Origin of the sequence: Kitasatospora sp. NPDC001540 (assembly GCF_042894345.1) — a bacterium.
Classification (GTDB): domain Bacteria; phylum Actinomycetota; class Actinomycetes; order Streptomycetales; family Streptomycetaceae; genus Kitasatospora; species Kitasatospora phosalacinea_C.
On sequence record NZ_JBIAVO010000005.1, the window covers coordinates 1 to 112,545 of the forward strand.

General features: G+C 74.4%; 97 protein-coding genes (1 of these 97 only partly in view). 47 read left to right on the forward strand and 50 right to left on the reverse strand.

Annotated elements, in window-relative coordinates; translation table 11 throughout:
* Window positions 1-331 precede the first annotated feature (331 nt).
* Window positions 332-1,597 (reverse strand): tyrosine--tRNA ligase, encoded by a 1,266-nt coding sequence (gene tyrS, locus ACFY00_RS08475; RefSeq protein WP_388028641.1) that lies wholly within the window; start codon window positions 1,595-1,597, stop codon window positions 332-334.
* 220 nt (window positions 1,598-1,817) lie between these two features.
* Here tyrS and ACFY00_RS08480 point away from each other — a divergent pair, with 220 nt between their 5' ends.
* The gene (locus tag ACFY00_RS08480) at window positions 1,818-2,345 is read left to right on the forward strand and encodes an HNH endonuclease (RefSeq protein WP_388028644.1); all 528 of its coding nucleotides are present in this window, start codon (window positions 1,818-1,820) and stop codon (window positions 2,343-2,345) included.
* A gap of 78 nt (window positions 2,346-2,423) precedes the next feature.
* On the opposite strand, the gene ACFY00_RS08485 is transcribed toward ACFY00_RS08480, so the two are convergent.
* The 6 genes from ACFY00_RS08485 to ACFY00_RS08510 form a co-directional block, all read right to left on the reverse strand.
* Window positions 2,424-4,394: a PQQ-binding-like beta-propeller repeat protein gene (locus ACFY00_RS08485; protein WP_388028647.1), complete on the reverse strand. Its 1,971-nt coding sequence runs from the start codon at window positions 4,392-4,394 to the stop codon at window positions 2,424-2,426.
* 123 nt (window positions 4,395-4,517) lie between these two features.
* The gene (locus ACFY00_RS08490) at window positions 4,518-4,814 is read right to left on the reverse strand and encodes a 4a-hydroxytetrahydrobiopterin dehydratase (RefSeq protein ID WP_285735137.1); all 297 of its coding nucleotides are present in this window, start codon (window positions 4,812-4,814) and stop codon (window positions 4,518-4,520) included.
* 75 nt (window positions 4,815-4,889) lie between these two features.
* Window positions 4,890-5,657 carry a sulfite exporter TauE/SafE family protein gene (locus ACFY00_RS08495; RefSeq protein WP_388028651.1) on the reverse strand — a complete coding sequence of 256 codons (768 nt, stop codon included), beginning with the start codon at window positions 5,655-5,657 and terminating at the stop codon, window positions 4,890-4,892.
* A 147-nt stretch (window positions 5,658-5,804) separates the two neighbouring features.
* A complete protein-coding gene (locus tag ACFY00_RS08500) occupies window positions 5,805-6,833 on the reverse strand; it encodes an SPFH domain-containing protein (RefSeq protein ID WP_388028654.1) in 1,029 nt (342 codons plus the stop codon).
* Between the two features lie 10 nt (window positions 6,834-6,843).
* Window positions 6,844-7,278 (reverse strand): NfeD family protein, encoded by a 435-nt coding sequence (locus tag ACFY00_RS08505; RefSeq protein ID WP_388028656.1) that lies wholly within the window; start codon window positions 7,276-7,278, stop codon window positions 6,844-6,846.
* A 103-nt stretch (window positions 7,279-7,381) separates the two neighbouring features.
* Window positions 7,382-8,173, reverse strand: coding sequence for an ABC transporter ATP-binding protein (locus ACFY00_RS08510; RefSeq protein ID WP_388028659.1), 792 nt, complete (start codon window positions 8,171-8,173; stop codon window positions 7,382-7,384).
* 132 nt (window positions 8,174-8,305) lie between these two features.
* On the opposite strand from ACFY00_RS08510, the gene ACFY00_RS08515 reads away from it, so the two are divergent.
* A complete protein-coding gene (locus ACFY00_RS08515; RefSeq protein ID WP_388028662.1) occupies window positions 8,306-9,109 on the forward strand; it encodes a hypothetical protein in 804 nt (267 codons plus the stop codon).
* 19 nt (window positions 9,110-9,128) lie between these two features.
* Here the strand turns inward: ACFY00_RS08515 and ACFY00_RS08520 are convergent, their stop codons facing one another.
* From ACFY00_RS08520 to ACFY00_RS08530, 3 genes are all read right to left on the reverse strand, one after another.
* Window positions 9,129-9,776 (reverse strand): response regulator, encoded by a 648-nt coding sequence (locus ACFY00_RS08520; protein WP_388028664.1) that lies wholly within the window; start codon window positions 9,774-9,776, stop codon window positions 9,129-9,131.
* Complete coding sequence (locus tag ACFY00_RS08525; RefSeq protein WP_388028667.1) at window positions 9,769-10,908, reverse strand: GAF domain-containing sensor histidine kinase; 1,140 nt, start codon at window positions 10,906-10,908, stop codon at window positions 9,769-9,771. Before ACFY00_RS08525 ends, ACFY00_RS08520 begins: the two co-directional genes overlap by 8 nt.
* Window positions 10,909-11,026: 118 nt before the next feature.
* Window positions 11,027-13,708, reverse strand: coding sequence for an FHA domain-containing protein (locus ACFY00_RS08530; RefSeq protein ID WP_388028668.1), 2,682 nt, complete (start codon window positions 13,706-13,708; stop codon window positions 11,027-11,029).
* Window positions 13,709-13,976: 268 nt separating this feature from the next.
* Here ACFY00_RS08530 and serB point away from each other — a divergent pair, with 268 nt between their 5' ends.
* Complete coding sequence (gene serB / locus ACFY00_RS08535; protein WP_388028669.1) at window positions 13,977-15,239, forward strand: phosphoserine phosphatase SerB; 1,263 nt, start codon at window positions 13,977-13,979, stop codon at window positions 15,237-15,239.
* 73 nt (window positions 15,240-15,312) lie between these two features.
* Here the strand turns inward: serB and ACFY00_RS08540 are convergent, their stop codons facing one another.
* The 3 genes from ACFY00_RS08540 to ACFY00_RS08550 all read right to left on the reverse strand — a co-directional run bounded on the left by ACFY00_RS08540 (window position 15,313) and on the right by ACFY00_RS08550 (window position 17,384).
* Complete coding sequence (locus tag ACFY00_RS08540; protein WP_388028670.1) at window positions 15,313-15,840, reverse strand: SixA phosphatase family protein; 528 nt, start codon at window positions 15,838-15,840, stop codon at window positions 15,313-15,315.
* A 100-nt stretch (window positions 15,841-15,940) separates the two neighbouring features.
* Entirely contained in the window at window positions 15,941-16,063 is a 123-nt protein-coding gene (locus ACFY00_RS08545) for an SGM_5486 family transporter-associated protein (RefSeq protein WP_388028671.1), read from the reverse strand.
* Between the two features lie 10 nt (window positions 16,064-16,073).
* The gene (locus ACFY00_RS08550; RefSeq protein ID WP_388028673.1) at window positions 16,074-17,384 is read right to left on the reverse strand and encodes an MFS transporter; all 1,311 of its coding nucleotides are present in this window, start codon (window positions 17,382-17,384) and stop codon (window positions 16,074-16,076) included.
* A gap of 80 nt (window positions 17,385-17,464) precedes the next feature.
* Between ACFY00_RS08550 and ACFY00_RS08555 the strand changes: the two genes are divergently transcribed.
* The gene (locus tag ACFY00_RS08555) at window positions 17,465-18,139 is read left to right on the forward strand and encodes a FadR/GntR family transcriptional regulator (RefSeq protein ID WP_388028675.1); all 675 of its coding nucleotides are present in this window, start codon (window positions 17,465-17,467) and stop codon (window positions 18,137-18,139) included.
* A 116-nt stretch (window positions 18,140-18,255) separates the two neighbouring features.
* Here the strand turns inward: ACFY00_RS08555 and fabI are convergent, their stop codons facing one another.
* Both fabI and fabG read right to left on the reverse strand, forming a co-directional pair.
* The gene (fabI, locus tag ACFY00_RS08560) at window positions 18,256-19,023 is read right to left on the reverse strand and encodes an enoyl-ACP reductase FabI (RefSeq protein WP_388028678.1); all 768 of its coding nucleotides are present in this window, start codon (window positions 19,021-19,023) and stop codon (window positions 18,256-18,258) included.
* A gap of 2 nt (window positions 19,024-19,025) precedes the next feature.
* Window positions 19,026-19,745, reverse strand: a complete 720-nt coding sequence (gene fabG, locus ACFY00_RS08565) for a 3-oxoacyl-[acyl-carrier-protein] reductase (RefSeq protein ID WP_388028680.1) — start codon at window positions 19,743-19,745, stop codon at window positions 19,026-19,028.
* 254 nt (window positions 19,746-19,999) lie between these two features.
* On the opposite strand from fabG, the gene ACFY00_RS08570 reads away from it, so the two are divergent.
* The 6 genes from ACFY00_RS08570 (at window position 20,000) to ACFY00_RS08595 (ending at window position 25,701) form a co-directional block, all read left to right on the forward strand.
* Window positions 20,000-21,139, forward strand: coding sequence for an MBL fold metallo-hydrolase (locus tag ACFY00_RS08570; RefSeq protein WP_388028682.1), 1,140 nt, complete (start codon window positions 20,000-20,002; stop codon window positions 21,137-21,139).
* 136 nt (window positions 21,140-21,275) lie between these two features.
* Window positions 21,276-22,802, forward strand: a complete 1,527-nt coding sequence (locus ACFY00_RS08575) for a TldD/PmbA family protein (RefSeq protein ID WP_388028685.1) — start codon at window positions 21,276-21,278, stop codon at window positions 22,800-22,802.
* Window positions 22,802-24,196 carry a metallopeptidase TldD-related protein gene (locus tag ACFY00_RS08580; protein ID WP_388028688.1) on the forward strand — a complete coding sequence of 465 codons (1,395 nt, stop codon included), beginning with the start codon at window positions 22,802-22,804 and terminating at the stop codon, window positions 24,194-24,196. The genes ACFY00_RS08575 and ACFY00_RS08580 overlap by 1 nt, the downstream gene beginning before the upstream one ends.
* 25 nt (window positions 24,197-24,221) lie before the next feature.
* Complete coding sequence (locus ACFY00_RS08585) at window positions 24,222-24,770, forward strand: RNA 2'-phosphotransferase (protein WP_388028689.1); 549 nt, start codon at window positions 24,222-24,224, stop codon at window positions 24,768-24,770.
* 109 nt (window positions 24,771-24,879) lie between these two features.
* On the forward strand, window positions 24,880-25,233 hold the full coding sequence (locus ACFY00_RS08590; protein ID WP_388028691.1) for a DUF3099 domain-containing protein: 354 nt from the start codon (window positions 24,880-24,882) through the stop codon (window positions 25,231-25,233).
* 225 nt (window positions 25,234-25,458) lie between these two features.
* Complete coding sequence (locus tag ACFY00_RS08595) at window positions 25,459-25,701, forward strand: hypothetical protein (RefSeq protein WP_388028692.1); 243 nt, start codon at window positions 25,459-25,461, stop codon at window positions 25,699-25,701.
* Between the two features lie 55 nt (window positions 25,702-25,756).
* Here ACFY00_RS08595 and ACFY00_RS08600 read toward each other — a convergent pair whose 3' ends face one another.
* On the reverse strand, window positions 25,757-26,224 hold the full coding sequence (locus ACFY00_RS08600) for an NUDIX hydrolase (RefSeq protein WP_388028694.1): 468 nt from the start codon (window positions 26,222-26,224) through the stop codon (window positions 25,757-25,759).
* A 638-nt stretch (window positions 26,225-26,862) separates the two neighbouring features.
* On the opposite strand from ACFY00_RS08600, the gene ACFY00_RS08605 reads away from it, so the two are divergent.
* From ACFY00_RS08605 to ACFY00_RS08645, 9 genes are all read left to right on the forward strand, one after another.
* Window positions 26,863-27,186 (forward strand): phosphopantetheine-binding protein, encoded by a 324-nt coding sequence (locus ACFY00_RS08605; RefSeq protein WP_388028697.1) that lies wholly within the window; start codon window positions 26,863-26,865, stop codon window positions 27,184-27,186.
* 7 nt (window positions 27,187-27,193) lie between these two features.
* Window positions 27,194-28,603 (forward strand): glycosyltransferase, encoded by a 1,410-nt coding sequence (locus ACFY00_RS08610; RefSeq protein WP_388028698.1) that lies wholly within the window; start codon window positions 27,194-27,196, stop codon window positions 28,601-28,603.
* Window positions 28,600-29,946, forward strand: a complete 1,347-nt coding sequence (locus tag ACFY00_RS08615; RefSeq protein WP_388028700.1) for a glycosyltransferase family 4 protein — start codon at window positions 28,600-28,602, stop codon at window positions 29,944-29,946. The genes ACFY00_RS08610 and ACFY00_RS08615 overlap by 4 nt, the downstream gene beginning before the upstream one ends.
* 5 nt (window positions 29,947-29,951) lie before the next feature.
* Complete coding sequence (locus tag ACFY00_RS08620; RefSeq protein ID WP_388028703.1) at window positions 29,952-32,078, forward strand: dehydrogenase E1 component subunit alpha/beta; 2,127 nt, start codon at window positions 29,952-29,954, stop codon at window positions 32,076-32,078.
* A 2-nt stretch (window positions 32,079-32,080) separates the two neighbouring features.
* Entirely contained in the window at window positions 32,081-33,367 is a 1,287-nt protein-coding gene (locus ACFY00_RS08625) for a 2-oxo acid dehydrogenase subunit E2 (protein ID WP_388028705.1), read from the forward strand.
* The gene (locus ACFY00_RS08630) at window positions 33,364-35,277 is read left to right on the forward strand and encodes a condensation domain-containing protein (protein WP_388028708.1); all 1,914 of its coding nucleotides are present in this window, start codon (window positions 33,364-33,366) and stop codon (window positions 35,275-35,277) included. Before ACFY00_RS08625 ends, ACFY00_RS08630 begins: the two co-directional genes overlap by 4 nt.
* Window positions 35,270-38,602: an amino acid adenylation domain-containing protein gene (locus tag ACFY00_RS08635; RefSeq protein WP_388028709.1), complete on the forward strand. Its 3,333-nt coding sequence runs from the start codon at window positions 35,270-35,272 to the stop codon at window positions 38,600-38,602. The genes ACFY00_RS08630 and ACFY00_RS08635 overlap by 8 nt, the downstream gene beginning before the upstream one ends.
* Window positions 38,603-38,684: 82 nt before the next feature.
* Window positions 38,685-44,183 (forward strand): amino acid adenylation domain-containing protein, encoded by a 5,499-nt coding sequence (locus ACFY00_RS08640; protein WP_388028711.1) that lies wholly within the window; start codon window positions 38,685-38,687, stop codon window positions 44,181-44,183.
* Between the two features lie 111 nt (window positions 44,184-44,294).
* A complete protein-coding gene (locus ACFY00_RS08645) occupies window positions 44,295-44,552 on the forward strand; it encodes an amphi-Trp domain-containing protein (protein WP_388028713.1) in 258 nt (85 codons plus the stop codon).
* Between the two features lie 58 nt (window positions 44,553-44,610).
* On the opposite strand, the gene moaA is transcribed toward ACFY00_RS08645, so the two are convergent.
* The 4 genes from moaA to ACFY00_RS08665 all read right to left on the reverse strand — a co-directional run bounded on the left by moaA (window position 44,611) and on the right by ACFY00_RS08665 (window position 48,975).
* Entirely contained in the window at window positions 44,611-45,600 is a 990-nt protein-coding gene (gene moaA / locus ACFY00_RS08650) for a GTP 3',8-cyclase MoaA (RefSeq protein ID WP_388028714.1), read from the reverse strand.
* A 137-nt stretch (window positions 45,601-45,737) separates the two neighbouring features.
* A complete protein-coding gene (locus tag ACFY00_RS08655) occupies window positions 45,738-47,345 on the reverse strand; it encodes a cation acetate symporter (protein WP_388028716.1) in 1,608 nt (535 codons plus the stop codon).
* Entirely contained in the window at window positions 47,342-47,719 is a 378-nt protein-coding gene (locus ACFY00_RS08660) for a DUF485 domain-containing protein (protein ID WP_388028718.1), read from the reverse strand. The genes ACFY00_RS08655 and ACFY00_RS08660 overlap by 4 nt, the downstream gene beginning before the upstream one ends.
* A gap of 212 nt (window positions 47,720-47,931) precedes the next feature.
* Window positions 47,932-48,975: a zinc-dependent alcohol dehydrogenase family protein gene (locus ACFY00_RS08665; protein WP_388028720.1), complete on the reverse strand. Its 1,044-nt coding sequence runs from the start codon at window positions 48,973-48,975 to the stop codon at window positions 47,932-47,934.
* Window positions 48,976-49,107: 132 nt separating this feature from the next.
* Here ACFY00_RS08665 and ACFY00_RS08670 point away from each other — a divergent pair, with 132 nt between their 5' ends.
* The gene (locus tag ACFY00_RS08670) at window positions 49,108-50,094 is read left to right on the forward strand and encodes a DEDDh family exonuclease (RefSeq protein WP_388028722.1); all 987 of its coding nucleotides are present in this window, start codon (window positions 49,108-49,110) and stop codon (window positions 50,092-50,094) included.
* 31 nt (window positions 50,095-50,125) lie between these two features.
* Window positions 50,126-50,920 carry an SURF1 family protein gene (locus ACFY00_RS08675; protein ID WP_388028723.1) on the forward strand — a complete coding sequence of 265 codons (795 nt, stop codon included), beginning with the start codon at window positions 50,126-50,128 and terminating at the stop codon, window positions 50,918-50,920.
* 13 nt (window positions 50,921-50,933) lie between these two features.
* Here the strand turns inward: ACFY00_RS08675 and ACFY00_RS08680 are convergent, their stop codons facing one another.
* Window positions 50,934-53,213: a SpoIIE family protein phosphatase gene (locus tag ACFY00_RS08680; protein ID WP_388028724.1), complete on the reverse strand. Its 2,280-nt coding sequence runs from the start codon at window positions 53,211-53,213 to the stop codon at window positions 50,934-50,936.
* A 181-nt stretch (window positions 53,214-53,394) separates the two neighbouring features.
* Between ACFY00_RS08680 and ACFY00_RS08685 the strand changes: the two genes are divergently transcribed.
* The 3 genes from ACFY00_RS08685 to ACFY00_RS08695 are packed head-to-tail and all read left to right on the forward strand — an operon-like array spanning window position 53,395 to window position 55,631.
* Window positions 53,395-53,772, forward strand: a complete 378-nt coding sequence (locus ACFY00_RS08685; RefSeq protein ID WP_388028726.1) for a hypothetical protein — start codon at window positions 53,395-53,397, stop codon at window positions 53,770-53,772.
* A gap of 41 nt (window positions 53,773-53,813) precedes the next feature.
* A complete protein-coding gene (locus ACFY00_RS08690) occupies window positions 53,814-54,833 on the forward strand; it encodes a right-handed parallel beta-helix repeat-containing protein (protein WP_388029197.1) in 1,020 nt (339 codons plus the stop codon).
* A gap of 42 nt (window positions 54,834-54,875) precedes the next feature.
* Window positions 54,876-55,631, forward strand: a complete 756-nt coding sequence (locus ACFY00_RS08695; RefSeq protein ID WP_388028729.1) for an SDR family oxidoreductase — start codon at window positions 54,876-54,878, stop codon at window positions 55,629-55,631.
* A 10-nt stretch (window positions 55,632-55,641) separates the two neighbouring features.
* Here the strand turns inward: ACFY00_RS08695 and ACFY00_RS08700 are convergent, their stop codons facing one another.
* From ACFY00_RS08700 to ACFY00_RS08745, 10 genes are all read right to left on the reverse strand, one after another.
* On the reverse strand, window positions 55,642-56,892 hold the full coding sequence (locus tag ACFY00_RS08700) for an MFS transporter (RefSeq protein ID WP_388028730.1): 1,251 nt from the start codon (window positions 56,890-56,892) through the stop codon (window positions 55,642-55,644).
* A gap of 116 nt (window positions 56,893-57,008) precedes the next feature.
* Window positions 57,009-57,644 carry an alkaline shock response membrane anchor protein AmaP gene (locus ACFY00_RS08705; protein ID WP_388028731.1) on the reverse strand — a complete coding sequence of 212 codons (636 nt, stop codon included), beginning with the start codon at window positions 57,642-57,644 and terminating at the stop codon, window positions 57,009-57,011.
* Window positions 57,641-58,309: a DUF6286 domain-containing protein gene (locus ACFY00_RS08710; protein ID WP_388028733.1), complete on the reverse strand. Its 669-nt coding sequence runs from the start codon at window positions 58,307-58,309 to the stop codon at window positions 57,641-57,643. The genes ACFY00_RS08705 and ACFY00_RS08710 overlap by 4 nt, the downstream gene beginning before the upstream one ends.
* The gene (locus tag ACFY00_RS08715) at window positions 58,306-58,638 is read right to left on the reverse strand and encodes a hypothetical protein (RefSeq protein ID WP_388028735.1); all 333 of its coding nucleotides are present in this window, start codon (window positions 58,636-58,638) and stop codon (window positions 58,306-58,308) included. Before ACFY00_RS08715 ends, ACFY00_RS08710 begins: the two co-directional genes overlap by 4 nt.
* On the reverse strand, window positions 58,638-58,829 hold the full coding sequence (locus ACFY00_RS08720; protein ID WP_285735225.1) for a hypothetical protein: 192 nt from the start codon (window positions 58,827-58,829) through the stop codon (window positions 58,638-58,640). The genes ACFY00_RS08715 and ACFY00_RS08720 overlap by 1 nt, the downstream gene beginning before the upstream one ends.
* A 49-nt stretch (window positions 58,830-58,878) precedes the next feature.
* Window positions 58,879-59,361 carry an Asp23/Gls24 family envelope stress response protein gene (locus tag ACFY00_RS08725; protein WP_388028736.1) on the reverse strand — a complete coding sequence of 161 codons (483 nt, stop codon included), beginning with the start codon at window positions 59,359-59,361 and terminating at the stop codon, window positions 58,879-58,881.
* A gap of 155 nt (window positions 59,362-59,516) precedes the next feature.
* Window positions 59,517-60,317, reverse strand: coding sequence for an enoyl-CoA hydratase/isomerase family protein (locus tag ACFY00_RS08730; RefSeq protein WP_388028739.1), 801 nt, complete (start codon window positions 60,315-60,317; stop codon window positions 59,517-59,519).
* A 253-nt stretch (window positions 60,318-60,570) separates the two neighbouring features.
* Window positions 60,571-60,804 carry a helix-turn-helix domain-containing protein gene (locus ACFY00_RS08735; RefSeq protein ID WP_014138756.1) on the reverse strand — a complete coding sequence of 78 codons (234 nt, stop codon included), beginning with the start codon at window positions 60,802-60,804 and terminating at the stop codon, window positions 60,571-60,573.
* Between the two features lie 375 nt (window positions 60,805-61,179).
* Window positions 61,180-62,778: an ABC-F family ATP-binding cassette domain-containing protein gene (locus ACFY00_RS08740; RefSeq protein ID WP_388028741.1), complete on the reverse strand. Its 1,599-nt coding sequence runs from the start codon at window positions 62,776-62,778 to the stop codon at window positions 61,180-61,182.
* Window positions 62,779-62,916: 138 nt separating this feature from the next.
* Entirely contained in the window at window positions 62,917-63,831 is a 915-nt protein-coding gene (locus ACFY00_RS08745; protein ID WP_388028744.1) for a hypothetical protein, read from the reverse strand.
* Window positions 63,832-64,029: 198 nt separating this feature from the next.
* Between ACFY00_RS08745 and ACFY00_RS08750 the strand changes: the two genes are divergently transcribed.
* Both ACFY00_RS08750 and ACFY00_RS08755 read left to right on the forward strand, forming a co-directional pair.
* Window positions 64,030-64,917, forward strand: a complete 888-nt coding sequence (locus ACFY00_RS08750; RefSeq protein ID WP_388028746.1) for a neutral zinc metallopeptidase — start codon at window positions 64,030-64,032, stop codon at window positions 64,915-64,917.
* A 105-nt stretch (window positions 64,918-65,022) separates the two neighbouring features.
* On the forward strand, window positions 65,023-66,105 hold the full coding sequence (locus ACFY00_RS08755) for a glycoside hydrolase family 26 protein (protein ID WP_388028749.1): 1,083 nt from the start codon (window positions 65,023-65,025) through the stop codon (window positions 66,103-66,105).
* Here the strand turns inward: ACFY00_RS08755 and ACFY00_RS08760 are convergent.
* The 9 genes from ACFY00_RS08760 to ACFY00_RS08800 all read right to left on the reverse strand — a co-directional run bounded on the left by ACFY00_RS08760 (window position 66,082) and on the right by ACFY00_RS08800 (window position 76,756).
* The gene (locus ACFY00_RS08760; RefSeq protein ID WP_388028751.1) at window positions 66,082-67,257 is read right to left on the reverse strand and encodes a GNAT family N-acetyltransferase; all 1,176 of its coding nucleotides are present in this window, start codon (window positions 67,255-67,257) and stop codon (window positions 66,082-66,084) included. The genes ACFY00_RS08755 and ACFY00_RS08760 overlap by 24 nt on opposite strands.
* The gene (locus ACFY00_RS08765; protein ID WP_388028753.1) at window positions 67,254-67,904 is read right to left on the reverse strand and encodes a lipopolysaccharide biosynthesis protein; all 651 of its coding nucleotides are present in this window, start codon (window positions 67,902-67,904) and stop codon (window positions 67,254-67,256) included. Before ACFY00_RS08765 ends, ACFY00_RS08760 begins: the two co-directional genes overlap by 4 nt.
* A gap of 106 nt (window positions 67,905-68,010) precedes the next feature.
* A complete protein-coding gene (locus ACFY00_RS08770) occupies window positions 68,011-69,306 on the reverse strand; it encodes a glycosyltransferase (RefSeq protein ID WP_388028756.1) in 1,296 nt (431 codons plus the stop codon).
* A complete protein-coding gene (locus tag ACFY00_RS08775) occupies window positions 69,303-70,103 on the reverse strand; it encodes a polysaccharide deacetylase family protein (RefSeq protein ID WP_388028757.1) in 801 nt (266 codons plus the stop codon). Before ACFY00_RS08775 ends, ACFY00_RS08770 begins: the two co-directional genes overlap by 4 nt.
* Entirely contained in the window at window positions 70,093-71,832 is a 1,740-nt protein-coding gene (locus tag ACFY00_RS08780) for a lipid II flippase MurJ (protein ID WP_388028760.1), read from the reverse strand. The genes ACFY00_RS08775 and ACFY00_RS08780 overlap by 11 nt, the downstream gene beginning before the upstream one ends.
* Window positions 71,829-73,151 (reverse strand): O-antigen ligase family protein, encoded by a 1,323-nt coding sequence (locus ACFY00_RS08785; RefSeq protein ID WP_388028762.1) that lies wholly within the window; start codon window positions 73,149-73,151, stop codon window positions 71,829-71,831. The genes ACFY00_RS08780 and ACFY00_RS08785 overlap by 4 nt, the downstream gene beginning before the upstream one ends.
* Window positions 73,152-73,155: 4 nt before the next feature.
* Window positions 73,156-74,727 carry a sugar transferase gene (locus ACFY00_RS08790; protein ID WP_388028765.1) on the reverse strand — a complete coding sequence of 524 codons (1,572 nt, stop codon included), beginning with the start codon at window positions 74,725-74,727 and terminating at the stop codon, window positions 73,156-73,158.
* Window positions 74,728-75,022: 295 nt separating this feature from the next.
* Window positions 75,023-76,186 (reverse strand): glycosyltransferase, encoded by a 1,164-nt coding sequence (locus ACFY00_RS08795; protein WP_388028767.1) that lies wholly within the window; start codon window positions 76,184-76,186, stop codon window positions 75,023-75,025.
* Between the two features lie 129 nt (window positions 76,187-76,315).
* Window positions 76,316-76,756 carry an SRPBCC family protein gene (locus ACFY00_RS08800; protein WP_388028770.1) on the reverse strand — a complete coding sequence of 147 codons (441 nt, stop codon included), beginning with the start codon at window positions 76,754-76,756 and terminating at the stop codon, window positions 76,316-76,318.
* Between the two features lie 103 nt (window positions 76,757-76,859).
* Between ACFY00_RS08800 and ACFY00_RS08805 the strand changes: the two genes are divergently transcribed.
* On the forward strand, window positions 76,860-77,759 hold the full coding sequence (locus tag ACFY00_RS08805; protein ID WP_388028773.1) for a HipA family kinase: 900 nt from the start codon (window positions 76,860-76,862) through the stop codon (window positions 77,757-77,759).
* Window positions 77,760-77,774: 15 nt separating this feature from the next.
* Here ACFY00_RS08805 and ACFY00_RS08810 read toward each other — a convergent pair whose 3' ends face one another.
* On the reverse strand, window positions 77,775-79,259 hold the full coding sequence (locus tag ACFY00_RS08810; RefSeq protein WP_388028775.1) for a S8 family serine peptidase: 1,485 nt from the start codon (window positions 79,257-79,259) through the stop codon (window positions 77,775-77,777).
* Between the two features lie 182 nt (window positions 79,260-79,441).
* Window positions 79,442-82,369 (reverse strand): glycoside hydrolase family 48 protein, encoded by a 2,928-nt coding sequence (locus ACFY00_RS08815; protein ID WP_388028778.1) that lies wholly within the window; start codon window positions 82,367-82,369, stop codon window positions 79,442-79,444.
* Between the two features lie 351 nt (window positions 82,370-82,720).
* On the opposite strand from ACFY00_RS08815, the gene ACFY00_RS08820 reads away from it, so the two are divergent.
* Both ACFY00_RS08820 and ACFY00_RS08825 read left to right on the forward strand, forming a co-directional pair.
* The gene (locus ACFY00_RS08820) at window positions 82,721-84,289 is read left to right on the forward strand and encodes a cellulase family glycosylhydrolase (RefSeq protein ID WP_388028779.1); all 1,569 of its coding nucleotides are present in this window, start codon (window positions 82,721-82,723) and stop codon (window positions 84,287-84,289) included.
* Window positions 84,290-84,424: 135 nt separating this feature from the next.
* On the forward strand, window positions 84,425-85,036 hold the full coding sequence (locus ACFY00_RS08825) for a hypothetical protein (protein ID WP_388028780.1): 612 nt from the start codon (window positions 84,425-84,427) through the stop codon (window positions 85,034-85,036).
* 93 nt (window positions 85,037-85,129) lie between these two features.
* On the opposite strand, the gene ACFY00_RS08830 is transcribed toward ACFY00_RS08825, so the two are convergent.
* Window positions 85,130-86,122, reverse strand: coding sequence for an aldo/keto reductase (locus ACFY00_RS08830; RefSeq protein ID WP_388028782.1), 993 nt, complete (start codon window positions 86,120-86,122; stop codon window positions 85,130-85,132).
* Window positions 86,123-86,239: 117 nt separating this feature from the next.
* Here ACFY00_RS08830 and ACFY00_RS08835 point away from each other — a divergent pair, with 117 nt between their 5' ends.
* Window positions 86,240-86,878, forward strand: a complete 639-nt coding sequence (locus tag ACFY00_RS08835) for a TetR/AcrR family transcriptional regulator (RefSeq protein WP_388028784.1) — start codon at window positions 86,240-86,242, stop codon at window positions 86,876-86,878.
* 120 nt (window positions 86,879-86,998) lie between these two features.
* On the opposite strand, the gene ACFY00_RS08840 is transcribed toward ACFY00_RS08835, so the two are convergent.
* Window positions 86,999-87,757, reverse strand: a complete 759-nt coding sequence (locus ACFY00_RS08840; RefSeq protein ID WP_388028787.1) for a DeoR/GlpR family DNA-binding transcription regulator — start codon at window positions 87,755-87,757, stop codon at window positions 86,999-87,001.
* Between the two features lie 49 nt (window positions 87,758-87,806).
* On the opposite strand from ACFY00_RS08840, the gene ACFY00_RS08845 reads away from it, so the two are divergent.
* Window positions 87,807-88,217, forward strand: a complete 411-nt coding sequence (locus ACFY00_RS08845; RefSeq protein WP_388028789.1) for a DUF4406 domain-containing protein — start codon at window positions 87,807-87,809, stop codon at window positions 88,215-88,217.
* Window positions 88,214-88,921, forward strand: a complete 708-nt coding sequence (locus ACFY00_RS08850) for an NUDIX domain-containing protein (protein ID WP_388028790.1) — start codon at window positions 88,214-88,216, stop codon at window positions 88,919-88,921. The genes ACFY00_RS08845 and ACFY00_RS08850 overlap by 4 nt, the downstream gene beginning before the upstream one ends.
* A gap of 66 nt (window positions 88,922-88,987) precedes the next feature.
* On the opposite strand, the gene ACFY00_RS08855 is transcribed toward ACFY00_RS08850, so the two are convergent.
* Window positions 88,988-89,548: a GNAT family N-acetyltransferase gene (locus ACFY00_RS08855; RefSeq protein WP_388028791.1), complete on the reverse strand. Its 561-nt coding sequence runs from the start codon at window positions 89,546-89,548 to the stop codon at window positions 88,988-88,990.
* Window positions 89,549-89,701: 153 nt separating this feature from the next.
* Here ACFY00_RS08855 and ACFY00_RS08860 point away from each other — a divergent pair, with 153 nt between their 5' ends.
* On the forward strand, window positions 89,702-90,238 hold the full coding sequence (locus tag ACFY00_RS08860; RefSeq protein WP_388028794.1) for a SigE family RNA polymerase sigma factor: 537 nt from the start codon (window positions 89,702-89,704) through the stop codon (window positions 90,236-90,238).
* Between the two features lie 70 nt (window positions 90,239-90,308).
* Window positions 90,309-91,574, forward strand: coding sequence for a hypothetical protein (locus ACFY00_RS08865; protein WP_388028796.1), 1,266 nt, complete (start codon window positions 90,309-90,311; stop codon window positions 91,572-91,574).
* 13 nt (window positions 91,575-91,587) lie between these two features.
* Here the strand turns inward: ACFY00_RS08865 and ACFY00_RS08870 are convergent, their stop codons facing one another.
* Window positions 91,588-92,916, reverse strand: coding sequence for a glutamine synthetase (locus ACFY00_RS08870; RefSeq protein WP_388028798.1), 1,329 nt, complete (start codon window positions 92,914-92,916; stop codon window positions 91,588-91,590).
* A 217-nt stretch (window positions 92,917-93,133) separates the two neighbouring features.
* Between ACFY00_RS08870 and ACFY00_RS08875 the strand changes: the two genes are divergently transcribed.
* Window positions 93,134-93,775 carry a TetR/AcrR family transcriptional regulator gene (locus ACFY00_RS08875; RefSeq protein WP_388028800.1) on the forward strand — a complete coding sequence of 214 codons (642 nt, stop codon included), beginning with the start codon at window positions 93,134-93,136 and terminating at the stop codon, window positions 93,773-93,775.
* Between the two features lie 123 nt (window positions 93,776-93,898).
* The gene (locus ACFY00_RS08880; RefSeq protein ID WP_388028802.1) at window positions 93,899-95,386 is read left to right on the forward strand and encodes an MFS transporter; all 1,488 of its coding nucleotides are present in this window, start codon (window positions 93,899-93,901) and stop codon (window positions 95,384-95,386) included.
* A 66-nt stretch (window positions 95,387-95,452) separates the two neighbouring features.
* Here ACFY00_RS08880 and ACFY00_RS08885 read toward each other — a convergent pair whose 3' ends face one another.
* A complete protein-coding gene (locus ACFY00_RS08885) occupies window positions 95,453-96,034 on the reverse strand; it encodes a Uma2 family endonuclease (protein ID WP_388028803.1) in 582 nt (193 codons plus the stop codon).
* Window positions 96,035-96,443: 409 nt separating this feature from the next.
* Between ACFY00_RS08885 and ACFY00_RS08890 the strand changes: the two genes are divergently transcribed.
* From ACFY00_RS08890 to ACFY00_RS08930, 9 genes are all read left to right on the forward strand, one after another.
* Window positions 96,444-98,219, forward strand: a complete 1,776-nt coding sequence (locus ACFY00_RS08890; protein WP_388028806.1) for a 3-hydroxyacyl-CoA dehydrogenase family protein — start codon at window positions 96,444-96,446, stop codon at window positions 98,217-98,219.
* Window positions 98,220-98,413: 194 nt separating this feature from the next.
* Complete coding sequence (locus ACFY00_RS08895; protein ID WP_388028808.1) at window positions 98,414-99,316, forward strand: TetR family transcriptional regulator; 903 nt, start codon at window positions 98,414-98,416, stop codon at window positions 99,314-99,316.
* A gap of 378 nt (window positions 99,317-99,694) precedes the next feature.
* Window positions 99,695-101,032 (forward strand): crotonyl-CoA carboxylase/reductase, encoded by a 1,338-nt coding sequence (gene ccrA, locus ACFY00_RS08900; protein WP_388028811.1) that lies wholly within the window; start codon window positions 99,695-99,697, stop codon window positions 101,030-101,032.
* On the forward strand, window positions 101,032-103,056 hold the full coding sequence (locus tag ACFY00_RS08905; RefSeq protein WP_388028813.1) for a protein meaA: 2,025 nt from the start codon (window positions 101,032-101,034) through the stop codon (window positions 103,054-103,056). The genes ccrA and ACFY00_RS08905 overlap by 1 nt, the downstream gene beginning before the upstream one ends.
* Window positions 103,057-103,076: 20 nt before the next feature.
* Window positions 103,077-104,054 carry an HpcH/HpaI aldolase/citrate lyase family protein gene (locus ACFY00_RS08910; protein ID WP_388028815.1) on the forward strand — a complete coding sequence of 326 codons (978 nt, stop codon included), beginning with the start codon at window positions 103,077-103,079 and terminating at the stop codon, window positions 104,052-104,054.
* A gap of 4 nt (window positions 104,055-104,058) precedes the next feature.
* On the forward strand, window positions 104,059-104,556 hold the full coding sequence (locus ACFY00_RS08915) for a MaoC family dehydratase (protein WP_033220377.1): 498 nt from the start codon (window positions 104,059-104,061) through the stop codon (window positions 104,554-104,556).
* 144 nt (window positions 104,557-104,700) lie between these two features.
* Entirely contained in the window at window positions 104,701-105,903 is a 1,203-nt protein-coding gene (locus tag ACFY00_RS08920) for an acyl-CoA dehydrogenase family protein (protein WP_388028818.1), read from the forward strand.
* 430 nt (window positions 105,904-106,333) lie between these two features.
* Window positions 106,334-107,011 (forward strand): phosphatidylserine decarboxylase, encoded by a 678-nt coding sequence (locus ACFY00_RS08925; RefSeq protein ID WP_388028820.1) that lies wholly within the window; start codon window positions 106,334-106,336, stop codon window positions 107,009-107,011.
* 13 nt (window positions 107,012-107,024) lie between these two features.
* Window positions 107,025-107,879: a phosphatidylcholine/phosphatidylserine synthase gene (locus tag ACFY00_RS08930; RefSeq protein WP_285735273.1), complete on the forward strand. Its 855-nt coding sequence runs from the start codon at window positions 107,025-107,027 to the stop codon at window positions 107,877-107,879.
* Window positions 107,880-107,958: 79 nt separating this feature from the next.
* Here the strand turns inward: ACFY00_RS08930 and ACFY00_RS08935 are convergent, their stop codons facing one another.
* Together ACFY00_RS08935 and ACFY00_RS08940 are read right to left on the reverse strand one after the other, a co-directional pair.
* The gene (locus ACFY00_RS08935) at window positions 107,959-109,296 is read right to left on the reverse strand and encodes a hypothetical protein (RefSeq protein ID WP_388028823.1); all 1,338 of its coding nucleotides are present in this window, start codon (window positions 109,294-109,296) and stop codon (window positions 107,959-107,961) included.
* 383 nt (window positions 109,297-109,679) lie between these two features.
* Window positions 109,680-110,801: an alpha/beta hydrolase family protein gene (locus ACFY00_RS08940; RefSeq protein WP_388028826.1), complete on the reverse strand. Its 1,122-nt coding sequence runs from the start codon at window positions 110,799-110,801 to the stop codon at window positions 109,680-109,682.
* A 168-nt stretch (window positions 110,802-110,969) separates the two neighbouring features.
* On the opposite strand from ACFY00_RS08940, the gene ACFY00_RS08945 reads away from it, so the two are divergent.
* Together ACFY00_RS08945 and ACFY00_RS08950 are read left to right on the forward strand one after the other, a co-directional pair.
* Entirely contained in the window at window positions 110,970-111,980 is a 1,011-nt protein-coding gene (locus tag ACFY00_RS08945; protein WP_388028829.1) for an SDR family oxidoreductase, read from the forward strand.
* A 58-nt stretch (window positions 111,981-112,038) separates the two neighbouring features.
* A complete protein-coding gene (locus ACFY00_RS08950) occupies window positions 112,039-112,410 on the forward strand; it encodes a low affinity iron permease family protein (RefSeq protein ID WP_388028831.1) in 372 nt (123 codons plus the stop codon).
* A 60-nt stretch (window positions 112,411-112,470) separates the two neighbouring features.
* Here ACFY00_RS08950 and ACFY00_RS08955 read toward each other — a convergent pair whose 3' ends face one another.
* A protein-coding gene (locus ACFY00_RS08955; protein WP_388028833.1) for an alpha-amylase family protein crosses the window boundary here: on the reverse strand, window positions 112,471-112,545 show its final stretch. Its footprint extends 1,575 nt past the window's final position; the window shows 75 of its 1,650 coding nt (coding positions 1,576-1,650); its start codon lies off the right edge, out of view — the gene reads right to left on this strand; its stop codon occupies window positions 112,471-112,473.

The window sequence follows — 112,545 nt, forward strand, 5'->3', positions numbered from 1 at the left end:
TCCCAGCTTATCAGACGTTTTCCGCTCCGTTTTCCGGAGTTTCATTCGATCCGATTCGCTTTCGCCTTTCGGCGCTCCCGAACTCTACCAGAGTTATCCGGTCCGCTTTTCCATCCGGAATTCGAATGGGCGCGCGACGAATCACTCATCAGGGTTTGGGGGGTTCCGCCTCCCGGTCCCAGCCGGTTCAGGCGACTCGACCTACGTTAGGACACCGGGACGGGCGAGTCAAACATGGCGGGGCCGGATCTGGCTGGATCCGGCCCCTGTTCACCAGGTCCGCAGGTCAACTGCGGTCTGTTTCAAGCCACTCGACGGGCGGCGCGCGGCGTCACGCCTCGGCGAGTTCAACGGCGGCGAGGTTGCGCTTGCCGCGGCGGAGGACGAGCCAGCGGCCGTGCAGGAGGTCGTCGGAGGTGGCGACGGCTTCCTCGTCGGTGACCTTGGCGTTGTTGAGGTAGGCGCCGCCCTCCTTGATGGTGCGGCGGGCGCCGGAGCGGCTGGGGGCCAGGCCGGATTCGACCAACAGGTCGACGAGCTGGCCGAGTTCGGTGACGGTGGCCTTCGGGACCTCGGCGAGGGCCGCGGCGAGGGTGGCGGGTTCGAGGTCGGCGAGGTCGCCCTGGCCGAAGAGGGCCTTGGAGGCGGCGACGGCGCGCTCGTACTGCTCGGCGCCGTGGACGAGGGTGGTGAGCTCCTCGGCGAGGGCGCGCTGGGCGAGGCGGGCGGCGGGGCGTTCGGCGGTGTCGCGTTCGAGCTGTTCGATCTCCTCGCGGCTGCGGAAGGAGAAGATGCGCAGGAACTTGGCGACGTCGCGGTCGTCGGCGTTCAGCCAGAACTGGTAGAAGGCGTAGGGGGTGGTGAGTTCGGGGTCGAGCCAGACGGTGCCGGACTCGGTCTTGCCGAACTTGGTGCCGTCGGCCTTGGTGATCAGCGGGGTGGCGATGGCGTGCACGGAGCGGCCCTCGGCCTTGCGGATCAGGTCGGTGCCAGCGGTGAGGTTGCCCCACTGGTCGCTGCCGCCGGTCTGCAGGGTGCAGCCGTAGCGGCGGTTCAGCTCCAGGAAGTCCATGCCCTGGAGGATCTGGTAGCTGAACTCGGTGTAGCTGATGCCCGCGTCGGAGTTGAGGCGGCGGGCGACCGCCTCCTTGGCGATCATGTTGTTGACGCGGAAGTACTTGCCGACGTCGCGCAGCAGGGTGATGGCCGACATGCCGGACGTCCAGTCCAGGTTGTTGACCATGCGGGCGGCGTACTCGCCCTCGAAGTCGAGGAAGCGCGCGACCTGGCCGCGCAGGCGCTCGACCCAGCCGGCCACCGTCTCGGGGTCGTTGAGGACGCGCTCGGCGGTGGGCTTGGGGTCGCCGATCAGTCCGGTCGCTCCGCCGACCAGGCCGAGCGGGAGGTTTCCCGCCTGCTGGATGCGGCGCATGGTGAGGATCTGGACCAGGTTGCCCAGGTGCAGGCTGGGGGCGGTCGGGTCGAAGCCGCAATAGAACGTGACCGGGCCGTCCGCGAACGCCTTGCGCAGTGCGTCCTCGTCAGTGGACAGGGCGATCAGCCCGCGCCACTGCAGCTCGTCGACGATGTCGGTCACGGTCCCGCGTCTCCTTCGGTCGGGGGTCCGGCGCGGTGGGCCCGGGGGCGGGCGGTGCGCCTGGACGGTTCCAGCGGGGTAGAGCCTACGCGCTCGGGGTGCGGGCGTTCCGGCGCAGGTCGGTGGGCGGTGGCGGAAATTCCGTTGTTCGGGGGGATGCGGGCGTTCACAGTGGGTGCCACCGCCGTGCGGCGGGGGCGAGCACTGGAGGTGGCCGGTCATGCGCAACACCCTTGTCCTGAACGCGAGCTACGAACCGCTGAGCACGGTGCCGCTGCGCCGTGCCGTGGTGCTTGTCCTGCAGGACAAGGCGGTGGTGGAGCAGGCGCATCCGCTGCGGGTGGTGCGCGGGTCGGGGGTGCAGCTCCCGGTGCCGCGGGTGATCAGGCTGACCAGGTACGTGCGGATGCCGTTCCGACAACGGGCTCCGTGGTCGCGGCGGGGGGTGCTGGCGCGGGACCAGTTCCTGTGCGCGTACTGCGGGCGGCGGGGGACCACGGTGGACCACCTGGCGCCCAAGTCGCGCGGCGGGGCGGACAGTTGGCTGAACACCGTGGCGGCCTGCTCGGAGTGCAACCAGCGCAAGGCGGACCGGACGCCGGAGCAGGCGGGGATGCGGCTGCTGCGGCGGCCGTTCGAGCCGACGCCGGAGGCGACGCTGATGCTCGCGCTCGGGCTGCGGGCGGGTGAACTGGGCGAGCTGGCGGCCTGGCTGCCGGAGCCCCGGAACGCCGCGGCGAGCGCGTGAGAGGCCGACGGGCCCGACCTGATCAGGGGACAGGTCGGGCCCGTCGTCGTGCGCGCGGGGCCCCGGCGGGGCGGCGGGTCAGCCCTTGCTGGTGAAGGCGGTGGCGATGCCGTAGTTGGAGGCGTGCTCGGGGACGGCCAGCAGGTGCCCGGCGGAGGTGTGCACCCGGCCGGCCGAGAGCAGCGAGCCGGTGCCCTGCGGGAAGGCGCCGCCCTGGGTCTCCTGGCCGCCGGAGAGCGCGAAGCGGCTGAGGTGGGCGGGCTGGCCGGTCCGCTCGTCCACGGCGACCACCAGGCCGTCGGCGTCCACCCCGACCGGGCGGGCCTTGCCCTTCTCGGCGATGGGGGTGCGCCACTGCTGCTTGCCGGTGGCGAGGTCGTACGCGGCGATCGAGGTGGGGTTGCCGCCGTTCTCGGGGACGACGGCGGCGAACATGGTGGTGCCGTGGAAGTACGTGCCGGGGACGGTGGCGAAGCTGCCGCTGTCGACGTCGAGCCGACCGCCGCCCTCGACCGCGAGCGGGATCTCCGCCGCCGGGTCGCCCTCCGCGCCCCAGGCGAACACCCGGGAGTCGGCGGGGTTCGCGGTGCTGGTGAGGACGACCGCGGGCTCCGCGGAGAGCACGGTGACCATGGTGGGCTGGTTGTTCAGGCCCCGCCAGTACTTGACCTTGCCGTCGGAGACGTTGAGCGCGACGGCCTGGTCGGCGGGCGTGGAGTCGGCGCAGTGGCTGTGCAGCAGCACCGCGGAGGTGCCCGCGTTGCCGGACAGGCGACAGTACTTGCCCTGCCCGGAGTACTGCCAGGCCTCGGCGCCGTCGGCCGCCGCCCAGGCGTACGCCTTGTCCTCGCCGACCGCGAGCACCTTGTCGTCGGTGACGGCGACGTGGGTGGTGTAGCTGTCCTTGGTGTCGGAGAGCGTCTTCGTCCAGACGGCCTGGCCGGACTTGGTGTCCACGGCGGCGACGGTGCTGCACGGGCTCTTCGGGTCGGCGCCGGGGCGGTAGACGACCGCGCCGAGGCCGGCGGCGTTGACGGCCGGGGAGAGGCCGCAGGGGACGGCGCCGTCGGCGGGGGCCTTCAGCGTCCAGGTGGGCTTGCCGTCGGCGAGGGCGTAGGCGTGCACGCCGGTGCCGTCGGCGCGGACCACGGCGTCGGCCAGCAGCCAGCTGCCGACCAGGGTGTCGTCGGCGCCCTGGGCCCCGGTGGTGCCCGGGTCCGCGGCGGCGGCCCACGCCTTGGTGTGGGCGACGGAGATGTTCTGCGAGCCGCCGGTGGCGGCCTTCCCGGCGGGGGTGCCCTCGTCCTCGTCGGAGACCGCGAGCACGCCCGCGGTGATCAGCACGGCGAGCGCGGCGGCGCCCGCGCCGACGCGGATCGCCAGGCCGCGGCGGCTGGGCGCGCCCTCGCCGGACAGCACCGCGGCGCGGGCCTTGGCGGCGAACCCGCGCGGCGCGGGCCGCTCCCGGCCCGGGGCGGCGTCACCGGCGGAGGCGGCGGAGGCGGCGGAGGCGGGGACGCCCGTGCCGCCGGGGGCGAACGGGTCCTCGGCGCTGGTCTGCGGGTAGTCGGTGGCGGTGACCGGTCCGGCGCCGGGTGCGGGGGCGTCCTCGGCGGCGGGCGGCTGCCCGTACGGCGGCTGGGGCGGGTGGGGCGGCTGCGGCAGGTCGAACGGGGTCGGGGCTGGCTCGGCGGGCGGGTGGGGCGGCTGCGCGAACTGGTCCGGGTAGCCGGTCTGCTGCGGGTAGCCGTAGGCCTGCGCCTGCTGCGCGGCCTGCTGCGGGTCGGCGTACGCCTGCGGGTCGCCGTACGCCTGCTGCTGCGGGAAGGGCTGCTGGCCGTACTGCCCGTACGCCTGCTGCTCCTGGTAGCCGTAGGCCTGGGCCTGCTGCTCGGGGTAGCCGTAGGCCTGGGCCTGCTGCGCGGCCTGCTGCGGGTCGGCGTACACCTGCTGCTCCCCGTACGCCTGCTGCTCCGGGTAGCCCTGCGGCTGGGGGTACCAGGGCTGCTGCTGGGGGTACCCGGGGGTCGTGGGAGGTTCCTGAGCCATGCGTTCCGTCCGTCCCGACTGCGGTCTGGCAAGGAGCCAGCATCTCATGGCGCGGGGGACGCTCCGGCCGGGCCGCCGTGGGGAGTTCGGGGCGGGACGGGGGGCGGGCGGGGGTCTGCCGGGTCAGGCGGCGGCGTCGAGGGCGCGGTCGATCAGGTGGGCCAGCGTGATGTCGAGGCTGGTCAGGCCGTGGGCGCTGTGGGTGGTGAGGAGGAAGGTCAGGGTCCGCCAGCGGATGTCGATGTCGGGGTGGTGGTCGAGCGCCTCGGCCTGTTCGGCGACCGCGTCGACGACCTTGATGGCGGTGGGGAAGCTCGCGGTCTCGGCGGTGCGGGTGATCGCCTCGCCGGTGCGGGTCCACTGCGGGAGGTCGGCGAGGGCGTTGGCGATCTGCTCCTCGTTGAGGCGGGTGCGGCTCATGGTGGCTCCGTCCGGGCTCCGGGTTCGGGTCTCACGGCCGAGCCTACGTCGCCGGGGTGGCCGGGGTGCCCGGGGTCAGGAGAGCAGCAGCTTGGTGACGGCGACGAGGCCGACCACCACGATCAGGGCGCGCAGCGCGAGCGGCGGGAGGCGGCGGCCGACCTTGGCGCCGAACACGCCGCCGAGGGTGGCGCCGACGGCGATCAGCAGGGCGGCGGTCCAGTCGATGGTGGAGGTGAAGAGGAAGAAGACCGCGGCGACGCCGTTGACGATCAGCGCGAGGACGTTCTTGATGCCGTTGATCGTCTGCAGGCCGTCGGGGAGCAGCATGCCCATCAGGGCGAGCAGCAGGACGCCCTGGGCGGCTCCGAAGTAGCCGCCGTAGACGCCGGTGAGCCCGATGCAGAGCAGCAGCAGCCAGCCGCCGTCGGTGGCGGGGGGCAGGGTCCCGGCGGCGCGGCGGGCGGCCATCGCCCGGGCGACCCGGGGTTGCAGGACGACCAGCACGAGGGCGGTGAGGATCAGGACGGGGACGATGGCGTCGAAGGCGCTGTTGGGCAGGACGATCAGCAGGGCGGCGCCGGTGAGTCCGCCGATCAGCGAGGCGGTGCCGTAGCGGATCAGGCGGTGGCGCTGCCCGGCGAGTTCGGCGCGGTAGCCGATGGCTCCGGCCAGGGAGCCGGGGGCCAGGCCGAGCGCGTTGGAGACGTTGGCGGTGACGGGGGGCAGGCCGACGGCGAGCAGGACGGGGAAGGTGATCAGGGTGCCGGAGCCGACGATGGTGTTGATGGTGCCGGCGGCGACGCCGGCCAGCAGGACGGCGGTCATCTCCCACAGTGTCATTGGCTTCCCCCTCGTTGGCTGCTGTCATGCGCCAGTCGATCATGCCGGAGCGGGGCGCGGCTTGGCGAGGGCCGGTCCGCCATCCGGAACGGGACCGGGCCCCGGCCGACGCGGGGTCGGCCGGGGCCCGGGCGGGACGCGCGGGGGTTACTCGTCGATCTTGGGGTACTGGCGGGTGGGCTCGACCCGGGGACGGGCGGTCTTGTTCTCGGTGTCGACCGGGCGCGGGCCGGCGGCCGGGTCGACCGGGACGCGGGCCGCGGGCGGGGCGGCGGGAGCCGCGGGGGCCGCGCCGTTGCCGCCGCCGGTGACGCCCTGGAAGGCGCCGCCGAGGCCCTTGAGCGCGTCGCCGACCTCGCTGGGGATGATCCACAGCTTGTTGGCGTCGCCCTTGGCGAGCTCGGGCAGGGTCTGCAGGTACTGGTAGGCGAGCAGCTTCTGGTCGGCGTCGCCCTCGTGGATCGCCTCGAAGACGGTGCGGATCGCGGCGGCCTCGCCGTCGGCCTTCAGGACGGCGGCCTGCGCCTCGCCCTCGGCCTGCAGGACGGCGGCCTGCTTCTCGCCCTCGGCGCGCAGGATCTGGGCCTGCCGGGCGCCCTCGGCGGTGAGGATCGCGGCGCGCTTGTCGCGGTCGGCGCGCATCTGCTTCTCCATCGAGTCCTGGATGGAGGTCGGCGGCTCGATCGCCTTCAGCTCGACCCGGTTGACCCGGATGCCCCAGCGGCCGGTGGCCTCGTCCAGGACGCCGCGCAGGCCCGCGTTGATGACCTCGCGGGAGGTCAGGGTGGACTCGAGGTCCATCGAGCCGATGATGTTGCGCAGGGTGGTGACGGTGAGCTGCTCGATGGCCTGGATGTAGCTGGCCACCTCGTAGGTCGCGGCGCGCGGGTCGGTCACCTGGTAGTAGATGACGGTGTCGATGTTGACGACCAGGTTGTCCGAGGTGATGACCGGCTGCGGCGGGAACGGGACGACCTGCTCGCGCAGGTCGATCCGGTTGCGGATGGTGTCGATGAACGGCACCACGATGTTCAGGCCGGCGCTCAGGGTGCGGGTGTAGCGGCCGAAGCGCTCCACGATCGCCGCGCTGGCCTGGGGGATCACCTGGATCGTCTTGATCAGGGCGATGAAGGCCACCACGACCAGGACGATCAAGACGATGAGGACGGGTTCCAACGCTTCTCCCCTAGACGACCAGGGCGGTCGCGCCCTGGATTTCGACGACGTCGACCTGCTGCCCCGGCTCGAACACCGAGCCCGGGTGGAGCGCGCGGGCCGACCAGATCTCGCCGTTCAGCTTGATCCGTCCGCCCTCTCCCCCGTCGACTGTTTCCTGTACCACCGCGGTGGCGCCGGTCAGCGCCTCCACGCCCGTGCGGTACCCCGGGCCCTTCTTGAGCTGGCGGTACGCGATCGGGCGGACGAACACCAGCAGCGCGGCCGACACCCCGACGAACACCAGGAACTGCGGGACCACGCCGCCGCCCAGACCGGCCGTCAGCGCGGCGGCCCCGGCGCCGATCGCGAACATGGCGAACTCGGGCATCGCGGTGACCACCAGCGGTATGCCCAGGGCCACGGCGAGCAGCAGCCACCAGATCCAGCTGTCCACGGGCTCCATCCTAGGGAAGTCGGTTCTCTCCCCGCGTAGCTTCCCGCAGGTGGGACGGCGGAAACCGGCCGCGTGTACGACCGGTTCCCGCCGTTCGCCGCAGCGTCGCGATTCAGCCGAGCGGGAGGCCCTGCGCGGTCCAGCGGTCGCCGCGCCGCTCCAGGGTCAGCGGCAGGCCGAAGCAGTGCGAGAGGTTGCGGGCGGTGAGGGTGGTCTCGATCGGACCGGCCGCCATCACCTTGCCCTGACGGATCATCAGCACGTGGGTCATGCCGGGGACGATCTCCTCCACGTGGTGGGTGACCATCACCATGGACGGCGCGTACTCGTCCCCGGCGAGCGCGGCGAGGCGGCGGATCAGGTCCTCGCGGCCGCCGAGGTCGAGGCCCGCGGCGGGCTCGTCGAGCAGCAGCAGCTCGGGGTCGGTCATCAGGGCGCGGGCGATCAGGGTGCGCTTGCGCTCGCCCTCGGAGAGGGTGCCGAACTTGCGGGTGGTGAAGCCCGCCATGCCGAGGCGGTCGAGCAGCGCGAGGGCGCGGGCCTCGTCCGGCTCCTCGTAGGTCTCCTTGCCGTGCACGGTCTGCCCGTACGCGGCGGTGAGGACGGTCTCCAGCACGGTCTGGCCGGTCGGCAGCTTCTCGTACATCGCGGCGCTGGCCAGGCCGATCCGGGCGCGCTGCTCGAAGACGTCGACCTGGTCGAGCTTCTCGCCCAGCACCACGGCCTCGCCGGAGCTCGGGAACAGGTAGGCGCCGGCGATCTGGAGCAGCGTGGTCTTGCCCGCGCCGTTCGGGCCCAGCACCACCCAGCGCTCGCCCTCCTTGACCGACCAGGACACGTGATCGACGAGCGCGCGCCCCTCCCGGACCACGGAAACGTCCACCAGCTCCAGCACGTCGCTCATGCCTACGCCTTCCCCAAATGCAAGAATCCGGCCGTCCGCGGACCTGGGCGTTCGGTCCTCGGGGCGCGGTCCACCATGTGTCAGGGCAAACCTACGCCACCCGCCCGGCGCGCTTGTCCGTAGGCTGGTCCGATGCTCGTCACTCCTGCCGACAATCCGTACCAAGAGCCCCGTTCGGGGCGGCTCACCGCCTGGGGCAACGCGCTGCTGGGCGGCGCCGCCTCCCCCGACGACGCGGCCGCCGCCGTCCAGGGCGAGGACGACGCCCACCGGGTGACCGGGCTGCCCGGCGAGGCGCCCGACTCGCTGCACGGGCTGACCTGGGCGCTGGGGCGGCTGCGCTCGCTCGGCGCGCGGGGCCTGCGGCTGGCCCTCCCGGTGGCCGGGCACCCGCTCGGGCTGACCGGGCCGCCCGCCTTCAACGCGCTGGCGCTGGGCGCGGGCGAGGCCGTCCTGGCGGTCGGCGTCCCGTACGGGCTGGTGCCGGAGGTCGAGGTGTACGGGCCGGCGGGCGACCAGGGGGTGCGGGTGCTGTGGCAGTGCCTGCCGGTCCAGGACGCACCGCCCGCCGACGTGCCCTCGCTGGACGAGGCCGAGCGCGAACTCGCCGACGGGCTGCGGCAGGCCACCGCCGCGCTGGTCCGCCTGGACGTGGCGGGGGCCGGACCGGAGGCGCTGCGCGCCCTGGAGTCCTTCCGCCGGCGGGGCCACCGCGAGCTGCTCGCGCCGGGCTACCCGCCGCGCGCGGTGCGGGTGCTGGAGTCGGCCCGGCAGGTGTCGGCGCTGCTGCACATCGCCGCGGACGGGCACGGGGCGGCGGTCTCCGCCTCCGAGATGGCCGCCCGGCGGGAGACCCTGGCCCCGCTGGACCGCACCGCCCGGCGGGCGCAGGTGGCGGCGTACAACGCGGCCGTGGACGAGCTGCGGCGGGACTGAGCGCGGCGGGACCGGCCGGTCACTGCTGCTGGTTGCGGACGGCCCACAGGGCGGCCTGGGTGCGGTCGGCGACGTCCAGCTTCATCAGGATGTTCGACACGTGGGTCTTGACCGTCTTCTCCGACAGGTGCAGGGCACGGGCGATCTCCCGGTTGGAGCGGCCGTCGGCGATGTGCGAGAGCACCTCGCGCTCGCGGTCGGTGAGGGTGCCGCCGCGGCCCTGCGGCGGGGCCGGGACGTCCTCGGCGAGCAGGGCGGCGGCCAGTTCGGGCTGGAGCAGGACGTGCCCGGCGTGCACCGAGCGGATCGCCCCGGCCAGCGCCTCCGGGTCGACGTCCTTGTACACGTAGCCCGCGGCGCCCGCCCGCAGCGCGGGGACCATGGTGCGGTGCTCGGTGAAGCTGGTGACGATCAGCACCCGGGCCGCGCTGCCGCGTTCGCGCAGCAGGCGCAGCGCCTCGATGCCGTCGACCTTGGGCATCTTGAGGTCCATCAGGACCACGTCGGGGGCGAGCCGTTCGGTCTGCTCGACGGCCTGCTCGCCGTCGGCGGCCTCGCCGACCACCTCGATGTCGTCCTGCACCTCCAGGAAGGTGCGCAGGCCGCGCCGGACCACCTGGTGGTCGTCCACCAGCAGCACGCGGATCGGTGACGCCGTGTCAGGCACCGGGGACCTCCAGTTCGACCAGGGTGCCCCGGCCCGGGGCGGACTCCAGGGACAGTCGGCCGCCGACCGCGGCGGCCCGGTCGCGCATCGACACCAGGCCGAGGTGCCGGCCCGCGCGGCGCACCGACTCCGGGTCGAAGCCGCGGCCGTCGTCGCGGACGGTCAGCCGGACGCCGCGGCCCGCGGTGCCGGTCAGGGTGACCGTGACGGTGTCGGCGCGGGCGTGCCGCAGCGCGTTGTGCAGCGCCTCCTGGGCGACCCGCAGCACGGCCGCCTCCTGGGCGGCGGGCAGGGCGCGGACGCCGGTCGCGGTGAAGGCGACCTTGGCGCTGTGCGCCCGGTCCAGCACCTGGGCCTGCGAGGCCAGGGTGGCCACCAGGCCGTCCTCCTCCAGCGCGGCGGGCCGCAGCTCGACGACCACGGCCCGCAGTTCGTCCGCGGCCTCGGCCGCCAGCCGGGCCACCTCGGCCAGGTTCTCGCGGGCCCGGGCCGGGTCCCGGTCGACCTGCTTGGCGGCGGCGCGGGCGGTCAGCCGCAGCGAGAACAGCTTCTGCGAGACGGCGTCGTGCAGGTCGTGGGCGATCCGGGCGCGCTCGCCGGACAGGGTCAGTTCGCGGCTGCGCTCGTAGAGCCGGGCGTTGCCGAGGGCGAGCGCGGCGTGCGCGACCAGGATGCGCAGCAGTTCCTCGTCCTGGTCGGTGAAGCCGCCGGGCTTGTTGGCCAGGAACAGCGCCCCGGCGATCTCGTCCTCGTCCATGATCGGCATGCCGAGGAAGTCGGTCATGTCCGGGTGCGCCTCGGGCCAGCCGCCGAACGCGGGGGCGGTGCGGACGTCCTTCAGCCGGGTCGGTTCGCGGTCGTGCAGCATCGAGGCCAGCACCCCGTGCTGGCGCGGCAGCGGGCCGATCGCCCGCCACTGCTCGTCGCTCACCCCGTCCACCACGAACTGCGCGAACCCGCCGTGGTCGTCCGGCAGCCCCAGCGCGGCGTACTCGGCGCCCAGCAGGGTGCGGGCGGACGCGGTGATCCGCCGCAGCACCTCCCGGACCTCCAGCGGCCGGGACATCGCCAGCACCGCCGCGCTGACCGCCTCGATCGCCTGCAACGACGGGTCGCACCGGGAACTGTCCATGCGCCCACGCTACCGCCGTGATCACGGCCGCCACCTCGGGCGCAGGGCCTAGGTCGGAAGCACCACCCGGGGCCGGGAAAGGCGAAGGGCCCCCGGAGGGGCCCTTCGAGCGGCGGGGTCAGCCGTTCTGCATGACCTCGGGTTCGTGGCGCTTCTGGAAGCGCTGGATCGCGAAGGCCAGGCCGACCGAGATGACGATCATGACGGCCCAGTTGAGGAACATGATGCCCGCGGAGTGGTCCCAGAGGGAGTCGAGCGGGGCGGTCTCCGGGGGCTTCGCCACCACCACCGGGGAGATGTGGGCCAGGTCGAGCGTGTTGCCGCTGGCGGCGACGCCCCAGCGGGCGGGCATCAGCCAGCCGAGCTGCTCCAGGCCGGGCTTGTCGAAGAGCTGGAAGATCGCGCCGGTGAAGACCATCTGGACGATGGCGAACATGACCAGCAGCGGCATCGTCTTCTCGGCGGTCTTGACCAGCGAGGAGATCGCCAGGCCGACCATCATGGAGGCGAAGCTGAGCAGGATCACGCCGACGGACATCTCGACCGCGGGCAGGTGCTTGAGGATCAGGCCCTCGGCGGGCAGGTCGCGCACCTTGAACGCGATCGCCGAGATGATGCCGCCCTGCAGGAAGCTGATCGCGCCGAGCACGATGAACTTCGAGGCCAGGTACGCGGAGCGGGACAGGCCGGTGGCGCGTTCCCGTTCGTAGATGGCGCGTTCCTTGATCAGCTCGCGGACCGAGTTCGCCGAGCCGGACAGGCAGGCGGAGAACGCGACGACCATCAGGATCAGCCGGGCGATGTCGTTGCGGCCGTTGCCGCACGCCACCAGGCCGCACTTGCTGGGGATCACCGCGGAGACCGAGCCCAGGACCAGGGGCAGGATCAGCGACAGCGCGATGAAGCCCTTGTCGGAGGCGATCACCGCCAGGTAGCGGCGGATCAGCGTCCACAGCTGGGAGCCCCAGCTCTGCGGCTTGGGCGGGCGCAGCTGGTTGAGCGCGTTGGGCTGCTGCACCTGGGAGACCGCGGCGTCCACGTTGGCCGAGTACTGCTGGTGGTGGACGGAGTTGCGGTAGCGGCCGGCCCAGTCGTGGTCCGGGTAGTTCTCGAACGCCTGGAAGACGTCCGCCCAGGTCTCGTAGCCGAAGAAGTGCAGGGCCTCGGCGGGCGGGCCGAAATACGCCACCGAGCCGCCGGGCGCCATCACCAGGAGCCGGTCGCAGAGCGCGAGTTCGGCCACCGAGTGGGTGACGACCAGGACGGTGCGGCCGTCGTCGGCCAGGCCGCGCAGGGTCTGCATGACCTCGCGGTCCATGCCCGGGTCGAGGCCGGAGGTCGGCTCGTCCAGGAAGATCAGCGAGGGCTTGGTGAGCAGCTCCAGGGCGACCGACACGCGCTTCTGCTGGCCGCCGGAGAGCGCGGTGATCCGGTTGTCGGCGCGCTTGTCCAGGCGCAGCTCGTACAGCACCTCGTCGATCCGGCGCTCGCGCTCGGCGGCCTCGGTGTCGCCGGGGAAGCGCAGCCGGGCCGCGTACTTGAGGGCGGTGCGGACGGTGAGTTCCTTGTGCAGGATCTCGGACTGCGGGACGAGGCCGATCCGGGAGCGCAGTTCGGCGAACTGGCGGTACAGGTTGCGGCCGTCGTACAGCACGTCGCCGCGGTCGGCGGGGCGGTAGCCGGTGAGGGCGCGCAGCAGGGTGGACTTGCCGGAGCCGGACGGGCCGATCACCGCGACCAGGGACTTCTCCGGGACGGAGAAGCTGACGTCGTTGAGCAGGACCTTCTTGCCGCCCTTGAAGTCGACCTCGACGCTCAGGTGGTGGGCGGAGAAGGAGACCGCGCCGTTGTCGACGAACTCCTGGAGCTGGTCGCCGACCAGCACGAAGGAGGAGTGGCCGACGGTGAGCCGGTCCTGCGGGCCCATCAGCTGGCGGCGGGTCGGCTGGCCGTTGAGGAAGATCCCGTTGTGGCTGCCGAGGTCGACGATCTCCCAGCGGCCGTCCGGGAGCTGGCGCAGCTCGGCGTGGTGGCGGGAGACCTGCAGGTCGGAGACGACGATGTCGTTGTCGAGCGCGCGGCCGATCCGGATGGTGCGGCCGCCGGCCAGGCTGCGGATCATCGTCGGGTTGCCGAGCCCGCCGACCGGGGCGGCCTGCTGCTGCGGGTGCGGCGCGGGCGGCTGGGCCGCCGGGAACTGCTGCTGCTGCGGCACCGGCGGCTGGAACTGCTGCTGCGCCGGGGGCTGCGGGAACGGCTGCGGCTGCGGCGCGGGCGGCTGGGCCGGCGGGAACTGCTGCTGCTGCGGGAAGCCGGGGCGCGGGGTGGGTGCGTCCCAGCCCTGCGGGATCGGCTGCTCGACCGGCGGCGGGCGGTGCCCCTGCGGCGCGGCGGCCGGGCCGGGGCCGAACGGCTGCTGCTGGAACGGGGCCTGGCCCTGCTGCGGGCCGGGGGCCCGGCTGGTGGCGGCCTCGTGGATGCCGCCGCCCTGCGGGGCGGGGGCCGCGGCGGGTGCGGTGAAGGCGAGCCGGGGCCCGTTCTGGCCGTTGCCGAGGTGCACCACGGTGCCGGGGTGGACGACGCTCCGGGCGACCCGGGCCCCGGCCACGAAGGTGCCGTTGGTGGAGCCGTGGTCGGCGAGCTGCCAGGTGGCGCCGTCGAAGCTCAGGCTGGCGTGCCGCCAGGAGACCCGGGCGTCGTCGAACGGAAAGTCCGAGGCCGGGTCGCGGCCGATGGTGTAGGCGCGGCCGGGTTCGAGTACCCGCTGCCGGCCGTCGATTTCAAGTACGAGTTGCGGCAACTCTCCGCCCGCCCCGCTCTCCGGATCCCCCAGGATGTTGCATCTGACAGGGGGGATCATTCCAGCCCGGCCGGTGTACTCGGAAGTCGGGCCGCCGTTCTGTGACCGCCCGGCAACCGGCCCGGGGCCGGACCTGGGCGTTCGGCGGTGCGCGGGGCGGGGTCCGGGCGGTGCGCCGGGCGGGGTGTCCGGGCGGCGTCCACCGGCGTCCCACCTCGCGGACGCCTGCGCTGGGGGCGGGGGCGGGCCCGGTAGCGTGGGGGGCACCATGAACGCAACTGATCCGGCCGCTCAGGCCCTTTCCGCCGCGCCGCCCGTGAGCACCGACGCCGAGCGCACGCTGCTGGTCAAGGTGTTCGGCAAGGACCGCCCCGGGATCACCGCGGGCCTGTTCGACCGGCTCGCCGGTTTCGACGTCGAGGTGATCGACATCGAACAGGTGGTCACCCGTGGCCGGATAACGCTGTGCGCGCTGGTCACTCCCCCGGCGGCGCCGGGCGCGGAGGGCGGGCTGCGGGTGACGGTGCACCGCTGGGCGGAGGAGCACAAGCTCCAGGCCGAGATCATCTCCGGCACCGGCGACAACCGGGCCCGCGGCGAGGGCCGCTCGCACGTGACGGTGCTCGGCCACCCGCTGACGGCGGCCGCGGTGGCGGCGCTGTCGACCCGGGTGTCGGAGGCCGGGGGCAACATCGACCGGGTGTTCCGCCTCGCCAAGTACCCGGTGACGGCGGTGGAGTTGACCATCTCGGGCGTGCCCACCGAGGAGCTGCGCGCGGTGCTGGCGGCGGAGGCCGCGGCCCAGCGGGTGGACATCGCGGTGGTCCGGGCGGGCCTGCACCGCCGGGCCAAGCGCCTGATCGTGATGGACGTGGACTCCACCCTGATCCAGGACGAGGTGATCGAGCTGTTCGCGGCCCACGCGGGCTGCGAGGAGCAGGTCGCCGCGGTGACCGAGCAGGCGATGCGCGGCGAGCTGGACTTCGCCGAGTCGCTGCGCGCCCGGGTCGCCCTGCTGGCCGGGCTGGACGCCGCGGTCACCGAGAAGGTCCGCGCCGAGGTCCGGCTGACCCCGGGCGCCCGGACGCTGATCCGCACCCTGAAGCGGCTCGGCTACCAGGTGGCGATCGTCTCCGGCGGGTTCACCCAGGTCACCGACCACCTGGTGGAGCGCCTGGGCCTGGACTTCGCGGCCGCCAACACCCTGGAGGTCGTGGACGGGAAGTTCACCGGCCGGGTCACCGGCGAGATCGTCGACCGGGCGGGCAAGGCCCGCTGGCTGACCCGCTTCGCCGAGCGCGCCGGGGTGCCGCTGGAGCAGACGGTGGCGATCGGCGACGGCGCCAACGACCTCGACATGTTGAACGCGGCCGGTCTGGGCGTCGCCTTCAACGCCAAGCCGGTGGTCCGCGAGCAGGCCGACACCGCCGTGAACGTGCCGTTCCTGGACACCGTGCTGTACCTGCTCGGGGTGACCCGCGAGGAGGTCGAGGCCGCCGACGAGCTGGACGGCGCGCCCACCGGCGACTGACCCGCGAGGGCACGACGGTAGGGGCGGGACCCGCGCGGGTCCCGCCCCTACCGTCGTCCGGTCCCGGCGCCGTTCAGTCCTGCGGCATGAAGTACGAGTCGAGCCGGGCCACGCCGGGCTCCACCAGCTTCCACGGGCCCGCGAGGCTGAGCACGGCCACCGCGGCGGGCGGGAAGCCGTTCAGGCGCAGTCGGTTGAGCGCCTCGGCGTCGCCCTCGTCCCCGGCCAGCACCTGGGTGAGGCCGAGCACGCCCGGGTTGTGGCCGACCAGCAGCAGGTCGGCGTGGTCCTCGGGGGTCTCCTGGATGACCTCGATCAGCCGGCCCGGCTGGGCCTCGTACACCCGGTCCTCGTACACGGTCTTCCGGGCCCGCTTGGGCAGCTCGTGGGCGACCAGCTTCCAGGTCTCCCTGGTCCGCAGCGCGGTGGAGCACAGCACGTGGTCCGGGTTGACCCCGGAGTCCGCCAGCCAGCGGCCCGCGTCGGTGGCCTGGCCGCGGCCGCGGTCGGCGAGCGGGCGGTCGTGGTCGCTGACCTGGTTGGGCCAGTCGGCCCGGGCATGGCGGAGGACGATGATCCTACGAGGGGTGTCGGCGCTCATACCCCTAGAGCTTCGCAGAAAACCGCCGCCCGGTCGCGTGGTCCGGGAAGCTGCCACCCCTGCGGGTGGCGCCTCCCCGGAAGCGGCCCGGGCGGGCGGTTCAGCCCAGCGCGTTCGCGAAGCTGGCGACGATCGCGATGACCACCACGATGGCGGCGATCAGGCCGAGCATCTGCAGCAGCTTCTTCTGCCCGCCCTGCGGGTTCGGGTCGAGTACCGGCATGCCGTCGAGCCTAACCGACGGCCTCGTCCTCGATGTGCCGGGCCCTGGCCGCGCGCAGGCCGACCAGCATCTGCGGCACCAGCAGCAGCGCCAGCAGGCCCAGCGGCAGGTACCACTGGCCGGTGCGCTGGTAGAGCGCGCCCATCAGGATCGGGCCCGGGATGGAGATCAGGTAGCCCAGGCTCTGCGCGAACGCGGACAGCTGGGCCACCCCGCCGGGGGTGCGGGCGCGCAGGCCGAGCATGGTCAGCGCCAGCGGGAACGCGCACATCGACAGGCCGACCAGGACCGCCCACAGCCAGGAGACCGTCCCGGCCGCGAACATCAGCCCGAGGAAGCCCGCGATCCCGCACAGGCCGAGCACCACCACGTACAGCCGCTGGTCGCCGCGGCGGGCCGCCAGGTTCGGCAGCAGGAAGGAGACCGGCACGCTGACCGCCATCACCACGGCCAGCAGCACGCCGGACGCGGACTCCGACACCCCGGCGTCGTGGTAGATCTTCGGCAGCCAGCCCATCGCGCCGTACGCGCTGGTCGACTGCAGGCCGAAGAACGCGGCCAGCGCCCACGCGGTGCGGCTGCGCAGGATCGGCAGCTTCGCCTGGACGGGCGCCGGGGCCGCCGCGGCCGTGCCGGGCTTCTCCCGGCGCAGGAACAGCACCACCAGCCAGAGCGCCAGCGCGGCCACCGCGAGCAGGCCCCAGACGCCCAGGCCGAGCCGCCAGTTGCCGCCCATCGCGTCGGTCAGCGGGACGGTGGTGGCGGCGGCCAGCGAGGTGCCCACCGACAGCGCCATCGAGTACAGGCCGATCATCGGCGCGACCCGGTCCGGGAAGTACCGCTTGATCACCACCGGCAGCAGCACGTTCGCCAGCGCCACCCCGGCCAGCGCCACCGCGGTGAGCAGCAGGAACACCGCGGCGGAGCCGGTGAGGGAGCGGGCCAGCACGCCCGCCGCGATGGCGGCCATGGCGGCCGTCACCACGGCGACCGGGCCCATCCGCCGGGCCAGGCCAGGGGCGCAGACGCCCAGCACCGCGAAGCACAGCGGCGGCACCGCGGCCAGCAGCCCGGCCGTGGTGGCGCTCATCCCCAGGCCCTCGCGGACCGGGTCGAGCAGCGCGCCGAGGCTGGTCACCACGGGGCGCAGGTTGACCGCGGCGGCGGCCACCGCGACGGCCAGCAGGACGGCGGCGGCGTTGCGGGCGGGGACGGTCGGGGCGGTCGGGGGGGTCGGGGCGGCGGGGGTGGTCGTCGGGGACGGAGTGGCTGGCGATCGGCTCTCGGTCTCGGTGGCGGAGGGGTCTGCTGCGGTAGACATGGCGCAATCATAGAATCATGGGATGACTTACCGCACACCGGTATCCTGATGAGGTAGACCACAGAAGGAGCACACCCGCCTTGGCGCTGTCGACCACTCGCCGCACCCCGCTCTCCGACCAGGTGATCGCCCAGCTACGGGCCCAGATCACCTCCGGCGAGTGGCCGGTGGGATCGCGCATCCCCACCGAAGCGGAGCTCGTCGACCAGCTCGGCGTCGCCCGCAACACCGTCCGCGAGGCGGTCCGCGCCCTGGCCCACAACGGGCTGCTCGACATCCGCCAGGGCTCCGGCACCTACGTGCTGGCCACCAGCGAGCTCGCGGGCGTCATGCACCGCCGCTTCGCCGACGCCGACCAGGACCAGGTCGCCGAGCTGCGCTCCACCCTGGAGACCTCCGCCGCGGGCTTCGCGGCCCTCCGCCGCACCCCGCGCGACCTCGAACTGCTGGACGCCGCGCTCGCCCGCCGGGACGCCGCCTGGCACTCCGGCGTCCCCGAGGACTTCATCCAGGCCGACGCCGCGTTCCACCAGGCGGTGGTCGCCGCCGCCCACAACGACGTGCTCGCCGCCGTCTACGCCGACCTCGGCGAGGTCCTGCGCGCCCACCTGCGCCACGACGTCGGCCCCGACCTGCTGCCCCACCGCTGGGTCCCGCACGCCGGGATCCTCGCCGCGATCCGCGCCGGCGACCCGGAGAGGGCCGCCGAGGAGGCGGGCCGCGCCATCGGCTTCTGCAAGGCGGAGACCCGCTGACGGGCGTGTAATCAGGGGCCCGGGGAACGGCGGGCCCCTGGAGGCGAAAAGCGAGGCGCGGCCCTCCCCCGGAGGGGACGGCCGCGCCCGTGGTGGGGCAGCTCGGAGCGGAGCGCCTACGCGCCGATCGCGTGCAGGCCGCCGTCGACGTGGACGATCTCGCCGGTGGTCTTCGGGAACCAGTCGCTCAGCAGCGCGACGACGCCGCGGCCGGCCGGCTCCGGGTCGGAGAGGTCCCACTTGAGCGGGGAGCGGGAGTCCCAGGTCGCGGCGAGGTCCGGGAAGCCGGGGATGGACTTCGCGGCCATCGACCCGATCGGGCCGGCCGAGACCAGGTTGCACCGGATGTCGCGCGCGCCGAGGTAGCGGGCGAGGTACCGGTTGGTGGACTCCAGGGCGGCCTTCGCCGGGCCCATCCAGTCGTACTGCGGCCAGGCGAACTGCGCGTCGAAGGTCAGCCCGACCACCGAGCCGCCGTCCTGCATGAGCGGGAGCAGCGCCGTGGTGAGCGACTTGAAGGAGTACGCGGAGACGTGCATCGCGGTGGCGACGGACTCCCACGGGGTGTCGAGGAAGTTGCCGCCGAGGGCGTCCTGCGGCGCGAAGCCGATGGAGTGGACGATGCCGTCGAGGGTGGGCAGGTGCTCGCGGACCTGGTCGGCGATGCCGGCCAGCTGCTCGGCGCTGGAGACGTCGAGCTCCAGGACCTTGACGGGCTTCGGGAGCTTCCTGGCGATGCGCTCGGTGAGGCTGGGCCGGGGGAAGGCGGTGAGGATGATCTCGGCGCCCTGCTCCTGCGCGAGCTTCGCGGTGTGGAAGGCGATGGAGGACTCCATCAGCACGCCGGTGATCAGGATGCGCTTGCCTTCGAGAATTCCAGTCATGGTCAGTGACCCATGCCCAATCCGCCGTCGACGGGAATGACGGCTCCGGTGATGTACGCGGCCTCGTCGGAGGCCAGGAACCGCACGGCCGAGGCGATCTCGGCGGGGGCGGCGTAGCGGCCCAGCGGGACGCCGGAGACGATCTCCTTGCGGCGCTCCTCGCTGAGCACGGCGGTCATGTCGGTGTCGACGAAGCCCGGCGCGACCACGTTGACGGTGATGCTGCGCGAGCCGAGTTCACGGGCGAGGGAGCGGGCGAAGCCGACCAGGCCGGCCTTGGAGGCGGCGTAGTTGACCTGTCCGGCGGAGCCGCTGAGGCCGACGACGGAGGAGATCAGCACGACGCGGCCCTTGCGGGCGCGCAGCATCTTCGCGGCGGCGCGCTTGACGACCCGGAAGGTGCCGGTGAGGTTGGTGTCGAGGACGGAGGTGAACTCCTCCTCGGACATGCGCAGCAGCAGGGTGTCCTTGGTGATGCCCGCGTTGGCGACCAGGACCTCGACCGGGCCGTGGGCGGCCTCGATCTCGGTGAAGGCGGCGTCGACCTGCTCGGCGTCGGTGATGTCCGCCCGGACGGCGAGGACGTCGTACTTGGCGAGCTCCGCCGGGACCTCGCCGTTGCGGCTGGTGATGGCGACCTTGTCGCCCGCTTCGGCGAAGCTCCGGGCGATCGCCAGACCGATGCCCCGGTTGCCTCCGGTGACCAGTACCGAGCGGCTCAAGGGTCCACCCCATTCTCTCGACGTGCGTCCGATGTGCGTGCGCGACTGCACGTGCAGCCACCAGCGACGCTATCGGTAGGGTGCGAGCTCGGGCGAAGCGGCCTCCGACAGGGGCGTCCGGCGAGAACTGTCGTATCCCCACAACGGGGGGTGCGCGGGGGCGGGGAACGCCGGGCCGGTGGCGGGCGTTGCCCCGAGGGCGTTCCGGAGAGTCCGGGGCGCCGAGGCGATGCGAGCCGATCGGAGCGGACGCGATGAGTGGTGCACACCCTGGCCGGACGGGCCGCCGCAGGCTGGCGGCACTGGCGGCGCTGGCGCTGGCGGGTGCGGCGGTCTGGGCGCTGCGCGAGGTGCCGGCCCAGTTCGGGCGTCGGCCGGACGGGTCGGACCCGCGGTTGCGGTCGTCCCCGCAGTACCGCGACGGGGTGTTCCACAACGCGCCGTCCGAGGTCGCGCACGACGCGCCGGGGCGGCCGGACGCGGGCACGCTGCGCCGGATGCTGTTCGAGAAGGAGAGCCGGGTGCCGACCGCGCCGGTGCCGCTGGCGGTGCCGGAGGTGCCGGAGGTGTCGGGCGGGGCGTCCGGGGGCGTCGCGGTGACGTGGTTCGGGCACGCCTCGGCGCTGCTGGAGCTGGACGGCTGCCGGGTGCTGGTGGACCCGGTCTGGTCGGACCGCTGCTCGCCCTCGCGGCTGGCCGGCCCCAAGCGGCTGCACCCGGTGCCGGTGGAGCTGGCCGAGCTGCCGCAGGTGGACGCGGTGCTGATCTCGCACGACCACTACGACCACCTGGACATGGCGACGGTGCGCCGCCTGGTGGAGCTGCAGTCGGCGCCGTTCGCGGTGCCGCTGGGCATCGGCGGCCACCTGCGCCGCTGGGGCGTGCCGGAGCACCGGATCATCGAGCTGGACTGGGACGAGACCTGCACGCTCGGCGAGTTGACGCTGACGCTGACCGCCGCGCACCACTTCTCCGGCCGCAGCCTGGCCCGGAACACCACGCTGTGGGGCTCCTGGGTGGTGGCGGGCCCGGAGCGGAAGGTGTTCTTCACCGGCGACTCCGGCTACTTCGAGGGCTTCGCCCGGATCGGCGAGCAGCACGGCCCGTTCGACGCGGCGCTGATGGCGATCGGCGCGTACGACGCGGCCTGGGCGGACATCCACCTCAACCCGGAGGAGGCGGTGCGGGCGCACCTGGAGCTGCGCGGCGGCCTGCTGCTGCCGATCCACTGGTGCACCTTCAACCTGGCGCCGCACCCGTGGGCGGAGCCGGTGGAGCGGCTGCTCGCGGAGGCGAAGGCGCAGGGCGTGCCGCTGGCGGTGCCGCGCCCGGGGCAGCGGGTGGAGGTCGCCAACCCGCCGGAGCTGGACGGCTGGTGGGAGGCGCTGGCGTAGCCCGCCGCTGACGGGTCGTCAGCGCGGCGCGGCGAATATTGGCTGGCCGTACGCCCTGCGGACGGGGATGATGCGAGCGGGTGCGCCCTCGGCCGGGGGCGGCCCGCCGCGTCCGACCCTCGACCCAGGGAGCCCGATGCCCCCCTCCGCGCTGGATCCTCAGTTCCTCTCCTACCCGTTGCGCCCGCTGGCGGACGCGGCCCTGTCCCGGGCCCGGCAGCTGGGGGTGTCGCACGCCGACTTCCGCCTGGAGCGGGTCCGTTCGGCGTCCTGGCGGCTGCGGGACGCCCGGCCGGCCGGCTCCTCGGACACGGTGCAGCTGGGCTTCGCCGTCCGCGTCCTGCTGGACGGGGCGTGGGGCTTCGCGGCGGGGGTCGACCTGACGCCGGAGGCGGCCGCGGCGGTGGCCGAGCAGGCGGTGGCGGTGGCCCGGCTGTCGGGCGGGATCAGCCGGGCGGCGGGCTCGGGCGAGCGGGTGGAGCTGGCCCCCGAGCCGGTGTACCCGGACGCCGAGTGGATCTCCGCGTACGAGGTGAACCCGTTCGACGTGCCGGACGCGGAGAAGACCGGCCTGCTGGCCGAGTGGTCCGCCCGGCTGCTGGCCGCCGACGGCGTGTCGCACGTGTCGGCCGCGGTGCTGACGGTGCAGGAGAACAAGTTCTACGCGGACACCGCGGGCACGGTGACGACCCAGCAGCGGGTGCGCCTGCACCCCTGGCTGGAGGCCACCAGCGTGGACGAGCGCACCGGCGCGTTCGACTCGATGCGCACCATCGCGCCGCCCGCCGGGCGGGGATGGGAGTACCTGCGCGGGGCCGGCTGGGACTGGGACGCCGAACTGGCCGAGCTGCCCGAGCTGCTGGCGCAGAAGATGCGGGCGCCGAGCGTCGCCGCGGGCCGCTACGACCTGGTGATCGACCCGTCCAACCTGTGGCTGACCATCCACGAGTCGATCGGCCACGCCACCGAGCTGGACCGCGCGCTGGGCTACGAGGCCGCCTACGCGGGCACCTCCTTCGCCACCTTCGACCAGCTGGGCAGCCTGAAGTACGGCTCCGAGCTGATGCACGTCACGGGCGACCGGACGGCCGAGCACGGCCTGGCCACCATCGGCTACGACGACGAGGGCGTGGCCACCCAGTCCTGGGACCTGATCCGCGACGGCGTCCTGGTCGGGTACCAACTCGACCGTCCGATGGCCCGGTTGAAGGGCTTCGGCCGCTCCAACGGCTGCGCCTACGCCGACTCCCCGGCGCACGTGCCGGTGCAGCGGATGGCCAACGTCTCGCTGCAGCCCGCCGCCGACGGGCCGGACACCGCCGGGCTGGTCTCCCAGGTGGAGAACGGCCTGTACATCGTCGGCGACCGCTCCTGGTCGATCGACATGCAGCGGTACAACTTCCAGTTCACCGGCCAGCGCGCCTACGCCATCCGGGGCGGCGAACTCGCGGGCCAGGTCAAGGACTTCGCCTACCAGGCCACCACCACCGACTTCTGGGGCTCGATGAGCGCCGTCGGCGGCCCGCAGACGTACGTGCTCGGCGGGGCCTTCAACTGCGGCAAGGCCCAGCCGGGCCAGGTCGCCGCGGTCAGCCACGGCTGCCCGTCCGCGCTGTTCCGCCAGGTCAACGTGCTCAACACCCAGCAGGAGGCGGGTCACTGATGTCCCTCACGCACCCCCACGAGCTGGTGGAACGCGCCCTCGAACTCTCCCGCGCCGACGGCTGCGTGGTGATCGCCGACGAGGAGTCCACCGCCAACCTGCGCTGGGCCGGCAACGCCCTCACCACCAACGGCGTCACCCGCGGCCGCCGCCTGACCGTGATCGCCACCGTCGGCGGCGCCACCGGCACCGCCTCCGGCGTGGTCGCCCAGGAGGCCGTCACGCTGGACGGGGTCGAGCGGCTGGTGCGCGCCGCCGAGGCCGCCGCCCGGGCCGCCGAGCCCGCCGAGGACGCCCAGCCGCTGATCGCGGGCCGGGCCGCCGACCCGCGGTTCACCGAGGCCCCCGAGACCACCGACATCGGCGTGTTCGCCTCCTTCGCCCCCGCCCTCGGCGAGGCCTTCGCCCGGGCCCGGGCGGGCGGCGAGCTGCTGTACGGCTTCGCCCGGCACGAGCGCACCACCTCCTACCTGGGCAGCTCCACCGGCCTGCGGCTGCGCCACGACCAGCCCACCGGCACCGTCGAGCTGAACGCCAAGACCGCCGACCTGTCCGGCTCCGCCTGGGCCGGTGCCGCGACCCGGGACTTCGCCGACGTCGACGTCACCGCCCTGCACACCGACCTGACCCGCCGCCTCGGCTGGGGCCGCAAGAGGGTCGACCTGCCCGCCGGGCGCTACGAGACGCTGCTGCCGCCCTCGGCCGTCGCCGACCTGATGGTCTACCTGTCCTGGTCGTCCGGCGCGCGGGACGCGGTGGAGGGCCGCTCGGTGTTCTCCAAGCCGGGCGGGGGCAGCCGGATCGGCGAGCGGCTCAGCCCGCTGCCGCTGACCCTGCGCTCCGACCCGGCCGAGCCCGGCCTGCAGGCCGCCCCGTTCGTGCTCGCGCACTCCTCCGGCGAGAACGACTCGGTGTTCGACAACGGCTCCCCGCTGGCCGCCACCGACTGGCTGCGCGAGGGCCGCCTGACCAACCTGCTCACCACCCGGCACTCCGCGGGCCTGGCCGGCCTCCCGCACACCCCGCCGATCGACAACCTGGTGCTGGAGACCTCCGCCCCCGGCGCGCCCACGCTGGAGGAGATGGTCGCCCGCACCGAGCGCGGCCTGCTGCTGACCTGCCTGTGGTACATCCGCGAGGTCGACCCGGCCAGCCTGCTGCTCACCGGCCTCACCCGGGACGGCGTCTACCTGGTCGAGGACGGCGAAGTGGTCGGCGCCGTCAACAACTTCCGCTTCAACGAGTCCCCGGTCGACCTGCTCGGCCGGATCACCGAAGCGGGCCGCACCGAACGCTGCCTGCCCCGCGAGTGGGGCGACTGGTTCACCCGGGCCGCGATGCCGCCGGTCCGGGTGCCCGACTTCAACATGAGCTCGGTCAGCCAGGCCTCCTGAGCGACCGGAACCCGAGGGGACCCCGATGGACGAGAAACGCACCGTGAAGACGTCGAAGATGCTCTCCCGCATCCTGCGGCACGACCCGGGCGCCGTCGGGGTCACCCTGGACGCGGCGGGCTGGGTCGGCGTCGACGCCCTGCTCGCCGCGCTGGCCCGGCACGGCCGCCCGCTGAGCCGGGCCGAGCTGGACCACGTCGTCGCCACCAACAACAAGCGCCGCTTCGCCTACTCCGAGGACGGCCGCTCGATTCGCGCCAGCCAGGGCCACACGGTCGAGGTCGACCTCGGCCTGCCCGCCACCACCCCGCCCGACGTGCTCTTCCACGGCACCGCCGAGCGCACGCTGCAGTACATCCTGGTCGAGGGCCTGCGCCCGATGAACCGGCGGGACGTCCACCTCTCCGCCGACACCGAGACCGCCGTCAGGGTCGGCTCCCGGCACGGACGCCCCGTCGTCCTGGAGGTCGACGCGGCGGCGATGGCCCTGGCCGGGCACGAGTTCCGGGTGTCCGCGAACGGCGTCTGGCTCACCGACGCCGTCCCCGTCCGGTACCTGCGCCGCACGCCCTGAAGGACCGCCGCGCGTCGACCGGACCCGGGTGGGTCCGATCGGCGTCAGCGGGGTTACCGTGGTCGACCGTAGGGGCCGCGAACCGACCCGAGGATTGGATGGGGACGACATGCCCAAGAACGCGGACGACGGCCAGGTCTTCCGGATCACCGGGGCTCGCAGCAGCCTGACCGAGGACGTCCGGGGGCGGCAGCGCCGCTACGTCATCTCCATGCTGATCCGCACCGCCTGCGTGCTGCTCGCCGTGATCCTCTGGGACGTCCAGCGCTGGCTCGCCTTCGCCGCGCTGGCCGGCGGCATCCTGCTGCCCTACTTCGCCGTCCTGATCGCCAACGCGGGCCGCGAGCGCGCCCCCGGCCTGCCCTCGACCTTCGCCTTCGCCCCCGACACCCCGCTGATGCTCGGTCCCGGCGGCACGGGCGGCGGCGGGGCGGCCACCGGCGAGAACCGGCCACAGAGCTGAGAATCCCCCAACCCGCATGTCCGGTATGACCGTTCATGCGGCGGTATGACCGTCAGAAAGCTCAGACGATCCTCAAATTAATCACCCCACAGGCCCACCCGCGGCCCTCCCGCCGTGCCATACTTCCTTAGCGCTCCGCATCCCCCGTCGGAGCGACAGACCGACGCCGGGCAGCTCCCCCCGTGGCTGCCCGGCGTCGTCATGCCCGGGCATAGGATCGACCCCATGGACACCGCGCACCCCCTCTTCGGCACCCCCACCGGCCCCGACGGCCCCGGCGGCCCCCCGAAGTGCTCCGCCAAGGGCTGCCGCGACCTCGCCGCCTGGTCCCTGCTGTGGAACAACCCCAAGCTCCACACCCCCGACCGCCGCAAGACCTGGCTCGCCTGCGACACCCACCGCGACTCGCTCAGCCAGTTCCTCGCCGTCCGCGGCTTCCTCAAGGAGACCGAGCCCTTCTCCGGCTGACGGCTGACGGCTGAGATCTTCGCGGCCGTGGTGCGGGGGAGGCGGCGTCGGCGGTTCAGCCCAGGTAGGGGTAGGTGCCCGCGAGGTAGTCGCCGATCTGCCGGCGCATGCTGGGGTGGATGTCGTACCGGTCGAGGTCGGCGGGTTGGACGAAGCGGACGCCGTCGGCCTCGTCGTTGATCGTGGGCTCGCCGCCGACGGGGCGGCCGATGTAGGTGTTCTCGTACTGCTGGCGGATCTCGCCGTCGGTGTAGGCGACGATGTGGTGCGGGTCGGTGTAGACGCCGAGGAAGCCGGTGATCTCGGCGAGGATGCCGGTCTCCTCCAGGCACTCGCGGACCGCGCACTGGGCGGCGGTCTCCCCGATGTCCTGGGCTCCGCCGGGCAGCGCCCACTGGCCCGTGTCGCGGCGGCGCTGCAGCAGGACGGCGCCGGAGTCGTCGACGACGAGCAGGTTGCTGGCGGGGATGAGGGTGTTGGCCTTGGGCGCGTTCGGGTCGTTGTAGTACTCGGTCCTGCCCATGTGCGTCGGTCCTCTCCTGGTCGGGCGTCCAGGGCCGCGTTCGGGCCCGGACCGCTTCGAAGCCCTGAACGTAGTGGTCGAACCCGTCGGCGGTGTCCACTCGTGGGAAGTGGAGCAGGGGTCGGCACCGGCCGGACGGCCGTGGACGTCGGACGCCGGAGCGTCTGACCAGGATGGCGCCGCCGCCGCGGGCGACACCGGACGGGGCGGCGCGCCGGGCAGCTCCGACGTGCGGTGCGCGTCGCGCGCACACCCGCCCGAGTTGGCGGACTCCCCCGTCGGCGGGCGGGCCTCCGCCGCGCTCGCGTCGCTCGGCCGGGCGGGCGGGCGGCCGGGCGGGCGGGCGGGCGGGCGGGCTGGTCGGGTCGGGTCGGGTCGACTGTCGTGGCATTTGCGGCATGGGCATGGCGAATACCGCAGGTCACGGGGTGGTTTCTCGCGGCGCGATCCATTGACAGGGGCTCAAAACCGCTGCTGGAATGGCGACGCCCAATGTGGGAGCGCTCCCATCTTGCTGGCTTCCCATCCCTTTTCGGCCCGGCCCCACCCCGCCGGCTGCCCTCGTTCGGGAGATCCGCCATGCACGTCTTGCCTGCCCGCAGTGCCGTCGACGTTCCCGTGCGGGCGGGGGTGGCCCGGTGAGCGAGATCCGCGAGGTCGTGGCGCGGCTGTGGACGGAGACCGTGGGCGTGGCGCCCGCCGGACCGGAGGCGGAGTTCTTCGAATCGGGCGGGACGTCGCTCGCGCTGGTGCAGTTCCTGGCCGGGGTGCAGGACGCCTACGGGGTGGAACTGCCGCTGGACCGCCTGTTCACCGAGGGGTTCACCCTCGCCGGTGCCGTCTCCGCCGTCGAGCAGTCCCTGATCGAATCCGCCGATCTCGCCGAACTGACGTCGCTGGAAGCCGAGTTGGACGGGCTGAGCGACGAGGAGATCCGCGCGCTGCTGGCCGAGGGGTCGTAGCGCTCCGATGGCCCTGTTCCTGTTGGTGACCCATGGCAGCGACGGCGACGTACTGCCGTTCGTCGGTCTCGGTGCGGCGCTGGTCCGGGCCGGTCACCGGGCGGTGCTGCTGACCCACGCGCCGTACCGGTCGGCGGCGGAGCACGCCGGTCTGGGCTTCGCGGCGATCGACGGCGAGGCCGAGTTCGAGAGCGTGCTCGCGGACACGCCGGGGCTGCTGGGGAGCGCCCCGCACAAGGCGGGCTGGTCCGGGTTCTACCGCCGCAACGCCCTGTTCGAACAGATCGCGGCCGAGTGCCGCATCCTCGCCGACCTGCACGTCCCCGGCGGGACGGTGCTGGTCGGACGGCACACCTCGGCCGTCTCGGTCCGGTTCGCCGCCGAGCTGCTGCACGCCCCCGTCGCCTGGGTGGCCCTCGCGCCGACGCAGCTGCTCGCGGTGCCGGTCGCCGCGTACCTGTACGGCGCCGAACTGGCCGCCGGACTGCAGGAGGTCCGCGACGGCCTCGGCCTGCCCGAAGTGCCCGACTGGCGGGCCTGGTTCGCCGGGGCGGACGCTGAACTCGGCCTGTGGCCGGGCTGGTTCGACGCCGCCGGGCCGCGCGCCCCGGCCCGGGTCTCGCTCACCGGCTTCCCGCTCGCCGACGCCTCCGCCCGCGCCCTGGGGGCCCAACTCCCCTCCTCCGCCGACCCGTTCGACGGTCTCTTCCCGATCGGCACCCGTCCCGTGCTGGCCACCGGCGGGACGGGGCGGATGCTGGCCGCCGACTACTACCCGGCGCTGCTGGCGGCCGCCGGGCGGACGGGCCTGCCGACCCTGGTGGTGGTCCGGCACCGCGACCTGCTGCCGGACGCGCTGCCGGAGAACGTCCGCTGGTCGCCGGGGCTGGACTTCGCCCGGGCCGTGCCGCACGCGGCGGCGCTGGTGCACCACGGGGGCATCGGCACGCTGGCCCGGGCGCTCGCGGCCGGCACCCCGCAGGTGCTGATGGCGGACGGGGTGGACCGCCCGGACAACGCGGCCCGACTGGCCCGCCTCGGCCTGGCCCGCACCGTACCGGCCGACCGCTGGCGCACGCCGGAACTCGCCGCGGCGATCGACGCGGCGGCGGCCGACCACGACCTGACGCTGCGGGCCGCGGCCGTCACCGGCCCGCAGCGCCCGGCGGAGGCCCTGGACGCGGCGGCCGCCCGGCTGGCCGGGCTGCTCACCGACCCGCCGCGCCCCCGGGCGCTGCGCGGATCCTCCCCCGCCGATCGTGCGCTGCGCGACCTCTCCGCCGCCGACCGGGCCCGGTTGCGCGAACGGCTGCGCGAACGGCGCGCTGCCGTGGCGCCCGTCCCCGGGGCATCCGCCCCCGCAGCGCCCGCGGCCGTGCCCGCCGACGCCGTGCCCGCTCCGGAGGAGGCGCGATGAGGATCCTGCTCGCCCAGAACCTGATCCACCTGCCGTCGCACGGCGGGGCGAACCGCTCCAACCGGCTGCTGCTGGAGCGGCTGGCCGCGCGCGGGCACACCTGCGAGGTGGTCGGTCCGCTGACCGGCGCGCTGGCCACCGTCGAGCCCGGGCAGGCCGTCCGGGCGCTGGTCGAGCGCGGCGCGGCGGTCCGCTCCGACGACGGGGGCACCGTCGTCTACACCCACCGCGGGGTCACGGTGCACGCGGTGCGCTCACCGTCCCTGCTGCCGCGCACCGTCCGCGCGGTGGCCGAGCGGCTGCGCCCGGACCGGACCCTCGTCCCGGGCGACGACCCGGGCCACCTGATGCTCGGGGCGGCGCTGGGTGCGACGCCGGACCGGGTGGTGTACCTGGTCCACACGATCCAGCAACTCCCGTTCGGCCCAGGGGCGTTCCACCCGAGCGAGGCCGGGACGCGGCTGGTGCGGCGGGCGGCCCGGCTGGTCGCGGTCAGCGACGCGGCCGCGGCGTACCTGCGCGAGCACGCGGGGCTGACGGCGCAGGTGGTGCGCCCGCAGGTGTACGGGACGGGCCCGTTCCCGCTCCTCGGACGGCCCGGGCAGGGCGCGGTGACGATGGTCAACCCCTGCGGGTACAAAGGCATTTCGGTGCTGCTCGGACTGGCCGACGCCCGGCCCGAGGTGCCGTTCCTGGCCGTCCCGACCTGGGGCGCGGACGCCGCCGACCGGGCCGAGCTGGCACGGCGGCCGAACGTCACGGTGGTCCCGCCGGTGGACGACATCGAGGAAGTCCTGTCCCGGACACGGGTGTTGCTGATGCCCTCGCTGTGGGACGAGACCTTCGGCTACACCTGCGTGGAGGCGATGCTGCGGGGCGTGCCGGTGCTGGCTTCGGCGGTCGGGGGGCTGCTGGAGGCCAAGTTGGGCGTGCCGGGCTCGCTTCCCGTCCGCCCGGTCACCGCGTACCGCCGCGAGCCGGGCGCGGCCCGGCCCGAACCGGTCGTCCCTGCACAGGAGTTGGGTCCCTGGCTGGCGGCGCTCGACGCGCTGCTCGACGACCCGGCGCACTACGCGCGGCAGTCCGCCACCTCGCGCTCGGCCGCGCTGGCGTTCGTCGACGGCCTCGACCCGGGCGCCTTCGAACGCTGCCTGGCCGAGCCGCTGCCGCCCGGAGCACCGTCCGGAGCGGCGCCCGGAGCGGCGCCCGCCGGGACCGCATCACCGCCCGCCGGGGCCGCCGCACCGCTCGACCGCACCGCCGCGCTGCGTCTGCTGGCCGCCCGCCGACGGAGCGCCAGCGCGACCGCCACCACGAACGCCGCCACCACGACCGAGGAGTGACCGCCGTGCTGAACCCCCCGCCCGGCCCGGAGCCGGACGACGCGGACCTGGCCGCGCTGCTGCTGATCCGGCACGTCGAGCTGGCACTGCTGCGGCTGTTCGGCGAGGGGCTGGTCAGCGGCACCACGCACACCTGTCTGGGCCAGGAGTACGTGCCGGTGGCACTGGCGCCGCTGCTGGGCGCGGCGGACATGGTGTTCAGCAACCACCGCGGCCACGGCCACTACCTGGCGCTGACCGGCGACGCGGAGGGCCTGCTCGCCGAGGTGCTGGGGCGGCAGGGCGCGGTGTGCGGCGGCGCGGGCGGCAGCCAGCACCTGTACACGGGCGGGTTCCTGTCCACGGGCGTGCAGGGCGAGAGCCTGCCGGTCGCGGTCGGCGCGGCGCTGCGCCGGGCCCGGGACGGGGCGGGGGCGCTGGCGCTGGCGTTCGTCGGGGACGGCACCTGGGGCGAGGGCGCGGTGTACGAGGCGCTGAACCTGGCGGCGCTGTGGCGGGCCCCGCTGGTCGTGGTGGTGGAGCACAACGGCATCGCCCAGTCCACGCCGACCGAACGGCAGTTGGCGGGCAGCATCGGGGCCCGGGCGGCCGCGTTCGGCATCGCCCACCACCGTTCGTCGACGAGCGAAGTGTCGTCGCTGCGCGCCGAGCTGGCGCCGCTGCTGGCGCAGGTGCGGTCCGGCGCAGGCCCACTGGTGGTGGAGCTGGACGTCCCGCGACTGGGCCCGCACAGCAAGGGCGACGACACCCGGGGCGCGGAGGAGCTGACCGCCCTCGGCGCGCGCGACTGGTACCGGGCGCGGGCGGGCGCGTCCGAGGAGCGGTTCGCGGCCTGGGACGCCAAGCAGTCGGCGCTGGTGGAGGCCCTGGTGGCGGAGGTGGTGTCCCGCCCGCCGTCGGACGGCCGGGCCCGCGCCGCGTCCGCCACCACGTCCGCGCTCCCCGCCGTACCGGAGAACGCCACGTCGGAGGCCCCCACGCCGGAGGGCCCCACGCCGGAGAACGCCGTACCGGCGAACCCCGGGCCGGAGCGGGTCGCCGAGAACCTGAACCGGGCGCTGCACGAGCTGATGGCCGCCGACCCGTCCGTGCACCTGCTCGGCGAGGACGTGTCGGACCCTTACGGTGGGGCGTTCAAGGTGACCCGGGGCCTGTCCACCCGGTTCGGCGAGCGGGTGCGGTCGACGCCGCTGAGCGAGGGCGCGATCACCGGGGTGGGCGCGGGCCTGGCGCTGGCCGGGGAGCGCGCGGTGGTCGAGATGATGTTCGGCGACTTCGTCACGCTGGCCTTCGACCAGTTGGTGAACTTCGCCGCCAAGTCGGTCTCCATGTACGGCCGCCGGGTGCCGGTGCCGCTGCTGGTGCGCTGCCCGGTCGGCGGGCGGCGCGGGTACGGGGCGACGCACAGCCAGAGCCCGCAGAAGCACCTGATGGGCGTCCCCGACCTGGACCTGTACGAGCTGAGCCCGTTCCACGACGCGGTGCCGCTGGTGCGGCACGCGCTGTCCACCGGCAACCCGTCGGTGCTGTTCGAGGACAAGGTGCTGTACACCGAGCGGCGGTTCACCGGCGACAAGGTCGACGAGGTGCTGCACTGGCGGCTGGACGGCGGCTCGACGCTGGGCCCGGCACTGGACCCGGCACTGGGCACCGCCCTGGTCGGCCCGGCGGGCGTGGAGCGGCCGGACGCGGTGGTGATCGCCCCGGGCGGCCTGGCCCGGCGAGCGGTGGGCGCGCTGCGCACGCTGCTGCTGGAGGACGAGCTGTGCGTGCGCCTGCTGGTCCCGGCCCGGCTCCACCCGCTGGACGCCGACCGGTTGGCCGAGCTGTGCGGGCGGGCCCCGGCGGTGGTCGTGGTGGAGGACGGCACCCCCGGCGCGGGCTGGGGGACGGAGGTGGCGCAGGCGCTGCACACCCGGCTCTGGTCGGTGCTGCGGGCGCCGGTGCGGGTGCTGACGGCGGCGGACCGGCCGGTACCGGCGGCGCCGCACCTGGAGGACGAGGTGTTCGTCCGGGACGAGGACATCCGGCGGGCGGTCCGCGCGCTGGCGGAGCAGGTGGCGGCGGAACGCGGGTCGACGGAACGCGGGTCGGCGGAGCACGGGTCGACGGAGTGCGGAGAGGAGCGGTGACGGTGACGGTGACCGAGTACCGGATGCCGAAGGTCAACACCAACGACGCGGCGTACACCCTGCTGGGGTGGCTGGTCGAGGACGGCGGGAAGGTCGCCGAGGGCGAACCGCTGCTGGAGGTGGAGACCTCGAAGGCGGTCGAGGAACTGGCCGCACCGGCCGACGGGCTGCTGGAGCTGCTCGTCCCGGCGGGCCGCGAGTGCGCACCGGGCGAGCTGCTGGCCCGGCTGCACCCCGACGCGTCCTCCCTGGACGCGGCCCGGCGGCGTCCGGCGGCGGTCGCCGATTCCCCGGTCCCGACGGCCGGGGGCCCGGTCCTGACCGCCCCGGCCCGGGCCCGGCTGGCCGAGCTCGGCATCCCCGAGTCGGCGGCGCTCGCGCTGGACGTACCGGTGGTGCGCCGCGCGGAGGTCGACCGGCTGGCGGCGCACCTCGCGGCGGCGGTCCCGGCTGCGGCAACCACCCCGGCCACCGCCCCCGCTACGGCCGCGGAGCCACCGACGGAGCGGCCCGCCACCACCCCGCAGAACTCACAGCTCCCGCAGAACTCACAGCTCCCGCAGAACCCACAGCTCCCACAGGACCCGCCGGGGACGGTCCTCGCCCCGCTGACCCGCAACCAGCGCGCCGTCGCGGCGACCGTCACCGCCTCGCACCGCGAGGTGCCGACGGCGTTCACCGCCGTGGACGTGGACGTCACCGACGCGCTCGCCGCCGGGCGCGAACTCACGGCGACGGTCGGCAGCCTGGTGGGCCTGGCCGAGCTGACGGCGGCCGCGCTGGCCACCCGGCGGGCCACCGATCCGTCCTGCTTCGCGGCGCTGTCGGCCGACGGAACGGGCACCCGGCTGGTGCCCGGCGCGCACATCGGGGTGACCTTCGAGCTGGGCGCGGGCCTGTTCGTCCCGGTGCTGCACGACGCCGACCGTTCGTCGTTGGGCGAACTGTCCCGGGCCATGATGGCCCACCGGATGGCCGCACTGCGCGGCGCCTTCCGCGACCGCGACCTGCAGGGCGCGAACATCACGCTGACCCTGCACACCGACCCGGGCGTCGCCCTGGCCCTGCCGGTGGTCTTCCCCGGCCAGGCCTGCGCGCTGTCCCTGGCGGCCCCGCGCGCCGCCGTCCTGCCCGACCCGGACGGCACCGGCTTCCGGACCCGCAGCCTGGTGCACCTGGGCGCGGCGTTCGACCACCGGCTGCTGAACGGTCGCCAGGTGGTGTCCCTGCTGACGGGCATGAAGGCCCTGCTGGAGGCCCCGCACCAACTCGCCGGGGATGCCCGGTGAACCCGCCCGACAGCACCCTCGAGGTGCCCCCGACACCCGCCGCTCCCGCGCCGGAAACCGCCACCGCCCCACCGGGAACCCCCGCCACCACCCCACCGGGAACCGCCACCGCCGACCGGCGCGCCCTCGCCGCACGGCTGCTCGCGGCCCGTCGGCAGGCCTCGGCCGTCCGTGGCGTGCCCCGGCTGCCGCGGGACGGCCGTCCGGTGGTGTGTTCGGCGGAGCAGCGTCGGCTGTGGCTGGCGGAGCGGATCGGCGGCCCGGCCGCGTCGCCGCCGGTGACGGCGGGCCTGGCGCTGGACGGCCCGCTGGACGTGGACCGGCTGACGGCCGCGCTCGCCGCAGTGGTCGACCGGCACCCGGTCCTGCGGACGCGCTATGCGGAGGTCGACGGCGAGCCCGTCCAGTTCCGCCCCGAAACTCCGCTGACCCCCGGCCGAGCGTCCGCCCTGATCGACCTCCTGGACCTCTCCTTCGCCCCGGAGCCGGAACGCGAGGCGCTGGCCGCCGCCCTGGCCGTGGAGGCGGGCGGGTACCGCTTCGACCTGGCGACGGGGCCGATGCTGCGGTTGACGGTCCTGCGGCTGGCCCCCGACCGGCACCGGCTGCTGCTGGTGTGCCACCACATCGCGGCGGACGCCCGCTCGGCGGACCTGCTGACCGCCGAACTGGCCGCGGCGTACCGCACCGGCAGCACCCCACCGTCCGACACCGCCCCGCCGCCCGCCGACGACCGCCCGCAGTACGCGGACTACGCGGCCTGGTCCCGCTCCCGCCTGGACCGCGTCCTGCCGGAGCGCCTGGCGTACTGGCGGCACCTGCTGGACGGCGCGCCCCCGGTGCTGGAACTCGGCCTGGACGCCCCGCCCGCCCCCGGCGGGAGTGGCCGCCGCACCGCGACGGTCTCCGTCCGGGTGCCCGGTGCAGTGCTGGAGCGGCTGCGCGCGGCCGGTGACGGGGCGCGGCTGACGGGGCACACCGTGCTGCTGGCCGGGTTCCTGGTGCTGCTGGCGCGGTGCGCGGGGCGCCGGGAGGTGACGGTGGGCGTGGTGTCGGGTGGTCGTCCGCATCCCGAACTGGACGCCGTGGTGGGCTGTTTCACGGATCTGCTGCCGTTGCGGGTGTCGCTGGCGGACGATCCGGCGTTCCGTTCGTTCGCGCCGCGGGTGCGGGAGGCGCTGGCGGCGGGGTTGGCGCAGGCGGCCCCGTTCGACCGGATCGTGTCGGCGGTGGCCCCGCGCCGCGCGCCGGGGGTGCACCCGCTGTTCCAGGTGCTGTTCGTGGAGCGCACGGAGGTCGCGACGGACGGTCCCGGTGCGGCCGGTGCGGCCGGTGCGGGCTGGGGCCCGGGCCTGGACGCGGCGCCGTGGGGGCAGGAGGTGGACGGCAGTGCGTACGACCTGGTGCTGGCGGCGGGGGTCGGGCCGGAGGGCGCGGAACTGGTGCTGACGTACCCGTGCGAGCGGTTCGCGCGTGCGGCGGTGGCCGGGTTCGCGGACGCGCTGGTCGAGTTGCTGGCGCTGTTGGCCGAACGCCCGGAGGTGGCGCTGAGCGGTGTCCGGACGGCCGAGCCGTGGCGTCCGTCCGCCTCGCCGCCGACCCGTCCGGCCCGTCCGACCCCTCCGGCCCGTCCGACTTCCCCGACCGCCCCGGCGGCGGACCGCGAACCCACCGCCCCGGTCGCGGAGTTGCGCGCGCTGTGGGGGGAGGTCCTGGGCCGGGAGGAGGTCGGCGACCACGACGACCTGTTCGCGCACGGCGGGGACTCGCTCGCCGTGGTGCGGATCGCCGCCCGGATCGCCGAGCGGTTCGGCGTGGACGTCCCGGCCTCGGCGTTCTTCGAGTCCCCCACCCCGGCCGGCTTCGGCGCCGTGCTGGCCCGTCTCACCGAGGAGCAGCAGCATGCCTGACCGCGAGTACCCGCTGACGCCGGGGCAGCAACGGATGTGGTTCCTGCAGCAGTTGGACCCGTCGGACGTCTCGGAGAACCTGGTCACCCTGCGCCGCCTGACCGGCCCGCTCGACCCGGACGCGTTCCGCCGGGCGGTGGCCGTCGTGGTGGCCCGGCACGAACCGCTGCGGACGTCGTTCGCGGAGGTCGACGGCGTGCCGGTGCAGCGGGTCGCCGACCGGGTCGAGGTGCCCGTCGCGCTGCACGACCTGCGGGCCGAGCCGGATCCGGAGGCCGCCGCGCTGCGCCTGGCCGAGGCGTGCGGCGGGCGGCCGTACCCGACGGCGGCGGGGCCGCTGCTGCGGATCGCGCTGTACCGGACGGGCGAGCGGACGCACGTGCTGCTGCTGGCGGCGCACCACCTGGTGTCGGACGGCTGGTCGATCCGGCTGCTGCTGGACGAGCTGCTGGCCGCGCACCGGGCGGTGGCGGACGGGCGGGAGCCGCAACTTCCGCCGCTGGAGGGCGGGTTCGGCGATCACGTGATGTGGCGGCGGGCCCGCGCGGAGGGTCCGGCGGCGGACCGGCCGGCCGCGTACTGGGCGGCCGAGCTCGCCGCCCCGCCCGGCCGGGGCCTGCCGCCGGGCACCCCGCCGCCGCGCCCCGCCGCCGGCGCGGACGGGCGGGCGCACTGGGTGCGGGCCGAGGTCGACGCCGCTTCGGCGGCGGCGGTCGAGGGCTTCGCCCGGGAGCACGGCTGCACCCCGTTCATGGCCTGGCTGGCGCTCTACCAGTTGCTGGTGGGTCGGCACACCGGGCAGGACGACCTGGTGGTGGGCGCGCCGACGGCCGGGCGCGAGCGCCGGGCGGACGAGCACCTGGTGGGCTGCTTCACGACCGTCCTCCCGCTGCGCGCCGACCTCGGCGGCGGGGCCGGGTTCGCGGCCCTGCTGGCGCGCACCCGCGCCACCGTCACGGGCGCGCTCTCGCACCCGCAGGTCCCCTACGAGCGGCTGCTGGGCGAGCTGGGCACGGCGCGCGGGGAGGGCCAGCGGCAGTTGTTCCGGCACTGGTTCAACCTGCACACCGAGTCCGCCGCCGCGCCCGCCACCTCACCCGCCGCCGACGCGGGCCCGCCCGCCGCCGAGTCCGCCCCCTCACTCACGCCCGACGCGGGCCGGCTCGTGGTGGAGGCGCTGCCCGGTCTGCCCGCGCCGACACCCTTCGACACCTCGCTGGACGCCTGGCCGGCCGCCGACGGCGGCCTGCACCTGCTGCTGGCGTACGACCCGGCGGTGCTGGACGCCGCCGCGGCCCAGGCCCTGCTGGACCGCCTGCCGATCCTGGCCGGTCACGCCCTCGCCGAGCCCGAGCGGCCGCTCGCCGCGCTCTCCCTGCTCTCCCCGGACGAGGACGGCGCACTGCTGCGCGGCCCGGACGGCGTGCCGGACGACCCGGAGACGGTGCTGGACCTGCTGCTGCGGCAGGCCACCGCCACCCCGGACGCGGTCGCCCTCCGGGACGGGGAACGGGCCTTCACCTACCGGGAGTTGATCGCCGGAGCGCGCCGGGCGGAGGCCGCCGTCCGCGCAGTGGGAGCGCTCCCGCGCACCCCGGTCGGGCTGTACGGCGCCCGCTCCGCCGAACTGCTGGCGGGCATGTTGGGCATCCTGCTGGCCGACTGCGCCTACCTCCCGCTCGACCCGGCCCTGCCCGCCCCCCGCCTGCACGCCATGCTGCACGGCGCGGGCGCCACCGCCGTCCTGGCCACCCCGGACGCCCCCGTCGTCGACACCGACCTGCCCACCACCCGCCTCACCCCGCTCGACAGCCCCCAACCCCCCTCCGAACAGCGCGAGTTCGCACCCGCGACGCCCTCCGCGCCCCCCGCGCCCCTCGCACCACCCACACCCCCCGCTCCCGCCGACCCCGCCTACGTGCTCCACACCTCCGGCTCGACCGGCGAGCCGAAGGCGGTGTCCGTCCCGCACCGGGCGCTGCTCGCCCGGGTGCGCTGGATGGGCGCGGCGTACGGGCTGGGCCCGGGCGAGCGGGTGCTGCAGTTCGCGTCGCCGGGGTTCGACACGCACGTGGAGGAGGTCTTCCCCGCGCTGACGCACGGCGCGGAGGTGGTCCTGCTGCCGGTGCCGCCCGCCGAGCTCCCGGACTGGCTGGGCAGCCCGCAGGGTCGCACCCTGACGGTGCTCGACCTGCCGACGGCCTACTGGCAGGAGCTGGTCGCGGCCGGTGCGGCCGTCCCGTGGCCCCCGGCGCTGCGCACGGTGGTGCTGGGCGGCGACCAGGTGGCGTCGGCCGCGGTCGCGGCCTGGCGCGCGCGCTTCGGTGACCGCGTCGAGCTGTGGAACACCTACGGTCCGACCGAGGCCGCGGTGATCGCCACCGCCTGCCGACTGGGCCCGGCCGACGCGACCGCCCGCCCGGACATCGGCCGCCCGATCGCCGCGACCGTCGCCCACCTGCTGGACGACGGCGGCCGCCCGGTGCCGCCGGGGGTGCCCGGCGAACTGTGGCTGGGCGGGGACGGCCTGGCCGACGGCTACCTGGGTCGGCCCGACCTGACGGCGGAGCGGTTCGCCGCGGACCCGTTCACCGGCGGCCGGATGTACCGGACCGGCGACCTGGCCCGGCTGCGGCCGGACGGTTCGCTGGAGTTCCTGGGCCGCCGGGACCGTCAGCTCAAGGTGCGCGGCCACCGGGTGGAGCCCGCCGAGGTGGAAGCCGCGCTGCTGGGGCAGCCGGGCGTCGCGCAGGCCGTGGTGGATCTGCACGACGAGGCCGGACGGCAACTGCTGACCGCCTGGCTGGTCCCCACCGACCCCGAACGCCCGCCGCACGGCGAGGAGTTGCGCCGCCGCCTGCGCGCCGTACTGCCCGCCCACCTCGTCCCGGACGTCTGCCTGCCGCTGGAGCGCCTGCCGCTGACCGTCCGCGGCAAGCTCGACCGGGCCGCCCTGCCCTCCCCCGCCACCGCCGCACCGGCCGCCGGCGTGGGCGTCGGCGTCGTCGCCGAGCGCGTCCCGCCCGGCACGGACGCCGAGCACCTGGTCGCCGAGACCTGGGCCGAGGTGCTGGGCCTGGACGCGGACCGGATCGGCGCGCACGACGACTTCTTCGCGCTCGGCGGCCATTCGCTGCTCGCCGTCCGGGTCCTGGCCCGACTCCGCGCCGCACTCGAACTCAACCTTCCGGTACGGGTGTTGTTCGAAGCCCCGACGGTCGCGGGCACGGCCGCCGCCGTCGAGGAGCTGCTGCTCGCGGAGATCGACGCACTCAGCGAGGACGAGGTCCGGGCCCTGATCGACGAGGACGCCCCGACCGCATGACCCGCGCCACCGCCCCCACCGGCATCCCCACCCCCGCCGTCCGCGAAGTACGCGCACCGCTCCAGGAAGGCGCCCCGGCCGCATGACCACCACCCCCGCCACCGTCCCCGACGCCCCTGCCCCCGACGCCCGCGCCGAGCTGCTCGCCCGCCGCCTGCGCCGCGCCCGCGCCGCCGCCCCGGCGACGACCGTGCCGCGCCGCCCGGAGGGCACCGCGCCGCCGCTCTCCTTCGCGCAGGAACGCCTGTGGTTCATGGACCAGTTCGTCCCGGACAGCACCGCCTACACCGTGCCGCTGGTGGTGCGGCTGCGCGGCCCGCTCGACCCGGAGCGGCTGTCGGCGTCGCTGGAGCGGTTGGTGGCCCGGCACGAGAGCCTGCGGATGCGCTTCCCGGCGGCGGCCGACGGCACGCCGACCGTGGTGGTCGACCCGCCCGGCGGCGTCCGGCTGGAGGTCCGCGCCGTCGACCCGGCGCTGGCCCCGGCCGACCGGGAGGCCCGACTCGACGCCTGGGTGCGGGAGGAGACCGGCCGCCCGTTCGACCTGGCAGCGGGCCCGGTGGTGCGGGCGGCCCTGCTGCGGGCTGCGGAGCGGGACCACGTGCTGGTGGTGGTGCAGCACCACATCGTCTCGGACGGCTGGTCCAGCGAGCTGTTCCTGCGCGAGCTGCTGTCCGGCTGCCACGACAGCGACGACCGTCCGCTGCCCGAACTCCCGGTGCAGTACGGCGACTTCGCCGCCTGGCAGCGCGAGCGCTACCGGGGCGAGGTGCGCCGGGCCGACCTGGAGCACTGGCGCGGGCGGCTGTCCGGCGTCCCGCCGCTGGACCTGCCCGCCGACCGGCCGCGCCCGGCCGTGCCGACGCTGCGCGGCGCGGGCCACGGCATCGCGCTGGACGCGGGGACCAGCCGGGCGGTGCTGGCGCTGGGCGCGGCGCACGGCGCGACGCCGTACATGACGCTGCTGGCCGCCTACCAGGCGCTGCTGGGCCGCTGGTGCGGGCAGGACGACTTCGCGGTCGGCTCCACCGTCGCGGGCCGGACGCTGCCCGAACTGGAGCCGCTGGTGGGCCTGTTCGCGAACGTCCTGGCACTGCGCGCGGACCTGTCGGGCGACCCGGGATTCACTACCCTGCTGGCGGGCGTCCGGGAGCGGTTCGTCGCCGACCTGGCGCACCAGGAGATGCCGTTCGAGCAACTGGTCGAGGAGCTGGCGCTGCCGCGCGACCCGAGCCGGACGCCGGTGTTCCAGACCTCGTTCACCCTGCTCAACTACGAGCGCGCCGAGGGGGTTTCGGCGAACGGCGGCCCGGAGGTGGGCCACCACCCGTTCACCACCGGCTCGACCCGCTTCGACCTGGAGCTGTACCTGCGGCACACCGACGAGGGCCTGCACGGCTACTTCACCTACAGTTCCGACCTCTTCGAGCCCGGCACGATCGCCCGGCTGGCCGAGCTGTTCGAGCGTCTGCTGCGCCAGATCGTCCGCCACCCCGAACTCCCGCTGTCCCAGCTCGACTTGACCGACCCGGCGGAGCTGCGCACCACCCTGGAGGAGTGGAACGACAGCGCCGTCCCGCTCGAACCCGGCACCCTGCACGGCCGGTTCGAGGCCCGGGCCGCCGCCACCCCGGACGCCGCCTGCCTGGTCGTCGACGCCACCGGCGAACAGTTCAGCTACCGCCAACTGAACGAGCGCGCAGCGGCGTTGGCCGCGCACCTGGCCGCCGCCGGGGTGGGTCCCGGCAACGTGGTCGCGGTCTGCGCCGAGCGGTCGGCCGAGCTGGTGGTGGCCCTGCTGGGCGTGCTGAAGGCGGGCGGCGCGTACCTCCCTCTCGACCCGGACTCCCCGGCCGAGCGGCTGTCCGGCATGCTCGCCGACGCCGCGCCCCGGGCGCTGCTGGCCCAGGACGCCCTGCGCGACCGGCTGCCGTCCGAACTCCCGCGCGGCACCAGGCTGTTGTCCCTGGACGACGCCGCGCTGCGACGACCCCCGGCCGAGCGCCGCCCGCTGCGCCCGGCCGGTCCGGACGACCCGGCGTACGTGATCTTCACCTCGGGTTCGACCGGCCGTCCCAAGGGGGTGCTCTGCTCGCACCGGGGCATCGACAACCGGCTGGACTGGATGCAGCGCGCCTACCCGCTCGGTCCCACCGACGCGGTGCTGCAGAAGACCCCGGCGGCCTTCGACGTCTCGGTGTGGGAGCTGTTCTGGCCGCTGCGCGAGGGCGCCCGCCTGGTGGTGGCCCGCCCGGGCGGCCACCGCGACGGCGCCTACCTGCGCGACGCGATCCGCCGACACGCCGTCACCACCGCGCACTTCGTGCCGTCGATGCTCGCCGTCTTCCTCGCCGAGGAGGGCGTGGAGCACTGCACCGGCCTGCGCACCCTGGTCTGCAGCGGCGAGGAACTGCCCGCCGACCTGGCCCGGCAGACCCTGGAGCGGCTGCCCGCCGTCGGTCTGCACAACCTGTACGGCCCGACCGAGGCGTCCGTCGACTGCACCGCCTGGACGTGCACCCGCGAGAACCTGGCGGGCGTCCGCCGCACCCCGATCGGCCGCCCGATCCAGAACATGCGGGTGTACGTGCTGGACCGGCACGGCCGCCCGGTGCCCGCCGGGCTGCCCGGCGAACTGCACATCGCCGGGCCCGGCGTCGCCCTCGGCTACCTGAACCGGCCCGAGCTGACCGCCGAGCGCTTCCGCGCCGACCCGTGGGGCCCGCCCGGCTCCCGGATGTACGCCAGCGGCGACCTGGCCCGGCACCGGCCCGACGGCACGATCGAGTACCTGGGCCGCACCGACCAGCAGGTCAAGCTGCACGGCCTGCGGATCGAACCCGGCGAGGTCGAGGCCGCGCTGCGCGCCCTGCCGGGCGTGCGGGAGGCGGCCGTCGCGGTCCGCGAGGACCGGCCGGGCGTGCGCCGCCTGGTCGCCTGGACCGTCCCGGACGGCAGCGGTGCCGACACCGCGCCCGCCGTGCTGCGCGCGGGCCTGCGCCGCACCCTGCCCGACTCGATGCTGCCCTCCGCGTACGTCGTCCTGGACGCCCTCCCGGTCGGCCCCACCGGCAAGCTCGACCGCTGGGCGCTGCCCTCCCCCGCCCCGGCCGCCCCGGGCGCCGACCGGGCCGAGCCGGCCACCGACGCCGAGCGGGTGGTCGCCGGGGTCTGGTCCGAGGTGCTGGGCGTCCCGCTGCCCGGCCGGGACGACGACTTCTTCGACCTGGGCGGCCACTCGCTGCTCGGCATCAAGGTGGTCGCCAAGCTGCGCACCGCGCTCCCGGACGCCGCCGGCCTGTCGCTGATGGACCTGTTCAAGCACCCCACCGTCCGGGCGCTGGCCGCGCTGGCCGCGACCCCCGCGGCCGACCGCGGCCCGGCCCGCGTCCTGCACGAGCTGACGCCCCGCCGGTCGGCCGAGCCGGTGCTGACCCTGCTGTGCGTCCCGTACGGCGGCGGCAGCGCGGCCGTCTACCAGCCGCTCGCCGACGCCCTGCCGCCCGGCCACGCCCTGTTCGCGCTGGCGGGCACCGGGGAGGAGATGGGCCGGGCCGAGGGCCGGGCCGCCTTCCCGGAGCTGGTCGCCGCGGCCGTCGCCGAGGTCCGCGAGCACGTCCGCGGCCCGGTCGCGGTGTACGGGCACTGCGGGGTCGGCGGGGCGCTGGCCGTCGCCCTGGCGCTGGCCCTGGAGGCCGACGGCCGGGCCGTCGAGGCGGTGTACACCGGCGCGATCTTCCCGTTCGCCCGCCCGCGCGGGCCCGTGGTGCGCCTGCTGACCCGGTTGGAGCGCCTGGCCAGCGACCGCCGCTACCGCGACTGGCTGACCTCGCTGGGCCTGAGCCTGGACGACGTCGACCCGGCCACCGCCCGCCGCCTGGTGCGGGACATGCGCGCCGACAGCGAGCAGGCCGAGGAGTACTTCACCGGCCTGCTGGAGCGCGGCGTGACCCCGCTGTCGGCGCCGGTGATCTCGGTGGTCGGCGAGCGCGACGACATCACCGACTACCACGGGGAGCGCTTCCGCGAGTGGCACTTCCTCACCGGCACCACCGCCCTGGTGGTGCTCGCCGAGGCCGGCCACTACTTCCTGAAGTACCGGGCCGCGGAGGTCGCCGCGGTCCTCACCACCGTCCACCGCGACCTCCCCGCCACGACCCCGCCCGCTCCCGACGGCGACGCCACCTGGCACCTGGCCGACGTCTCCCGCTCCGCCGCCGCACCCCCCACCGCCGCGACCGGCCGCCGGTCCGCCCCCGCCCCCGGCATGCCGCGCTTCCTCGCGGTCGCCGCGGGCCAGCTGGTGTCGATGGCGGGCACCGCGACCACCGAGTTCGCGCTGCCGCTGTGGCTCTACCTGAGCAGCGACTCGCTGCTCCAGCTCGCCCTGCTCTCCTCGCTCGCCCTCGTCCCCGGCCTGCTGGCCGCCCCGCTCGCGGGCACCGTCGCCGACCGCTACAGCCGCCGGGCCGTGATGCTGACCGCCGACACGGCAGCGGGCGCCACCCAGGCCGCGATGCTGACCCTGCTGCTCGCGGGGGCGCTGCACCGCCCGGCGGTGTACGCCCTGATGACGGTGCTGTCCGTCGCCCTGACCTTCCAGCGGATCGCCTACGCCTCGGCCGTCCCGCAGCTCGTCCCCAAGCGCTTCCTCGGCCACGCCAACGGCCTGGTGCAGGCGGGCACGGGCGTGGTGCAGTTCGCGGTCCCGCTGCTGGCGACGACAGCGCTGGCCACGGTCGGCCTGCGCGGCATCCTGATCGCCGACGTGTGCAGCTACGCGGTGGCGATCGCCGTCACCGCCGCCCTGCGCTTCCCCCGCACGCTGGGCTGGCGGCGCCGGGAGAGCGTCGGCGCGGAGCTGCGGGCCGGGTTCCGCCTCGCCCTCGGGACGCCGGGGCTGCGCGCGATGCTGTTCTTCTTCGCGGGGACGAACCTGCTGGTCGGCCCGCTGTTCATCTTCTTCCAGCCGCTGGTGCTGGGCTTCGGCTCGCTCTCCGACGTCGCCCGGGTCTCGCTGGCGGGCGGCCTCGGCATCGTGCTGGGCGGCGTCCTGATGGCGGTGTGGGGCGGCCCGTCCCGGCACCGGATGCGCGGCGTCCTGGGCGCGTTCCTGCTGATGGCGGCGGGCTGCCTGGTCACCGGCCTGCGCCCGTCGACGGTCCTGGTCGGCGCGGGCGTGTTCGGCATGTTCCTCGGCCTGACGGTGATGAACACCGTGTACGCGACGATCGTCCAGGTGAAGGTCCCGGCCCGCTTCCACGGGCGGGTCTTCGCCGTGAACGCGCTGTTCGCCTGGTGCACGATGCCGATCGGCTTCGTCCTGCTCGGCCCGGGCACCGCGGCCCTGCTGCAGCCCGCCCTGGAGCCCGGCGGCGCGCTCGCCCCGACCGTCGGCCGCCTGATCGGCACCGGCCCCGGCCGCGGCCTCGGCCTGACGTACGTCCTGTTCGCCCTCGTCCTGCTCGCCACCGGCCTGCTGCTGCGCCGCCTGCCGGTCTTCGCCCACTTCGACGAACGGGTCCCCGACGCCCGCCCGGACGACCTGGTCGGCCTGGAGGCGCTCCACAACCGCACCTGACCCCGCCGAAGGGTCCCTGCGGGGGTGCCCCCGGGCGCTCGCCGTGCCGACCGGGCGGGGAGGCCGGAGGATGGCAGGGTCCGGTGTCCCCGACGGGCCAGGAGGGTTCCCGTGAAAGAACTCGAGTTCACGCAGAAGCGGACGCTGTCGCGGACCGAGGCCGCCGACCAGCTGGAGGCGCTGGCGGCCGCGCTCAGGCGCGGCGGGCAGGCCGAGCTGGACCTCGGTCCCGGTCGGCTGACCGTGCGCGTCCCCGACGAGCTGCGCACCGAGATCGAGGTCGAGCTGGACGGTGACGAGATCGAGCTGGAGATCGAGATGTCCTGGCGCACCGGGCAACCGGAGGGGCCCGGGCAGCCGGAGGACTGAGCGCGGGTGGAGGAGCGAGCGCGGGCGGAGGACCGAGCGCGGCCGGGAACGGCCCCGCTCAGCCGCCGATCGCCGACATCGGCCGCTCCGGCTGGTGGAACTCCGGCTGGTCGATGCCCGCGCCCGCCTTCTTGCCCCACATCGCGGCCCGCCACAGCTCGGCCAGTTCGGCGTCGCTCGCGCCGCCGCGCAGCGCGCCCCGCAGGTCGGTCTCGCCGGTCGCGAACAGGCAGTTGCGGACCTGCCCGTCGGCGGTGAGCCGGGTGCGGTCGCAGGCCCGGCAGAACGGCCGGGTCACCGACGCGATGACGCCGACCGTCGCGGGGCCGCCGTCGACGAGCCAGCGCTCGGCGGGCGCGGCGCCCCGGGCGGCGGACGGTTCGGGGGCCAACTCGAAGCGCGTGCGCAGGAGTTCGAGGATCTCCTCGGCGGTGACCATCTGCGTCCGGTCCCAGCCGTGCTGGGCGTCCAGCGGCATCTGCTCGATGAAGCGCAGTTGGTAGCGGTGCTCGATCGCCCAGGCCAGCAGGTCGGCGGCCTCGTGGTCGTTGACGCCGCGCATCAGGACGGCGTTGAGCTTGACCGGCCGCAGCCCGGCGGCCTCGGCGGCGGCGAGGCCGTCCAGCACGTCCTGGTGGCGGCGGCGGCGGGTGAGCCGGGCGAAGGTGTCGGGGTCGAGGGTGTCGAGCGAGACGTTGACCCGGTCGACCCCGGCGTCGCGCAGCGCGGGGGCGATCCGGGCCAGTCCGATGCCGTTGGTGGTGAGCGAGATCTCCGGCCGGGGTTCGAGCGCGGCGCAGGCCGCGATGATCGCCACCAGCCCGGGCCGCAGCAGCGGTTCGCCGCCGGTGAAGCGGACCTCGCGCACGCCCAGCGTGCCGACGGCGAGGCCGACCAGGCGGACGATCTCCTCGTCGGTCAGCAGCTCCGGCTTGCCGAGCCAGTTCAGGCCCTCTTCGGGCATGCAGTAGGTGCAGCGCAGGTTGCACCGGTCGGTGAGCGAGACCCGCAGGTCGACGGCCTGCCGGCCGTAGGTGTCGAGGAGCATCCCGGCGCCCGCCTTCCTGGAAAAAGCCCGCTGGCCCGGCCACCGTGCGGCGGCCGGGCCAGCTTAACGCCGCTCCCGGACAGCACCGGGGAGCGGACCGTTCCGTGGGCGCCCCGGTGGGCGCCTCCGCGGCCGCCTCAGTGGGCGCCGAGGCCGGTGAGCGAACGGACCTCCAGTTCAGCGTACTTCGCCGGGTCGGCCTTCTCCCTGGCCAGGTAGGTGCCGATCACACCGGCCAGGAAGCCGACCGGGATGGAGATCAGCCCGGGGTTCTCCAGCGGGAACCAGTCGAAGGAGCTGTCCGGGATCAGCGCCTTGGCGTTGCCGGAGACCACCGGGGAGAAGATCACCAGGCCGACGGAGGTGATCAGGCCCGCGTAGGTGGAGGCGACCGCGCCGGTGGTGTTGAACCGCTTCCAGAACAGCGAGTAGAGCAGGGTGGGCAGGTTGGCGGAGGCGGCGACCGCGAAGGCCAGGGCGACCAGGGCGGCGGCGTTCAGCTTGTCGGCGAAGATCGACAGCAGGATGGCGATCGCGCCGATCGCGACGGCGGCGAACTTGGCGCTGGCGACCTCCTCCTTCTCGGTGGCCTTGCCGCGCCGGATCACGTTGGCGTAGAGGTCGTGGGCGAAGGAGGACGAGGAGGCCAGGGTGAGTCCGGCGACCACGGCCAGGATGGTGGCGAAGGCGACCGCGGAGATCACCGCGAGCAGCACCGCGCCGCCGGTGGTCCCGGCGCCGCCGCCGAGGTGCTCGGCGAGCAGCGGGGCGGCGGTGTTGCCGGACTTGTCGGCGGCGAGCGTCTTGCGGCCGACCAGGGCGGCGGCGCCGAAGCCGAGGGCGAGGGTCATCAGGTAGAAGACGCCGATGATGCCGATCGACCAGAGCACCGACTTGCGGGCGGTGCGCGCGGTGGGGACGGTGTAGAAGCGCACCAGGATGTGCGGCAGGGCGGCGGTGCCGAGGACCAGCGCGATGCCGAGGCTGAGGAAGTTGAGCTTGGTGGTGCCGTTGGTGCCGTACTTGAGGCCGGGCTGCAGGAACTTGTCGCCGCTGCCGCTGGCCTTGGCGGCCGAGCCGAGCAGCTCGGACAGGTTGAAGTGGAACTTGGCGAGCACCAGGACGGTCATCAGCCCGGCGCCGAGGATCAGCAGCACGGCCTTGATGATCTGCACCCAGGTGGTGCCCTTCATGCCGCCGATGACGACGTACAGCACCATCAGCGCGCCGACCGCGACGATCACCCAGCGCTTGGCGGCGTCGCCCTGGGCGCCGAGCAGCAGGGCGACCAGGGAGCCGGCGCCGACCATCTGGGCGAGCAGGTAGAAGATCGACACCACGATGGTGGAGATGCCCGCGGCGGTGCGGACGGGGCGCTGGCGCATCCGGAAGGCCAGCACGTCGGCCATGGTGTAGCGGCCGGAGTTGCGCAGCGGTTCGGCGACCAGCAGCAGGGCGACCAGCCAGGCGACCAGGAAGCCGATGGAGTAGAGGAAGCCGTCGTAGCCGGAGAGCGCGATGGCGCCGGTGATGCCGAGGAAGGACGCGGCGGACATGTAGTCGCCGGAGATCGCCAGGCCGTTCTGGAAGCCGGTGAAGCCGCGGCCGCCCGCGTAGAAGTCGGAGGCGTCGCGGGTGCTGCGGCCGGCCCAGAGGGTGATGCCGAGGGTGGCGAGGACGAACACCCCGAACAGCGACATGATCAGGGTGCGGTGGTCGCCCGCGGAGGTGGCCAGGTGGATCATTCGGCGGCCTCCTCGGCCACGGGGGTGTGGGCGCCGGGCTGGGCGGGCAGCGTGGCGTCGGCGCGGCCGCGGATGACGGCGGCGCGCGGGTCCAGTTGCCGGTCGGCGAACCTGGCGTACCAGGCGGCGATGGCGAAGGTGCTGACGAACTGCAGGATGCCGAGCACCAGCGCGAGGTTGATGTTGCCGACGACCTTGGTGCTCATGAAGCCGGGGGCGTAGCAGCTGAGCAGGACGTACAGCAGGTACCAGAGGACGAATCCGGCCGTGACCGGGAATGCGAAGTTCCGGAAGGAGCTCCTGAGTTGCCGGAACTCCGGTGACTCCTCGATACGTTGGAACGATTCGGGGGCTGTCTCGGGCGGGGGTGCCACGCGGGGACTCCTGACGTCTTCGGTGCGACGGACGATCAGATGGACGTGAGTGACGTCACATTGAGTGCGCTGCATGCTAGATCCAGGAACGGACCCCGAGAAGCTTCCCCACGCGATGTGGCCGAAAACTGATCGGAACACGCCACCGGGGCGGCCGCTTCGCGGCCACCCCGGTGTAATTTTCATTCGATTACCGCTGTCCGGTGGGCGGTTCAGAACGCGATGCGCACCTTCAGCGCCGTCCGCTCGTCCATCGCCCGGTAGCCCTCGGGCACCCCGTCCAGGCCCACCGTGCGGTCGAACACCGCGCCCGGGTCGATCGCGCCGGAGAGCACGTCCGGCAGCAGCTCGGGGATGTACGCCCGGGCCGGGGCGACGCCGCCGCGCAGCTGCACGTTCCGGTTGAACATCTGGCCGATGTCCACGCCCGCGCTGCCGCCGTGCGGCACGCCGACGTAGCCGACCGCGCCGCCGTCCCGGGCGATCGAGATCGCGGTGCGCATCGACTCCTCGGTGCCGACCGCCTCCAGCACGGCGTGCGCGCCCTGCCCGCCGGTCAGCTCGCGCACCGCCTCGACCGCCGCCTCGCCGCGCTCGGGCACCACGTCGGTGGCGCCGAAGGAGCGGGCGATCGCGGTGCGGCCCTCGTGGCGGCCGAGCGCGATGATCCGGCCCGCGCCGAGCCGGTGCGCGGCCAGCACGCCGCACAGCCCGACCGCGCCGTCGCCGACCACCGCGACCGTCGCGCCGGGCCGCACGCCCGCCGAGACCGCCGCGTGGTGCCCGGTGGCCATCACGTCGGACAGCGCCAGCAGCCCGGGCAGCAGCTTCTCGTCCCCGGCCGCCTCCTTGGGCAGCCGCACCAGCGTCCCGTCCGCGAACGGCACCCGGACGGCCTCGCCCTGCCCGCCGTCCGAGCCCGGGGTGCCCCAGAACCCGCCGTGCGGGCAGGAGGTCTGCAGGCCCTCGCGGCAGTACTCGCACACGCCGTCCGACCAGACGAACGGGGCCACCACCAGGTCGCCGACCGCGAAGCCGCGCACCTCGGCGCCGACCTCCTCGACGAAGCCCAGGAACTCGTGCCCGATCCGCTGCCCGGCCTGGCGCTTGGCCACGCCCCGGTACGCCCACAGGTCGCTGCCGCAGATGCAGGCGTTCAGCACCCGCACGACCGCGTCGGTGGGCCGCTCGATCCGCGGATCCGGCACCTCCTCGATCCGGATGTCCTGGGGGCCGTGGATCACGGTGGCGCGCATGAGGGAGTCCTTCGGTGTACGGGTCCCGCGGGTGTCTGCACCCGGGCTTCCCACTGTAAGCCGCCGTTCACGCCCGCTATTCCGAGTGGAGCAGTCCGGGGCCGCCCGCCGCTCCCCGTACAGTGGTGCGTTATGTACGCGCCATTCCCGAACCCGCCGTTCCCGGCACCGCGCACCGGCCCCGGCGGGGGCGACGGGCGCGGCTTCGCGGTGGTCGACGTGGAGACCACCGGTCTCGGCCGCTCCGACCGGGTGATCTCGGCGGGCGTCTACCAGCTCGACCCCGACGGCGAGATCACCGACCACTGGTACACCCTGGTCAACCCCGAACGGGACCCGGGACCGGTCTGGATCCACGGCCTGACCAGCGAGACCCTGGCGGGCGCGCCGACCTTCCCGGAGATCGCCGCCGAGTTCGCCGAGCGGCTGCGCGACCGGGTGCTGGTCGCCCACAACGCGCTGTTCGACTGGAACATGATCTCCCGCGAGTTCTCCCGGGCGGGCCTGCGCGCCCCGGTCGAGCAGCGGCTGTGCACCATGGTGCTGGCCCGCGACCTGCGGCTGCCGCTGCCCAACGGCAAGCTCTCCTCGCTGGCCGCGCACTTCGGCGTGCACCAGCGGCAGGCGCACCACGCGCTGGACGACGCCCGGGTGCTGGCCGAGGTGTTCCGGCCCTCGCTGGAGCTGGCCCGCAGCGGCGGCGTCCCGCTGCCGCTGACCGCCTGCGTGGCCGTCACCGACCTGGGCGAGGACACCGCCGCGCCCGCGGCCCCGGCCCGCGGCTCCTGGAGCTCCTCCTACCGCCCCGGCCGCAAGCGCCCGGCCTGCCCGTACCCGAACCCGGGCCGCTGGACGGACGGCTCGCCGCTGGTGCAGGGCATGCGGGTGGCGATCACCGGCGACACCGCCACCGACCGCGAGCTGCTGGAGGACCGGGCCACCGAGGCCGGGCTGCACATCGCCTCCTCGGTGAGCCGGCTCACCAGCCTGCTGGTCACCAACGAGCCGGGCTCCTGGAGCGGCAAGGCCCGCAAGGCCCGCGAGTACGGCACCCCGGTGGTCGGCGAGGACGCGTTCCTGCAGCTGCTGCGCGAGGTCGCGCCGCACCCCGGTGCCTGACGCGGCGGTAAGGAGGGTTAGCGTGCCGGGTGTGTACCGATTCCTGCTGTCCGTGCGCTGGGCGGTCATCGTCCTGGTGGCCGCGGTGCTGGTCCCCACCATGATCAAGCTGGGCTTCTGGCAGTACCACCGGCACGAGGCCCGGGTCGCCCGCAACGACCTGGTGGCGCGGAACCTGGGCAGCACCCCGGTCGCCTTCGACTCGCTCTCCTCCCCCGGCTGGTCCGTCCCGACCGGCGAGGTGTGGCGCACCGTGACCGCCACCGGCCGCTACGACACCGCGCACGAGGTGGTGATCCGCGGCCGCACCGAGCCCGGCGGCTCCACCATCGGCTACTTCGTGGTCACCCCGCTGGTGCTCGCCGACGGCAGGGGCTCGGTGCTGGTCAACCGCGGCTGGGTGGAGTCCGCCGCGGACGCCGCCAGCATCCCGGACGTCCCGGCCCCGCCGTCCGGCGAGGTCACCGTGACCGGGCGGCTGCGCGCCGACGAGACGTACGCCTCGCTGGGCGTGAAGAACCGCGGCGGGCTGCCGGAGCGGATGTTCAAGGTGATCAACACCGCCGAGCAGGCCAGGTACGCGGGCACCACCGTGCTCGGCGGCTACCTGGAGCTGGCCTCCTCGCAACCCGCCGCGGGCCCCTCCCCCGAGCTGCTCGCCGAGCCCGGCCACTCCGACATCGGCCCGCACATGGCGTACGCCGTCCAGTGGTGGCTGTTCACCGGGCTGATCCCGGTCGGCCTGGTGGTGCTGGCCCGCCGCGAGGCCAAGCAGAACGCCGCGGCCCCGGCGCGGTCGTCGGAGCTCGTCGGCGCCACCGGCTGAGCGGCGGGGGCCGTCAGGCGGGCCCCAGCGGCTGCTCGGCCCAGATGGTCTTGCCGCCCCGGGTGTAGCGGCTGCCCCACCGCTCGGTCAGCTGGGCGACCAGGTACAGGCCGCGGCCGCCCTCGTCGGTGAGCCGGGCCCGGCGCATCCGCGGCTGGGTGGAGCTCGGGTCGGAGACCTCGCAGGTCAGCACCGAGGAGCGGATCAGCCGCACCACCACCGGCCCGCCCGCGTACCGGATCGCGTTGGTGACCAGCTCGCTGAGCACCAGCTCGGTGGTGAACACCAGCGCCTCCAGCCCCCACTCCTCCAGCGTCCGGGTGGCGGCCTCGCGGACCCCGGCGACGGCGGACGGGTCGGCGTCGATGGTCCACACCGCGGTGTCGGCGGCCGGGACGGGGTGCAGCCGGGCCAGCAGCAGCGTGACGTCGTCGCTGAGCCCGGCGGTGGACATCTCCGCGACGATCGCCCGCCCGGCCGCGGCCAGGTCGCCGTCGAGGTCGGCCTCGCCGAGCCGGACGGCCAGCTGGGCCATGCCCTCGTCCAGGTCGCCGCCGCTGCCGCCCTCGATCAGCCCGTCGGTGTACAGCGCCAGCACGCTGCCCGCGCGCAGCGCGCACTCGGCCGTCTCGAACGGCAGCCCTCCGACGCCGAGCGGCGGACCCGGGTTGACCCGCAGGTACTCGACCCGGCCGCCGGGGTGGACCAGGGCGGGCGGCGGGTGCCCGGCGCTGGCGGCCTGGCAGATCCCGGAGACCGGGTCGTAGACGGCGTACACGCAGGTCGCCCCGGAGGGGTCGGCGACGCCGCGTTCGCGCTCCTCCTCGCTGCCCTCGACGACCAGCTGGGAGACCAGGTCGTCCAGGTGCACCAGCAGTTCGTCGGGCTCCAGGTCGAGGTCGGCCAGGGTGCGCACCGCGGTGCGCAGCCGGCCCATGGTGGCGCTGGCCTGCAGCCCGTGGCCGACCACGTCCCCGGCGACCAGGGCGACCCGGGCGCCGGAGAGCGGGATGACGTCGAACCAGTCGCCGCCGACGCCGGTCGCGGTGTCGGTGGGACGGTAGACGCTGGCGGTGGTGGCGGCGGGCACCACGGTCTCGGCGGGCGGCAGCAGCGAGCGCTGCAGGCCGACGGCGGCCCGGTGCTCGCGGGTGTAGCGGCGGGCGTTGTCCAGGGCGAGCGAGGCCCGGGCGGCGATCTCCCGCAGCAGCTCGAGGTCCTCCGCCTCGTACGAGCCCTCCTCCGGGCGGCGACGGACGGTGACCCGGCCGAGCGGGCCGCCGCGGGCCTGCAGCGGGGCGCTCATCGACAGCGACCCGGCGGCGGCGGGGCCGCCGAGGCGTTCGTCGCCCAGCGGGCCGAGCGGGCGGGCGTCGGGGCCGGGCTGGCCCGCGGTGGCGGTGCGGCGGACGGCCAGCAGCCCGTCGGCGCCGGGCACCGGGTCGTCGCCGGTGAAGACGGCCTCGGCGATGTCCACCTCGGCGCGGCTGCCGAGGCCGGGCACCAGGACCCCGGCCAGGTCCTCGGCGGTGCCGGCCACCGAGAGCGAGCCGCCGACGGCGGCGGTGGCCCGGTGCAGCACGTCGGCGCGCCGCCGGTAGCGGTGCAGTTCGGTGACGTCGCCGAACAGCGCGGTCACCCCGATCAGCGTCCCGTCGGGGGCCTGCAGCCGGAACGCCTGCACCTCCATGACCACGGCCGGGCCGGGGTCGTCCAGGGTGCGGATCGGCAGTTCGGCCCGCACCACCGGCTCCCCGCTGGCCAGCACGCCGCGCAGCACCGCCTCGGCGGCCGCGGCGTCCTCCGGCTGCAGGAAGTCGCCGAGCCGGTGCCCGGCCAGGTGCGCGGGCAGGCCGGTGTACGGGAGCAGGTGGGTGTTGGTGCGCAGCAGCCGCAGGTCGGTGTCGAAGAAGGCCAGGCCGAGCCGGTCCTGCAGGAACAGCTCCCGGGTGAACGCCTCGTCCTGGCGCCGCCGGGCGACGGTGTCGGCGGGGGTGGCCAGCACCAGGGCGCGGACCTCGCCGTGCTCGCCGGCCAGCGGCAGCACCTGGTAGGCGACCTCCAGCGTGCCGCCGTCGCCGGTGCGCAGCCGGACCTCGCCGGTCCGCCTGCCGAGGGCCCGGGCGTCGCCCGCGCCGTCGGCCAGCAGGTCGGCGGCGGGGCGGCCGGTGACCTGGGCGGCGGGCAGGCCGAGCAACTGCTCGGCGGCGGAAGTCCAGCCCACGACGCGTCCGTCGCCGTCGACCAGGGCCGCCGCGACGCCGTCGATGTTCGGCAACCGCCGACTGTCCATGCGCTGCACCTCGGGTGGGTGGTCCGGTTCCCCCATCTTCGGACGGTTCCCGGCGTCGCGCCATTGACGCCCGGTCGGAGGTCCGGCCCGCGCACGCCCATTGACTCCCCGCAATGGTCTAGTCCAGATTGGCCGTGCACCCGCCCCGCACCGCTCTTCCCCCCACACCGGAGCGACCGTCATGACCCACCGCCCCCACCGCGGCGCCGCCGCGGCCGGCGCCCTCGCCCTGGGCTCGGCCGTCCTCGCGCTGCTGCCCGCCCAGGCCGGCGCGGCCACCGAACTCCTCGTCAACGGCGGCTTCGAGTCCGCCGCGCTCTCCCCCTGGACGTGCGCCGGCACCGCCGCCACCACCACCTCCGCCCCGCACTCCGGCACCGCCGCGCTGACCGCCGCCCCCGGCGCCGCGGACCTCGCCCCGTGCACCCAGAGCGTCGCCGTCCAGCGGCCTCCGGCACCGGCGTGTCCACCTCCACCTGGGCGAACGCCCCCGGCTGGACGCAGCTCACCCGCACCTTCACCACCGGCCCGGGCACCACCCGGGTCACCGTCGCGCTGAGCGGCTGGTACGGCAGCCCCTACCAGGCCGACGACGTCTCGCTGACCGCCACCGGCGCCGCCCCGACCTCGCCCGCGCCCACCTCCGCCCCGCCCTCCTCGGCCTCCCCCTCGCCCTCCGCGCCGGTCAGCACCCCCGGCCAGAACGACGCCACCCTCTCCCCGCCCCCGGCGAACACCGTCCGGGTCTCCACCGCCAAGGAGCTCCAGGCCGCGCTGAGCGCCGCCGTCCCCGGCCGCACCATCCAGCTCGCCGACGGCACCTACACCGGCAACTTCAAGATCACCACGGCGGGCACGGCCACCGCCCGGATCACCCTGACCGGCTCCCCGAACGCCGTCCTCACCACCTCCACCGGCGGCGGCTACGGCCTCTCGCTGGCAGGCGCCCCGTACTGGACCGTCCAGGGCATCACCGTCACCAACGCCCAGAAGGGCATCGTGGTCGACGCCTCGGACCACGTGGTGCTCGACGGGGTGACGGTCCACCACACCACCATGGAGGGCGTGCACTTCCGCAACTCCTCCAGCTACGGCGTGCTGCGCGGCTCCACCGTGCACGACACCGGCACCGCCCACGACGGCAAGGGCGAGGGCGTGTACGTCGGCACCGCCAACACGCTCACCGACCACAGCGACCACGTGCAGATCCTGAACAACACCATCGGCCCGAACATCGGCGGCGAGAACGTCGACCTCAAGGAGGGCACCACCGGCGGCCTGGTCTCCGGCAACCGCTTCGACGGCAACGGCCTGACGAACGTCAACTACGACGACTCCTGGGTCGACGTGAAGGGCAACGGCTACGTCATCGAGAACAACACCGGCGTGCACACCCTGAACGACGGCTACCAGACCCACACCCAGCAGCCCGGCTGGGGCTGCGGCACCGTCTTCCGCGGCAACGCCTCCGACCTGACCGGCGCCACCGGCAGCAACCCCGCCAAGTACGCGATCGACGTCACCAACTACGACGCCACCGCCTGCCCCGTCACCGTCACCGCCGACAACACCGTCACCGGCCCCGCCGCCCTCACCAACCCCGGCGTCCCGGTGGGCTGACCCGCCGTCCGGGATCCATGCCGACCGGCGAGAATGGTCGGCATGGATCTCGGACTCAAGGACAAGGTGTACGTGGTCACCGGCGCGACCCGGGGACTCGGCCACGCCACCGCGCGGCAACTGGTCGCCGAAGGCGCCAAGGTGGTCGTCACCGGCCGCACCCAGGCGGCGGCCACCGCCGCCGCCGACGCCCTCGGCGAGGGGGCGCACGGCGTCGGCGCGGACAACGCCGACCCGGCCACCCCGCAGCGCCTGGTCGACGCCGCCCGGAGCCGCTTCGGCGGCTTCGACGGCATCCTGATCAGCGTCGGCGGCCCCAGCGCGGGCCCGGTCGCCTCCGCCACCGACGAGGCCTGGCGCACCGCGTTCGACTCCGTCTTCCTCGGCGCCCTCCGGCTGGCCCGCACCGCCGCCGAACACCTCCCCGCCGGGGGCGTCATCGCCTTCGTGCTCTCCACCTCGGTCCGCCAGCCCATCCCCGGCCTCGGCATCTCCAACGGCCTGCGCCCCGGCCTCGCGATGGCCGCCAAGACCCTCGCCGACGAACTCGGCCCCCGCGGCATCCGCGTCCTCGGCCTGCTCCCCGGCCGCATCGACACCGACCGCGTCCGCGAACTCGACGCCCTCGCCCCCGACCCCGCCGCCGCCCGCGAAACGGCCGCCGCCACCATCCCGCTGCGCCGCTACGGCACCCCCGAGGAGTTCGGCCGCACCGCCGCCTTCCTGCTCTCCCCCGCCGCCTCCTACCTCACCGGCCTGATGCTCCCCGTCGACGGCGGCGCCACCCGCGGCCTGTAGGAAGCCGGGGTCACGCGGTCCCCCGCGCCCCCGCCCGTTCGCTCCCCGCCCCGAACACCTCCCCGTGCCGGTGGCGGCGGAACGCGGGCTGGGCCAGCGCGAGGGCGACCGTCAGGGCGATGACCGTGCCCGCGGCGGGGAAGAACGGGGCCGGGCCGAGGCGGTGGACGGCGAGGCCCGCGAGGGCGACGGAGACCGGGAAGGAGCCGGTGACGGCGAGCATCACCATGCTCATCACCCGGCCGAGCAGCCGCGCGGGCGTCCAGGTCTGCAGCATGGTCACGGCGACGATGTTCTGCCAGCCGCTGGCCACGCTGTACACCGCGATGCACGCGCCCGCCCCGACCACCCCGCCCGCGTACGGCACGCCCGCCAGGCCGAGGCCCATCACCGCGGCGAGGGCGGCGAACAGCCGGGCGGGCTGCCGCGCGGGCCGGGCCCTGGCGGCGATCGCCGAGCCGGCCAGCGAGCCGATGCCGAGGACGGTCAGCAGGGCGCCGTAGTCGGCCGGTCCGAGGTCGCGGTGGGCCCAGTCGGGCAGCGCGACCTCCATGGTGCCGTTGAAGGCGAGGTTGCAGACCAGGGCGACGACCATCACCACGTGCAGCAGCCGTCCGCGCCGCAGCACCTCGGCGAACCCCGACCCCTCCCCGCCCGGGGCGGCCCCCTCCGTGCGCTCCGCCGTCCGGCCCGGGCGCAGCCCGACCAGCACGGCGGCCGACAGCGCGAAGGACCCGGCGTCGACCAGCAGCGCGGGCGTGGAACCCCACAACGCGACCAGCAGCCCGCCGAACGAGGGGCCGAGCACGCCGCCGAGCTGGTTGGCCATCGTGGAGAGCGCGTTGCCGCGGCCGAGCTGCCCGGCCGGGAGCAGCGCGGGCAGCAGGGTGTACGAGGCGGGCAGGAAGAGCCCGGAGCCGACGCCCAGCAGCAGGGCGGGCAGGACCAGCGCGAGCGCCCCCGGCGCCCCGGCCGCGGAGGCCGCGGCGAGCGCGGCCACGGCGGCGGCCCGGACGACGTCCGCGCCGAGCATGATCCGGCGGCCGCCCCAGCGGTCGGCGAGGACGCCGCCGAGCGGGATGGTGGCGGCCCGGGCCACGCCGTAGCAGGCCAGTACAGTGCCGAGCAGGGCCGTCCCGCCGCGGCCGCCCAGCACCAGCCAGGGCAGGGCGACGGCGTAGCAGCAGTCGCCCAGCATCGAGGCGAGCTGCCCGGCCACCAGCAGCCGGAACCCGGGTATCCGCAGCGGACCGTCTGGCACCCCGACCCCCCTGACCGCGCGCCGACTTGGCGAATGGTCAGTAACCGTACCGCTCCCTCCCGGGTGGTACCGGCCCGTTGCCCGAAGTGGGGGCCGCCCGCTCCGGTCCGCGGCCTTCAGCGCACCCGCGGGGCCTTCTTGTGGGACCGCTCCCTGCGGGCCTTGGCGCCGCGCAGGCGCAGTTGGGCGGGCAGCGCGGTCAGGCCCAGGGAGCGGCGGGCGTGCTCGACCGGGCCGGTGCGGTAGGCGGTGACCACGGCGCCGGTGTCGGCGCCGGGGGCCAGCCGCACGGCGGTGTGCACCTCGGGGCGGCGGGCCGCGCCGGTGACCCTGGCGGTGACCCGCTCGACGTCCGGGAGGGCGACCGTCTCGGCCTCGATCGCCTCCTCGACGGCCCGGCTGCGCACGTGCAGCGCGAAGTGCGGTTCGCCGGGCGCCGCGGGCGAGGGCAGGTCGACCCCGGCGGGGCCGCCCCGGCGCAGTTGGGAGAACAGCCACCACAGGCAGCCGACGATCACCAGCGCGGGGACGGCGATCGCCACCGGCCACCACCAGTCGCGGTCGCTCCAGCGGGTGCGGCTGGCCGTGCTGAGCACCGGTTGGTCGGGCGAGGTGAGCGGCCACCAGTGGGGCGGGGTGACGCCGAGGTGCCGGTAGGCGTCGAGCCCGCCGAGCAGCACCAGCGCTCCGCCGACCAGCAGGCCGAGTCCGACCAGGGCCAGGATGGTGCGGTTGACGGTGCGTCGGCTCATCGGGGCGGCTCCAGCTCGGCAAGTTCCCGGCGGTGGTGGCGTTCGTGCAGCGGCTTGGTGCGGACGTCCAGCCGGTGCGGGGCGGCCAGCGGGATGCGGGCCAGCTCGGCCCGCAGCTCGCGCTCCGCGCCGGCCGGGTCGGTGGCGCCGGTCAGGGTGACCCGGGTGCGCCGACGGCCGACCTTCACCTGCCAGGAGTGCACGTCGGAGCGCTGCTGGGCGCGCCGGGCGATCAGCGCGGCGACGGCCCTGCGGTGGATCGCCGCCCCGCGCGGCTCCAGCGCGAGCCAGCCGCGCAGGCCGCGGGCGAACGCCAGCCACAGCAGCAGCAGGCCGAGCACGACCGTGCCGCCCGCGATGCCGAGCACCCACGGGTCGTCCAGGTGCCGGGTGGCGAGCTGCTTCGACAGTTCCCGCCGCCACGGCCTGGCCTGCCCGCCCGCCCGCACCGCCACCACGTCGTACAGCAGCGTTCCGGCCGCCACCAGCAGCACCGCCACCACCAGCACGGTCGGCACCGTCCGCCGGGAGCGCAGCCACCGTCCGGCCCGGCGCCGCCTGCCGCCCACCTCGCTCGGCCCGCTCCCGTGCACCGACTCCGGTACGGGCTCCGCCGCGGGCCCGGGCTCGGGCTCGGGCGCGGCCCCCGGCTGCGGCCCGCTCATCCGGCGACCGCCGGGTGCAGGCGGTCCACGATCACGTCCGCCCCGGTCACCGGCGTGCCGGTGAGTTCGGTGACGGTGCGGCAGGCCGCGTCGCGCGCCGTGCGGGCGAGGGTGCCCACGTCGGACGGGAACGGCAGCTCCAGGTGCAGCGTCAGCCGGACCCGGCCGTGCGAGAGGAGCGCCGAGACCTTCGGGTACGGACCCGACCCCGGCCGGCCCTGCCAGGCCGGGGCGAGCGCGTCGGCGGCGGCGCGGGCCGCGATCCGTCGGTACACCCGGTCCGCGACCCGCTCGCCGCCGCGCTGCGCGACCACCCCCGGCTGGGCCATCAGCGCCGCCGGTCCCGGCCGCGCAGCAGGTCGCCGAGGTCACCGAGTTCGATGTCCCCTTCGATCAGCCGCCCGACCACGAAGCCCACCGCCCCGAGCGCCGCCACCAGCAGGAACGCACCGAACCCGCCGAAGTAGCCGGCGAAGCCCAGGGCCATGCCCGTGAGCAAGCCCATCAACGCCAGGTTCATCCACTGCTCCTTCGCGATCCTGCTGCTCGGCACTCCGGACGGTCACAACTCACTGCACGCGGGGACGCTTGCCGGAGGACTGGGAGTCCTCCTCCTCGTCCTCGTCGGGGTCGTCGGGCAGGTGGACGTCGTTCACGGAGATGTTCACCTCGACCACCTCCAGGCCGGTCATCCGCTCGACGGCCTCGATGATGTTCGCCCGGACCTCGGAGGCCAGCCTGGGGATCACCACTCCGTACTCGACCACCAGCGCGATGTCGATGGCGGCCTGCTTCTCGCCGACCTCCGCCTTGATCCCGCGTCCGACACCGGACTTCGAACTCGAACCCGGCACCCGGTCCCGCATCGCCCCGAAGGTCCGGGAGAACCCCGAACCCAGGGCGTGGATGCCCGAGACCTCCCGGGCCGCCATGCCGGCGATCTTCTCCACCACGCCGACGGCGAGGGAGGTGCTGCCGCGTTCACCGGCCGGCCGCTTCTCCGGCGCGTCCTTCTGCAGGTCCGCGGGGGTGGGGGTGTGGGGCTGCGTCATCTCGGGTCTCCTGACGTTTCGACACCAGCTATATCGCAAATCACCCCTAACCTGACATTGCGCCACGCGAGCCGCACCACAAGTACGTACAGACAGGTGGGGGCGCACTCCGATCGGAGTACGCCCCCACCTGACCGCCCCGGCCGCTCGCGCCGTCAGCGGCCCGCGAGGTCGCGGAGGCGGCGGGCCTGCGCCTCGCGCTCCGCGGCGCGCTGCTGGTCGTAGGTGCGGTCGATGGCGCCGCGGAGCAGGGCCTTGGTCTCGATGACGGCGCTGCGGGGGGCGGCGAGGAGGGCGGCGGCCAGGTCGGCGGCGGCGGCGGCCAGGTCGGTCGCGGGGACGGCGAGGTTGGCCAGGCCGGTGGCGACGGCCTCCTCGGCGCCGACCCGGCGGCCGGTGGCGCAGATCTCCAGGGCGCGGGCGTAGCCGACGAGTTCGGTGAGGGGCTTGGTGCCGGTGAGGTCGGGGACCAGGCCGAGGGAGGTCTCCTTCATGGCGAACTGGACGTCCTCGGCGACGATCCGCAGGTCGCAGGCGAGGGCGAGCTGGAAGCCCGCGCCGACGGCGTGGCCCTGGACGGCGGCGATGCTGACCAGGTCGTTGCGGCGCCACCAGGTGAAGGCCTCCTGGTAGAAGGCGATGGTGGCGTCGAGCTCGGCGTCGGCGGAGGCGGCGAGCTGCAGGAAGCCGGTCTCGCCGGGGATGCCCTCGGGGGTGAACATGGCGCGGTCGAGGCCGGCCGAGAAGGAGCTGCCCTCGCCGCGGAGCAGGACGACCCGGACGCTGCCGGGCAGGGCGCGGCCGACGGCGGCCAGGGCGCGCCACATCGCGGGGGTCTGGGCGTTGCGGCGGGCGGGGTCACAGAGGGTGACGGTGGCGAGTTCGCCGTCGAGGTCGAGGCGGACGCCCGCCTTCTCCCACTCGGTGCGGTCGGCGTCGGGGATGTCGGTGGTCATGGCGGGCTACCTTCCAGCGGCGGGGCGGGGCGCCCGCCGACCCCCGACGGGCTACTGGAGGGTAACAAAGGCTCCGGCGCGCGTACAGGCACCTTCGCGGGCCGCCGCGACCGGACCCGGAAACGACGGTCGGCGGCTCGGGGGGAACCCGGCCGCCGATCCGTTGTGGAGCGTCGTGCATGGCGAGCAGCGTGCTGGTGTGCCGTGGGCGGCCGGGGCTGCTCGGGTGCCGCCCGCCCGGGGTGACGGACCGTCAGGAACCGGCGGCGGCAGCGGCCTTGCCCTTGCCGCGGGTGGCACCGCCGCGACCCCGGAGGTTGACCCCGGACTCGCTGAGCATCCGGTGGACGAACCCGTAGGACCGGCCCGTCTCCTCCGCGAGGGCCCGAATGCTCGCCCCGGAGTCGTACTTCTTCTTGAGATCGGCCGCGAGCTTCTCACGCGCGGCACCTGTTACCCGGCTGCCCTTTTTCAGAGTCTCGGCCACCCGTGCCTCCTCGTAGAGGTGATCGGTCAGATTCCCATGATCACCCATTGCCCCGTTCATGGCCACCCATTCGACAAGGTCCGTCACGGGAAAGCGGGCGCGAGTGGTGGTGCGCGCTCTGCACCAGGGCGCTCACGGAGGGTGTGCACGCCCCTCCCGGAATCGCCCCGGTGGGCGAATCCGCTGATCAGCCCGGACCGTCAGCGGGCAAACCGCGCACCCCGGCGCGGGACCCCGCGGCCCCGCCCCCGGGGCGGCCGGGGTCGACGGGGGACGAGTTCCCCTCGTACCGACGACGGACCCCGCGTCTACCCGCGAGGTCCGTGCGGTGGCCCTGAGCGGGCCCTGAGCGGGCCGGGAGGCGGCCGGGCGGGGTCAGGCCAGCGAGACCAGGTCGTGGTAGGCGGGGCTCCACAGGTCCTCGACGCCGTCGGGCAGCAGGATGATCCGCTCCGGCTGGAGCGCCTCGACCGCGCCCTCGTCGTGGGTGACCAGGACGACCGCGCCGCTGAACGAGTGCAGCGCGCCGAGGATCTCCTCGCGGCTGGCCGGGTCCAGGTTGTTGGTCGGCTCGTCGAGCAGCAGCACGTTCGCGCTGGAGACCACCAGGGTGGCCAGCGCGAGCCGGGTCTTCTCGCCGCCGGAGAGCACCCCGGCCGGCTTGTCCACGTCGTCGCCGGAGAACAGGAAGGAGCCGAGGATCTTGCGGATCTGCACCAGGTCGGTGTCCGGCGCGGCGGAGCGCATGTTCTCCAGCACGCTGCGCTCGGGGTCGAGCGTCTCGTGCTCCTGCGCGTAGTAGCCGATCTTCAGGCCGTGGCCCGGGATCACCTCGCCGGTGTCCGGCTTCTCCACGCCCGCCAGCATCCGCAGCAGGGTGGTCTTGCCCGCGCCGTTCAGGCCCAGCACCACGACCCGGGAGCCGCGGTCGATCGCCAGGTCGACGTCGGTGAAGATCTCCAGCGAGCCGTACGACTTGGACAGGCCGGACGCCGTCAGCGGGGTCTTGCCGCACGGGGCCGGGTCCGGGAAGCGCAGCTTGGCGACCCGGTCGGACTGGCGGACCTGCTCCAGGCCGGAGAGCAGCTTCTCGGCGCGGCGGGCCATGTTCTGCGCGGCGACCGTCTTGGTGGCCTTGGCCCGCATCTTGTCGGCCTGCGCGTTGAGCGTGGCGGCCTTCTTCTCCGCGTTGGCGCGCTCGCGCTTGCGGCGCTTCTCGTCGTCCTCGCGCTGCTGCTGGTACTGCTTCCAGCCCATGTTGTAGATGTCGATCGCGGAGCGGTTGGCGTCCAGGTAGAAGACCTTGTTGACGACCGTCTCGACCAGGTCGACGTCGTGCGAGATGACGATGAAGCCGCCCTTGTAGGTCTTCAGGAAGTCCCGCAGCCAGGCGATCGAGTCCGCGTCGAGGTGGTTGGTGGGCTCGTCGAGCAGCAGGATGTCGGCGTCCGAGAACAGGATCCGGGCCAGCTCGACGCGGCGGCGCTGACCGCCGGAGAGGGTGTGCAGCGGCTGGCCGAGGATGCGGTCGGGCAGGCCCAGCGCGGCGGCGATGGTGGCGGCCTCGGCCTCGGCGGCGTACCCGCCCTTGGTGAGGAACTCGGTCTCCAGCCGGGCGTACTTCTTCATCGCGTTGTCGCGGGTGGCGCCCTTGCCGTTGGCCATCCGCTCCTCGTTCTCGCGCATCTTCTTCAGCACGGTGTCGAGGCCGCGGGCGGAGAGGATGCGGTCCCGGGCCAGGACGTCGAGGTCGCCGGTGCGCGGGTCCTGCGGGAGGTAGCCGACCTCGCCGGAGGAGGTGACCGTGCCGCCCGCCGGGAGGCCCTCGCCGGCCAGCACCTTCGTCAGCGTGGTCTTGCCCGCGCCGTTGCGGCCGACCAGGCCGATCCGGTCGCCCGGGGCGATCCGGAAGCTGGCGGACTCGATCAGGATGCGGGCACCGGCACGAAGCTCCAGGGCGTTCGCGGAAATCATGGCTGGGGTCTCTCCTCGACGTGGGTATGGCACTCAGCCATTGGGACCAAGTCTACGGGAGGGCGGGAAAGCCTTTTCTCGACGGCGGCACCGCGGACCCGGCCCGGGCGGCAGCGGGTGCCGACCGGGCCGGGGCGGTCACTTCGCGCAGGCCGTCCGGGCCGCCGCGAACGGGGCGTCGTCGGCGCCGCAGGCGGCCTCGCGGCCGCCCAGCGTGGTGTCGTACACCCACGTGCCGATCACCGGGCCGTCCTCGACCGCGACGCGGTGGCCGTCCAGCGGGCGCATCACCACGTCGGGGCCGGTGTTGAGGAAGTTGCCGTGGTCGGTGAGCGAGAACACCATGACGCCGCCCGGCAGTTGGCGGGCCCCGGCGCCGCTGGTGGACGGGCACAGCCGCGGGACGAGCACCGCGTCGTCGGTCTCCGCGGTGCGCAGCGGGGAGAAGGTGCAGCCCGCCGGGGGGCGGGAGTTGAAGCGCAGGTCGCCGTCGCGCTCGCGGAAGCCCATCAGCAGGCTCGGGGTGACCACCGTCACGAAGGCGTCGTTGACCCGGTCCGCGGACGGGTGCAGGGCCTCGGCGGCGCGCTGGGCCATCAACTGCTTGCGCTGCTCCTCGGTGCGGCCCTCCGCGCCCGGCTCGCCGTCGGCGCGCAGCCAGTCGGCCAGGCCGGGGACGCTGCGGTGCCAGCGCACCGAGTGGTCGCCGGTGTCCACCGCGGTGACCATGCCGTCGTCCCAGACCACCACCACGTCCTCGCCGACCGGGGTGAGGCGCAGCGCGGTCGCGCCCTCGCGCCGGTAGGACCACAGGCGCTCGCCGCTGGTCCGCGAGAAGGCCTCCACGCCGGGGCCCACCTTGAAGTCGGTCTGCTCCGCGGTGGTCGACTGCGCGCTGACCGGGCTGGCGTCCGACGCCCCGGCGACCACCCGGTCGCCGAACGGCTCGGGACGGTTGGCGTGGGCCGCGGCACCGGCCGCGAGGACCAGCAGGACAGCGGCGGCGGGCAGGACCGAACGGGGCGACAGGCTTCTCAGCGGGTTGAAGGACACGGCCGGAGTTTATCCGGCGGGCACTGACAGGACCGCCGGGTTTACCGCCCGGCGAATCCCGGCGTGTCCCAGGTCCAGACCTTTATCCACCGCTGACGCGACCCGGCGCGACCTGCGCCGTCGCGCGGACCGCACATGCTCCCGGCCGGTTAGGGTACGCGTTCGGTGGCCCACGGACTGTTACAGAGGTGAGACGGAATGCAGTTCGACGACGACGCGGAACTCGATGCCTCGCAGGTCCAGGACCGGCGCGGCATCCCCGGCGGCGGTCTGACCGTCGGCGGCGGTGTGATCGGCCTGCTCGGCCTGCTCGCGGCCCTGCTGTTCGGGGTGGACCCCGGGCTGTTCGGCGCCGCCGACCAGCCCGCCGCGCCCCCGGTCGGCCAGGCCACCAGCTCCGCCCAGCTGGACTCCGCCTGCCGGACCGGCGCGGACGCCAACCGGCGGCAGGACTGCCGGGCCCTGGCCGTGGTCAACAGCGTCCAGGCGTACTGGCAGGGCGAGTTCGCCGCCCGCGGCCGCAGCTACGCCCCGGCCGCCGCCGTGCTGTTCACCGACCGGGTCGCCACCGCCTGCGGCACCGCGACCTCCGCGGTCGGCCCGTTCTACTGCCCCGGCGACCGCAAGGCCTACTTCGACCTCGGCTTCTTCGACGACATGGGTCGCCAACTCGGCGCCCAGGGCGGGCCGTTCGCCGAGGCGTACGTGGTCGCGCACGAGTACGGGCACCACGTGCAGAACCTGCTGGGCACCACCGCCAAGGTCGGCGGCGACCGGCAGGGCGCGGACAGCGCCTCGGTGAAGCTGGAGCTGCAGGCCGACTGCTACGCGGGGGTATGGGCGCACCACGCCACCACCACCCCGCAGCCGTCCACCGGGCGGCCGCTGATCACCCAGCTGACCGACCGGGACATCGCCCTGGCGCTGGACGCCGCCGGATCGGTGGGCGACGACCGGATCCAGCAGCGGGCCACCGGGCGCACCAATCCGGAGACCTGGACGCACGGCTCCTCGGCGCAGCGGCAGCAGTGGTTCACCACCGGCTACCGCAGCGGCGACATGACGAAGTGCGACACCTTCGGCTGACCGGCCCCCGGGGTGACCCGTTGGAGTGAAACGGGGCATTTACGACGGTTCGCCGGGCTACGCTCCTGGGGCCGGAAACCGTCCCTGGACCCGTACGGAGATCCCATGCGTCTCGGCCGCCTGACCCTGGCCGCCGCCGCGCTGCTGCTGGTGACCACCGCCAGCGTGCCGTCCGGCACCCCGCTCAGCCAGACCGAGCGGCACGCCGCGCTCTCCTCGGACGCGGTCCAGCCGCGCGGGGCCGCGCCCCGGCCGGTGGTGCAGCGGGCGGTGCACGAGGTGCCGTTCGGGGCGTTCGTCGGCTCCTGGGACACCTACATCCCGAACATCGCCCGGATGGCGTCCTGGCTGAACAACGCCAACATGCAGGTCGGCCACACCTACCTGGCGGGCAACGGCTGGCAGGACATCGAGGGCGAGCCGATGGTGCTGGGCCTGTGGTCGCAGTGGCGGCAGTCCGACCCGGGGCGGCGGCTGGTGCTGGGCGTCCCGATGCTGGTGCCCAACGAGGGGAACGTGCCGGACGCCGAGGTGGCCCGGCTGCTGGCCCGCGGCAACCAGGGCGAGTTCGACCAGCACTTCCTGCGCCTGGCCCGGAAGCTGGTCGCCTTCGGCGGCGGCGACACCGTCATCACCCTCGGCTGGGAGATGAACGGCGTCACCTACACCTCGCGCTGCAAGCCCGACCCGACGGCCTGGAAGGCGTACTGGCGGCGGATCGTCGGCGTGATGCGCTCGGTGCCGGGCCAGCACTTCTCCTTCGACTTCGCCCCCACCCGCGGGCTGGACGCCGTGCCCTGGACGCGCTGCTACCCGGGCGACGACGTGGTCGACATCATCGGCATGGACAGCTACGACCAGCCCGCGGGCGGCACCTTCGACGAGTACGTCTCCGAGCCCTACGGGCTGCAGGACCAGGTCGAGTTCGCCGCCAAGCGCGGCAAGCCGGTGTCGTACCCGGAGTGGGGGCTGTTCCGCAACGGCGACAACCCGGAGTTCGTCCGGCGGATGGTGGAGTGGATGCGCACCCACGACACCGCCTACCAGACCGTCACCGACTACTGCCCGCACGGCTTCTGGCAGTGCAAGGAGAACCCGAAGTCGGCCGCGGTGTACAAGCAGCTGATGTCGGGCTCCTCCGGGGCCGTCGGGCCGGTGAGGACCTCACCGCAGTCGCCGCTGCGCTAGCGCCTCCTTCAGCTTCGGCGCCCGGGTGCGCAGCACCCGCACCGCGGCGATCCGGGCCCGGACCCGCAGCGCGCGGGCCGCGGCCCACGGGGCGAGGCGGCCGGGGCCCAGCACCAGGCGCTGGTTGGACAGCTGGTCCGGCCGCCAGCGCTGCTTGTACGGCTCCTGGCCGCGCAGCAGGCTGAGCACCGGGATGCCCGCGGCGCGGACCTCGTCGAGGGCGGCGCCGAACAGCAGGCCCGCGATGTCCAGCCGGTCGCGCAGCTTCGGGTGCGCCCCGTACATGTACAGGCCGCCGAACGGGGCGCAGAGGATCACCAGGTTCACCGCGACCACCTCGCCGTCCAGCTCGAACCGGTGTATCGCCGCCCGTCCGGTCGCCACCAGGCCGGTGGTCGACTCGGTCAGGTGCTCGGCGAAGCGCGCGGTGCGGTGCTCCGGGGTGACCCCGCGGTCCTGCCACTGCAGCATGTGCAGCCGCAGCAACTCGCTGACCGCGTACGGGACTTCCTCGGCGGTCGCGGAGTGCACCACCACCCCGGACTCGGCGATCCTGCGGAGCTTGACCCGGCTGCGCTGGGCGGTCTTGCCGGGCAGCCGCTTGAGCAGCTCGTCCATCGGGACGGCGGGCAGGTACTGGCACATCGAGTCGGCGAACCGGTGCCGGCGGCCCCGCCAGTGCGCGTACACCCGCTGCACGGCCGCGGAGGGGTGCACCTCGCGCAGTTCCAGGCTGTGCCAGGGGCGGCGCAGCGGGAGGGCGGCGGCCAGTTCGGCGGCGGCCCGGTCCGCGCAGTCGTCGTCGAGCAGCACGTCGGTGAAGTCGACCAGGCCCGCGCCCAGGTTGGTCAGCCCGCCGAACGGGCCGCGGCGGCGCAGCGCGGCCGCCCCCACCAGCCGCCCGTCCCGGCGGACCAGCACCAGCACCAGCGCGCCCGGGCGGCCGTACCGGCGCCACCAGGAGCGCAGCCAGGGCGCGGCCTGGAACGAGGTCGCGGTCGAGCAGCGGCGGTGCAGGTCGTCCCAGTCGTCGGCGAACCGGTCCAGGGCGTCGTCGGCGCGCAGCACCTCGGCGCTCCACCGCTCGCTGTCGACGACGGACCGGACCGGCTGGGCGGGCACCCGGGGGCCGAGTCGCTGGCGGAGCTTCACCGGGCGGCCGCCGGCTCGGGGGCCGCCTTCGCGGCGGTGACGGCCTGGGCGGCCTCGGCCTGGGCGGGCAGGGCCGGTTCGACGGCCGAGCCGGGCTTGCGGCGGGTGAGCATCACCAGCGCGCCGAGCAGCACGCCCGCGGCCGCACCCACCGCGGTGTCCAGGGCGGCGGACGGGGAGGCCGGGGCGTCGGGCTCGGCGGCGGGGGCCAGCGGCACCAGCCGGACGCCGGTCTCCTTGCTGCTGGTGTTGCCGAACGCGATCAGCGACTTGGCGACCGCGTCGGCGTTGCGCACGGCCTCCTCGCCGCGCGGGCCGGTGCCGGTGATCTCGATCATCGGGGCGTCCGGGGAGGTGGTGCCGCGCACCAGGCCCGCCAGCGTGGCCACCGAGTGGCCGGTCTCGGCCGCCGCCCCGAGCAGCACCTGCGGCTGCCCGGTCAACCGGCCGTACGCCTGGGCGAAGTTGACCGCGGTCGCGTTCTCGCCGGGGTTGTTGGGGACGACCACCACGTAGGAACTGGCGGCGTAGCTGGGCGGCGAGACGGTGGCGTAGCCGGCCCCGGCCACCGCCCCCAGCGGGACGGCGACGGCCAGCGGCCACCAGCGGCGGGCCAGCGCGCGGGCGGTGCGACGTGGTTCGGGCATCGGTGACTCCAGGAGGGTCGAAGGGGTGGACTGGGCGGTGCGCGGCCGCGCGGGAACCGGGGGCCGGTCGACGCGGGCTAGGGCCGCGGGGGCCGGACGACGCGGACTAGGGCTGCGGGTGCCGGACGGGGGCCGCGGCGGCGGCAGGGCTGCGCCCCGGGCGGAGGAAGCCGCGGACGAACGACGCGGAGCGGTCCGGGCTCCCCGCCGGGGCGACCGCCGACGCGGACCCGGTCCGGCCGGAGTCCTGGACGGGCAGCGCCCGGCCGCCGGAGGCGGGAACCCGGCGGGAGCCCCCGCCCGGGGCCGTCAGGTGGCGGTAGAGGGCGGCCAGGTCGGCGGCGATCCGGGCGATGTCGTAGTGGGCGACGGCGGGGGGGACGGGGTGCGGGCCGGGGCGGGTGGTGGCGAGGAGGGCGAGTTCACGGGCGTAGGCCTCGGGCTCGGAGGGGAGCAGGCGGGCGTGCGGGGCGGCGTCGGCGGGGAGTTCGGCCAGGGCCGGGCAGGCGGAGTGCAGGAGGGGGAGCCCGGCGGCGAGGCCCTCCAGGGCGGCCAGGCCGAAGGTCTCCTCGCGGGAGGGGGAGACCAGCACGTCGACGGCGGTGAGCAGTTCGGGGACGTCGTCGCGTTCGCCGGTGAGCACCAGGCGGTCGCGGACGCCGAGCCTGGCGGCCAGGTCGAGCAGGGTCTCCCGTTCGGGGCCCTCGCCGATCAGCAGCAGGCGGGCGTCGGTGAGCCGGGCGAGGGCCTCCAGCGGGACGTGGAAGCGTTTGCCGGGCACCAGTCGGCCGACCGCGCCGATCACGAACACCCCGATGGGCAGGCCCAGTTGGGCGCGCAGGCGGCCGCGGTGGGCGGCCCGGACGGCGGGGGCGAAGCGGTAGCGGGCGGCGTCCACGCCGTTGGGCAGCAGGCGGACGCGGTCGGCGGGCACGCCCCACTCGTCCAGGACCGCGGCGACCTGGCCGGAGACGGCGAGGGTGGTGGTGCCGAGCCGCTCGGCGCCCAGGTAGAGGGCGCGGACGCCGCGCGAGGTGGGGCGGCCCTCGATGACGCCGGACTGCAGCGAGTGCTCGGTGGCGACCACCGTGCGGACGCCCGCCAACCGGGCGGCGAGGCGCCCGTACAGCATGGCCCGGTAGAGGTGGGTGTGCACCAGGTCGTAGCGGCCGGAGCGGATCAGCCTGGTCAGCCGGGGCAGCACGCCGAGGTCGCGGTTGCCGCGCATGTCGAGGTGGTGGACGGTGAAGCCGTCGGCGCGCAGTTCGCGGGCGACCGTGCCGGGGTTGGTCAGGGCGGCCACCTCGTGCCGCTGGTCCTTCGGCAGGTGCCGCAGCAGCAGGGCGAGTTGGCGTTCGGCGCCGCCCGCGTGCAGGCCGGTGACCACGTGCAGGACCCTCATCGGGACTCCCCCGCGGTCGCCGCCGGACGGGACTTCGGCGGGGCCCAGCGCAGCCCGGTCACGGCGTCCCGCCAGCGGTGCCGGCCGTGCTTGGCGCGCAGCCGCCAGGCGCCGTCGCGGTCGCCGACGTAGCAGCGGGGCAGCGCGTGGCGGCCGGTCAGCCAGGAGTGGTCGATGGCGCAGGCGTAGTCGTACCCGGCGTCCCGGACCGCCCGGGTGGCGGGCAGGTCGACCGCGCCGTACGGGTAGCAGAAGCCGGTGACGGGGGCGCCGAGCAGGTCCTCCAGGGCGCGGCGGCTGTCGGCGGTCTGGCGTTCCAGGGCGGCCGGGGAGAGACCGGGCAGCGCCTGGTGGCCGAGGCCGTGCGAGCCGATCTCCCAGCCCGCGCCCGCGAGTTCGACGACCTGCTCGACGGTGAGCAGTTTCTTGCGCGGACCCTCGGCGTCCCAGCCGTTCACGGTGCCGAGCAGGTCGGGCACGACGTACGCGGTGGCGGTGAAGCCGTACTCGCGCAGCACCGGGACGGCGTGCCGGGCGAAGTCGGCGTAGCCGTCGTCGAAGGTCAGGCCGACCAGCCGGGCCTCCCGGCCGCGGGCCTGCGCGGCCAGCAGTTCGCGGACGCTGACGCCGCGGCGGCCGGTGCGGTGCAGCCAGTCCATCTGCTCGGCGAAGCGTTCGGGGGTGACGGTGAGCAGGTACGGGTCCTCCTCCTCCTCGGCCACCGAGTGGTACATCAGGATCCAGGGCGCGAGCCGGGGGGCGAGGGCCTGGGCCGGTAGGCGGGGGTCAGCGACCATGGGGCCTCTCTTCGGCGGCGGTGGACGGGACGGGCTGCGGCCGGTGGGCCCGGGCCAGCAGGCCGAGCACCGGGCCGCGGACCTCGGCGGCGCCGAACAGCGCACCGAGGACGGCGAAGGAGAGCAGGACGGTGGTGCCGCCGAGCAGCACGGCGGGCAGCGGGCCGACGGCCGTCCGGGCGGCCGTCCAGCCGAGCGCGGCGGCGGCGAGGGCGGCGGCCAGCAGCCGGGCCTGGCCGCCGAGCACCCGGGGCAGCCGCAGCGCGACGCCGCGCAGCATCAGGCCGCGCATCAGCAGGGCGGCGGTGGTGGTGATGCCCGCGGCGTTGCCCGCGGCCAGGCCCAGCGCCCCGAAGTGCGGGGTGGCGCCGACGCCGACGGCGACGGTGACGGCGAGGCCGAGCAGCATCGCGCCGACCGGGTACCAGTCCAGCCAGGTGATCCGGTCGCCCTCGGCGCGCGGGGTGTCGGCGCGGCGCACCACCGGGCGGACGCAGAAGTACGGCCGGACCATCACGCCGATCATCGCCTGGGCGGGCAGCCCGAAGGAGTAGACCCGGATCACGGCGGCGGTGGCGGAGGTGTCGGCGGGGCCGAACGCGCCGCGCTGGAACAGCAGGGCGACCAGCGCGGGGGCGCAGGCCATCAGGAAGGCGGTGCCGAGCAGGACGAGCGCCGCGGCCTGGCCGAGGTCCTTCTCGACCCGGTCGCGGGCCGCCGTGAAGTCCCCGGCGGCCATCGCCCGGGCCACCACCGGGAAGGTGACGGTGACGATCAGGATCGCCGAGGTCATCGCCAACTGGCTGATCTTGGCTGCGTAGTTGAGGTGCGAGATGGTGCCGGGCGGCAGGCCGGAGCCGAGGTAGCGCTCGATGAACACCTGGGCCTGCCGGGTCAGCGTGAACGCGGCGACCGGCAGCAGCGCCAGCGGGATCAGCACCAGCCGGCGGGCCGCGCCCCGGCGCAGCCCGCGCCGCCGCCCGCCCGCGCGCAGCCGCCGGACGAACGGCAGCAGCAGCACGCCCGCCATCAGCGCGCTGCCGACCGCGACGCCGATCGCCGCGGAGCGGACCCCGAGCAGCCGGTGGCCGCTGAGCAGCAGCGCCAGGATGCCCAGGTTGTACATCACGTAGATGACGGCGGGCGCGGTGAAGGAGTGCAGGGCGCGCAGCGCGGAGGCCAGGTACCCGGCGACGCCGAACGGCAGGACGGTGAGCGCGGTGATCCGGGTGCAGGTGACGGCGAGCCGCGGGTCGGCCAGGCCCGGGGCGAGCAGCTCGACCAGCTGGGGGGCGCCGAGCGCGACGGCGCCGGAGAGGGTGCACAGCGCGAGCAGCAGCCAGGGCAGCGTGGAGCGGGTCAACTGCCGTACCGGGTCCGGCCCTAGGGGGCGTTCCTCGCGCAGCACCAGGGCCAGGCTGAAGGCCGGGACCATCAGGAAGGCCATCGCGTCCTCGATCAGCAGCGGCGCGGCGGTCTCCGGCACCGTCCAGGCGACCAGGAAGGCGTCGGTGCCCTGGTTGGCGCCGAAGTAGCGGGCCAGCAGCAGGTCGCGGAGCAGGCCGAGGCCGGAGCCGGCGGCGCTGAGCAGCGCGGTGACGCCGAAGGCCTTGGCCAGGAAGCCGCGCCTGGCCGGTTCGGCGGCCGCGCGCGGCGCGGGGACCGCAGCGGGGGCGGCGGCCGGGGTGGTGGCCGGGGCGGGTCGGGCCACCGGCTGGTCTGTCGTCATGCACCGTCCGCTTCGCGGGAGTCGGGGCCGGGGAAGGCGGTGCGGGCGGCCAGGCCCAGCACCACCGAGGTCAGCACGGTGGTGGTGCCGCCGATGTCGGCGTAGAGGAAGTCCCAGAGCACCCAGCAGAGCAGGGCGAGCGCGGCCAGACCGGGGCCGGTGGCCCGGCGCAGGCAGCCGAGCAGCAGGGCGAGGAACAGCGCCAGGTAGGCGATGACGCCGAGCAGGCCCTGCTCGCTGAGCACCAGGAAGTACATGTTGTGCGGGGAGAGCAGCGGTTCGCGCCGGAATCCGATGGTGGCGTCGGCGGCGTCGCTGCCGGAGGAGAGCCGCAGCGGGGCGTGGCTGTCGCGCAGTTGCTGGAAGGCCTTGGGCCCGGCGCCGGTCATCGGGTGGTCCTGCCAGATCCGGCCCGCGGTGGCCCACAGGTCGTAGCGGTCGGAGACCGACTGGTCGGGGGCGGCGGAGACCGAGCCGATCGAGCTGAGCCGCTCGGTGACGCCGGACGCGCCGAGGCCGAACCCGCCGACCAGCACCACCGCGGCGGCGGCGCCGACCAGCACGCCCCTGACGGCGAGCCGGGCGTCGGCGCGCAGCAGCAGCACGCTCGCGGCGACGGCGGTGGCGATCCAGCTGCCCCGGCTGAACGAGACGGCCAGCGGGAAGGCCAGGAACGCGGCGGCGGCCCACATCGTGCGGCGCAGCCAGCGGCTGCCGCCGGGGCGACGCTCGGCGAGGGCCAGCCCGAGGGCGGCCAGCAGCCCGTACGAGACGACGGTGGACATCGCCATGACGTCGAGCGCGCCGAAGGTGCCGACGGCGCGGATCGGCTGGCCGGTGTAGGAGGCGCCGGTGCGGGTGAGGTACTGGTTCGCGCCGACGGCGCCCTCGATCAGGGCGGCCAGCACGAAGGAGCCGAGGACCAGGCGGCGGTCGCGGGTGTCGCGGACGGCCAGCAGCACCGCGGCGGGGACGAGCACGAAGATCTGCACCAGCCGGACGAAGCCGGTGACGCTGCTCGCCGGGTCGATGGAGTGCACGGTGGCGAGGGCGGCGGCCAGCACCACGCCGCCCAGCAGCGCGCAGGCGGCCGGGTCGAGCCGGGGCAGGCGGCCGCGCAGCAGGTCGAGGGCGATCAGCCCGACCAGGGCCAGCGAGGCGAGGTCGGCCGGGGTGACGTGCACGGACGCGGCGACGTCCTTCTCCCCCGTCGGCACGCACACCAGCAGCACCGTGGCCGCCGCGAGCCAGCTCGGCCGGGCGGGCACTATCCGGGCCAACCGCCGGGCCGGGTACGGAAGCGGGAGGGCGACGGCCATGGGTTCAGCTCCCGTCCGGGCGGACCACCAGGGCGGCGGTGCGGAGCAGGATCTTGGCGTCCTCCCACAGGCTCCAGCCCTCGATGTAGCGGTTGTCGAAGCGCGCCCGGTCCTCGATCGAGGTGTCCCCGCGCAGGCCGTTGACCTGGGCCAGCCCGGTCAGGCCGACCGGGACGCGGTGCCGGTCGGCGTACTCGGGGTACGCCTGGCCGAACCGCATGACGAAGTACGGGCGTTCGGGGCGCGGGCCGACCAGGCTCATGTCGCCGCGCAGCACGTTCCACAGCTGCGGCAGCTCGTCCAGCGAGGTCTTGCGCAGGAACTTGCCGATGGCGCCCATCCGGTGGTCCTGGGAGATGTTCCAGCGGGTGGCCGACTCGTGCTCGTTGGAGGGGCGCAGGGTGCGGAACTTGAGGACGGTGAAGACCCGGCCGTCCAGGCCGGTGCGCTGCTGGCGGAAGAGCACGCCGGGGCCGGTCTCCCAGCGCACCGCGAGGGCGCAGGCGGCCAGCAGGGGGGAGGTCAGCAGCAGGCCGAGGCCGGCCGAGAGGATGTCGAAGCCGCGCTTGACGACCCAGCCGCCGCGCCGCATCGCGGGGGCGCCCAGGCGCAGGCAGGGGAAGCCCCACAGGTGGTCGCCCGCGCCCTGGACGGAGTCGAACTCGCGCAGGCCGGGCACCAGCCAGACCTGGCAGCCGAGCCGGGCGGCGTGCCGCAGCGCGGACAGCGTCTCGGCCTCGTCGGCGGCGCCCGCGGTGGCCAGCACGTGGTGGATCCGGTAGCGGCGGAGCACCCGGCCGAGCACCTCGCGGCCGCCGAGCACCGGCAGCGGGGAGCCGGGCGGGAGCAGCACCGGGTCCGGGTCGAGGTAGCCGACCGGGCGCAGGCCGTACTCGGGGCGGGCGGTGAGCACCGCGGCGATCTGCTGGCCGAGCTCGCCCGCGCCGAGGATCAGCACCGGGCTGGGGCGGCGGCGGCGGGCGCGGCGGGTGAGGTGGTGGACGAAGGCCCGGCCGAGGGCGGCCAGCGGGAGCACCAGCAGCAGCAGGCCGAGCAGCCGCGGCGGGCTGACCGGGCCGAGGTCGGCCCAGCGCCCGGCCAGGCAGGCGTCGGCGGTGATCGCGAAGGCGGTGGCGACGGCGGCGCGGGCGGCCAGGCCGGGCAGTTCGTCGAGCGCGGACAGGCTGAGCCGGGCGCGGTAGAGGCCGCCGGCCAGGTTGAGCGGGAGCAGTGCGGGCAGCAGCAGGGCGGCGGTGGCGATCGGGCGGGTGCCCGCGGGGGTGGTGGCGGCTGCGGCGAGGCCGACCGCCAGGCTGTCGGCGGTGGCCAGGGAGAGCGGGAGGGCGACCCGGGAGGGCAGGCGACCGCGGTGCCGTCCGACGCCCGCCGAGGCCCGGGGGGCGGCGGGCCGGGTCTTCGGGCGGCCCTTCCAGCGCGACCCCGGCCGGTCGAGCACGCCGGTGACGGGGCGACCGTCCGCCCGGGCGCCGGGGTGGCCGTCCGGGCGGGCGCCGCGTCGGCCGGGGCCTGTCAGCGTTCGGCCCGGTCGCGGCACGCTCTCGTGGTCAATGGTCATCAGCGCACGAACTCCCCTGCTGTGTACCCGCCGCGACCGGGCCGCCGGACCGGACGCGCACCGGCTCGGCGCCCCGGCCCGGTGGACGCGGTCCAGGTAAGCACCTGCTGTCGTGAAAGGGCGTCGACCATTTCACTACCGAAAATGGAGACGAAGCAGGCAAAATCAGACATTAGCGAACACCGTCCGGCGCGCAGGAGGCTGACATGCCATTTCATTCCACCCGCCCAATAATCAGACATTCAGGAAAGAAGGCCGCACCTGCACGGGCGGGCGTTCACGGCCTGACAAACGATCAGAACCGCTGCGGGACACGGCCCGCACGGCCCGGCGGCACCGTGCCGCTCCGAACAATCGTCCGGTACACCGCCGCCACCTGCTGAATCACTCCGCGGATATCGTGATGATCTGCCATGTGTGACCGGGCCAGCGCCCCGCGCCGTTCGCATTCGATCCGGTCCCCCAGGAATTCGACCAACCGTTCGGCCAACGCCCCGGGATTCTCCGGCGGCACCACCGAACGCCCCCGCTCCCCCGGCGGCAGGCACTCCCGGGCGCCCGGGACGTCGGTCAGCAGCACCGGCCGCCCGCAGGCCATCGCCTCCAGCGGCGCCAGCGCCATCCCCTCCCAGCGCGAGGGCAGCACCACCAGGTCCGCCGCCGCCAGCCACAGCCGCGGGTCCGCCACGTCGCCCACCATCCGCACCCGGGACGGGTCCGGCAGGGAGCGCACCCGCCCGGCCAGCGCCTCGGCGTCCGGACCGCCGCCGACCAGCACCAGCCGGGCCGCCGGACGCGCCAGCTGCACCCGCGTCCAGGCGTCCAGCAGCACGTCCTGGCCCTTCTGCCGACACAGCCGCCCCACGCACACCGCCAGCGGGTCGGACCGGTCCAGGCCCAGCGCCATCCGGGCCGCCCGCCGGGAGGCCGGGTCGGCGGGCGCGAAGTGCTCCAGGTCGACGCCGTTGGGCACCACCCGCCAGTCCGCGACCAGCCCCGCCGCCTCGCCGTCCGCCCGCTCCCGCTCGCTGACGCACAGCACGGTGCGGGCCCAGCGGGTGGCGTGCCGCTCCCAGCGCAGGCTGGCCTCGGCCAGCGCGCCCTCCACCGCCGCGAACGACCAGGCGTGCGGCTGGAACACGGTGGGCGGGGTGCCGCGGGCCGCCAGCCGGCCCGCCAGCCCGGCCTTCGCGCTGTGCAGGTGCAGCACGTCCGGCTCGGTGTCGCGGATGATCCGGCGCAACCGCCAGGCCTCCCGGGCGACGCCGGGGCCGGGCGAGCGTTCGGCGGGCCAGTCCAGCACCCGGGCGCCGGCCGCGGCGGCCTCGCGGGCCAGCCGCCCGCCGGAGGGACACGCCACCAGGACCCGGCACCCCGCCGCGCGCTGCCCGCGCACCAGGTCCGCCACCACCCGGGCCACCCCGCCGTCGACCGGCTGGGACACATGAAGGATCGTCATCTGCACGGCCCGGAGCCTAGGTTGACGCTACCGCCCGCCCGGACCCGCTTCACCCGTCCGGGGAAACCAGACACCCGTACGGCTGACGCGCCGTACGGGTGTCCCAATCCGGGGCGGGCCCGGCCGGGCTCAGTCCAGTTCGGCCGCCAGGTTGGCGAGCACCTGGTCGTGGATCCGGTTCAGGCCCTTCGGCGCGAAGGTCCGCTCGAAGAAGCCGCCGATGCCGCCCGCGCCCGTCCAGCTCGCCTCCACGGTGACCTTGCTGCCGCTCTCGCCGACCGCCGAGACCGTCCAGGTGATCACCATCGAGGAGTTCGCGTCGGTCTCCACCAGCTTCTCCGGGCTGGGCGCCGACACCGTGAACAGGCAGTCCCGCACCCGGCTCTCGGTGGCCTGCAGCTTCCAGTGCACCTGCGTCCCGGCGCCCCGGCCGCCCGCCCGCACCTCGTACTCGCTGTACTGCGCGGGCAGCAGCTTCGGGCGGGTCACCGCGTAGTCGGCCAGCACCTCGTACACCCGGGCCGGGTCGGCCCCGTACGTCCGCTCGGTGGTGGCGTGCACCTTGCCCATCGCTTCACATCTCCTCGGTCGGCTGCTCGACGGTCGGCCCCACCCAATCATCGCCCCGACCGCCCGCCAAACCGGGGGCGGCGGGTCGCGTTAGGGTGGGCGGATGCTCGATGAGGTGAAGGCGCTGCGCTATGTCGATCCGCTGCGGGCGGGCGGGTCGGTGCCCGGGGTGGTGGAGGCCGACGACCTGGGGACGTACGTGGTGAAGTTCACCGGGGCGGCGCAGGGGGTGAAGGCGCTGGTGGCCGAGGTGATCGTGGGGGAGCTGGCGCGGCGGTTGGGGTTGCGGGTGCCGCCGCTGGTGCTGGTGGACTTCGATCCGGCGGTGGCCGCGGACGAGCCGGACCAGGAGATCCAGGACCTGCTGCGGGCCAGTGCGGGGCGCAACCTCGGGATGGACCTGCTGCCGGGGGCGCGGGACTTCCGGCCGGGGATGATCGAGGTGTCGCCGCAGGAGGCGGGCCGGGTGGTGTGGCTGGACGCGCTGACCGGGAACGTCGACCGCAGCGTGCACAACCCGAACCTGATGGTGTGGCACGGGCGGCTGTGGCTGATCGACAACGGCGCGGGCCTGGTGTTCCACCACCGCTGGGCGTCGGCGGCGGCCTCGGTGCACAGGCGCTACGACCTGAGCGGCCACGCGCTGGGCGGCTACGGGCCCGACCTGGCGGCGGCCGACGCGGCCCTCGCCCCGCTGGTGACGCCGGAGTTGCTGGGCGAGGTGGCCGCGCTGGTGCCGGACGCCTGGCTGGCCGACGAGCCGGGTTTCGACTCGCCGGCCGCGGTGCGGGAGGCGTACGTGCGGCACCTGGCCGCCCGGGTGGCGCACTCGGCGGCCTGGCTGCCGGAGGGCTTCGCGACGCCCGAGCAGATCCGGGCCGCCGAGGAGCGGGCCGCCGAGGAGCGGTTGGCGGCCCGTCCGGCCTGGTTGAAGCAGGTGCCGAACCGGGCCGGTCTGGCTCCGGTGGAGTCGGACTGGTCCCGGCACGTCGGCGGGGAGTGACGTGGCGGCGGCGCGTCAGCCGCGGGAGAGGTCGACCGCCTTGGCGGCGGAGACCACGCCCGCGCCGTAGAAGCCGTTGTCGTCCTCGGTGCCCTCGCAGGTGGCCTTGTAGAGGCCGGTGCCGCCCGGGTTGTAGTCGCCGGCCGGGCAGGCGTGCGGGTCGGCCTGCCCGATCAGCAGGGCGCGCAGCTGGTCGGGGCCGGCCCACGGGTGGGTGGAGGCGAGCAGCGCGGCGACGCCGGCCGCGTGCGGGGAGGCCATCGAAGTGCCCTGCATGTAGGCGTACTTGCCGCCGGGCACGGTCGACAGGACACGCCCGTTGTGGTCGGGGGTGTCGGGCAGCTGGTAGCGGGCGTCGCCGCCGGGCGCGGCCACCGCGACCTTGTTCAGGCCGTAGCTGGAGTAGTAGGACTTGTCGCCCTTGACGCCGACGGCGGAGACCGCGACCACGCCGGGCAGTTCGGCGGGCAGGTCGAGGCAGCTGTCGTCGATCGGCCGGGTGACCGGGTCGGTGTCGTCGGGGCTGGAGACGTCGACGGTCTTGTGCGCCAGGTCGATGTTCTCGTTGCCCGCGGCGGCGACGTTCAGCACCCCGTTGCGGCGGGAGTAGTCGACGGCCCGGCGGACGGCCTCGCTGACGGCGGCCTGGTCCGGGTCGCCCGCGCAGTTGAACATCCACGGGTCGACGTAGTAGCTGTTGTTGGTGACCTGGAAGTGGTGCTCGGCGGCCCAGACGAAGCCGCAGATCGCGTACTCGGGGTAGATGAACCCGCCGTCGTCGACCACCTTGACGGCGGCCAGCCGGACGCCGGGGGCGATGCCCTCGACGCCCTTGCCGTTCTTGGCGGCGGCGATGGTGCCCGCCACGTGGGTGCCGTGGCTACTGGTGGTGGGCTGCCAGGACTGCCAGTCGGTGTCGGGGCGGCCGCCGAGGCAGGACGCGGAGAGCGCGGGGTCGACGTTGGCGGCGAGGTCCTCGTGGGTGGCGTCGATGCCGGAGTCGAGCACGCCGACCACCACCGCGCGGCTGCCGAGCTCCTTCCGGTGCGCCTGGTCGACGCCGATCTGCCGCATGTCCCACTGGTCGGCCCAGAGCGGTTCGCTGCCGTCGGCGGGGGCGGTGGCGGGCACCTCGGCCTCCTGGACGGCGTCCTCCACTCCCCCGGCCTGGATGCCCGCGGTGCGGCTGGCGCCGACCGAGTCGATCGTCCTCGAGGCGCGCAGCCTGGCGGCGAAGCCGGGGTCGGCGGAGCGGGCGATCACCACGCCTATCTGCTCGTAGGAGGCGACCACGGTGCCGCCGGCCGCCCTGACCTCGCGTTCGGCCTTCTGGGTCTGGCCGTGGTTGGCCCTGGTGTTGACGACGTAGCTGAGCAGGGGGCCGTCGGCGGTCGCGGCGGTCGCGGCGGCGGCGGGCAGGGCCAGGGTTCCGGCGGTGGCGAGGGCCAGACAGGCCGCGGTGGCGGTGAGTGCGGAGCGGCGGATCCGGGGAACTCTCATAGGGGTTGACCCTCCCGAGTGTCGGCGGCGCGATCCTGGGTGATCGGTGGCGTCCGAATGGCCGGGAGACTATTCACCCCATATGACAAAAATCAAGAGGGAGTAAAAGGATCTCCTCATAACGGGCGAGTGCCCGGTCCGCTGTCGGTCGGACCGGGCACTCGCGTTCGGGTGACGGCGGGTCAGCCGCCGAACAGGTCGCCGTAGGTCGCCATCGCCGTGGCGATGTCGGCCTGCGCCCAGAACCGGTGGTACGTGAAGACCGGCGCGGGGCCGCCGTTCAGGTACGACTGGACCTTGGCGAACGACGGGTCGTTCTTGTACCAGGACCGGATCGACAGGAAGGTCGAGGTGCTGTTGATCGGGTCGCCGTTGGGCATGGTGCCGGTCCAGCCGCTCGGCACCGAGACCGAGTCGTTGAAGCGGCTGTAGTCGGCGCGGGTCTCCGGGATGGCGATGCCCAGCGCGTCCTGGTTGTTGGCCCACATGCCGTCGAGCAGCTTCTGCGCCGCGGTCTTGGCCGCCGCGTTGCCGGACTTGGCCGCGTAGTACGACAGCAGCTTGGCGTAGGAGCCGGCCACGCCGACGTCGTTGGTGTAGTCGACGACGCTCACGTGCAGGCCGGTGTTGGCGCCCGGGGAGGCCGCGTTCCAGGTGTCCGGCTTGCCGCTCCAGGCCAGCGTGGACGGGATCCGGTAGCTGCCGTCCGCGTTGAAGGTGGTCTTGGACAGCGCCCAGGTCACCCACTTGTCCAGGATGGCCTTGGCCTTCGGGTCGTTGCTGGAGTAGTAGTACTCCGCCATCCGCTCCAGGCCCCAGGCCTGGAAGCCGAACCACTGGTTGGAGGCCGGGTCGTGGTAGACCGGCGCCTCGTCGTAGAACATCCCGTAGAAGGTCGGGGTGCCGGCCGGCGGGGTCCCGTAGTCGCCCTCCCAGCTGTTGGTCGCACCGCCCGCGATCGCGCCCTCGTTGGACTGCAGCCACTGGGTGAACTCGACCTGACGGCCCATCGAGGTCGTCCAGTCCGCCTTGCCGGTGGTCGACTTGGGGGCCATCGCCGGGTCGTTGACCAGCGCGTACGCGGCCATCGGGTTCTGGTAGCCGCCGTGCGCGGCGCTGTCGCCGATCCGCCAGGACCAGCCGGCCGAGGTGTCGGTGGCACCGCCCCAGGCGTAGTACCAGGACAGCAGGTAGTGCTCGGAGGTCTTGCCGCTGCCGGGCGCGCAGGCGCTGGCGCCGACGCAGTTGCCGATCTGCTTGAAGTACTTGTCGAAGAACGAGTACCGCAGGTAGTCGCCCATCTTGCCGGCCTTGGCCACCGTGGTGGCGACCTTCGAGCCGTTGCCCTGCGCCTTGGCCCAGGTGTCGGCCCAGTAGGCGGCCTGGATGGCGCGCGCGTCGGCGTCCGGCGCGTCGGTGTACTTCCACTGCTTGGCGTAGGAGCTGTCCTTGACGAACAGGTCCAGGTAGCCGTTCTTGCCGCCGTACGTGAACTTGTCGCAGGTCGGCTGCGGGATGGTCTCGAACACCGACTCCTGCGCGCCGCGCTGGTAGGTGTTGATGAACGAGGGGCCGGTGTCGGACGGGCCCGCCTCGCACTTGCCGGGCGCGTTGCCGTAGCCGTAGACGTTGTCGACGTCCTGCAGCCAGTGCATGCCGTAGATGTCGTCGGTGCCGTACGCGCTCTTCAGCTCACCGGCGATCGGGTCGCTGCCCGCGGTGACCGAGGTGTCCAGCGCCGCCGGGTAGTCGCTCGGCAGCGGGCGCTCGGGCGCGTAGGTGGCCGGCTTGGAGGCGTTGTAGAACGAGTTGGTCGGCTGGTCGACGTGCCCCGGGATCATGTACGTCTCCATGAGCGTCCATGCCGCGTTGAACTTCGACCAGTCCTGGGTGACCCGCCCGTACTGGGCCTCCAGCCAGAGCAGGTACGAGTACGCCTCCGAGGTGGTCTCGTGGCCCTGGTCGGGGGCCTCGACCAGCAGGGTCTCCACCGAGTGGTAGGGGATGCCCTCCGGCGAGAAGTAGCCGTTCGCCGGGTCCTTGATCTTGTTGTACAGCTGCAGGAACCGGTCGTTGTACACGCCCGAGGCGGCGGCCAGTTCGGTCACCGTGACCGCCGAGGAGGTGTACCCGGTGGCGGAGGAGGTGAAGGTGGCCGAGCCGGTGGAGGAGGCGTCGGCGGTGAGCGTGACGTTCTGGGCCGTCGACCAGTTGCTCGGGGTGAAGGTCAGCGTCGCGCCGGAGCTGATCGACAGCCCGGTGTTGCCCGAGGTCCGGGTGGTGGTGACGGTGACGTTCGCGCTCGGCTGGCTGGTCAGCTTCACGGCGAAGCTGCCGGTCTTGCCCTGGTTGACCGACAGGGTCAGCGGGGTCGCGCTGATCGCCGGGCCGGTGGCGACCGTGATGCCCGCCGGGGTCGACTCGCTGCTCGCGCCCAGGCTGTCGTACGCCTTGGCGTAGATCGAGTGGCTGCCGCTGGCCGCGCCCGTCCAGTTGAAGGTGTACGGGGCGGTGGTGGCGGTGCCGATCAGCGTGGTGTTGTCGTAGAACTCGACCTTGCTGATGCTCGCGCCGTCCGCCGCCGTGGCCGTGGCCGAGAGCGGGATGGCCGCCCCCGCCTGGTAGTTGGCGCCCGGGGCGGGGCTGGTCAGGGCGGTGGTCGGGGCGGCGTGCGCGCCGGTGCAGCTGGTGCCGTTGACCGCGAAGGAGGTCGGCGCGGTGTTGGTGCCGCTGTACGAGAAGTTGGCGCCCGCGGTGGCGGAGCCGCCCGCCGGGATGGTGGCGGCCCAGACCGGGGCGGCGACGGTGACGTTCTTGCCGGACTGGCTCCAGGTGCCGTTCCAGCCGCTGCCCGAGAGCGTCTGGTTGCCGGTGTAGGAGTAGGTGAGCGTCCAGCCGTTGAGCGCGGCGGTGCCCTTGTTGTTGATCGCCACGTTGGCGGTGAAGCCGCTGCCCCAGTCGTTCGTCGTGTAGTCGACGGAGCACTGGACCGCGGCGGCGGACGCCGGGACGGCGACCGCGGTCGACAGACCGGCGGCGAGCAGCGTGAGGGCGGCGGTGAGCGCCGAGACCCGGGGGCGGGTCTTCCGGTTGCGGGGCGGGGAGGACATGACGGCTCCTCGGATGGGGTGGGTGGGGGAGTCCGGGGACGGTGGTGCGTCGGGCGGATCCGGCAGGGCGTCCGGCGAGGCCGTCCGGGGTTCCGGCGCGGTAGGTCGGAGCCTGCCGCGAGGTCGTCCCGGTGGGGTCTGCTGGGTCCTGCTGGGGTCCTGTCGGCGTGGATCCGCCGGGGCCGTTCTGTGGGAGCGCTCCCAAATATCGGGAGGGGCGTGCGCACTGTCAAGGGAGTGCGCAGCGGGAGTGTGCAGTCGGGACTTGTTGGCAACTGCCTTGCTGCTGGCTAGGGTTCGGGACGGGCCTGTGGGAGCGCGCCCATTTTCCCCTCCCCCGAGGAGTCAGACATGACCCTCCGCACCACCGCCCTGGTGCTGGCCTCCGCCCTGGCCGCGACCGCTGCGACCACCCTCGCCCTCACCGGCGCCGGGCCCGCGGCCGCCGCCGGCCTCCGGTGCTCCGTCGACTACACGACGAACGACTGGGGCAGCGGCTTCACCGCGAACGTGAAACTTACCAACCCCGGCGGCACCCCGATCGACAACTGGAGCCTCGGCTACTCCTACACCGGCAACCAGACCCTCTCGGGCAGCGGCTGGAACGGCACCTGGAGCCAGTCCGGCAGGAACGTCACCGTCACCGCCCCCGCCTGGGCGGGCAGCATCGCGCCGGGCGGCTCGGTCAGCGCGGGCGCCAACTTCTCGTACAGCGGCACCAACGCGGCCCCCGCCTCGTTCACCGTCAACGGCGTGGCCTGCAACGGGGCGGCGAGTCCGTCGCCGTCGGCTTCCGTCTCGCCGTCCGTGTCGGCTTCTGCGTCGGCCTCCGCCTCGGCCTCCGCGTCGGCTTCTGCGTCCGCCTCGCCGTCCGCCTCGGCCTCCTCCTCCGGGAGCACCGGCGGCGGCAAGGCCCCGGCGCTGCACGTCTCCGGCAACAAGCTGGTGGACGCCGGTGGTTCGCAGGTGGTCCTGCGCGGCGTGAACCGCTCCGGCATGGAGTTCATGTGCGTCCAGGGCTACGGCTTCACGGACGGGCCGGTGGACACCGCCTCGATCGCCGCGATCAAGAGCTGGAAGGCCAACGCCGTCCGCATCCCCGTCAACGAGGACTGCTGGAACGGCTACGCGAACGTCAAGCCGGAGTACGCGGGCGAGAACTACCGCAGCGCGGTGAAGAACTTCGTCCACGCGCTGCAGGACGCCGGGCTCACCCCGATCATCGACCTGCACTGGACCCAGGGCCTCTACACCGGCAACTCCTCGGGCTGCTCGGACGTCAACTCGACCTGTCAGAAGCCGATGCCGGGCGCCGGCGCGGCGACCTTCTGGTCCTCCGTCGCCGGCACCTTCAAGAACGAGCCGTCGGTGGTCTTCGACCTGCTCAACGAGCCCTACGCGGACCGCGCCGTCTCCAGCATCGACCAGGCGTGGAACTGCTGGCGGGACGGCGGCAGCGCCTGCCCCGGCATCGGCTACCCGGTCAGCGGCATGCAGACGCTGGTCAACGCCGTCCGCACCGCCGGTGCGAACAACGTCATCCTGCTCGGCGGCCTGGCCTACTCCAACGACCTCGGCCAGTGGTTGGCCCACAAGCCCACCGACCCGGCGGGGAACCTGGCCGCGTCCTGGCACGTGTACAACTTCAACACCTGTTCCGGCCAGGCCTGTTGGAACTCCACGGTGGCGCCGCTGGCGGCCCAGGTCCCGGTGGTGGTCGGTGAGATCGGCGAGAACGACTGCGCCCACTCCTTCATCGACCAGGTGATGTCCTGGGCCGACGCCGCCAAGGTCTCCTACCTCGGCTGGACGTGGAACACCTGGGACTGCGGCCAGGGGCCGTCGCTGATCTCCGACTTCGACGGCACCCCGACCGCGTTCGGGCTCGGCCTCAAGAACCACCTGGCCGCCGTCAACTGACGGGCCGTCCGACGAGGCGTGCGGCCGCTTCGCTCACGTCGGCCGCCACCGGCGGGCGGATGCGTGCGGCGCGGCCGCCGTGGTCGAACCGGGCCGCAGGACGGTGGCGGCCGGGCAGCGCCTAGTCTTCCGATCATGGCTATGACACCTGACGAGTTCTACGACCACGCACGCGCGGCCGCCGACGGCGAACTGCGGCTCCCGCTGGCCCGGATGACCAGCTGGGAGATCAGCCCGTTCGAGCCGGAGGGGCTGCGCGTCTCGCCGCTGCGCCCGCCGGTGCTGCCGGAACCGGCGCGGCACGGCGAGGACCCGGCGGAGTGCGGGATGTGCCGGGCCCGCGACGAGGGTCTGTGGTTCACCGACCACTGGCGGCTGGGGCAGGTCACGGGCGTCGGCGTGCCGCTGGCGCTGATGCTGTACCCGCGCGACCACTACGACCTGGCGGAGCTGCCCGACGAACTGGCTGCCGAGATGGGCGTGCTCACCACCCACATAGTCCGCCAGGTGCAGGCGCGGCCGCACATCTCCCGGGCCCACGTCTACCGCCTGGGCGACGGTGCCGCACACCTGCACCTGTGGTTCTACGCCCGCCCGGCGGGCCAGGGGCAGTTGCTCGGCTCCTGGCTGCCGGTCTGGGACGACCTGCTGCCGGAGTACCCGGCCGAGGTGGCGCGGGCGGACGCGGAGGCCGTCGCCGACGCCCTGGTCGCCTCGTACGGTGGCCGTCGTACGGCGAGTTCCTGAACTGACCTCCGGTGGGCGGTGGGTGACGCGTCGGCGGGTGCTGCGCCGGTGGGTGGTGCGCCGCCCGCCCACCGGGTGGGGCCCAGCGGGAGTTCACCAGGCGTACGCCTCGGGTGCGGGCTTGGCGCCGTTGGGGCCGGGCGCGGGGAAGATCGCGTCCAGTTCGGCGAGGGTGTCGGGGCCGAGCGTGATCCGCAGGGCGCGCTGGGCGCCGTCGAGCTGCTCGACCGTCCGCGGTCCGATGATCGGGCCGGTCACCCCGTCCTGGGCGAGCAGCCAGGCCAGCCCGACGTGGGCCGGGTCCTCGCCGAGTCCGGCGCACAGCTTCTCGTACGCCTCGACGGCCTCCCGGCGGTCGGCGAGGGCGGCGGCCCAGATCCCCGAGCCGCTGCGGACGGCGAGCCCCTCGCGCTGCTTGCGCAGCACGCCGCTGAGCACGCCGCCGTGCAGCGGCGAGTACGGGATCACGCCGATGCCGTAGTGCCGGGCGGCGGGCAGCACCTCCAGTTCGACCCACCGGGACATCAGGTTGTAGATCGACTGCTCGGCGACCAGGCCGAGGAAGTGCCGCGACCGGGCCGCCTCCTGCGCCTGCGCGAGGTGCCAGCCCGCGAAGTTGGACGAGCCGAAGTAGAGCACCTTGCCCTGCTGGCGCAGGACGCCGAACGCCTCCCAGACCTCCTCCCACGGGGTGTGCCGGTCGATGTGGTGCATCTGGAACAGGTCGATCCGGTCGGTCTGCAGCCGCTTGAGCGAGGCGTCGACCGCGCGCCGGATGTGCAGCGCGGAGAGCCCGCCCTCGTTGGGCCGCTCCCCCGTCGGAAGGTACGCCTTGGTGGCGAGGACCGTCCGGTCGCGTCGGTCGCCGCCCTGGGCGAACCAGCGGCCGATGATCTGCTCGGTCAGCCCCTCGCCCTGCCGCAGGCCGTACGAGTCGGCCGTGTCGAAGAAGTTGATGCCGTGCTCGTGCGCCCGGTCCATGATCGCGCGACTGTCCTCCTCGGACGTCCGCGAGCCGAAGTTCATGGTGCCGAGGACGAGTCGGGACACCGAGAGGCCGCTGCGGCCGAGACGGGTGTACTCCATGTGCTTCCACCTTCCGGACGGTTCCAGTCGCATCGATCGGGATGCAAGGAAGCTACAACCTGCTACATGCGTGATGCAAGTAGCTTCTGAAGGATGACAGCTGCGTATGCTTTTCCCATGGAGGCACAGACGCAGGGGCAGGGGCGGACGCAGAGCGGGCCGCAGGGGAAGTCGGCGGCCGTCGGCGGTCGGCCGCTGCGCGCGGACGCCGAGCGGACGGTGGCGGCGATCCTGGAGGCGGCCGAACGCACGCTGGGCCAGGACCCGGCGGCCACCATGGAGCAGATCGCCGAGGCCGCGGGCGTGGCCCGCACCACCGTGCACCGGCGCTTCGCCACCCGCGAGGCGCTCGTCGACGCGCTCGCCCTGTGGGCCGCCCGCCGGTTCGCCACGGCGGTGGAGGCCGCCCGCCCCGACACCGCCCCACCCCTGGTCGCGCTCTACCAGACCACCGCCAACGTGCTGGCCGTCAAGGCGAGTTGGGGGTTCGCGATGAGCCAGGCCGGCTCGGCCAACCTGGAGGTCGCCCACATCCACGCCGAGGTGCGGGACACCTGCGAGCGGCTGTTCCGCCGCGCCCGGGAGGCGGGCGTCCTGCGCCCCGACGTCGACATCGCCTGGACCCGCCGGGTCTACTACGCCCTGATCCACGAGGCCGCGCAGCAGCAGGACGCGCAGGGCCCCGACGTCCTCGCCACCCTCGTCGTGGACACCCTGCTGCGGGGGGCCGGGAGCCCGCACCCCGACCGCCTGTGATCCGACCGGCGGTGATCCGACCGCCCGCGGTCCGGCCGCTGGCCGAGTGACTCCGGTTCCCCCGGCGGGAGTTGAGCCGGGGGCCGGAGGCACGGCGGCCGGGCCGGTCCCGGTCCGCGGTCAGTGGGCCGGGCGGATCTCCACGCCGGAGGCGGCGAGGCGGTCGAGGGCGGGATGGTCGGGGGCGGCGTCGGTGATCAGGCCCGCGACGCGGTCCCAGGGCAGGACCCGGAACGGGGAGGCGGTGCCGATCTTCTCGGCCGAGGCGAGGATCCAGGTCTCGGCGGCGCGGGCGGCCAGGGCCCGCTTCATCGCGGCCTCGTCGGCGTCGCCGGTGGTGAGCCCCGCGTCGGGGTGGACCCCGGTGACGCCGAGCAGGCAGAGGTCGGCGGAGACGTTCTGGGCGGCCTCGACGGCGGCGGCGCCGCAGGCGACCGCGGAGTGCTTGAACACCCGGCCGCCGAGCAGGAACAGTTCGGCCCGGGGGTGTTCGAGCAGGGCGGTGACGACCGTCGGGCTGTGCGTGATCACGGTGCAGTCGAGGTCGGGCGGGAGCAGCCCGGCGACGGCGAGCGCGGTGGTGCCGCCGTCCAGGATCAGCGTGCTGCCGGGGCGGACCAGGTCGACGGCCGCGGTGGCGACCCTCCGCTTGCCGTCGGGCTCCACCGACTGCCGTTCGGCGTAGCCCGCCATCGCGGGGGAGGCGGGCAGCGCCCCGCCGTAGACCCGCTGGCAGAGGCCTTCGGCGGCGAGGTCGCGCAGGTCGCGGCGGACGCTGTCCTCGGAGATGCCGAGTTCGGCGGCGACGTCCTTGGCCACCACCTTGCCCTCCCGGGCGAGCAGTCCGAGCAGGTGGTCGCGCCGTTCGGCAGCCAGCATCCTCGTTCTCTCCTGTTCTTTCACGTTTCTGCATGTATCGTAGCGCCCCATGACCGAAACCGCAGCAGCACACCCCGCCCCCGACTCCCCCCTGCTCGTCCTGATCGCCGGACCGTACCGCTCCGGCACCGGCGGCGACCCGGTGGCGATGGCCGCCAACCTGGCCCGGCTGGAGGCCGCCGCCTGGCCGGTCTTCGCCGCCGGGCACCTGCCCGTGATCGGCGAGTGGATCGCCCTGCCGGTGCTCCGCTCGGCCGGGGCGGGCCCGACCGACCCGCTGGCCGAGCAGGTGCTCTACCCCACCGCGGCCCGGCTGCTCGACCGCTGCGACGCGGTGCTGCGCCTGCCCGGCGAGTCCACCGGCGCGGACCTGGACGTCGCCACCGCCCGCCGCCGCGGCCTGCCCGTGTACCACGACGTCTCCGAACTCCCGCGCCGCGCCCGCCGGGAGGACGCGTGAACGCCCGCCCGCAGAGCGGCCCCCGCCCGGGGATCGACCTCCCCGACCACCGCGGCCGCACCGGCCTGGACCGCGCCGGACGCGACCTGCGCCGCAACCCCGACGTGCGGGTGCGCGAGGTCGAACTCACCTCGCAGGGCTGGCACGTGCTGCGCCGCACCACCTTCGACTACCGACGCCGCGACGGCCGATGGACCACCCAGCAGCGCGAGACCTACGACCGGGGCGACGGCGCGGCGGTCCTGCCGTACGACACCGCGCGCGGCACCGTCCTGCTGACCCGCCAGTTCCGGTACCCCGCCTACGTCAACGGGCACCCCGACGGGATGCTGATCGAGGCGGCGGCCGGGCTGCTGGACGCGGACGACCCGGTCTCCGCGGTGCGCCGCGAGAGCCTGGAGGAACTGGGCGTGGAGCTCGGCCCGTTGACGCACGTGCTGGACGCGTACATGAGCCCGGGCTCGGTCACCGAGCGGCTGCACTGCTACGCCGCGCCCTACCGCCCCGCCGACCGGTCCGGGCGCGGCGGCGGGCTGGAGGAGGACGGCGAGGACATCGAGGTGCTCGAACTGCCCTTCGCCCGGGCGCTGGCGATGACCCGGGACGGCCGGATCGCCGACGGCAAGACGGTGCTGCTGCTGCAGTGGGCCGCGCTGGACGGGCCGTTCGCCGACCGGACCGCCCGGGCCGCGCGAACCGCCTAGCCTGCACGATCTGCTCGACCCGCCCGAGAACGTGCAAGAACGTGCAACGGGGCGGGGCGGGTCGGTTCAGAGCCGGGTGGGGCCGCCGTGGCGGGCGAAGAACTCCTCGGCGAACAGCGCGAACAGCACCACGTCGCGGTGCCGGCCCGCGACGAAGAAGTGCCGCCGCAGGCGGCCCTCCTCGGTGAAGCCGAGCTGCCGCTGCAGGGCCAGCGAGGGCTCGTTGTGGGCGAACACCCGGGCGGTGGCCTTGTGGCAGCGGCGCTCCTCGAACTGGTGCCGCAGCAGCAGCGGCACCGCCTCGACCGCGTAGCCGCGGCGGCGGTGCTCGGCGCCGATGGTGATGCCGTACTCGAACAGGCCGCTGCGGCCGTCGGCCCGGTGCACGCCGGTCGTGCCGACGGCGGCGCCGTCGGCCAGCGACTCGATCACCAACTGGTAGGTGTCGGCCGTCGGGTCCGCGGCGGCCTTCCCCCGGGCGAGGGCCGCCCACCCCTCGGCCGAGCGCGGCGGGTCGAGCGCGTCACCGAGCCGCTCCTCCTGCGCGGAGAGCCGGGCGAGCAGCGGCCCGTCCTCCGGTTCGACCGCGCGCAGGCGCACCCGTTCACCCGTCCAGTAGCTCGTCATGCGATCTTCGTACCACAACCACCCTGGCCTCGTGCGGAGTTGGGCATCCGCACCGCGGGCTCCGGGGCACCGCGCCGACGAGCCTGTGACATTCCGCGGGCCGAACCGCGTCTGAAGGGTGACAGGGTACGCATCCTCGGGGGAACGGTGATCGTGGCATCAGCAGCAGCGCGCGGCGCGGACGCGGAGTACGCGGAGTTCGCCGCCAACCGGTCCGGCCATCTCTACCGCTCCGCCTGCCTGTTGACCGGCGGGGACACCCACCTCGCGGAGGACCTGGTCCAGGAGACGCTGAGCCGGATGTACGCGGTGTGGCGGCGGCCCGGCCGGTTCTTCGGCGGGCGCGCGATCGAGAACCCGGCCGGGTACGCGCAGGGGGTGCTGTACCGGCAGTTCATCAGCCACCACCGGCGGCGCAGCGCGGGCGAGCGGCCGATCGCGGAGGTCCCGGACCGGCCCGGGCCGGAGGACGACGGCACGCTGCGGGTGACGCTGCTGGAGGCGCTGGCCGCGCTGCCGCCGCGGGACCGGGCGGTGCTGGTGCTGCGCTACTGGGAGGACGTCAGCGTCGAGGAGACCGCGGTGATCCTGCGCTGCGGCTCGGGCGCGGTGCGCACCCGGACCTCCCGGGCGCTGGTCCGGCTCCGGGCGCTGCTCGGCGACGGCCTCACCGACCTCGCCCGGCCCTGACCCGGCGGGCCCCGCCCGCTCTCCCCCCTTCGACTTCCCCAACTCCACCAAGCAGAGACGGTGATGGCGCATGTCCGCACGGTTCGACCACGACGACGCGCACGGCGACCTCCGGGGCAGCGGGCCCGGACGCGGCGCCGAGGAGGGCCTGGTGCGGGCCTTCCGCGAGACCGGCGAGCGGTTCCTCGCCGACACTCCGCGGCTGGTCGAGGCGGGGGCCGTCCGGGGCCGCCGTCGGCGGCGCGGGCAGCTCTCCCTGGTGTCGGGGGCGGCCGCGCTGGTGCTGGCGGTGGGCGCGCTCACCGCGATCGCGCAGCCGGACGGGCGCCCCGCGCCGGCCGTCGGCCCGGCCGCGTCCGGTACCGCCCCGGTGCCGCCCTCGGCCGGGGCGTCCGGGGCGGACGGGCAGGGGGCGGCGGACGCGGCGCTGCCGGAGGAGCCGCACACGGTGTCGGTGGTGGGCCGGCTGCTGCCGCCGGGGGTGCGGATCCTCTCCTCGTCCGGTTCGACGCACGGGCCGGGCACCGTCCCGGCCGGCGAGGCGGTGGCGTACCTGCTGGTGGACAACGGGCACGGCCGGAGCGGGCTGACGGTGTCGGTCACCGACACGAGGTGGGTGAAGCCCGCGGGCGGCTGCCCCACCGGGCAGGTCGCGGGCCGGACGTGCCACCAGGCGCCCGACGCCGACGGCGGCACGACGGTCGTCAACACCTGGCTCCCGCCCTCGTCCGGCGCCTCGGGCGGGCCGGCCTTCCGCGACGTGCGGCGGGAGGGCCCGGGCGGGCTCCGGGTCGTCGTCCACTCCTCCGCCGAGACCGCGCCCGACGGCGGTCCGGCGCCCGGCCCGGAGTCGCTGCTGAGCGCGGAGCAGCTGACCGCCATCGCCGCGGCCCCGGCCTGGCGCTCCGTGCGGGAGACGCTGGTCCAGGTGCCGCCGGACGCCCGCGCGCCGGACGTCAAGCTGACCGACCTGGTACCGACCGGCCTGAAGGTCAGGAGCTACTCGGGCACCTGGTCCGAGCAGTTGGTGGTGCTCGACGACGGCACCCGGGAGGTGAACCTGATGGTGCAGGTCGCGAAGGCCGACCAGGTGACGCGCGGCTGGTTCGCGCAGGCGTCGGTGCGCCCCGACGGCAGCCGGGTCCGCACGGCGGCCGACCGGCCCGTCCCGGACGCGCAGGGTGCGACCGAGACGGTGGTGGCGGTGCTGCGGCCGGACGGACTGCTGCTGCGCGCCACCGCGTTCGGCCCGGAGGGCCACGAGGCCCTGCTGACCCGGGAGCAGGTGGAGGCGGTGGCGCTGTCGCCGGCCTGGTCGGCGCTGGAGGCGCGCTGACGGCCCGTCGGGGTCAGTAGCGGTAGCGGACGGCCTCGACGAGCTGCTCGTCGCTCAGTCCGGCGAAGCGGGCGATCTCGGCCTCCCGGACGTCGAGGACGGCCCGCCAGAGCGGCTCGCCCAGGGCGGTGCGCAGCGCCTCGGACGCGCGCAGGGCGTCGACGGCCTGGTCGAGGGTGGCGGGGAGGCGTTCGGCGCCGCCGCCGGGGGCGTCGGGGTCGCCGGGGTCGCCGGTGGTCTCGGGGGGCAGGTGGAGGGCGCCGTCGAGGCCGGCCAGGCCCGCGGCGAGGACGCCGCCGACGGCGAGGTAGGGGTTGGCGGCGGCGTCGAAGCACTTGACCTCGGCGTTGGCCTGCTCGGGCGCGGAGCCGGTGATCAGGCGGAGCGCGGCCTCCCGGTTCTCCAGGCCCCAGCAGCGGTACGGCCCGGACCAGCGGCCGGGGGCCAGCCGCAGGTAGCTGGCGACGGACGGGGCGCCGAGGGCGAGCAGGGCGGGCAGTTCGGCGAGCACCCCGGCCAGGAAGGCCTCGGCCTCCCGGGTGAGGCCGTGCGGTCCGGTGCCGCCGTGGCCGAGGTTGCGGCCGTCGCGCCACAGGCTGAGGTGCAGGTGGCCGCCGTTGCCGACGCCGCCGGGGGCGGTGACGGGGGCGAAGCTGGCGCGCAGTCCGTGCCGCAGCGAGACGGCCTGGACGGTGTGCCGCACCAGCAGGGCGGTGTCGGCGGCCTCGACCGGGCCGGTGGGGGCGAGGGAGAGTTCGTACTGGCCCTCGGTGTACTCGGGGTGGAGCTGGAGGACGGTGAGTTCCTGTTCGCGCAGGGCGCGCAGCAGGTCGCGCAGGTAGTCGCTGTTGCCGATCAGGCGGCGCATGCCGTAGGCGGGGCCGGGTTCCCCGCCGTCGACGGTCCACTCCACCTCGATGCCGGCGCGGACGGTCAGGCCGCGGTCGGCGAGCGCGTCGGCGGTGCGGCGGGCGAAGTGGCGCTGGCAGCCGGGGTGGGGGTCGCCGTGCTGGGTCCAGCGGTCGCCGGGGGCCCAGGCCCAGCCGGGTTGGGCGGCGAGGCGGTGCAGGCCGGCGAGGTCGGGGACGAGGCGCAGGTCGCCGGTGGGGCCGCCGGAGGGGGCGAGCGAGTCGTCGACCAGGAAGGCGTCGAAGCAGGGGGCGGCGCCGACGCCCCAGCGGGCGGCGGGTTCGAGGGCGCGGACGGGGACGGTCTTGACCCGGGTGACGCCCGCGTTGTCGACCCAGCTGACGATCACTCCGTCGACGCCCTCGGCCTCGATCCGGGTGGCGGTCACCCGGGCCTCGGCGGCGCGGTCGGCGCGTGGCTTGGCGGTGCTCATGGACCCATCCTGACCAGGGGTTTCGCGGCGTCCGGGGGAACGCGCCGGGAGGTCACCCGTCCGTGACGGCGCGAACGTGACGCAGGTCACATGGAATGACGAAATTTCCGGGGAGCAGTTCCCCGTTTAGTCATCTGTCCGCAACAAAACGGGGAGACGATCCCCGGTAGGAACCGGTAGAAAAGACCGGGACCCCGCCGCTCGAAGGGAGCGCAGCATGACCGTCGTCACCATCGCCGCTCCCGTCCGGCGCGCGGACGCGGCCCGCAACCGGGCCCGGATCGTCGCCGCGGCCCGGGAGGCCTTCGTCGAGCACGGGGCGATGGCCTCGCTGGACGAGATCGCCCGCCGGGCCGGGGTCGGCAACGCCACGCTGTACCGGAACTTCGCCGACCGCCAGACCCTGATCCAGCAGGTCTCCATCGCCGTGATGGAGCGGATCGTGGCGCACGCGCACGCGGCCCTCGCGGAGGAGCCCGACTCCTTCGCGGCGTTCAGCCGCTTCGTGCACGCCGCGGCCGAGGAGCGGATCGGCGCGCTCTGCCCGCTGCTCTCCGACACGATCGACCGCGAAGAGCCCGAACTCGCCGAAGCGCGCGCCGAGATGAAGCAGGTCACCGAGGACCTGGTCGCGCGCGCCCAGGCCGACGGCCTGCTCCGCACCGACGTCGGAGCCGGCGACATCGTGGTCGCCATGGCCCAGCTCACCCGACCGCTCCCCGGCTTCGGCTGCCTCGACCTGGACCCGCACGTCCGGCGTCACCTGCAGTTGCTGCTGGACGGCCTGCGGGCTCCCGCGCCGTCCGCGCTGCCCGGCCGTGCCGCGACCCTGGAGGACCTCACGCCCCGCTCCGCCTGACACGCAAGGCACCCGGGGCGACAACGCGCCCCTCACCAGACCTCACCGCGGGACGCCCCGCCACGGGCCGCGGTCCCGCACGCATTCCGTCGTACGCCCTCGCACACACAAGTGGGTACCTCCATGTCTGACACCCTCCAGCCGGACCCGCGCCGGTGGAAGGCACTCGTCTTCATCGCCCTCGCCCAACTGATGGTCGTCCTCGACGCGACCGTGGTGAACATCGCGCTCCCCGACGCCAAGAAGAGCCTCGGCTTCGCCGACAGCACCACCCAGTGGGTGATCACCGCCTACGCCCTGGCCTTCGGCGGCCTGCTGCTGTTCGGCGGTCGCGTCGCGGACCTGTGGGGGCGCCGCCGGACCTTCATGGTCGGCCTGGTCGGCTTCGCCGCGGCCTCCGCACTGGGCGGCGCCGCCGCCAACACCGCGATGCTGCTCGGCGCCCGCGCCCTGCAGGGCGTGTTCGGCGCGCTGCTGGCGCCCGCCGCGCTGTCGCTGCTCGCCGTGATGTTCACCGACGGCAAGGAGCGCGCCAAGGCGTTCGGCATCTACGGCGCCGTGGCCGGCGGTGGCGGTGCGATCGGTCTGATCCTGGGCGGCGCCCTCACCGAGTACCTGAACTGGCGCTGGACCTTCTACGTCAACATCCCGTTCGCCGCGGTCGCCATCGCCGGCGCGGTCCTGGTCATCCGCGAGCCCGCGGTCGGCCTCAACCGCAACCGCCTGGACATCCCGGGCGTGCTGCTGGTCACCCTCGGCCTGGTCTCCCTGGTCTACGGCTTCACCCGGGCCGAGCAGAAGGGCTGGGGCGACACCAGCACCATCGGCCTGTTCGTCGCCGCCGCCGTGCTGCTGATCGCGTTCGTGGTCGTCGAGGGCCGGGTCAAGGCCCCGCTGCTGCCGCTGCGCGTGGTCGCCGACCGCAACCGCGGCGGTGTCTACCTCTCGCTCGGCATGGCCGTGATCGGCATGTTCGGCCTGTTCCTGTTCCTCACCCTCTACATGCAGGACGTGCTGGGCTACAAGCCGCTGGTCAACGGCTTCGCCTTCCTCCCGATGGTGGCCGGCATGGTCACCGGCTCCACCCAGATCGGCGCCCGCCTGATGACCCGGGTCCCGGCCCGGTACCTGATGGCGCCCGGTTTCGTGGTCGCCTCGCTCGGCCTGCTGATCCTGACCCAGATCGAGGTCAACACCTCGTACTGGCAGATCCTGCCGGGCCTGGTCCTGATGGGCCTCGGCATGGGCACCGCGTTCATGCCCGCGATGAGCCTGGCCACCTACGGCGTCCAGCCGCGGGACGCCGGTGTCGCCTCGGCGATGGTCAACACCTCGCAGCAGGTCGGCGGCGCGATCGGCACCGCACTGCTGAGCACCGTCGCGCACAGCGCGGGCACCTCGTGGGCCAAGGCCCACGCGGCCACCGCCACCGACCCGGCGCTGTTCGGCCTCCAGGCGCAGGTGCACTCCTACTCCGTCGCGATCTGGGCGGCCTTCGGCATCCTGCTGCTGGCGGGCGTCACCGCGGGCGTCCTGATCAACGCCGGCAAGCCGGAGCACCACGCGGAGGGCGTCGAGGCCGAGGACGCCGTCCCGGTCATGGCGCACTGACGCACCGACCGGCGCACCACGCGCGAACGGCCCGCCCGGAGCACTCCGGGCGGGCCGTTCGGCGTTTCAGCGCGCGTAGCGCTTGAGCTCCTCGGTGTCGAGGGTGACACCGATCGGGTCGGGCAGGACGACCTCGTGGCCGTAGGCCAGCGTCGCGATGCTCTCGTAGCGGCCCTCGTTCGGCTCGCTGTGGACCGTCACCGCACCCGCGTCACGGTCGATCAGCAGGTACACCGGAATCCCGGCCTCGGCATACGCCACGGGCTTCTCGACCCGGTCCCGCTGGTGGGTGTCGGAGTCGTAGGACGTCACCTCCACCACCATCAGCACCTGCTCGGGGTCGGCCCACTCGCCCTGTCCGGCGAAGGCCCCGTCCCTGGCGAGCGCGCCGTCAGGCTTGGCGTGCCCGCCCCGGTAGCGGTCGACCCGCAACCCCTGCTCCGCGTACAGCCACAGATCCGGGCGGTACTGCATGCAGCGCTTCGAAACCCAGCGGATGATTTCGCCGTGGTCGCCGTCGGGCACCGGCTTGACTCCGATCCTGCCGTTGATGAACTCGAGCACCACGTCCTCCCGTTCGGCCGCTATGGCGATCCCCCTGAACTGCTCGAGTTCCATCTGCGGGCGCTCAGTCGTCATGACAGCCATGGTGTCCTCCTTCGGCAGCTGCGGCCACAGTATGGGTCCGTCGACGGACCGGCGTGCCGCGTTCCCCCCTTCCTACCCGCCGGTAGCTGGGCTACAGTGTCGGCACGCGCCAGCGCCGGGCCTCGGGAGCCGCACCGGCATGCCGCGTTCTCTTCTCCTGTGTGCGCGTCGGCGTCGCTTCATGATCTGGTCGGAGCGCCTGAGCACCACGGCAATGCCCCCTGGACGGAACCGGAGCGGACCGGTCCGTACCGCGGGGCGCCGCTGTTCTTCCTTCGGTTCTTCCGTTCCCGTTTCTCCCGTGCCGTCGGCACACCCTCCCCCGTCACACCCTCCGTCCGGGTTCGCGCTGTCGCGGCCGGGCGCTGGCGGGGGCCGCGGCGCGGGCCCATGACAAGGAGTCTGGACTATGGAGCGTCCCTTCCCCACCGTTGCCGTGGTCGGCCTGGGCACCATGGGTGCCGGGGTGGCCGTGGCCCTCGCGCGCAGCGGGCGTCGGGTGATCGGCGTGGAGGCCGGTCCGACGCAGGCGCTGCGGGCGCTGGACCGGATCGAGGCGTCGACCGCGCGGGCGGTGGAGCGCGGGCGGCTGGAGGCCGAGGAGCGGGCGGCGCTGCTGGCGCTGATCGAGGTCGGCGACGACCTGACCGCGGCGGCGCGGGCCGACCTGGTGGTCGAGGAGGTCCCGGAGGACCTGGAGCTGAAGCGTTCGCTCTTCGCCGAGCTGGACCGGATCTGCCCGCCGGAGACGGTGCTGGCGACCGGGACGACGGCGCTGAGCGTGACCCGGATCGCGGCGGCCACCTCCCGGCCGGAGCGGGTGCTGGGCGTGCACTTCTTCAACCCGGTGCACACGATGCGCCTGGTGGAGGTGGTCCGCACGGTGCTGACGGACCCCCAGGTGGCCGAGGGGGTCGCCGAGTTGGCGCGCGACCTGGGCAAGGAGCCGGTGGCGGCGGGCGACCGGGCGGGGTTCATCGCCAACGGCCTGCTGTTCGCGTACCTGAACCAGGCGGCGGCGATGTTCGAGTCCCGGTACGCGACCCGGGAGGACATCGACGCGGCGATGCGGCTGGGCTGCGGCCTGCCGATGGGCCCGCTGGCGCTGCTGGACCTGATCGGGATCGACACCGCCCGCACGGTGCTGGAGGCGATGTACGCGCAGTCCAAGGACCGGCTGCACGCCCCGGCGCCGATCCTGGGGCAGCTGGTCGCGGCGGGCCTGCTGGGCCGCAAGTCGGGCCGCGGCTTCTACGCGTACGAGGCGCCGGGCTCCTCGAAGGTGGTGCCGGAGGCGCGGGCGGACGCGCGGCCGCGGGCGGCCGGGCGCGAGGTGCGCAGCATCGGCGTGTGCGGCAGCGGGACGATGGCGACCGGCATCGTGGAGGTGTTCGCGAAGGCGGGCTTCCCGGTGCTGCTGGCGGCCCGCAGCCAGGAGAAGGCGGAGCGGGCGAAGGCGCAGCTGGCCCGGTCGCTGGAGCGCTCGGTGGCCAGGGGCCGCCTGTCGGAGCAGGCCAGGGACGCGGCGCTGGCCCTGGTGACGCCGACCGGCTCGTACCGGGACCTGGCGGAGGTCGACCTGGTGGTGGAGGCGGTGGCGGAGGACCTGGCGGTCAAGCGCGAGCTGTTCGCCGCCCTGGACGAGCTGGTCAAGCCGGGCGCGGTGCTGGCCACCACCACCTCCTCGCTGCCGGTGATCTCCTGCGCGACGGCGACCTCCCGGCCGCGGGACGTGGTGGGGATGCACTTCTTCAACCCGGCGCCCGCGATGAAGCTGGTGGAGGTGGTCTCCACGGTGCTGACCGCCGAGGACGTCACGGCCACCGTGCTGGAGCTGTGCGCGAAGGTGCGCAAGCACCCGGTGGAGTGCGGCGACCGGGCCGGTTTCATCGTGAACGCGCTGCTGTTCCCGTACCTGAACGACGCGGTGCGGATGCTGCAGGAGCACTACGCGACGGTGGACGACATCGACACCGCGATGAAGCTGGGCTGCGGCTACCCGATGGGGCCGTTCGAGCTGCTGGACGTGGTGGGGCTGGACGTGTCGCTGACCATCGAGCAGGTGCTGCACCAGGAGTTCCGGGAGCCGGGGCTGGCGGCGGCGCCGCTGCTGGAGCACCTGGTCGCGGCGGGGTGCCTGGGGCGCAAGACGGGGCGTGGTTTCCGTGACCACGCACGGCGATGACCGGCCGTCCGGTGCCCGCTCCGGGGGCCCGTCCGTCGCCCCTCGGCGGGGTCAACCCGCCTGCGGCGCAGCCCCCTTGGGGCGCGGGCGCGGTCTCCGCGCGGTGGCCGCGGCCCGCCGTGGCGCCGCCGGTGGCGCCGGTGCGGCGGGGCAGGCCGGCCGGTGGCGCACCGGGTGCGTGTAGCGTTCCGGGCATGGATCGCCAGACCTCGCCTCCCCCGCCGCAGCCGCCGGCCGCCGGGCCCGACCAGTCGCGCGCGGGTACGGAGTCCGGGCCGGGCAGCCGCCGGGCCGCCGCCCAGCGCCTGCAGATGCGCCAGGACCTGACCGCCGCGGCGATGGAGCTGTTCGCCACCCAGGGGTACGAGGAGACGACGGTCGATCAGATCGCGGCCGCGGCCGGGGTGGCCCGGCGGACCTTCTTCCGGTACTTCCGGTCGAAGGAGGAGGCGATCTTCCCGGACCACGACGACACCCTGGTGCGGGTGGCGGACCTGCTGGCCAGCGCCGACGCCGAGGAGCACCCGCTGGACGTGGTGTGCCGCGGCATCAAGGAGGTGCTGCGGATGTACGCCTCCACGCCGGAGATGTCGGTGGCCCGCTACCAGCTGATCCGGCAGGTCCCGGCGCTGCGCGAGCGGGAGATCGCGGTGGTCTCCCGGTACGAGCGGCTGTTCACCCGCTACCTGCTGGGCCGGTTCGACGCGGCCGAGCAGACGCCGCCGGGCTGGCAGCGCGGCGGGGACGACGACTCGATGCTGGCGGAGGTGTCGGCGGCGGCGGTGGTCGCGGCGCACAACCACGTGCTGCGGCGCTGGCTGCGGGCGGGCGGGCACGGCGACGTGGAGGCGCAGCTCGACCACTCCTTCGGGGTGATCCGGGGGACGTTCTGGCCGACCCCGCCGAGCGGGGCGCGCCGCCGCGGCGCCGCCCTGGCACCCGGTGCCAGTGGTGAGGGTGGGGAGGCCGAGGCGGTGAGCGCACTGAGTGCCAGTCCGGGCGGTGAGGTCCTGATCACAGTCGCCCGGACGGACGCACCGCTGGAGGCGGTGGTGGATTCCATCCGCGCCGCCCTGAGCGGGCGAACTTCCGCGTAATCCAGGCGATTTTCGCAGATCATCGGCGGTTTCGAAGGCCCGCCCCCCTCTCCGGGGGGCGGGCCTTCGGCCACTCCGGGCCCGGTCGGCACGGCGTGTCCTTGCTCACGCCAGAACTTGGCACCGCGTGTCTTTACGAGTGGCACAGGGTGCCACTACCTTGTTCCCACCGGCTGCGGCGCCGCGGCTCCCCACCTCGGCGCGCCGTCTTCCGGCGTCCCCTACCGAGGGGGCGAGAACCAGCAGCACCCACGCGACCCACCCACCCGTCGCACCAGCCAAGCACCACCCTCAGACCCTCAACGCGAAGCCGGTGTCCGCTCCCGGCTCCCCCAGACGCCCTGTGTCCCTCGCACAGGTACGCCTTCGGAGGCAGCCATGCAGGAAATTCTCGACGCGATCCTCAGCGGCGACGCCACGTCCGCCGACTACGCCGCCCTGGCGCTGCCCGAGTCCTACCGGGCGGTGACGCTCCACAAGGACGAGGAGCAGATGTTCGCCGGCCTGGCCAGCCGGGACAAGGACCCGCGCAAGTCGCTCCACCTGGACGACGTGCCGCTGCCCGAACTCGGCCCGGGCGAGGCCCTGGTGGCCGTGATGGCCAGCTCGGTCAACTACAACACCGTGTGGAGCTCGATCTTCGAGCCGGTGTCCACCTTCGGCTTCCTGGAGCGCTACGGCCGCCTCTCGCCGCTGACCGCGCGCCACGACCTGCCGTACCACGTGCTCGGCTCCGACCTGGCGGGCGTGGTGCTGCGCACCGGCGCCGGGGTCAACGCCTGGAAGCCCGGCGACGAGGTCGTCGCGCACTGCCTGTCGGTCGAGCTGGAGTCCCCCGACGGCCACAACGACACGATGATGGACCCGGAGCAGCGGATCTGGGGCTTCGAGACCAACTTCGGCGGCCTGGCCCAGATCGCCCTGGTGAAGACCAACCAGCTGCTGCCCAAGCCCAAGCACCTGACCTGGGAGGAGGCCGCCTCCCCGGGCCTGGTCAACTCCACCGCCTACCGGCAGCTGGTCTCGCGCAACGGCGCGGGCATGAAGCAGGGCGACAACGTGCTGATCTGGGGCGCCAGCGGCGGCCTCGGCTCGTACGCCACCCAGTACGCGCTGGCCGGCGGCGCCACCCCGATCTGCGTGGTCTCCAGCCCGCAGAAGGCGGAGATCTGCCGGGCGATGGGCGCCGAGGCGATCATCGACCGCTCCGCCGAGGGCTACAGGTTCTGGAAGGACGAGCAGAACCAGGACCCGCGCGAGTGGAAGCGCCTGGGCTCGAAGATCCGCGAGTTCACCGGCGGCGAGGACGTGGACATCGTCTTCGAGCACCCGGGCCGGGAGACCTTCGGCGCCTCGGTGTACGTCACCCGCAAGGGCGGCACCATCGTGACCTGCGCCTCCACCTCCGGCTACATGCACCAGTACGACAACCGCTACCTGTGGATGTCGCTCAAGCGGATCGTCGGCTCGCACTTCGCCAACTACCGCGAGGCCTTCGAGGCCAACCGCCTGGTCGCCAAGGGCAAGATCCACCCGACCCTGTCCAAGGTCTACTCCCTGGAGGAGACCGGCCAGGCCGCCCTGGACGTGCACCACAACAAGCACCAGGGCAAGGTCGGCGTGCTGTGCCTGGCCCCGCAGGAGGGCCTGGGCGTGCGCGACCACGAGCTGCGGGCGAAGCACCTCACCAAGATCAACGCCTTCAGGAACGTCTGATGGCCGCTCAGGAACGTGACCGACCCTGGCTGATGCGCACCTACGCCGGGCACTCCACCGCGAGCGACTCCAACGCGCTGTACCGGCGCAACCTCGCCAAGGGGCAGACCGGCCTGTCGGTGGCCTTCGACCTGCCGACCCAGACCGGCTACGACTCCGACCACGTCCTCGCCCGCGGCGAGGTCGGCCGGGTCGGCGTGCCGGTCGGGCACCTGGGCGACATGCGGACCCTGTTCGACGGGATCCCGCTGGAGCGCACCAACACCTCGATGACCATCAACGCCACCGCCATGTGGCTGCTGGCGCTGTACCAGGTGGTCGCCGAGGAGCAGGGCGCGGACGTCGCCGAGCTGACCGGCACCACCCAGAACGACATCGTCAAGGAGTACCTGTCGCGCGGGACGCACGTCTTCCCGCCCGGCCCGTCGGTGCGGCTGATCACCGACATGATCGCCTACACGGTGGCGCACCTGCCGAAGTGGAACCCGATCAACATCTGCAGCTACCACCTGCAGGAGGCCGGGGCGACGCCCGTCCAGGAGATCGCGTACGCGATGTGCACCGCGATCGCCGTCCTCGACGCCGTCCGCGACTCCGGGCAGGTCCCGGCCGAGCGGATGGGCGAGGTGGTCGGCCGGATCTCCTTCTTCGTGAACGCGGGCGTCCGCTTCGTCGAGGAGATGTGCAAGATGCGGGCCTTCAACCGGCTGTGGGAGAAGGTCACCCGGGAGCGCTACGGCGTCCGGGACGCCAAGCAGCGCCGGTTCCGCTACGGCGTGCAGGTCAACTCGCTGGGCCTGACCGAGGCGCAGCCGGAGAACAACGTCCAGCGGATCGTGCTGGAGATGCTGGCCGTCACGCTCTCCAAGGACGCCCGCGCCCGCGCCGTCCAACTCCCGGCCTGGAACGAGGCGTTGGGCCTGCCGCGGCCGTGGGACCAGCAGTGGTCGCTGCGCATCCAGCAGGTGCTGGCGTACGAGTCGGACCTGCTGGAGTACGGCGACCTGTTCAACGGCTCGCACGTGGTCGAGGCGAAGACCGCCGAGCTGCTGGCGGGCGCCGAGGCGGAGATCGCCAAGGTGCTGGAGATGGGCGGGGTGATCCCGGCCGTCGAGTCCGGCTACCTGAAGTCCAACCTGGTGGCCTCGCACGCCGAGCGGCGGGCGCGGATCGAGGCGGGCGAGGACAAGGTCGTCGGCGTCAACTGCTTCGACAGCACCGAGGAGAGCCCGCTCACCGCGGACCTGGACACCGCCATCATGGTGGTCGACCCGGCGTCCGAGCGCTCCGTGCTGGCCAACCTGGAGGCCTGGCGGGCCGGGCGCGACGAGGCCGCCGTGCGGGCCGCGCTGGCCCGGCTGAAGGAGGTGGCGGCCACCGAGGAGAACCTGATGGAGGCCACCCTGGCCTGCGCCCGGGCCGGTGCCACCACCGGCGAGTGGTCGTTCGCGCTGCGCGAGGTGTTCGGCGAGTACCGGGCGCCCACCGGCGTCGGCGGCGCCCCGGTCGCGGTCGCGGCCGAGCCGGGCGGCGAGCTGGCCGCGGTGCGGGAGGCGGTGGCCGCCACCGCGGCCGAGCTCGGCACCGGCAAGCTGCGCCTGCTGGTCGGCAAGCCCGGCCTGGACGGGCACTCCAACGGCGCCGAGCAGATCGCCGTCCGGGCCCGCGACGCCGGGTTCGAAGTGGTCTACCAGGGCATCCGCCTGACGCCCGAGCAGATCGTCTCGGCGGCCGTCGCCGAGGACGTGCACTGCGTGGGCCTGTCCATCCTCTCCGGGGCGCACCCGGAGCTTGTGCCCGACGTCATACAGCGGTTGGGCCGGGCCGGGGTGGAGGATGTGCCGGTGATCGTGGGCGGAATCATCCCGGCAGCCGACGCGGAGGTCCTGCGGGCCGCCGGCGTGGCCGCCGTGTTCACGCCCAAGGACTTCGGCATCACCACCATCATCGGCCGGATCGTGGACGAGATCCGGCTGGCCAACAGGCTCCAGCCGTGGGCCGCGACCACCGCCGCGACCAGCTGACCCCGGAAGGAACACCCTCAATGACCGTCAACCGCCTCCGTCCGCGCCGTTCCTGCCTGGCCGTGCCGGGCAGCAACCCGCGCTTCCTGGAGAAGGCCCAGGGCCTGCCCGCCGACCAGGTCTTCCTCGACCTGGAGGACGCCTGCGCCCCGCTGGTCAAGGAGAGCGCCCGCCACCACATCGTGGACGCCCTCAACAACGGCGACTGGGGCGGCAAGACCCGGGTCGTCCGGGTCAACGACTGGACCACGCACTGGACCTACCGCGACGTGATCACCGTGGTCGAGGGCGCCGGGCAGAACCTGGACTGCATCATGCTGCCCAAGGTCCAGGACGCCGAGCAGGTGGTCGCGCTCGACCTGCTGCTCACCCAGATCGAGAAGACGGTCGGCCTGGAGGTCGGCAAGATCGGCATCGAGGCGCAGATCGAGAACGCCAGGGGCCTGGTCAACGTCGACGCGATCGCCGCCGCCTCGCCCCGGCTGGAGACGATCATCTTCGGCCCGGCCGACTTCATGGCCTCCATCAACATGAAGTCCCTGGTGGTCGGCGAGCAGCCGCCCGGCTACGGCGCCGACGCCTACCACTACATCCTGATGCGCATCCTGATGGCCGCCCGCGCCAACGACCTGCAGGCCATCGACGGCCCCTACCTGCAGATCCGCAACCAGGAGGGCTACCGCGAGGTGGCCCGCCGCTCGGCCGCGCTCGGCTTCGACGGCAAGTGGGTGCTGCACCCGGACCAGGTCGCCGCCGCGAACGAGATCTACTCGCCCTCGCAGGAGGACTACGACCACGCCGAGCTGATCCTCGACGCGTACGACTGGTGCACCTCGGAGGCCGGCGGCGCCAAGGGCTCGGCGATGCTCGGCGACGAGATGATCGACGAGGCCAGCCGCAAGATGGCCCTGGTCATCGCGGGCAAGGGCCGGGCCGCGGGCCTGGAGCGCACCACCAAGTTCGAACAGCCCGTTTCCGACAAGACGGCGGAGGCGTGACGCGATGCAGTTCGGACGCACTTACGAGGAGTTCGAGGTCGGCGCGGTCTACAAGCACTGGCCCGGGAAGACCGTCACCGAGTACGACGACCACCTGTTCTGCCTGCTCACCATGAACCACCACCCGCTGCACCTGGACGCCAACTACGCGACCACCACCGTGCAGGGCAAGAACGTCGTGGTCGGCAACTACGTCTACTCGCTGCTGCTCGGCATGTCCGTCCCGGACGTCTCCGGCAAGGCCATCGCCAACCTGGAGATCGAGTCGCTGCGGCACGTCGCGCCGACCTTCCACGGCGACACGCTGTACGGCGAGACCACGGTCCTGGACAAGCACATGACATCGAAGCCGGATCGCGGCATCGTGTACGTCGAGACCAAGGGCTACAAGCAGGACGGCACCGTCGTCTGCACCTTCCGCCGCAAGGTGATGGTGCCGACCGAGACGTACGTGAAGGAGCGCGGCGGCGAGCAGCCCGGCCGCCCCGAGCCGCTCGCCTGACCGCCCCACCGAGCCCCGGACGGGCCGGGCGGCCGTCATCCGCCCCGGCTCCTACCCGGTTCCCGGGGGCTCCGCGGCAGCCACGCGCCGCGGAGCCCCCCAACCCCTCACCCTCACCTTCACGAGCATTCACGGAGCCGCACGATGGGACGCCTCGCACAGACCGACGGCCTCACCGAGATCCAGCGGGACATCCTCGCCACCGTGCGGGAGTTCGTCGACAAGGAGATCATCCCGGTCGCCACCGAACTGGAGCACCGGGACGAGTACCCGACCGCCATCGTCGAGGGCATGAAGCAGCTCGGCCTGTTCGGGCTGACCATCCCCGAGGAGTACGGCGGCCTCGGCGAGTCGCTGCTGACCTACGCCCTGGTGGTGGAGGAGATCGCCCGCGGCTGGATGTCGGTCTCCGGCATCGTCAACACCCACTTCATCGTGGCGCACATGATCGCCGCGCACGGCACCCAGGAGCAGAAGGACCACTTCCTGCCCAGGATGGCGGCCGGCGAGCTGCGCGGTGCCTTCTCGATGTCCGAGCCGGGCCTGGGCTCCGACGTCTCCGCGATCTCCACCAAGGGCGTCAGGGACGGCGAGTTCTACGTCCTGAACGGCCAGAAGATGTGGCTGACCAACGGCGGCACCTCCAGCGTCGTCGCGGTGCTGTGCAAGACCGACGAGGGCGGCAGCACCCCGTACAAGAACATGACCACCTTCCTGATCGAGAAGACCCCCGGCTTCGGGCCGAACGAGACGGTGCCCGGCCTGACCGTCCCCGGCAAGATCGAGAAGATGGGGTACAAGGGCGTCGACACCACCGAGTTGGTGCTGCAGGACGTCCGGATCCCGGCCGACCGGATCCTCGGCGGCGTCCCGGGCCGGGGCTTCTACCAGATGATGGACGGCGTCGAGGTCGGCCGGGTCAACGTGGCCGCGCGCGGCTGCGGGGTGGCCCGGCGGGCGTTCGAGCTGGGCATCGCGTACGCCCAGCAGCGGGTCACCTTCGGGAAGAAGATCTCCGAGCACCAGGCGATCCAGTTCAAGCTGGCCGAGATGGCCACCAAGGTCGAGGCCGCGCACCAGATGATGGTGATGGCCGCCCGCAAGAAGGACAGCGGGCAGCGCAACGACCTGGAGGCCGGGATGGCCAAGTACCTGGCCTCCGAGTACTGCAAGGAGGTCGTCGAGGACTCCTTCCGGATCCACGGCGGCTACGGCTTCTCCAAGGAGTACGAGATCGAGCGGCTGTACCGGGAGGCCCCGATGCTGCTGATCGGTGAAGGTACGGCGGAGATCCAGAAGATGATCGTGGGACGCCGGCTCCTGGAGGAGTACCGGCTCGCCGACTGAACTACCCCTCCCGGCGCGGACGGTGGGCGTGCGGCCCGCCCTCCGCGCCGCGCCGCACCCGCCCCGGCCCGGTCAGCCGATTCACCGGCGGGAACGGCGCCCGAGGCGGTTGACCGGCGCGTTTCCCCAGCTACGCGCCGGTCGACCGCCTCCGCGCACCGCGTGTCACTCCGCCGTCACTGAGACGTGAATCACCCGTGACCCGCGACCTCTTGGGGAACCGCGCCCTCTCCGGTTACGGTCGTATGCATAGCAGGTGCTCGACTCCGCAGGCAGGCGTAGTCCGGCTAGCAGGCGGCTTGCCCAGATACGGGCAGGTCCCGATAGCATCCACCCGGACAGCAGCCGTCCACACAACTCGATCCCCGCGGTGGCCCCCGTCCAGGGGCCATTCAGTGTCTCCGCGCGGGGCCGCGACTAAAGGTCCTCGATGCCCATCAGCCCGTCCCCTCACACCTCCTCCCAGGGTCCCGGACCCGAGGGTCGCCGTCCCCGCGTGACCATCGCGCGCGGCGCCACCCCCTGGTTCGTCCCCACGCTGGCCACCGCCGCCGTGACGACCGCCCTCACCCGGCGTTCCGGCAAGTGGGCCCTGGCGGCCGTGCCCGCCTGCGCCCTGAGCGCTGGCATGCTGTGGTTCTTCCGCGACCCCGAGCGCGAGGTCGGCGCCGGCCGCGTCATCTCCCCGGCGGACGGCGTGGTGCAGTCCATCGACGAGTGGCCGGACGGCCGCACCCGGGTCGCGATCTTCATGAGCCCGCTCAACGTCCACGTCAACCGCGCGCCGCTGGCCGGCACCGTGACGTCCGTCGAGCACATCGCCGGTGGGTTCGTCCCGGCGTTCAACAAGGACAGCGACCGCAACGAGCGCGTCGTGTGGCACTTCGACACCGAACTCGGCGACATCGAGATGGTGCAGATCGCGGGCGCCGTGGCCCGTCGCATCGTCCCCTACATGGACGCCGGCACCAAGGTCGAGCAGGGCGAGCGGGTCGGCCTGATCCGCTTCGGCTCCCGCGTCGACACCTACCTGCCGGCGGGCGTCGAGGTCGGCGTCACGGTCGGCCAGAAGACCACCGCCGGGGTGACTCGCCTTGACCGTGACTGATCCGGAAACCCTCATGGACCTCGACGACGGCGAGGAGTCGACCGACTTCCGCCGCCGCCGCTGGGCCCGGGACCGCGAACTGCGGGCCCCCCGCTCCCCCCAGCACCTGTCCACCGCCGACTTCCTGACCCTCGGCAACGCCGTCTGCGGCTTCCTGGCGATCTACTCGATCACCACCGGGATCCTCATCCCGCACCTCAGCGACGAGTCCGGCGCGCCGGTCAAGCACAGCGCCGCCACCGCGGTGACGCTGCTGCTGATCGGCTCCATGTGCGACCTCTTCGACGGCCTGGTGGCGCGCAAGCTGCGCTCCTCCGCGCTCGGCGCCGAGCTCGACAACCTGGCCGACCTGATCAGCTTCGGCATCGCGCCGGCCTACTTCGTCGCGGTGTGGGGCCTGGTCTCCCCCGGCACCAACCAGCAGCTCTCGGCGTTCATCGCGCTGACCGTGCTGCTCGCCGTGGTGCTGCGCCTGGCCCGCTTCTCGGCGGTCAAGATGCGGCCCGGGATCTTCCAGGGCATGCCCTGCCCGATGGGCGCGATGACCGTGCTGGCCATCGTGCTGCTCGACCCGCCGTTCGTCCCCGGCCTGCTGATGATCTTCGGCGTGGCCTACCTGATGGTCAGCCGGATCGAGTACCCGAAGCCGCAGGGCCTGCTCGCCACCGCGACGCTCGCCTGGATCGTGGTCTCCATCGGCTGCCTCGCCTCCTGGGCGGCGGGCCTGCCCGGCGGCGACACCCTGATGCACATCGGTGCGGTCGCCCAGATCGCGCTGGCCGCGATGGCGCCGCTGCTGGTCATCCGCCGCAAGGTCGGCGAGAAGGTCGGCGTGGTGCGGGCGCGTCGGGCGGAGAACCGGGGCTAGTCCCGGACGCCGAACGCAACGAGGAAGCCGCCCTCCCGGAAGTTCTCCGGGAGGGCGGCTTCCTCGTTGCCGGGGACGGCTACGCGCCGCCGGTGTGGACGGAGAAGGCGCTGCGGCGGGCGGCGCGGGCGACGGCCGGGTCGGGGTGGACGGAGGCGACGGCGGTCAGGACGCTCGCGGCGCGCGGGTGGCCGGACTGGCGGGCGCGGTGGAACAGGCGGACCGGTTCGCCCGCGGAGGCGCCCTCGACGTGGCCGACCAGCAGCGCGGTCTCGCCGTGGTCGAGCACGGCGGCGGCGGTGTCGACCCACAGCCAGGCGGCGTCCTCCGCGCCGAGCACGTCGGCCGGGGAGACCCCGTCCTCGTCCAGCTGTTCGGCCAGCCAGAGCAGCGCGTAGGGGCGCAGTACGGGCTCGTCGACGGCGGCGCGCACGCCCTGCTCGGCGGTGGAGCCGGCCACCACGCGCAGCGCCTCGAAGGCGAGGCCGCGGACGAGGGCGTCCTCGCCGCGGGCGGCTTCGAGGAGTTCGACGACGGCGCGGTCGGCGGGGCGGGCCGCGACCCAGGCGCGGTACTCGGCGCGGGCCGGGCCGGGGCTGTAGTCGGCGCAGGCGCTGAGCAGTTCGACGGCGCTCTGCTCGATGTGGCCGGCGGCGGTCTGCGCGACGGTGCAGATCTCCTCCAGCTTGGCCCGGACGGCCCAGTGGCCGAGCGGGGAGAGCTCGGCGGCCTCGTCGCGGCGGGAGAGCGCGCCGACGGCGGCGAGGCCGTCCAGCATCCAGTCCAGGACGGCGGCGACGTCGGCGGGCGAGTGCGGGGTGTCGATCTGCGGCTCGCGGCAGGTGCCGCGGACGGCGGAGACGGCGAACGCGGCGTGCGGGACGGGCGACAGCGGGAAGGTGCCGGAGCCGGGGCCCAGGCGGCGCTCGTCGAGGCCGCGGCGGAGCAGTTCGAGCAGTTCGCTGTCGGCGACCGGGCCGTCCACCAGGTGCAGGAAGGACAGCAGCTGGGGGGCCTGGTCGACGGCCTGGCCGGCCAGCTGGGCGAAGACGCCGCGCAGGGCGGCGGGCGGGACGGGGGCCAGCAGCGTCCAGGCGTCGAACAGCGCGGACCAGCCGCGGATCACCGCCTCGTCGTCGTGCTCCCAGGCGTGCAGCCGCCAGCCGGGCCCGGCACCGCCGTCGCGGAGCTCGACCAGGCCGACCAGCAGGGCCTGGCCCCAGGCGTTGGCGGCGGCGCCGACGGTCATCGCGAGGGCGCGCCCGGCGGCGCGGGCGTCCTCGGGGAGGAGTTCGCCGCGCTTGTCGACCTCGGGGAGCTCACCGGCCCAGCGGGCGACGCGGACGGCGTCGGCGAGCATCCGGCGGGCCAGCGGGGCGAGCTCGGAGGGAGCCGGGAAGCCCTCCGGGACGGGCACCCGGCCGCGTCCCGGCTTCGCGGGGACCCGGCGGCGGGTGGCGGCGGCAGGGGGGGTGCCCTCCGCACGACCGACGGCCGCCGTTCCGGGCAGACGGGTCACCGTCGCACCGGTGCGGTGGGGCGGGTGCGGGGCATCACGGTCGCGCGGGTTCCGAGACGTCACGCCGTGCAGTCTTCCCCTTGTACGGGCCTTCTGTCACATCGGCTGGCGGGCTGTCTCGGCCCGTCGTGCGAACGCCTCGAACGACGGGGGGACGAGTCGCCGCGAAACGGGACGAAACACTCCGCTTTTCGGCGTGGACATGGCGGGTATGGTGGCCACTCCGAGACGGAGACGCGGTACGCGGCACTCCGGTTCCCGTCCCCGCCCGCCGGGAGGCGTCAGAGCAGCGGGGTGAGGAAGCGGCGCAGCGCCTCGGTGTACCCGGCCGGGTCGGCGTTCCACAGCGCGGCGTGCTCGGCGTGCGGCACCGGGTGCAGGCTGACCAGGTCGTCGCGGCCGTCGGCGAGACGCCGCGCGGCGCTCCACGGGGCCACCGGGTCGTCCGGGCTCTGCAGCAGCAGCGCGGGCGCGGGCAGGTCGGCGCCGGAGGCGATCCGGGCGAAGTCGGCCAGGTCGACGCCGGTGCGGCCCTGCGCGGAGAGCGCCCCCAGCTCGCCCAGCGCCGGGGAGGACCAGGCCCGGGCGGTCTCCCGGCGGACGGTCTCGGACCAGTCCAGCACCGGGGAGTCCAGCACCAGCCCGGCGATCCGGTCGCGCCAGGTGGAGCGGGCCGCGGTGTGCAGCGCGATCGTCGCGCCGACCGACCAGCCGTACAGCACGACCTGCCGGGCGCCCTGGGACAGCGCGTACCGGACGGCCACCTCGACGTCCTGCCACTCGGTCTCGCCGAAGTGGCCCAGGCCGTCGGTCGGGGCGGGCGCGCCCCGGTCGCCGCGGTAGCTGAGCGTCAGGGTGGGCAGTCGCAGCGCGTGCAGCAGCGGCAGCACCGCCAGGGCCTGTTCGCGGCCGGTGCCGGGGCCGTGCACCAGCAGGACCCAGGTGCCGCGGATGCCGGCGGTGCGCCAGGCCGGGAGGCTGCCCAGCTCGCTCGCCACGGCGACCTCCGCGTAGTCCAGGCCGAGGGCGGTGCGCGGGTCGCCCAGCAGCACCCGCGGGGTGACCCGGACCTCGGTGCCGACCGCGAGCGTCCCGCCGTCGGCGCGCTCCAGCCGCCGGGTCACCCGGCCCGCGCCCTGCTCCAGCACCTCGCCGACCACCGCGTGGCCGCCCTCGCCCCACTCCAGCGCGTACGTCCCGCGGCGGCGGGTGTCGGGCGTCGCGGTCAGCACCACCCGGCCCGGCCCGAGCGCGTGCACCTTCACCGGTGCGGGCGCCGACCGCGCCTGCACGGTGCCGGGCCGCACCACCCGGTCCGACACCTTCCGGCCCAGCAGCAGGAAAGCCGCCGTTCCGGTTCCTGCTGCGGCGGCCGCGACGGCGGCTGCGGTTCCCCAACGCATGGCGGTCTCCCGGGTGCTGGCGGTCCTTTGCTCCCAGTGCACCTGCCCGCGCGGCGGACGGCCATTCGGGGCACCACCCCGGGTGACGGCTCCCGGACCCCGCGGCAGCCGGGACGGCGGCGTTGCCGGGCCGGTTTGCGCTGCGGCGGACCGGACACACCACAGGGCATGACCGCACCCACTTCACGCGTCGTGGTGATCACCGGCGCCAGTGCAGGAATCGGGCGGGCGTGCGTCGGGGCGTTCGCCGCACGCGGGGACCGCCTCGCCCTGATCGCCCGTGGCCGCGCCGGGCTGGAGGCGGCCGCCGCCGAGGCCCGGAAGGCGGGCGCGACGGCCGTCGTGATCGAGGCGGACGTCAGCGATCCGCAGGCCGTCGAGGCCGCCGCCGAACGGGTCGAGCGCGAACTCGGCCCGATCGACGTCTGGGTGAACGACGCGTTCACCTCCGTCTTCGCGCCCTTCACCGAGATCTCGGCGGAGGAGTTCCGCCGGGTCACCGAGGTGACCTACCTCGGCTACGTGTACGCCACCAAGGCCGCGCTGAGCCGCATGCTGCCGCGCGACCGGGGGACGCTGGTGCACGTCGGCTCCGCCCTCGCCTACCGGGGCATCCCGTTCCAGAGCGCCTACAGCGGGGCCAAGCACGCCCTGCAGGGCTGGCACGAGGCGTTGCGCTGCGAGCTGCTGGCCGCCGGTTCGGGGGTGCGCACCACGATGGTGCAGATGCCGGCGGTGAACACCCCGCAGTTCGACTGGGTGCTCTCCCGGCTGCCGAAGCGCGCGCAGCCCGTCCCGCCGATCTACCAGCCCGAGGTGGCGGCCCGGGCGGTCGTCCACGCGGCGGACCACCCGGAGCGGCGCGAGTACTGGGTGGGCGGCAGCACGGTCGCCACCCTGGTCGCCAACGCGGTGGTGCCGGGGCTGCTGGACCGCTACCTCGCCCGGACCGGGCTGGACTCCCAGCAGACCGACCAGCCGCGCGGCGCCGACGATCCGGCCAACCTGTGGGAGCCCGCCGACGCCCGGGAGGACTACGGCGCGCGCGGCCGCTTCTCCGGCAACTCCACCGACCGGAGCCCGCAGCTGTGGGCCACCACCCACCGGGGCGTCGTCGCGGGAGCGCTCGCCGCCACCGCCGCCGCGGCGATCGGCACCTACCTCGGGCGCCGACGGTGAGGCCCGCGCCCCGGCGCGGGGCCGACGCCCCGGCGAACCGCCGTACGGGGAGGGCCGGATGACCGTCTTCCCGCACCCCGCCGAGCGCACCGACGACGGGCGGGGCCGGTTCGAGCGGCTCGCCGAGACCGCGTCCAACCTGAGCGGCTCGCCGGTGTTCTCGGTGTTCTGCCTGCTGCTGGTGGCGGGCTTCCTCGTGGTGCACGCGCTGGGTCTGTCGACCGAGTGGCAGATCCTCGCGGGTGACGTGATGACCGCCGTCACGCTGGTGCTGCTGGCCCTGCTGAAGAACGCGGAGCGCCGCGCGGAGCACGCGCTGCAGCGCAAGCTGGACGCCATCGCCGCCGCCCTGCTGGAGCAGCACGCGGGCGACGGCGACCAGGCGCACCGGGAGCTGCGCGCGGCGATCCGGATGGAGGAGCGGGTCTGAGCGGCGGCGGGTCGGCACCGGGCCGGCCCGCTCGAGGGCGGGCCGGCCCGGGCACCCGGGTCAGGGCTCGCCGACCCGCAGCCAGCGGTAACCGTACGGCGGCAGCTCGACGCGCGGTGCGCCCGCCGCCCGTTC

What these genes read in the sequence shown, in the direction of transcription:
- ACFY00_RS08775 (WP_388028757.1), bottom strand. Translation starts at nt 70,103, where the DNA reads ATGGTCGCTGACCCCCGCCTACCGGCCCAGGCCCTCGCCCCCCGGCTC.
- ACFY00_RS08795 (WP_388028767.1), bottom strand. Translation starts at nt 76,186, where the DNA reads ATGACGATCCTTCATGTGTCCCAGCCGGTCGACGGCGGGGTGGCCCGG.
- ACFY00_RS08865 (WP_388028796.1), top strand. Translation starts at nt 90,309, where the DNA reads ATGTCCGCACGGTTCGACCACGACGACGCGCACGGCGACCTCCGGGGC.
- ACFY00_RS08820 (WP_388028779.1), top strand. Translation starts at nt 82,721, where the DNA reads ATGACCCTCCGCACCACCGCCCTGGTGCTGGCCTCCGCCCTGGCCGCG.
- ACFY00_RS08950 (WP_388028831.1), top strand. Translation starts at nt 112,039, where the DNA reads ATGACCGTCTTCCCGCACCCCGCCGAGCGCACCGACGACGGGCGGGGC.
- ACFY00_RS08805 (WP_388028773.1), top strand. Translation starts at nt 76,860, where the DNA reads ATGCTCGATGAGGTGAAGGCGCTGCGCTATGTCGATCCGCTGCGGGCG.
- ACFY00_RS08640 (WP_388028711.1), top strand. Translation starts at nt 38,685, where the DNA reads ATGACCACCACCCCCGCCACCGTCCCCGACGCCCCTGCCCCCGACGCC.
- ACFY00_RS08590 (WP_388028691.1), top strand. Translation starts at nt 24,880, where the DNA reads ATGCCCAAGAACGCGGACGACGGCCAGGTCTTCCGGATCACCGGGGCT.
- ACFY00_RS08800 (WP_388028770.1), bottom strand. Translation starts at nt 76,756, where the DNA reads ATGGGCAAGGTGCACGCCACCACCGAGCGGACGTACGGGGCCGACCCG.
- ACFY00_RS08895 (WP_388028808.1), top strand. Translation starts at nt 98,414, where the DNA reads ATGGATCGCCAGACCTCGCCTCCCCCGCCGCAGCCGCCGGCCGCCGGG.
- ACFY00_RS08595 (WP_388028692.1), top strand. Translation starts at nt 25,459, where the DNA reads ATGGACACCGCGCACCCCCTCTTCGGCACCCCCACCGGCCCCGACGGC.
- ACFY00_RS08750 (WP_388028746.1), top strand. Translation starts at nt 64,030, where the DNA reads ATGCAGTTCGACGACGACGCGGAACTCGATGCCTCGCAGGTCCAGGAC.
- ACFY00_RS08575 (WP_388028685.1), top strand. Translation starts at nt 21,276, where the DNA reads ATGCCCCCCTCCGCGCTGGATCCTCAGTTCCTCTCCTACCCGTTGCGC.
- ACFY00_RS08665 (WP_388028720.1), bottom strand. Translation starts at nt 48,975, where the DNA reads ATGCGCGCCACCGTGATCCACGGCCCCCAGGACATCCGGATCGAGGAG.
- ACFY00_RS08730 (WP_388028739.1), bottom strand. Translation starts at nt 60,317, where the DNA reads ATGACCACCGACATCCCCGACGCCGACCGCACCGAGTGGGAGAAGGCG.
- ccrA (WP_388028811.1), top strand. Translation starts at nt 99,695, where the DNA reads ATGCAGGAAATTCTCGACGCGATCCTCAGCGGCGACGCCACGTCCGCC.
- ACFY00_RS08940 (WP_388028826.1), bottom strand. Translation starts at nt 110,801, where the DNA reads ATGCGTTGGGGAACCGCAGCCGCCGTCGCGGCCGCCGCAGCAGGAACC.
- ACFY00_RS08905 (WP_388028813.1), top strand. Translation starts at nt 101,032, where the DNA reads ATGGCCGCTCAGGAACGTGACCGACCCTGGCTGATGCGCACCTACGCC.
- ACFY00_RS08635 (WP_388028709.1), top strand. Translation starts at nt 35,270, where the DNA reads ATGCCTGACCGCGAGTACCCGCTGACGCCGGGGCAGCAACGGATGTGG.
- ACFY00_RS08655 (WP_388028716.1), bottom strand. Translation starts at nt 47,345, where the DNA reads ATGATCCACCTGGCCACCTCCGCGGGCGACCACCGCACCCTGATCATG.
- ACFY00_RS08695 (WP_388028729.1), top strand. Translation starts at nt 54,876, where the DNA reads ATGGATCTCGGACTCAAGGACAAGGTGTACGTGGTCACCGGCGCGACC.
- ACFY00_RS08610 (WP_388028698.1), top strand. Translation starts at nt 27,194, where the DNA reads ATGGCCCTGTTCCTGTTGGTGACCCATGGCAGCGACGGCGACGTACTG.
- ACFY00_RS08855 (WP_388028791.1), bottom strand. Translation starts at nt 89,548, where the DNA reads ATGACGAGCTACTGGACGGGTGAACGGGTGCGCCTGCGCGCGGTCGAA.
- ACFY00_RS08945 (WP_388028829.1), top strand. Translation starts at nt 110,970, where the DNA reads ATGACCGCACCCACTTCACGCGTCGTGGTGATCACCGGCGCCAGTGCA.
- ACFY00_RS08670 (WP_388028722.1), top strand. Translation starts at nt 49,108, where the DNA reads ATGTACGCGCCATTCCCGAACCCGCCGTTCCCGGCACCGCGCACCGGC.
- ACFY00_RS08925 (WP_388028820.1), top strand. Translation starts at nt 106,334, where the DNA reads ATGCCCATCAGCCCGTCCCCTCACACCTCCTCCCAGGGTCCCGGACCC.
- ACFY00_RS08720 (WP_285735225.1), bottom strand. Translation starts at nt 58,829, where the DNA reads ATGAACCTGGCGTTGATGGGCTTGCTCACGGGCATGGCCCTGGGCTTC.
- ACFY00_RS08870 (WP_388028798.1), bottom strand. Translation starts at nt 92,916, where the DNA reads ATGAGCACCGCCAAGCCACGCGCCGACCGCGCCGCCGAGGCCCGGGTG.
- ACFY00_RS08505 (WP_388028656.1), bottom strand. Translation starts at nt 7,278, where the DNA reads ATGGAGCCCGTGGACAGCTGGATCTGGTGGCTGCTGCTCGCCGTGGCC.
- ACFY00_RS08910 (WP_388028815.1), top strand. Translation starts at nt 103,077, where the DNA reads ATGACCGTCAACCGCCTCCGTCCGCGCCGTTCCTGCCTGGCCGTGCCG.
- ACFY00_RS08495 (WP_388028651.1), bottom strand. Translation starts at nt 5,657, where the DNA reads ATGACACTGTGGGAGATGACCGCCGTCCTGCTGGCCGGCGTCGCCGCC.
- moaA (WP_388028714.1), bottom strand. Translation starts at nt 45,600, where the DNA reads ATGCTCCTCGACACCTACGGCCGGCAGGCCGTCGACCTGCGGGTCTCG.
- ACFY00_RS08725 (WP_388028736.1), bottom strand. Translation starts at nt 59,361, where the DNA reads ATGACGCAGCCCCACACCCCCACCCCCGCGGACCTGCAGAAGGACGCG.
- ACFY00_RS08550 (WP_388028673.1), bottom strand. Translation starts at nt 17,384, where the DNA reads ATGTCTACCGCAGCAGACCCCTCCGCCACCGAGACCGAGAGCCGATCG.
- ACFY00_RS08510 (WP_388028659.1), bottom strand. Translation starts at nt 8,173, where the DNA reads ATGAGCGACGTGCTGGAGCTGGTGGACGTTTCCGTGGTCCGGGAGGGG.
- ACFY00_RS08845 (WP_388028789.1), top strand. Translation starts at nt 87,807, where the DNA reads ATGACCGAAACCGCAGCAGCACACCCCGCCCCCGACTCCCCCCTGCTC.
- ACFY00_RS08930 (WP_285735273.1), top strand. Translation starts at nt 107,025, where the DNA reads ATGGACCTCGACGACGGCGAGGAGTCGACCGACTTCCGCCGCCGCCGC.
- ACFY00_RS08525 (WP_388028667.1), bottom strand. Translation starts at nt 10,908, where the DNA reads ATGGACAGTTCCCGGTGCGACCCGTCGTTGCAGGCGATCGAGGCGGTC.
- ACFY00_RS08515 (WP_388028662.1), top strand. Translation starts at nt 8,306, where the DNA reads ATGCTCGTCACTCCTGCCGACAATCCGTACCAAGAGCCCCGTTCGGGG.
- ACFY00_RS08890 (WP_388028806.1), top strand. Translation starts at nt 96,444, where the DNA reads ATGGAGCGTCCCTTCCCCACCGTTGCCGTGGTCGGCCTGGGCACCATG.
- ACFY00_RS08710 (WP_388028733.1), bottom strand. Translation starts at nt 58,309, where the DNA reads ATGAGCGGGCCGCAGCCGGGGGCCGCGCCCGAGCCCGAGCCCGGGCCC.
- ACFY00_RS08780 (WP_388028760.1), bottom strand. Translation starts at nt 71,832, where the DNA reads ATGACGACAGACCAGCCGGTGGCCCGACCCGCCCCGGCCACCACCCCG.
- ACFY00_RS08490 (WP_285735137.1), bottom strand. Translation starts at nt 4,814, where the DNA reads ATGAGCCGCACCCGCCTCAACGAGGAGCAGATCGCCAACGCCCTCGCC.
- ACFY00_RS08740 (WP_388028741.1), bottom strand. Translation starts at nt 62,778, where the DNA reads ATGATTTCCGCGAACGCCCTGGAGCTTCGTGCCGGTGCCCGCATCCTG.
- ACFY00_RS08685 (WP_388028726.1), top strand. Translation starts at nt 53,395, where the DNA reads ATGACCCACCGCCCCCACCGCGGCGCCGCCGCGGCCGGCGCCCTCGCC.
- ACFY00_RS08570 (WP_388028682.1), top strand. Translation starts at nt 20,000, where the DNA reads ATGAGTGGTGCACACCCTGGCCGGACGGGCCGCCGCAGGCTGGCGGCA.
- ACFY00_RS08580 (WP_388028688.1), top strand. Translation starts at nt 22,802, where the DNA reads ATGTCCCTCACGCACCCCCACGAGCTGGTGGAACGCGCCCTCGAACTC.
- ACFY00_RS08885 (WP_388028803.1), bottom strand. Translation starts at nt 96,034, where the DNA reads ATGGCTGTCATGACGACTGAGCGCCCGCAGATGGAACTCGAGCAGTTC.
- ACFY00_RS08765 (WP_388028753.1), bottom strand. Translation starts at nt 67,904, where the DNA reads ATGCCCGAACCACGTCGCACCGCCCGCGCGCTGGCCCGCCGCTGGTGG.
- ACFY00_RS08830 (WP_388028782.1), bottom strand. Translation starts at nt 86,122, where the DNA reads ATGGAGTACACCCGTCTCGGCCGCAGCGGCCTCTCGGTGTCCCGACTC.
- serB (WP_388028669.1), top strand. Translation starts at nt 13,977, where the DNA reads ATGAACGCAACTGATCCGGCCGCTCAGGCCCTTTCCGCCGCGCCGCCC.
- ACFY00_RS08755 (WP_388028749.1), top strand. Translation starts at nt 65,023, where the DNA reads ATGCGTCTCGGCCGCCTGACCCTGGCCGCCGCCGCGCTGCTGCTGGTG.
- ACFY00_RS08915 (WP_033220377.1), top strand. Translation starts at nt 104,059, where the DNA reads ATGCAGTTCGGACGCACTTACGAGGAGTTCGAGGTCGGCGCGGTCTAC.
- ACFY00_RS08485 (WP_388028647.1), bottom strand. Translation starts at nt 4,394, where the DNA reads ATGGCTCAGGAACCTCCCACGACCCCCGGGTACCCCCAGCAGCAGCCC.
- ACFY00_RS08680 (WP_388028724.1), bottom strand. Translation starts at nt 53,213, where the DNA reads ATGGACAGTCGGCGGTTGCCGAACATCGACGGCGTCGCGGCGGCCCTG.
- ACFY00_RS08600 (WP_388028694.1), bottom strand. Translation starts at nt 26,224, where the DNA reads ATGGGCAGGACCGAGTACTACAACGACCCGAACGCGCCCAAGGCCAAC.
- ACFY00_RS08715 (WP_388028735.1), bottom strand. Translation starts at nt 58,638, where the DNA reads ATGGCCCAGCCGGGGGTGGTCGCGCAGCGCGGCGGCGAGCGGGTCGCG.
- ACFY00_RS08825 (WP_388028780.1), top strand. Translation starts at nt 84,425, where the DNA reads ATGGCTATGACACCTGACGAGTTCTACGACCACGCACGCGCGGCCGCC.
- ACFY00_RS08835 (WP_388028784.1), top strand. Translation starts at nt 86,240, where the DNA reads ATGGAGGCACAGACGCAGGGGCAGGGGCGGACGCAGAGCGGGCCGCAG.
- fabI (WP_388028678.1), bottom strand. Translation starts at nt 19,023, where the DNA reads ATGACTGGAATTCTCGAAGGCAAGCGCATCCTGATCACCGGCGTGCTG.
- ACFY00_RS08840 (WP_388028787.1), bottom strand. Translation starts at nt 87,757, where the DNA reads ATGCTGGCTGCCGAACGGCGCGACCACCTGCTCGGACTGCTCGCCCGG.
- ACFY00_RS08615 (WP_388028700.1), top strand. Translation starts at nt 28,600, where the DNA reads ATGAGGATCCTGCTCGCCCAGAACCTGATCCACCTGCCGTCGCACGGC.
- ACFY00_RS08790 (WP_388028765.1), bottom strand. Translation starts at nt 74,727, where the DNA reads ATGACCATTGACCACGAGAGCGTGCCGCGACCGGGCCGAACGCTGACA.
- ACFY00_RS08585 (WP_388028689.1), top strand. Translation starts at nt 24,222, where the DNA reads ATGGACGAGAAACGCACCGTGAAGACGTCGAAGATGCTCTCCCGCATC.
- ACFY00_RS08810 (WP_388028775.1), bottom strand. Translation starts at nt 79,259, where the DNA reads ATGAGAGTTCCCCGGATCCGCCGCTCCGCACTCACCGCCACCGCGGCC.
- ACFY00_RS08705 (WP_388028731.1), bottom strand. Translation starts at nt 57,644, where the DNA reads ATGAGCCGACGCACCGTCAACCGCACCATCCTGGCCCTGGTCGGACTC.
- ACFY00_RS08920 (WP_388028818.1), top strand. Translation starts at nt 104,701, where the DNA reads ATGGGACGCCTCGCACAGACCGACGGCCTCACCGAGATCCAGCGGGAC.
- ACFY00_RS08770 (WP_388028756.1), bottom strand. Translation starts at nt 69,306, where the DNA reads ATGAGGGTCCTGCACGTGGTCACCGGCCTGCACGCGGGCGGCGCCGAA.
- ACFY00_RS08545 (WP_388028671.1), bottom strand. Translation starts at nt 16,063, where the DNA reads ATGCCGGTACTCGACCCGAACCCGCAGGGCGGGCAGAAGAAGCTGCTG.
- ACFY00_RS08540 (WP_388028670.1), bottom strand. Translation starts at nt 15,840, where the DNA reads ATGAGCGCCGACACCCCTCGTAGGATCATCGTCCTCCGCCATGCCCGG.
- ACFY00_RS08815 (WP_388028778.1), bottom strand. Translation starts at nt 82,369, where the DNA reads ATGTCCTCCCCGCCCCGCAACCGGAAGACCCGCCCCCGGGTCTCGGCG.
- ACFY00_RS08875 (WP_388028800.1), top strand. Translation starts at nt 93,134, where the DNA reads ATGACCGTCGTCACCATCGCCGCTCCCGTCCGGCGCGCGGACGCGGCC.
- ACFY00_RS08880 (WP_388028802.1), top strand. Translation starts at nt 93,899, where the DNA reads ATGTCTGACACCCTCCAGCCGGACCCGCGCCGGTGGAAGGCACTCGTC.
- ACFY00_RS08480 (WP_388028644.1), top strand. Translation starts at nt 1,818, where the DNA reads ATGCGCAACACCCTTGTCCTGAACGCGAGCTACGAACCGCTGAGCACG.
- ACFY00_RS08785 (WP_388028762.1), bottom strand. Translation starts at nt 73,151, where the DNA reads ATGGCCGTCGCCCTCCCGCTTCCGTACCCGGCCCGGCGGTTGGCCCGG.